98 protein-coding genes, 1 tRNA gene and 1 riboswitch (1 of these 100 running past the window's edge) are annotated in these 115,343 nt (G+C 47.9%); of the genes, 56 read left to right on the forward strand and 43 right to left on the reverse strand.

The window, feature by feature from the left end; translation table 11 throughout:
* Position 1: 1 nt before the first annotated feature.
* The 6 genes from QL223_RS18095 (at position 2) to QL223_RS18120 (ending at position 4,076) form a co-directional block, all read left to right on the forward strand.
* Positions 2-77, forward strand: a tRNA-Asn gene (locus QL223_RS18095).
* A gap of 474 nt (positions 78-551) precedes the next feature.
* Positions 552-833, forward strand: coding sequence for a hypothetical protein (locus tag QL223_RS18100; protein WP_281545533.1), 282 nt, complete (start codon positions 552-554; stop codon positions 831-833).
* 36 nt (positions 834-869) lie between these two features.
* On the forward strand, positions 870-1,601 hold the full coding sequence (locus QL223_RS18105) for a DUF2796 domain-containing protein (RefSeq protein ID WP_281545534.1): 732 nt from the start codon (positions 870-872) through the stop codon (positions 1,599-1,601).
* A gap of 38 nt (positions 1,602-1,639) precedes the next feature.
* Positions 1,640-2,332: an ABC transporter ATP-binding protein gene (locus tag QL223_RS18110; protein ID WP_281545535.1), complete on the forward strand. Its 693-nt coding sequence runs from the start codon at positions 1,640-1,642 to the stop codon at positions 2,330-2,332.
* Positions 2,333-3,589 carry an ABC transporter permease gene (locus tag QL223_RS18115; protein WP_002542748.1) on the forward strand — a complete coding sequence of 419 codons (1,257 nt, stop codon included), beginning with the start codon at positions 2,333-2,335 and terminating at the stop codon, positions 3,587-3,589.
* Positions 3,590-3,593: 4 nt separating this feature from the next.
* Positions 3,594-4,076, forward strand: coding sequence for a DUF3299 domain-containing protein (locus tag QL223_RS18120; RefSeq protein ID WP_281545536.1), 483 nt, complete (start codon positions 3,594-3,596; stop codon positions 4,074-4,076).
* Positions 4,077-4,124: 48 nt separating this feature from the next.
* Here the strand turns inward: QL223_RS18120 and QL223_RS18125 are convergent, their stop codons facing one another.
* On the reverse strand, positions 4,125-5,015 hold the full coding sequence (locus QL223_RS18125; protein WP_046306278.1) for a LysR family transcriptional regulator: 891 nt from the start codon (positions 5,013-5,015) through the stop codon (positions 4,125-4,127).
* Positions 5,016-5,124: 109 nt separating this feature from the next.
* Here QL223_RS18125 and QL223_RS18130 point away from each other — a divergent pair, with 109 nt between their 5' ends.
* Positions 5,125-6,489, forward strand: a complete 1,365-nt coding sequence (locus QL223_RS18130; protein ID WP_281545537.1) for an MATE family efflux transporter — start codon at positions 5,125-5,127, stop codon at positions 6,487-6,489.
* 54 nt (positions 6,490-6,543) lie between these two features.
* On the opposite strand, the gene QL223_RS18135 is transcribed toward QL223_RS18130, so the two are convergent.
* The gene (locus QL223_RS18135; protein ID WP_281545538.1) at positions 6,544-9,453 is read right to left on the reverse strand and encodes a methyl-accepting chemotaxis protein; all 2,910 of its coding nucleotides are present in this window, start codon (positions 9,451-9,453) and stop codon (positions 6,544-6,546) included.
* Between the two features lie 78 nt (positions 9,454-9,531).
* Positions 9,532-11,094 (reverse strand): ABC transporter substrate-binding protein, encoded by a 1,563-nt coding sequence (locus QL223_RS18140; protein ID WP_281545539.1) that lies wholly within the window; start codon positions 11,092-11,094, stop codon positions 9,532-9,534.
* 252 nt (positions 11,095-11,346) lie between these two features.
* On the opposite strand from QL223_RS18140, the gene QL223_RS18145 reads away from it, so the two are divergent.
* The 5 genes from QL223_RS18145 to QL223_RS18165 all read left to right on the forward strand — a co-directional run bounded on the left by QL223_RS18145 (position 11,347) and on the right by QL223_RS18165 (position 17,753).
* The gene (locus QL223_RS18145; protein WP_281545540.1) at positions 11,347-11,871 is read left to right on the forward strand and encodes an NAD(P)H-dependent oxidoreductase; all 525 of its coding nucleotides are present in this window, start codon (positions 11,347-11,349) and stop codon (positions 11,869-11,871) included.
* A 341-nt stretch (positions 11,872-12,212) separates the two neighbouring features.
* On the forward strand, positions 12,213-13,334 hold the full coding sequence (locus tag QL223_RS18150; RefSeq protein ID WP_281545541.1) for an efflux RND transporter periplasmic adaptor subunit: 1,122 nt from the start codon (positions 12,213-12,215) through the stop codon (positions 13,332-13,334).
* 6 nt (positions 13,335-13,340) lie between these two features.
* Entirely contained in the window at positions 13,341-16,490 is a 3,150-nt protein-coding gene (locus tag QL223_RS18155; RefSeq protein ID WP_281545542.1) for a multidrug efflux RND transporter permease subunit, read from the forward strand.
* Positions 16,491-16,897: 407 nt separating this feature from the next.
* Positions 16,898-17,239, forward strand: coding sequence for a PilZ domain-containing protein (locus QL223_RS18160; RefSeq protein WP_281545543.1), 342 nt, complete (start codon positions 16,898-16,900; stop codon positions 17,237-17,239).
* A 91-nt stretch (positions 17,240-17,330) separates the two neighbouring features.
* Positions 17,331-17,753, forward strand: a complete 423-nt coding sequence (locus QL223_RS18165; protein WP_281545544.1) for a hypothetical protein — start codon at positions 17,331-17,333, stop codon at positions 17,751-17,753.
* Between the two features lie 82 nt (positions 17,754-17,835).
* Here the strand turns inward: QL223_RS18165 and rarD are convergent, their stop codons facing one another.
* Positions 17,836-18,735 carry an EamA family transporter RarD gene (gene rarD, locus QL223_RS18170; protein WP_281545545.1) on the reverse strand — a complete coding sequence of 300 codons (900 nt, stop codon included), beginning with the start codon at positions 18,733-18,735 and terminating at the stop codon, positions 17,836-17,838.
* 693 nt (positions 18,736-19,428) lie between these two features.
* Between rarD and QL223_RS18175 the strand changes: the two genes are divergently transcribed.
* Entirely contained in the window at positions 19,429-20,307 is an 879-nt protein-coding gene (locus QL223_RS18175; RefSeq protein ID WP_281545546.1) for a hypothetical protein, read from the forward strand.
* Positions 20,308-20,458: 151 nt separating this feature from the next.
* Entirely contained in the window at positions 20,459-20,920 is a 462-nt protein-coding gene (locus tag QL223_RS18180) for a hypothetical protein (RefSeq protein WP_281545547.1), read from the forward strand.
* Positions 20,921-20,980: 60 nt separating this feature from the next.
* On the opposite strand, the gene QL223_RS18185 is transcribed toward QL223_RS18180, so the two are convergent.
* A complete protein-coding gene (locus QL223_RS18185) occupies positions 20,981-22,699 on the reverse strand; it encodes an RluA family pseudouridine synthase (RefSeq protein WP_281545610.1) in 1,719 nt (572 codons plus the stop codon).
* A gap of 354 nt (positions 22,700-23,053) precedes the next feature.
* Here QL223_RS18185 and QL223_RS18190 point away from each other — a divergent pair, with 354 nt between their 5' ends.
* The 4 genes from QL223_RS18190 to QL223_RS18205 all read left to right on the forward strand — a co-directional run bounded on the left by QL223_RS18190 (position 23,054) and on the right by QL223_RS18205 (position 25,087).
* The gene (locus QL223_RS18190) at positions 23,054-23,566 is read left to right on the forward strand and encodes a DUF2589 domain-containing protein (RefSeq protein ID WP_281545548.1); all 513 of its coding nucleotides are present in this window, start codon (positions 23,054-23,056) and stop codon (positions 23,564-23,566) included.
* Between the two features lie 48 nt (positions 23,567-23,614).
* On the forward strand, positions 23,615-24,307 hold the full coding sequence (locus QL223_RS18195) for a DUF2589 domain-containing protein (protein WP_281545549.1): 693 nt from the start codon (positions 23,615-23,617) through the stop codon (positions 24,305-24,307).
* Positions 24,308-24,405: 98 nt separating this feature from the next.
* Complete coding sequence (locus QL223_RS18200; RefSeq protein ID WP_281545550.1) at positions 24,406-24,642, forward strand: hypothetical protein; 237 nt, start codon at positions 24,406-24,408, stop codon at positions 24,640-24,642.
* Between the two features lies 1 nt (position 24,643).
* Entirely contained in the window at positions 24,644-25,087 is a 444-nt protein-coding gene (locus QL223_RS18205; protein WP_281545551.1) for a hypothetical protein, read from the forward strand.
* Between the two features lie 345 nt (positions 25,088-25,432).
* Here QL223_RS18205 and QL223_RS18210 read toward each other — a convergent pair whose 3' ends face one another.
* The 3 genes from QL223_RS18210 to QL223_RS18220 form a co-directional block, all read right to left on the reverse strand.
* The gene (locus QL223_RS18210) at positions 25,433-26,587 is read right to left on the reverse strand and encodes a hypothetical protein (protein ID WP_281545552.1); all 1,155 of its coding nucleotides are present in this window, start codon (positions 26,585-26,587) and stop codon (positions 25,433-25,435) included.
* A 14-nt stretch (positions 26,588-26,601) separates the two neighbouring features.
* Complete coding sequence (locus QL223_RS18215) at positions 26,602-27,504, reverse strand: hypothetical protein (protein ID WP_281545553.1); 903 nt, start codon at positions 27,502-27,504, stop codon at positions 26,602-26,604.
* Between the two features lie 71 nt (positions 27,505-27,575).
* Positions 27,576-28,355 (reverse strand): hypothetical protein, encoded by a 780-nt coding sequence (locus tag QL223_RS18220; protein ID WP_281545554.1) that lies wholly within the window; start codon positions 28,353-28,355, stop codon positions 27,576-27,578.
* Positions 28,356-28,694: 339 nt separating this feature from the next.
* Here QL223_RS18220 and QL223_RS18225 point away from each other — a divergent pair, with 339 nt between their 5' ends.
* The gene (locus QL223_RS18225; RefSeq protein ID WP_281545555.1) at positions 28,695-29,615 is read left to right on the forward strand and encodes a LysR family transcriptional regulator; all 921 of its coding nucleotides are present in this window, start codon (positions 28,695-28,697) and stop codon (positions 29,613-29,615) included.
* A gap of 59 nt (positions 29,616-29,674) precedes the next feature.
* Here QL223_RS18225 and QL223_RS18230 read toward each other — a convergent pair whose 3' ends face one another.
* From QL223_RS18230 to QL223_RS18240, 3 genes are all read right to left on the reverse strand, one after another.
* Complete coding sequence (locus tag QL223_RS18230) at positions 29,675-30,970, reverse strand: alpha/beta fold hydrolase (RefSeq protein ID WP_281545556.1); 1,296 nt, start codon at positions 30,968-30,970, stop codon at positions 29,675-29,677.
* Positions 30,971-31,007: 37 nt separating this feature from the next.
* Complete coding sequence (locus tag QL223_RS18235; RefSeq protein ID WP_002541854.1) at positions 31,008-31,709, reverse strand: PilZ domain-containing protein; 702 nt, start codon at positions 31,707-31,709, stop codon at positions 31,008-31,010.
* Positions 31,710-31,921: 212 nt separating this feature from the next.
* Positions 31,922-32,347, reverse strand: coding sequence for a DUF393 domain-containing protein (locus QL223_RS18240; protein ID WP_281545611.1), 426 nt, complete (start codon positions 32,345-32,347; stop codon positions 31,922-31,924).
* Positions 32,348-32,466: 119 nt separating this feature from the next.
* On the opposite strand from QL223_RS18240, the gene QL223_RS18245 reads away from it, so the two are divergent.
* Positions 32,467-33,096: a LysE family translocator gene (locus QL223_RS18245; protein WP_002541851.1), complete on the forward strand. Its 630-nt coding sequence runs from the start codon at positions 32,467-32,469 to the stop codon at positions 33,094-33,096.
* 72 nt (positions 33,097-33,168) lie between these two features.
* Here QL223_RS18245 and QL223_RS18250 read toward each other — a convergent pair whose 3' ends face one another.
* Positions 33,169-33,708, reverse strand: coding sequence for a redoxin domain-containing protein (locus QL223_RS18250; RefSeq protein WP_002541850.1), 540 nt, complete (start codon positions 33,706-33,708; stop codon positions 33,169-33,171).
* A gap of 3 nt (positions 33,709-33,711) precedes the next feature.
* The gene (locus QL223_RS18255) at positions 33,712-34,293 is read right to left on the reverse strand and encodes an NAD(P)H-dependent oxidoreductase (protein WP_002541848.1); all 582 of its coding nucleotides are present in this window, start codon (positions 34,291-34,293) and stop codon (positions 33,712-33,714) included.
* A gap of 313 nt (positions 34,294-34,606) precedes the next feature.
* Between QL223_RS18255 and QL223_RS18260 the strand changes: the two genes are divergently transcribed.
* The 5 genes from QL223_RS18260 (at position 34,607) to QL223_RS18280 (ending at position 42,995) form a co-directional block, all read left to right on the forward strand.
* Complete coding sequence (locus QL223_RS18260; RefSeq protein WP_002541847.1) at positions 34,607-35,236, forward strand: NAD(P)H-dependent oxidoreductase; 630 nt, start codon at positions 34,607-34,609, stop codon at positions 35,234-35,236.
* Positions 35,233-37,182 carry a monovalent cation:proton antiporter-2 (CPA2) family protein gene (locus tag QL223_RS18265; protein ID WP_002541846.1) on the forward strand — a complete coding sequence of 650 codons (1,950 nt, stop codon included), beginning with the start codon at positions 35,233-35,235 and terminating at the stop codon, positions 37,180-37,182. The genes QL223_RS18260 and QL223_RS18265 overlap by 4 nt, the downstream gene beginning before the upstream one ends.
* Positions 37,182-37,664, forward strand: coding sequence for a GNAT family N-acetyltransferase (locus tag QL223_RS18270; RefSeq protein WP_281545557.1), 483 nt, complete (start codon positions 37,182-37,184; stop codon positions 37,662-37,664). The genes QL223_RS18265 and QL223_RS18270 overlap by 1 nt, the downstream gene beginning before the upstream one ends.
* A 215-nt stretch (positions 37,665-37,879) precedes the next feature.
* Positions 37,880-37,972, forward strand: a riboswitch (cyclic di-GMP riboswitch).
* A 95-nt stretch (positions 37,973-38,067) separates the two neighbouring features.
* Complete coding sequence (gene gbpA, locus QL223_RS18275) at positions 38,068-39,633, forward strand: N-acetylglucosamine-binding protein GbpA (protein WP_281545558.1); 1,566 nt, start codon at positions 38,068-38,070, stop codon at positions 39,631-39,633.
* A gap of 302 nt (positions 39,634-39,935) precedes the next feature.
* Positions 39,936-42,995, forward strand: coding sequence for a M6 family metalloprotease domain-containing protein (locus QL223_RS18280; RefSeq protein WP_281545559.1), 3,060 nt, complete (start codon positions 39,936-39,938; stop codon positions 42,993-42,995).
* Positions 42,996-43,050: 55 nt separating this feature from the next.
* Here QL223_RS18280 and QL223_RS18285 read toward each other — a convergent pair whose 3' ends face one another.
* Together QL223_RS18285 and QL223_RS18290 are read right to left on the reverse strand one after the other, a co-directional pair.
* Complete coding sequence (locus QL223_RS18285) at positions 43,051-43,488, reverse strand: L,D-transpeptidase family protein (RefSeq protein WP_152442421.1); 438 nt, start codon at positions 43,486-43,488, stop codon at positions 43,051-43,053.
* Between the two features lie 272 nt (positions 43,489-43,760).
* Positions 43,761-44,333 (reverse strand): hypothetical protein, encoded by a 573-nt coding sequence (locus tag QL223_RS18290; RefSeq protein WP_281545560.1) that lies wholly within the window; start codon positions 44,331-44,333, stop codon positions 43,761-43,763.
* 427 nt (positions 44,334-44,760) lie between these two features.
* Between QL223_RS18290 and QL223_RS18295 the strand changes: the two genes are divergently transcribed.
* The 4 genes from QL223_RS18295 (at position 44,761) to QL223_RS18310 (ending at position 48,564) form a co-directional block, all read left to right on the forward strand.
* Positions 44,761-45,471, forward strand: a complete 711-nt coding sequence (locus QL223_RS18295) for a DUF969 domain-containing protein (protein WP_281545561.1) — start codon at positions 44,761-44,763, stop codon at positions 45,469-45,471.
* Between the two features lie 5 nt (positions 45,472-45,476).
* Entirely contained in the window at positions 45,477-46,382 is a 906-nt protein-coding gene (locus QL223_RS18300) for a DUF979 domain-containing protein (protein ID WP_281545562.1), read from the forward strand.
* Positions 46,383-46,390: 8 nt separating this feature from the next.
* Entirely contained in the window at positions 46,391-47,029 is a 639-nt protein-coding gene (gene pcp, locus QL223_RS18305; protein WP_002538581.1) for a pyroglutamyl-peptidase I, read from the forward strand.
* Between the two features lie 383 nt (positions 47,030-47,412).
* The gene (locus tag QL223_RS18310) at positions 47,413-48,564 is read left to right on the forward strand and encodes a porin (RefSeq protein ID WP_002538582.1); all 1,152 of its coding nucleotides are present in this window, start codon (positions 47,413-47,415) and stop codon (positions 48,562-48,564) included.
* A gap of 404 nt (positions 48,565-48,968) precedes the next feature.
* On the opposite strand, the gene QL223_RS18315 is transcribed toward QL223_RS18310, so the two are convergent.
* Positions 48,969-50,000: an extracellular solute-binding protein gene (locus tag QL223_RS18315; RefSeq protein ID WP_002538584.1), complete on the reverse strand. Its 1,032-nt coding sequence runs from the start codon at positions 49,998-50,000 to the stop codon at positions 48,969-48,971.
* A 434-nt stretch (positions 50,001-50,434) separates the two neighbouring features.
* Between QL223_RS18315 and QL223_RS18320 the strand changes: the two genes are divergently transcribed.
* The 4 genes from QL223_RS18320 (at position 50,435) to QL223_RS18335 (ending at position 52,996) form a co-directional block, all read left to right on the forward strand.
* Complete coding sequence (locus tag QL223_RS18320; RefSeq protein WP_281545563.1) at positions 50,435-50,938, forward strand: GNAT family N-acetyltransferase; 504 nt, start codon at positions 50,435-50,437, stop codon at positions 50,936-50,938.
* The gene (locus QL223_RS18325) at positions 50,935-51,318 is read left to right on the forward strand and encodes a RidA family protein (RefSeq protein WP_281545564.1); all 384 of its coding nucleotides are present in this window, start codon (positions 50,935-50,937) and stop codon (positions 51,316-51,318) included. Before QL223_RS18320 ends, QL223_RS18325 begins: the two co-directional genes overlap by 4 nt.
* Positions 51,319-51,492: 174 nt before the next feature.
* Positions 51,493-52,674 (forward strand): alpha/beta fold hydrolase, encoded by a 1,182-nt coding sequence (locus QL223_RS18330; RefSeq protein ID WP_281545565.1) that lies wholly within the window; start codon positions 51,493-51,495, stop codon positions 52,672-52,674.
* Positions 52,675-52,750: 76 nt separating this feature from the next.
* Positions 52,751-52,996, forward strand: a complete 246-nt coding sequence (locus QL223_RS18335; RefSeq protein ID WP_002538593.1) for a hypothetical protein — start codon at positions 52,751-52,753, stop codon at positions 52,994-52,996.
* A 119-nt stretch (positions 52,997-53,115) separates the two neighbouring features.
* Here QL223_RS18335 and QL223_RS18340 read toward each other — a convergent pair whose 3' ends face one another.
* From QL223_RS18340 to QL223_RS18355, 4 genes are all read right to left on the reverse strand, one after another.
* The gene (locus QL223_RS18340; protein ID WP_281545566.1) at positions 53,116-54,504 is read right to left on the reverse strand and encodes a class II fumarate hydratase; all 1,389 of its coding nucleotides are present in this window, start codon (positions 54,502-54,504) and stop codon (positions 53,116-53,118) included.
* A 17-nt stretch (positions 54,505-54,521) separates the two neighbouring features.
* Positions 54,522-54,902, reverse strand: a complete 381-nt coding sequence (locus QL223_RS18345) for a hypothetical protein (protein ID WP_046308446.1) — start codon at positions 54,900-54,902, stop codon at positions 54,522-54,524.
* 153 nt (positions 54,903-55,055) lie between these two features.
* A complete protein-coding gene (gene trxC / locus QL223_RS18350) occupies positions 55,056-55,484 on the reverse strand; it encodes a thioredoxin TrxC (RefSeq protein ID WP_046308445.1) in 429 nt (142 codons plus the stop codon).
* 79 nt (positions 55,485-55,563) lie between these two features.
* Positions 55,564-56,457, reverse strand: coding sequence for a LysR family transcriptional regulator (locus QL223_RS18355; protein ID WP_281545567.1), 894 nt, complete (start codon positions 56,455-56,457; stop codon positions 55,564-55,566).
* Between the two features lie 133 nt (positions 56,458-56,590).
* Here QL223_RS18355 and QL223_RS18360 point away from each other — a divergent pair, with 133 nt between their 5' ends.
* The 6 genes from QL223_RS18360 to QL223_RS18385 all read left to right on the forward strand — a co-directional run bounded on the left by QL223_RS18360 (position 56,591) and on the right by QL223_RS18385 (position 63,675).
* Complete coding sequence (locus QL223_RS18360) at positions 56,591-56,995, forward strand: RidA family protein (protein ID WP_281545568.1); 405 nt, start codon at positions 56,591-56,593, stop codon at positions 56,993-56,995.
* A gap of 42 nt (positions 56,996-57,037) precedes the next feature.
* Positions 57,038-58,486 carry an aldehyde dehydrogenase family protein gene (locus QL223_RS18365; protein WP_281545569.1) on the forward strand — a complete coding sequence of 483 codons (1,449 nt, stop codon included), beginning with the start codon at positions 57,038-57,040 and terminating at the stop codon, positions 58,484-58,486.
* A 22-nt stretch (positions 58,487-58,508) separates the two neighbouring features.
* Positions 58,509-59,495, forward strand: a complete 987-nt coding sequence (locus QL223_RS18370; protein WP_281545570.1) for a membrane dipeptidase — start codon at positions 58,509-58,511, stop codon at positions 59,493-59,495.
* Between the two features lie 94 nt (positions 59,496-59,589).
* Entirely contained in the window at positions 59,590-61,161 is a 1,572-nt protein-coding gene (locus tag QL223_RS18375) for a BCCT family transporter (RefSeq protein WP_046308440.1), read from the forward strand.
* 97 nt (positions 61,162-61,258) lie between these two features.
* On the forward strand, positions 61,259-62,965 hold the full coding sequence (locus QL223_RS18380) for a hypothetical protein (RefSeq protein ID WP_281545571.1): 1,707 nt from the start codon (positions 61,259-61,261) through the stop codon (positions 62,963-62,965).
* Complete coding sequence (locus tag QL223_RS18385) at positions 62,962-63,675, forward strand: DUF3726 domain-containing protein (RefSeq protein WP_281545572.1); 714 nt, start codon at positions 62,962-62,964, stop codon at positions 63,673-63,675. The genes QL223_RS18380 and QL223_RS18385 overlap by 4 nt, the downstream gene beginning before the upstream one ends.
* A 35-nt stretch (positions 63,676-63,710) precedes the next feature.
* Here the strand turns inward: QL223_RS18385 and QL223_RS18390 are convergent, their stop codons facing one another.
* A complete protein-coding gene (locus QL223_RS18390; RefSeq protein WP_281545612.1) occupies positions 63,711-65,234 on the reverse strand; it encodes a trypsin-like serine protease in 1,524 nt (507 codons plus the stop codon).
* Positions 65,235-65,537: 303 nt separating this feature from the next.
* On the reverse strand, positions 65,538-66,113 hold the full coding sequence (gene yeiP, locus QL223_RS18395; protein ID WP_002538609.1) for an elongation factor P-like protein YeiP: 576 nt from the start codon (positions 66,111-66,113) through the stop codon (positions 65,538-65,540).
* Between the two features lie 393 nt (positions 66,114-66,506).
* On the opposite strand from yeiP, the gene QL223_RS18400 reads away from it, so the two are divergent.
* The 5 genes from QL223_RS18400 to QL223_RS18420 all read left to right on the forward strand — a co-directional run bounded on the left by QL223_RS18400 (position 66,507) and on the right by QL223_RS18420 (position 72,738).
* Positions 66,507-67,040, forward strand: coding sequence for an NUDIX hydrolase (locus tag QL223_RS18400; protein ID WP_281545573.1), 534 nt, complete (start codon positions 66,507-66,509; stop codon positions 67,038-67,040).
* A 338-nt stretch (positions 67,041-67,378) separates the two neighbouring features.
* Complete coding sequence (locus QL223_RS18405) at positions 67,379-69,541, forward strand: TonB-dependent receptor plug domain-containing protein (RefSeq protein ID WP_281545574.1); 2,163 nt, start codon at positions 67,379-67,381, stop codon at positions 69,539-69,541.
* Positions 69,526-70,101, forward strand: a complete 576-nt coding sequence (locus QL223_RS18410; protein WP_281545575.1) for a YfiR family protein — start codon at positions 69,526-69,528, stop codon at positions 70,099-70,101. Before QL223_RS18405 ends, QL223_RS18410 begins: the two co-directional genes overlap by 16 nt.
* Positions 70,098-72,029 carry a diguanylate cyclase gene (locus tag QL223_RS18415; protein ID WP_281545576.1) on the forward strand — a complete coding sequence of 644 codons (1,932 nt, stop codon included), beginning with the start codon at positions 70,098-70,100 and terminating at the stop codon, positions 72,027-72,029. Before QL223_RS18410 ends, QL223_RS18415 begins: the two co-directional genes overlap by 4 nt.
* A gap of 85 nt (positions 72,030-72,114) precedes the next feature.
* Complete coding sequence (locus tag QL223_RS18420) at positions 72,115-72,738, forward strand: LysE family translocator (protein WP_002538616.1); 624 nt, start codon at positions 72,115-72,117, stop codon at positions 72,736-72,738.
* Positions 72,739-72,800: 62 nt separating this feature from the next.
* Here QL223_RS18420 and QL223_RS18425 read toward each other — a convergent pair whose 3' ends face one another.
* A complete protein-coding gene (locus tag QL223_RS18425) occupies positions 72,801-73,658 on the reverse strand; it encodes a LysR family transcriptional regulator (protein ID WP_281545577.1) in 858 nt (285 codons plus the stop codon).
* Between the two features lie 122 nt (positions 73,659-73,780).
* Between QL223_RS18425 and QL223_RS18430 the strand changes: the two genes are divergently transcribed.
* Complete coding sequence (locus QL223_RS18430) at positions 73,781-74,440, forward strand: glutathione S-transferase family protein (protein WP_281545578.1); 660 nt, start codon at positions 73,781-73,783, stop codon at positions 74,438-74,440.
* Between the two features lie 9 nt (positions 74,441-74,449).
* Positions 74,450-75,049 carry a glutathione S-transferase family protein gene (locus QL223_RS18435; RefSeq protein ID WP_281545579.1) on the forward strand — a complete coding sequence of 200 codons (600 nt, stop codon included), beginning with the start codon at positions 74,450-74,452 and terminating at the stop codon, positions 75,047-75,049.
* 68 nt (positions 75,050-75,117) lie between these two features.
* Here QL223_RS18435 and QL223_RS18440 read toward each other — a convergent pair whose 3' ends face one another.
* The 3 genes from QL223_RS18440 to QL223_RS18450 all read right to left on the reverse strand — a co-directional run bounded on the left by QL223_RS18440 (position 75,118) and on the right by QL223_RS18450 (position 78,002).
* On the reverse strand, positions 75,118-76,587 hold the full coding sequence (locus QL223_RS18440; protein ID WP_281545580.1) for an aerolysin family beta-barrel pore-forming toxin: 1,470 nt from the start codon (positions 76,585-76,587) through the stop codon (positions 75,118-75,120).
* Between the two features lie 159 nt (positions 76,588-76,746).
* The gene (locus QL223_RS18445) at positions 76,747-77,211 is read right to left on the reverse strand and encodes a hypothetical protein (protein WP_281545581.1); all 465 of its coding nucleotides are present in this window, start codon (positions 77,209-77,211) and stop codon (positions 76,747-76,749) included.
* Positions 77,208-78,002: a winged helix-turn-helix domain-containing protein gene (locus QL223_RS18450; RefSeq protein WP_281545582.1), complete on the reverse strand. Its 795-nt coding sequence runs from the start codon at positions 78,000-78,002 to the stop codon at positions 77,208-77,210. The genes QL223_RS18445 and QL223_RS18450 overlap by 4 nt, the downstream gene beginning before the upstream one ends.
* A 687-nt stretch (positions 78,003-78,689) precedes the next feature.
* On the opposite strand from QL223_RS18450, the gene QL223_RS18455 reads away from it, so the two are divergent.
* Complete coding sequence (locus QL223_RS18455) at positions 78,690-79,796, forward strand: M20/M25/M40 family metallo-hydrolase (RefSeq protein WP_281545583.1); 1,107 nt, start codon at positions 78,690-78,692, stop codon at positions 79,794-79,796.
* Between the two features lie 48 nt (positions 79,797-79,844).
* On the opposite strand, the gene QL223_RS18460 is transcribed toward QL223_RS18455, so the two are convergent.
* The 4 genes from QL223_RS18460 to QL223_RS18475 all read right to left on the reverse strand — a co-directional run bounded on the left by QL223_RS18460 (position 79,845) and on the right by QL223_RS18475 (position 81,980).
* Positions 79,845-80,453, reverse strand: a complete 609-nt coding sequence (locus QL223_RS18460; protein WP_281545584.1) for a LysE family transporter — start codon at positions 80,451-80,453, stop codon at positions 79,845-79,847.
* Between the two features lie 32 nt (positions 80,454-80,485).
* Positions 80,486-81,313, reverse strand: a complete 828-nt coding sequence (locus QL223_RS18465) for an AraC family transcriptional regulator (protein ID WP_281545585.1) — start codon at positions 81,311-81,313, stop codon at positions 80,486-80,488.
* Positions 81,314-81,411: 98 nt separating this feature from the next.
* The gene (locus QL223_RS18470) at positions 81,412-81,756 is read right to left on the reverse strand and encodes a hypothetical protein (protein ID WP_281545586.1); all 345 of its coding nucleotides are present in this window, start codon (positions 81,754-81,756) and stop codon (positions 81,412-81,414) included.
* Positions 81,756-81,980, reverse strand: a complete 225-nt coding sequence (locus tag QL223_RS18475; protein ID WP_002538632.1) for a hypothetical protein — start codon at positions 81,978-81,980, stop codon at positions 81,756-81,758. The genes QL223_RS18470 and QL223_RS18475 overlap by 1 nt, the downstream gene beginning before the upstream one ends.
* A 721-nt stretch (positions 81,981-82,701) precedes the next feature.
* Between QL223_RS18475 and QL223_RS18480 the strand changes: the two genes are divergently transcribed.
* Positions 82,702-83,331, forward strand: a complete 630-nt coding sequence (locus QL223_RS18480) for a class II aldolase/adducin family protein (protein ID WP_039849971.1) — start codon at positions 82,702-82,704, stop codon at positions 83,329-83,331.
* Between the two features lie 70 nt (positions 83,332-83,401).
* On the opposite strand, the gene QL223_RS18485 is transcribed toward QL223_RS18480, so the two are convergent.
* Positions 83,402-83,806: a DUF4332 domain-containing protein gene (locus QL223_RS18485; protein WP_002538638.1), complete on the reverse strand. Its 405-nt coding sequence runs from the start codon at positions 83,804-83,806 to the stop codon at positions 83,402-83,404.
* Between the two features lie 406 nt (positions 83,807-84,212).
* Between QL223_RS18485 and QL223_RS18490 the strand changes: the two genes are divergently transcribed.
* Both QL223_RS18490 and cqsA read left to right on the forward strand, forming a co-directional pair.
* Positions 84,213-85,220 carry an alpha/beta fold hydrolase gene (locus tag QL223_RS18490; RefSeq protein WP_281545587.1) on the forward strand — a complete coding sequence of 336 codons (1,008 nt, stop codon included), beginning with the start codon at positions 84,213-84,215 and terminating at the stop codon, positions 85,218-85,220.
* A 262-nt stretch (positions 85,221-85,482) separates the two neighbouring features.
* The gene (gene cqsA, locus QL223_RS18495; RefSeq protein ID WP_281545588.1) at positions 85,483-86,667 is read left to right on the forward strand and encodes an alpha-hydroxyketone-type quorum-sensing autoinducer synthase; all 1,185 of its coding nucleotides are present in this window, start codon (positions 85,483-85,485) and stop codon (positions 86,665-86,667) included.
* A gap of 46 nt (positions 86,668-86,713) precedes the next feature.
* Here cqsA and QL223_RS18500 read toward each other — a convergent pair whose 3' ends face one another.
* From QL223_RS18500 to QL223_RS18520, 5 genes are all read right to left on the reverse strand, one after another.
* Positions 86,714-88,771: a hybrid sensor histidine kinase/response regulator gene (locus QL223_RS18500; RefSeq protein ID WP_281545613.1), complete on the reverse strand. Its 2,058-nt coding sequence runs from the start codon at positions 88,769-88,771 to the stop codon at positions 86,714-86,716.
* A gap of 501 nt (positions 88,772-89,272) precedes the next feature.
* The gene (locus QL223_RS18505) at positions 89,273-91,498 is read right to left on the reverse strand and encodes a methyl-accepting chemotaxis protein (RefSeq protein ID WP_281545589.1); all 2,226 of its coding nucleotides are present in this window, start codon (positions 91,496-91,498) and stop codon (positions 89,273-89,275) included.
* Between the two features lie 347 nt (positions 91,499-91,845).
* Positions 91,846-94,710 (reverse strand): aminomethyl-transferring glycine dehydrogenase, encoded by a 2,865-nt coding sequence (gene gcvP, locus QL223_RS18510; protein WP_281545590.1) that lies wholly within the window; start codon positions 94,708-94,710, stop codon positions 91,846-91,848.
* A gap of 15 nt (positions 94,711-94,725) precedes the next feature.
* A complete protein-coding gene (gene gcvH, locus QL223_RS18515; protein WP_002538648.1) occupies positions 94,726-95,103 on the reverse strand; it encodes a glycine cleavage system protein GcvH in 378 nt (125 codons plus the stop codon).
* A 114-nt stretch (positions 95,104-95,217) separates the two neighbouring features.
* On the reverse strand, positions 95,218-96,618 hold the full coding sequence (locus tag QL223_RS18520) for an L-serine ammonia-lyase (RefSeq protein WP_002538649.1): 1,401 nt from the start codon (positions 96,616-96,618) through the stop codon (positions 95,218-95,220).
* Positions 96,619-97,210: 592 nt separating this feature from the next.
* On the opposite strand from QL223_RS18520, the gene QL223_RS18525 reads away from it, so the two are divergent.
* The 3 genes from QL223_RS18525 to QL223_RS18535 all read left to right on the forward strand — a co-directional run bounded on the left by QL223_RS18525 (position 97,211) and on the right by QL223_RS18535 (position 99,950).
* Positions 97,211-97,843 (forward strand): XRE family transcriptional regulator, encoded by a 633-nt coding sequence (locus QL223_RS18525; protein WP_002538651.1) that lies wholly within the window; start codon positions 97,211-97,213, stop codon positions 97,841-97,843.
* 76 nt (positions 97,844-97,919) lie between these two features.
* Positions 97,920-99,038, forward strand: a complete 1,119-nt coding sequence (gcvT, locus tag QL223_RS18530; protein WP_046303221.1) for a glycine cleavage system aminomethyltransferase GcvT — start codon at positions 97,920-97,922, stop codon at positions 99,036-99,038.
* Between the two features lie 303 nt (positions 99,039-99,341).
* A complete protein-coding gene (locus QL223_RS18535; RefSeq protein WP_002538655.1) occupies positions 99,342-99,950 on the forward strand; it encodes a DNA-J related domain-containing protein in 609 nt (202 codons plus the stop codon).
* Positions 99,951-99,984: 34 nt separating this feature from the next.
* Here QL223_RS18535 and QL223_RS18540 read toward each other — a convergent pair whose 3' ends face one another.
* Positions 99,985-100,863: a DMT family transporter gene (locus QL223_RS18540; protein ID WP_002538657.1), complete on the reverse strand. Its 879-nt coding sequence runs from the start codon at positions 100,861-100,863 to the stop codon at positions 99,985-99,987.
* Positions 100,864-101,096: 233 nt separating this feature from the next.
* Here QL223_RS18540 and QL223_RS18545 point away from each other — a divergent pair, with 233 nt between their 5' ends.
* The gene (locus tag QL223_RS18545; protein WP_039849976.1) at positions 101,097-105,146 is read left to right on the forward strand and encodes a response regulator; all 4,050 of its coding nucleotides are present in this window, start codon (positions 101,097-101,099) and stop codon (positions 105,144-105,146) included.
* A gap of 56 nt (positions 105,147-105,202) precedes the next feature.
* On the opposite strand, the gene QL223_RS18550 is transcribed toward QL223_RS18545, so the two are convergent.
* Positions 105,203-105,493, reverse strand: coding sequence for a DUF406 family protein (locus QL223_RS18550; protein WP_002538659.1), 291 nt, complete (start codon positions 105,491-105,493; stop codon positions 105,203-105,205).
* Between the two features lie 205 nt (positions 105,494-105,698).
* Positions 105,699-107,345: an AMP-binding protein gene (locus QL223_RS18555; protein WP_281545591.1), complete on the reverse strand. Its 1,647-nt coding sequence runs from the start codon at positions 107,343-107,345 to the stop codon at positions 105,699-105,701.
* Between the two features lie 458 nt (positions 107,346-107,803).
* Between QL223_RS18555 and QL223_RS18560 the strand changes: the two genes are divergently transcribed.
* Positions 107,804-108,265, forward strand: a complete 462-nt coding sequence (locus tag QL223_RS18560; RefSeq protein ID WP_002538662.1) for a TetR/AcrR family transcriptional regulator — start codon at positions 107,804-107,806, stop codon at positions 108,263-108,265.
* A gap of 230 nt (positions 108,266-108,495) precedes the next feature.
* Positions 108,496-109,695 carry an acetate/propionate family kinase gene (locus QL223_RS18565; protein ID WP_039849978.1) on the forward strand — a complete coding sequence of 400 codons (1,200 nt, stop codon included), beginning with the start codon at positions 108,496-108,498 and terminating at the stop codon, positions 109,693-109,695.
* A gap of 106 nt (positions 109,696-109,801) precedes the next feature.
* On the opposite strand, the gene QL223_RS18570 is transcribed toward QL223_RS18565, so the two are convergent.
* The 4 genes from QL223_RS18570 to treB all read right to left on the reverse strand — a co-directional run.
* On the reverse strand, positions 109,802-110,629 hold the full coding sequence (locus QL223_RS18570) for a LysR family transcriptional regulator (protein WP_160167788.1): 828 nt from the start codon (positions 110,627-110,629) through the stop codon (positions 109,802-109,804).
* Between the two features lie 367 nt (positions 110,630-110,996).
* Positions 110,997-112,193, reverse strand: coding sequence for a carbohydrate porin (locus QL223_RS18575; protein WP_002538670.1), 1,197 nt, complete (start codon positions 112,191-112,193; stop codon positions 110,997-110,999).
* A 663-nt stretch (positions 112,194-112,856) separates the two neighbouring features.
* Positions 112,857-114,521, reverse strand: a complete 1,665-nt coding sequence (treC, locus tag QL223_RS18580; protein WP_002538673.1) for an alpha,alpha-phosphotrehalase — start codon at positions 114,519-114,521, stop codon at positions 112,857-112,859.
* Between the two features lie 32 nt (positions 114,522-114,553).
* Positions 114,554-115,343, reverse strand: partial view of a PTS trehalose transporter subunit IIBC gene (treB, locus tag QL223_RS18585; protein WP_281545592.1) — the 3' portion only. The gene runs 629 nt beyond the window's last position; only the last 790 of its 1,419 coding nucleotides appear in the window; the start codon falls outside the window, past its right edge; the stop codon is at positions 114,554-114,556.

Raw genomic sequence — 115,343 nt, forward strand, 5'->3', positions numbered from 1 at the left:
TTCCCCCTTAGTTCAGTCGGTAGAACGGCGGACTGTTAATCCGTATGTCGCTGGTTCAAGTCCAGCAGGGGGAGCCAAATTTGAAGCCTCGTCGAAAGACGGGGCTTCTTTCGTTTTGCCTGTTTTAAAGTGGCCGTTGTTGTCACTGTCGCTTCGCGATATGTCGCTGACCTACGCGGCCCGGATCAAGTCCAGCAGGGAGCCAAGCCTGCGCGGCCCGATCTGAAGCCTCGTCGAAAGACGGGGCTTCTTTCGTTTTATCTGTTTGAAATTGGTCGTTGTTGTCATTGTCGCTTCGCGATATGTCGCTGACCTGCGCGGCCCGGATCAAGTCCATCAGGGGAGCCATGCCTGCGCGGCCCGATTTGAAGCCTCGTCGAAAGATGGGGCTTCTTTCGTTTTGGCTGTTTGGAAGTGGTTGTTGTTGTCACTATCACTTCGCGATATATCGCTGACCTACGCTTGTTACAAATTAGTACGAATCAGGCGTTCAAATCCCTAGTGTTGTAATGTTATATTGTAACATTATTGCTTTAGGTAGATGACGGATCATGCTGTTTTTATTCCGCAAATTACTCCCTGTGCTGTTGGCTGTTCTTTTCTGCTGGCAGGGTTTTGCGGTTGCGCACCACAAAGGCGAACATCATCATACCCAGAAAGTGGATCACGAATGTGCAGTTTGTGTACTCGGTATGCCTGCCATTGAATTTGGTGCTGCACTCGTCCCAGTCTCCCACTCCCCGGCATCAGTTCAGCCAAATATTGGCTCATCACTTCTGTCGACCGTATCTATCACCCAAAATGCGCGTTCCCCTCCAAAGTTATTGATTTAATTCATCTACATTTAAACATTCATTTTTGGAGAATTTATGCGTACTAACTACTTGTTTGCACTGAGTGCAATTGCTTTGGGTGTGTCGTCGGCAGCGACTGCAGAAAATAAAGAATTTCGTCAACATGATGCTCACCAACATGGGGTTGTTGAGTGGCATATTGCCCAAGACGGAGATGAGCTTCTGGCAGAAATCACCGCGCCAGGCAGTGACGTGGTAGGTTTTGAGCACGCACCGGAAAATGCCGAACAAAAAGCAGCCATTGAAAAAGCGGTGGCTGCATTGGCAAAACCGGGTGCATTGTTTGCGATTAACTCAAAAGCCGGTTGTGAGCTAGAAGCACAGCAGGTCACTCACACCTTGGGTGAGGAAGAGCATGGTGATCATCACGACCATGATCATGAAGGTCACCATGATCACGATGAACATGCCCATGACGACCATGATCATGATAAGCACGACGACCATGATGATCACCATGGCCATGATCACGATAAACACGATGATCATAGCCATGACAAACATGAAGAGCATAAAGGTCATGATGACCATGACCATGACCATGATCACGAGCATGGAAAAGCACAACATGGCGAGTTTTCAGCACAATATACCTTCCACTGTAAATCGCCAGCTGAGCTTAAATCCATTACGACAGATTGGTTTACCGCATTTGGCAATACCGAGAAGATCAGTGTTCAGGCAGTGACAGACAAAGGTGTCGCGGCTACCGAGCTAATGCCATCTTCAACCACATTCCGTTTCTAATTACTCAGGCCCCTTCGGGGGCCTCTGGTTTGCATTTTATGTTATTGATTGAAGACCTCCGGTTCAGGTGGCTAGGCCAAGAACAATGGCAAATTGATATTCCCCATTTCTCGCTCGAAGCCAAAGAGCGTGTATTTCTAAAAGGTGCCAGCGGGTGTGGTAAGTCCACGCTGCTTGGCCTGATTGCTGGCATCAACACTGCTGATGAAGGCTTACTGCGTTTTCAGGAAGCAGATTTAACAGCATTAAAAGGCGCTAAGCGTGATGCTTTTCGCGCTGATCATCTTGGCTATATCTTCCAGCAATTTAACCTGCTTCCATATCTCTCAGTGATTGATAACGTCACCTTGCCTTGTCGTTTTTCCAAAGCGCGCAAAGAAAAGGCAGGGGGTAACTTGCAGCAAGAAGCCGAACGTCTGCTAAGTGCATTGGCGTTGCCGGAAAATTGCCTGAATAAACCCGTTACCGATCTCAGCATTGGTCAACAGCAACGTGTTGCTGCAGCGAGGGCTCTGATTGGAAAGCCAGCGTTGCTGCTGGCAGATGAACCTACCTCCGCGCTGGATGCCGATACCCGAAATGCGTTTATTTCCCTTTTGATGAACGAATGTGAAAACGCGGGTTCCAGCCTGTTGTTTGTTTCTCACGACAGTTCTTTGGAATCGCACTTCGATCGCTCTATTTCGCTACCTGAGCTTAATCGCGCAGCGATTCAAACGGAGGTGGTATAGATGGCTATTCTCCGATTAGCACTCCAAAGTTTGCGAAACCGTAAAGCAACGGCCCTGCTAACCATATTTACTGTTGCAGTGTCAGTAGCGCTGTTGATTGGTGTAGAGCGTGTAAGAACCCAAGCCAAAGAAAGTTTCGCCAACACCATCTCGGGAACCGATTTGATCGTGGGTGCGCGTTCTGGTCAGGTCAACCTTCTGCTTTATTCTGTATTTCGCATCGGCAACGCGACCAACAATATTGATTGGCAAAGTGTCGAAGATGTGAAAAGTCATCCGGCGGTAGCTTGGTCCATTCCTATCTCATTGGGCGACTCACACCGAGGTTTCCGCGTGGTCGGCACAACGGAGGACTATTTCAAGTATTACCGTTACGGCCAAAAACAGCCTTTGTCCTTCAAAGAAGGTGCATCTTTTGACGGGTTGTTCGACACAGTGATCGGCTCAGAAGTCGCCAAGAAGCTGAATTATAAGTTGGGAGACGAAGTCGTCATTGCCCATGGTTTGGCCGACAAGAGCTTTGCCCGACACGATAATCTTCCGTTCAAAGTAACGGGCATTCTTGCACCTACCGGTACACCCGTAGATCGAAGCGTACATGTATCACTGCCGGCTATTGAAGCCATTCATATTGGCTGGGAAAGCGGCGCGCGAATGGGGACAGGCATCAAAGCAGAAGATATTGACCCAGACTCCCTACAACCAGAACAAATCACAGCATTGCTGGTCGGGCTAAAAAGTCGCATTCAGACTTTTGCTTTACAGCGAACCATCAATGAGTACAAACAGGAACCTCTAACAGCCATTATGCCCGGGATTGCGCTGCATGAGTTGTGGGGCATGATGTCGGTGGCTGAGCAAGCGCTATTGGTGGTATCAGGTTTTGTTGTGGTTGCAGGGTTGATGGGGATGCTTTCCAGCCTGTTAACCAGCCTGAATGAGCGTCGACGCGAAATGGCGATACTGCGTGGAATGGGGGCTAGGCCAGCACATATCTTCTTCCTGCTGGTCAGTGAAGCCTTGTTCCTGACACTATTAGGTATTATCACTGGCGTGACAGCACTGCTGATAATGATTAATCTGGCTGCACCTTTTGTGCTGAGCCAATATGGATTGCAACTTTCCGCTGCATTTTTGAGTCCACATGAATGGACACTCATTGGCATTGTGCTGGTGGCAGGATTTTTGGTGGGGATGTTCCCTGCGCTTCGCGCGTATCGCCAGTCTCTGTCAGACGGCATGACAATACGGATATAAGATAATGAAAAAATGGTTACTAGTTCTCACCGCGTGTCTGCCAATGATTGCGCAGGCTGATGAAGCACTGAAATTGGATTGGCTGGATTTGATTCCAGAGTCTGAGCGCCAGCAGTTTAACGATCGTGGCATGCCGATGATCGATCACAACAACGATGCCCCTCAGCAAAATCTGGTGGGAAAAGTACGCCCAGAACTGAACAACAGTCAGGTCAAAATTCCGGGGTTTGTAATTCCTCTTGAGGGAGACGCTAACAAAGTGACGGAATTCCTGCTGGTTCCATTCTTTGGTGCCTGCATCCATGTGCCACCACCGCCACCAAATCAAATCGTGTATGTGAAGTTTGAAGAAGGCGCACCCGTTCAGGAGCTTTGGGATGTGGTTTACGTGGTGGGTAAACTGAAAACCCAAACGGTTTCCCATGATATCGCGCAAGCCGGCTATTTGATGGAAGGCACAGCGTTAGAGCCTTACGACGATATGTAATAGTGTCTGATAAAAACGCCCGCATCATGCGGGCGTTTGTTTTTCTGGTTAGCGCTTCTGCTGTTGGGTGAAAAGTGAGCTCAGTGTGTTGTCTATCCATAACATCACCTTATCCCATCCTCTAGCTTTCCGCTTGATAGCGCTCAGCGTTAACAGTGGCGGGCTGGATAACTCTGCAGTTGACAGCTCTTTGACGGAACCCTCCATCCACTCGTGGCTGACTATGTGCTCAGGAACAAAAGCCCAACCAAGGTTTCGAGTGATAAGGTTCGAGATGTAGTAGTAGCTATCAACGTGCCAGTAGCGAGGAGAGAGCGGTTCTTCCTGTGAGTAACCGAGTCTATCCCGAATGGCGAGTTGGCGATATTTTACTAAGTCGTCTTCGTGGGGATGCTCAAGTAGGGCTAGAGGGTGGTCATGCCCCGTGATCAGGCATTGCTTCACGGTTTCAATGTCATACCAATCAAGAGATTCAGAAAGCGGCTTTACCCGGTAGATAAACCCAATATCAGCACGGCCTTCATTGACCCAGGTGGCAATGTCGTCTTGGGAACCATTCAGAATGGTGAGTTTGAGTTCGGGAAACGCCTCAGCAATTCGCTCAAATAGGATCTCAAATGTTTGTATGGGAACCGCTTCATCCATGGCGACATTGAATGCAACTGGCTCGCCGCCAGTCACAGCCATCGCACGGGAGTTCATCCGGTGACATTGCTGAAGTATCGCCTTGGCATCTACCAGCATTTCCTTTCCTGCTTCGGTAAGAACAGGCAATTTGGCGCTTCTGTCGAAAAGCTCGAAGCCGAGATCAATCTCCAAGTTGGCAATTGCGGTACTCACACGGGACTGTGCCTTACCTAACTTGCGGGCTGCAGCTGAAAAGGATCCTGTTTCGGCGGCTTCGACAAACGCTTTGAGTTGTTCCAATGTCCATTGCATGAGCCTTTCTCTCTTTCACCTATCCGTTTTTGAGATTGATTTTAACTTTTATCTATAGCTATACAACGTGAAAATCACCTCGTTCATTTCCATTTTAAGTTTTTCTTTTATGCATGTAACAGATCTCAACCAAGGTGACTCGATCACCAAAACGTTCTGGCGATTCACCATCCCTGCGATTGCAGCGATGATCGTCAATGGTCTCTATCAGCTGGTGGACGGTATTTTCGTCGGCCACTACATTGGTGCGGAAGGGCTTGAGGCCATTAATATCGCTTGGCCTGTGATTGCCGTGGTGGGCGGTCTTGGATTGATGATTGGCATGGGGGCAGGCAGCCTTGTCTCCATCTATCGCGGTGAATCAAACCTCACTAAGGCGCGAAGCGCCATGGTAACGGGCCTTGTGCTGACGGCTTTACTCGGTGCGTTGGCATCACTTTATCTGGTTTTCTTCGGCGGCTTTCTCGTCAACCTTCAGGGGCCTACTGGCCTTGCCCACGGCTATGCGAATGATTACCTGACGGTATTTAAAATCGGCGCAGTGGCAACGGTAGTGGCAGGTGCGCTGCCATTTCTTATCCGCAATGACGATAGCCCATTTGTTGCTACAACGATGATGGTCGTCGGTGCTTTAACCAACATTGTGCTGGATTACCTGTTCATTGGTGTGCTGGGTTGGGCATTGCAAGGCGCTGCGGTTGCAACGGTATTGGCACAGTCAGTGAGTGTGCTGATAGGACTGATGTATTTGTGCTCTTCCCGTTCTTTTCTGGGCATTTTTCGCAACCCGCTCAAGTTTAGTTTTTCTGATGCAGGCCAGAGCTTGGTACTTGGCTGCTCTTCGCTAGTGATGTTCATGTATTACGGCGTGCTGGTGGGCTTTCATAACCGTTTGTTTGCGGAATACGGCACACCTGTCAGCGTGGCTGCGTTTGCTGTCGTGGGTTATTTGATGACGCTCTATTACGTCGTTGCGGAGGGTATCGCAGAAGGTATGCAGCCGCAGGTGAGCTTCTATCATGGCGCGCAGTCTTACTCGAAGATAGTGAAGGTCGCGAAACTGGCCACTATGGTGTCACTGGCTGCTGGTTTTATTTGGCTGGCTGTACTGAACCTGTTCCCGGACTTTGTCATTGGCATGTTCAACGGCGGTAATGAAGCCCTGATTCAGGAAGCGACGTTAGGTATCAGGCTACACCTGTCAGCCATGTATCTTGATGGCTTGATTATTCTGGCTTCCATGTACTTCTTGTCTGTTGGCAAAGGTGCGAAATCGCTCAGTATCTCCGTCGCCAATATGCTCGTACAGTTCCCATTCCTGTATGTGCTGCCGAAGTTTTATGGTCTTGAAGGTGTTTGGTTAGCAATGCCAATCTCAAACGTGGTGCTGGCCTCGGTGGTCATACCCGTGATGTGGCATGACATTCTGAAGCAACGAAAAAAGCGGCCGGAACTGCGTCCTGCCATTGCCTAAGGTTAACTGGGCGACAAGCAAAAAGAAGGGGAGCATTTGCTCCCCTAAATGGTTTTAAAACTCGTCCCATTCTATTTCGTCATCATCATCGACGGCAGGTTTGGGCTTCGCTTTGGCTTTTTTAGGAACGACGGCTTTTTTGCGCGTCTTATTGAACTTGGGTGTTTTTACGGGCTCCTTGCTTTCATCGATGGTGAAAAACTCCATCATGGCACTCATGTCCTGAGCTTGTGAAAGCATGCTTTCACCAGCAGTGGCGGCTTCTTCCACCAAGGCGGCGTTCTGTTGGGTCATGGTGTCCATGCGCGAAACGGCAACATTCACTTGCTCGATGCCGCTGCTTTGGTTTTGGGCAACCTCGCTGATTTCTGACATCTTACTGCCCACTTCTTCCACCATGCTGAGGATTTCCTGCAAGGTATCGCCGGATTCGGCGACCAACATGGCACCGTCTTCGACCTTTTTATTGGTGTCTCGTATCAGGTCTTTGATTTCTTTGGCAGCCTCGGCAGAACGTTGGGCAAGGCTTCGTACTTCCCCAGCTACTACAGCAAAGCCACGGCCTTGTTCACCAGCACGTGCGGCTTCTACTGCGGCATTGAGTGCGAGCAGGTTGGTTTGGAAAGCGATTTCGTCGATAACGCCAATGATGTCGGAAATCTTGTTACTGGCGCCACTGATTTGATCCATCGCGGTGATGGTGCGCATCACAACATTGCCGCCTTCGCGTGCTTTCTCCACTGCCTCATCACTGAGCTTGTTGGCAGCAACGGCATTGTCAGCACTCTGCTTGACGGTCTCAGTCATGTTATCCATGCTGGCAGCCGTTTCTTGCAAAGACGTCGCTTGATCTTCCGTACGCTGACTTAAATCTCGGTTGCCTGAAGCAATTTCGTTCGAAGAGTTTGAGATAGTAGAGGAAGCCTGTCGGATGTTGCCAATCACTTGCGTTAAACGCTCAATTGTCGCGTTGGCATCAATTTTCAGTTGGGCAAAGCGGCCGTGATAGTCTTTGTCGATACGCTTGGTGAGATCACCACGAGCCATCGCCCCCAAAATGCGCTGCATATCTGCAAGCGCCGCATCAGTATTGGTAGTGAGTCCATTCAGACCTTTTGCCAGATTCTTGTGGAAACCACGCTTGTCCTCAAGCGACAACTGAATGGAGAAATCTCCCTTTGATGCGGCTTCCACCATTTGGTCTATTTCCCGCTCAATAGCAACTTCAGCGGTTCTGTCTTCCCATTCAATGACGGTACCGATACGGTCACCGTTATCATCGATGATCGGGTTAGCGGAAATGGCCATTGTTCGGTTTCCTACAACAAGTTCTGTTCGATAAAGGTCTTCCAAGTGGTCCAATAGACGGCGCTGGTGTGAAGGGTCTTTATGGAAAAAGTCGATGTTGTGGCCCATGACATTTTCAGGGTTGAACTGAGGGATAACGGTACCGAAATCTTCCTTAGCGTCGGTCAGCATTTTGGTTGCTGACTGGTTGATGTAGATGATGTCGTAATTGGCATCGGCAATCATGGTGTTGGTGGAAACATTATCCAGTGCTTGCCTAACCCGGGCATTCTCCTCAGCTTTATCCTTCGCTTCACATTCGAGTTTTGCCCTTGCTCGCTCAGACTCTTCTACGTTCTCGAGGGATGTGTTGGTCGCCTGTTTGATAATCAGAAGGTCGCCTTTCAGGTCAGATTCAATGCGGTTGCTGAAGTCACCTTCCGCCAGACCTTCCATCACTTTCTTGATGTCTTCAATCGCATTCTGCGTACTGTCCATCAGGGTGTTAAAAGCCGCTGCAGACTGACCTATTTCATCTCGGCTTGTGACATCAACCCGTGTTGAGAAATCACCCGAGGTGGCAACGTTTTCCAAGCTGTAAGTGAGGTTGAGGATAGGCCTTGTGAGTGAGCGAGTCACCACCATGGCGATGAGAGTAATGATGACAACACCGGCTAACAAACCGAAGCCAATCAGCCATTTGAGCGCATCAACTTCGCTGAAAGCCTCGACACTATCGATTTCTGCAACCAGCGCCCAGGTCGTGTCTCCAAATTTAATCGGTGTGTAGGCCGTTAATACAGGGACTCCGCGGTAATCCTCTGCCACTTCGAAAGCGGTTTCACCCTTGAGCGTTTTCTCAGTGACATCCGTTTTGATGCTGCCTTTGTCGGGATCGGCAAATGAAGCCATCACGGAGTGGCTCTGGTCTGCCAGATAGGAATCGGAACGCATCAAATAATCAGGCCCAACCAGAAATGTTTCGCCCGTTTCACCCATGCCTGTACGTTGCAGCATGATTTGGTTTATTTCATCAATGGATAGTTGGAGAACAGCGACGGCGAGGGTTTCACCTCCTAGGTCTGTTATCGGCGCGCCAATGAAAGCCGCGGGATGATCACTCTTGGCTGCGTATCTCTGGTAGTCCTGAACGGCCATGGTGTTATTGCTGATCACTTCACGGTACAAAGTGGCGAGGGGGCTGTCTCTGTATTCTCCAAAATTCAGATTTGTACCCAGATCTTTATCGCGGCGGGCGGAGAAAATGACATGGCCAGTTTTGGCCTGAATGATGTAAACATCTGAGTAGCCATAAACGTTCACAAAATCATTCAGGGTTTTACCGCTGGACTGCCAAATTTCTTCGTATTCATAGGTGTCAGTATAAAATTCTTCATTGGCTTCGATTTCTTCATCGGCGGCATAGAAGGAGAGCGATTTCTGGATCTGCTTGGTGTCTTCACTGCCTGCAAGAATGCGGATGTCCTTCATGGCTCGTTCAAGGTAGGACTCGATTTGCGTTTTTTTAACCTCCCGCATACTGACAAGTTGAGCAAACGCCTGTTTATGCAGCGCATCACTGGATTTTACCAGCGCAAGGTAGCCCACGATTAAAATGGGCAAAACGCCAATAAAGAGGAAGATAAGCAAGAGTTTTATCTTTAGCTTTCCAAACATCTGACACCCTTTTTATTGTCGAGCGGGAAGCTCCGGCAAAGAAGCTTCCCTGTTTTTCGAGTATTCCACGCGTATGCGTTAGCGCACCGACCAGTGATTTGACGAAACCTCAATTTCCCAAAGCGGCATGTTTGCCATGCGGTATGGGGTGTATGTCACTTCCTTGTTGACCGCCAGCACTTTGTTAGGAGTGGGGACGAACAGCATGTAGCCGCTGTTGTAAACGTGTCGCATGATCTTTTCCGCGACGCGATCGAACTCTGGCGTGCCAACTGATTCCCTGAACATTTCGTCGATAAAGCCGTCCAGCTTGCTATCAGGGAAGATGGTGCTCCAGTAGTTGTGTGTACGATAGACGAGGAACGCTGACCAAGGGTGGTTGTAGTACCAGTCGTCATCACCCCATACCAGTAAATCCCACTCTTTGGTGTTCTTTCTGGCGTTGGTCGCGAGCAGTTGTCCAAACACGTCTTTTTCACTGGAAGTGATATCAAAGTTCAACTTCACGCCGACTTTTCGCAGATCGCGGTCGATACCTTTCCAGATGTACATGAAGCGGTCCTGTGTGTAGACATTCAGCTCCAGACCATCGAGCTTGGCCTTGAGGTCATCACGGATAGATTTAGGATCCTGAACTTCTGAATAGGCCTTGAGGTTTTGAACCACCTTGTCGACACCCGGATAAAGCGGAGCTGCCAACGTGGGTTTGATCTGACCTTCGCCTTGGTAGTACTTGTTGAGGAGTCTTCGTTGGTCGATGGCTTTGTTCAGTGCGACGCGCACCTCCTCATCCATCAAACGTTCATTGCCGTTTCTAAGATTCATGTGAATGGCAATGTTGTCGGTGGACGGCGCTGTGACCAGTTTTGAATAACGGGAGTTAGACACCCGATCTTTCTCAGACACCGGAATAGGCATGATATCCAACTGACCTTCTTTGTCGGAGGCCATCTCTAATGCCACCTTGCTATCAAGCTCGGTGTAAACCGTGACCGTTTCAATTTTCGGGTATTCAGGGTTCCAGTAGTTTGAATTCGCAACCAACACCGCTTTCGGTGTTTGCCTGTCGCCCTCGATGTAGCCTTCTTTAAGAACGTATGGACCTAAACCATAAGGACCAGGCTCGGCGAGGTTAGGACAGGTTGGTTTGCCGTTCCAGCCGTATTTCTCAAGATAAGGTTGGGTGTAGAACTGAATCCAAATGGCATCATTCAGGAACTGACCATATTTCTCAGTCAGGTGAAAGCGAACCGTGTAATCGTCAACTTTTTCTGCGCGGTCAAAAACGCTATCAATTTTGGTAAACAGGAAGGGCGCTTTTTTAAAGTACTCCATGTTCATAATGACAGCGTCCGCATTAAACGGGCTGCCATCCTGAAATTTCACACCTTGGCGAAGATCGAACTCATAGGTTTTATCGTCGATTTTTCGGTGCGCCACCGCCATATCATATTCCCACCCTTGCTCGTTATTTGCCGGACGCAACAGCGCGGCATTTATCGAGTGAGAAATATAAATGTACGGAAGACTGGGAATAAACACTTTGAGGTGTGACCCTTTTACAGGCTCTGCCCACAGAGACATCGGAGCGAAAAGAGCGAGAATTAACATACCTTTCAAAAACGCTTTGACTGTCTTCATTGCAACTACCTTGGCGTTCAAAAAATAAAATGTCGGGGCATCAGTGACCCAGACTGAATAATTGATTTATCAATCAAAAGTGTAGTTAAGCTTTGCCTTAATTTAGAAACGTGTGTCTCAATAAATATCTCTAGATGAAATAACCCTATGAATATTATGAACTAATGTCTGTTTTAAACTTTACCTGCAGGCATTGACTTTATTAGCTAAGGCTAAGAGAGTAGGGGGGCAAATAACGACAAGGAGAAGGTTATGAAAGTGCTTGCTTTCGCAGCGTCAAACAGCAAAACATCCATTAACAAACAACTCGTGAGTTACGCAGTAAGCTTGCTGGCAGATGCTGAAACCGAAGTGTTGGATCTGAATGATTATGAAATGCCACTTTTCAGCGTGGATGTTGAACAGGAGCTGGGAAGCCCTGAAAAGGCACAGCAACTTTTTGCCAAAATCGGTGAAGCGGATGCGGTAGTGGTGTCTTTTGCTGAGCACAATGGCTCGTATTCAGCAGCATACAAAAACATCTTTGATTGGGCTTCACGTATCAATCAAAAAGTGTTTCAAGGCAAGAAAATGGTACTGCTTTCAACCTCGCCGGGCCCAGGTGGTGCGAAGAATGTGTTGGCATCCGCAGCGACCTCTATTCCTCACTTCAATGGCGACGTAAAAGCGACGCTGTCTGTGCCTTCGTTCTACGATAATTTTGATGCAGAAGCTGGCAAGTTGAGTGATGAATCTTTAGATGCGCAACTCGCTGAAGCCATGGCTCAGTTACGATAGAAACTGAGTTCTGAGTAGAAGGTCAACAGTTGTTACATTGTTGGCCTTTTTTTGTTTCCTCCCTGTTGTTTCCCTCCCCTAAATCTTTGCTCTGAGTCGATGTTTACTGGGCTCGTACAGGTTCCAGTAAGGAACCGCTGGCATAATCAAAGCGGCATGGCCGCTGAGCGGCAAAAAGTGGTGAATTTACGGGCAGTTGTACATATAACACCCAGTCCTTTCCACGCAAAATAATCAAGTTCCGTCGAGCTATGCCTGCCCATGTGCTTTCTAATAATAACCATGATTTTTGCTCGACTGTTTAAGGGATATTGACCTTTGGTTGAGGGAAGGAGAAAACTATGATCAAACGGAAGTTGTTACTTCCAGCGCTGATTAGCGCAACGCTTCTGGCCGGTTGTGGCGGACAGGAAGCGCAGCAGAAGAATGCGTTCACCCCACTTGTTGCTGTTGAATCAGCAGAGTTGATTGATTACCAGCCTCAGAAAAGTTTTGTCGGTCGTACTGAAGCGATGGAAGATGTTGGCATTGTTCCTCAGGTTTCAGGCTACCTGAAATCGCGCTACTTCAATGAAGGCGAAATGGTGAACACTGGTCAGCTTCTTTACCAAATTGATCCCTCTCTTTATGAAGCGAAAGTTGCCAGTGCAAAAGCCTCAGTCGCGCAGGCAAAGGCAGGCGTGACCAATGCCAACCTGGATTACGATCGTGGACAGGATTTATTGCCTCGTGGCGGTATCAGCCAGTCTGAATTTGACCGTCTAACCGCAGTGAAATTGCAGGCTGAAGCTGCGCTCAAATCAGCAGAAGCCCAGCTTCAAGCGGCGGAAACTGACCTTTCGCACACCACTATTCGTGCGCCATTTACTGGCCGTATCAGTGAAAGCCGAGCAAGTATTGGTGATCTGGTTTCGCCTTCAACGGGCGTATTGACCACCATCGTCAGTCTTGACCCTATGCAGGCGTCTTTTTCGATGAGTGAAAAACAGCGCCTGCAATCGGGCGCTGATCGTGTTTCTGGTATCGGTAAAGGCCGAAGCGGTGACGTGGAAGTTTGGTTGAAGCTGGGTAAAGGCCACGACTATGAACACGCGGGTCACCTTGATTACCTGGGCAACCGTATCGACACTCAAACCGGTACTATCGCGCTTCGTGCCAAATTCCCTAACCCAGAGCACCGCCTGTTGCCAGGTCAGTACGTGGAAGTGATTGTGAAAGACAAGAACACCACGCCAACGCTGGTTATCCCGCGCTTGTCAGTACAAACAGACCTTGAAGGCGATTTCGTGATGGTGCTGAAAGAAGGCAACATCGTTGAGCGTCGCAATGTCGAGTTGGGTCCTCAAACCGAGCAAGGTGTGATTATTCGCGGCGGTCTGAACGATGGTGAGCAAGTGCTGACCAAAGGTCTGCAACGCGTGCGTAATGGCATGACTGTTCGCCTTGAAGGGCAAGGGGCGTAACCGAATATGTTGAGTCGCTTTTTTATCCAGCGCCCTAAGTTTGCGCTGGTCATCTCGATTATTCTGACGCTCGCAGGTGCCATCGCATTGCTTAACCTGCCAGTGGCGGAATATCCGCGCATTAGCCCGCCTTCGGTGAGCGTGACCGCGGTGTATTCCGGAGCGAGTGCAGAAGTCGTTGAACAGGCCATTGCCGACCCGATAGAAACCTCGGTCAACGGCGTGGAAAACATGATCTACATGTCTTCCAAGAGTGCGAACGATGGCTCCTATAACCTGAACGTGACGTTCGATATTGGCACTGACCCTGACATGGCGCAGGTGAACGTACAAAACCGTGTGGCGCAGATTGAATCCAAGTTGCCACCGGAAGTGCGTCAGGTCGGTGTGACGGTGAAAAAACGTTCCCCAGACCTTCTGATGGTTCTGAACTTCTACTCGCCAGAAGGCAAGTACGATGATCAGTTCCTGGTGAACTACATCAACCTGAACATCAAAGATCAGATTGCGCGTGTTAAAGGCATCAGTGAGGTGAACGTGCTGGGTGGCGGTGAATACGCGATGCGTGTTTGGCTGAACCCAGAGAAGATGGCAAACCTTGGTATCACAACCTCTGATGTTCGTTCGGTACTTTCTGAGCAGAACGTACAAGTTGCCGCGGGTGACATCGGTGCGCCACCGTTCAACAACGCACAGGAAATGACTTTCAAATTGGTCACCAAAGGCCGTTTAGGCTCGGTGGAAGAGTTTGAAGAAGTAGTTGTCCGAGCGAACCCAGACGGCTCTATGGTGTACCTGAAAGACATCGCAGAAGTCTCGTTGGGCAAGAAGTTCTACACAGGTAATGGTCAGTTCCGCGACCAACCGGCGTCTATCGTTATCCTGAACCTGCAATCTGACGCAAACGCGCTGGAAAGTGGTGGTTTGGTGATGGAGCGTCTGGAACAGCTTTCGCAGAACTTCCCAGAAGGCATGACCTACGAAACCAGTTACGACACCACGCTGTTTGTTGCTGAGTCCATCAAGGGCGTAGTGAAAACGCTGGTGGAAGCGGTACTTCTGGTTATCGCTGTGACCTACTTGTTCCTCGGTAGTTTCCGCTCAACGCTGATCCCAGTTGTGGCGATTCCGGTCTCCCTGATTGGTACGTTTGCTGTCATGTTGGCGGCCGGCTTTACCATCAACACCGTGACCTTGTTTGGTCTTATCCTCGCCATCGGTATTGTGGTGGACGACGCCATTCTGGTTATTGAAAACGTTGATACCAACATGGCGAAAGACCCATCCCTTTCCCCGCGTCAGGCAACCCTGCTGGCGATGAAAGAGGTAACCGGTCCAATTATCACTTCCACACTGGTATTGCTGGCGGTGTTCCTGCCGGTTGCGATGCTGCCGGGTATCACGGGCATCATGTACCGCCAGTTCGCGCTGACCATCTGTATCTCGGTCCTGATCTCCTCCATCAACGCACTGACCTTGTCTCCGGCCATGTGTTCGCTGGTGCTGCGTCAAGGTGGCGACAACCATGCGCGCTGGTTCAAGGCATTCAACAATGGCCTTGAGAAAGTCACGAACAAATACGGTGCCGCGGCAGGCTTCCTCGTGCGCAAAACCGCCGTGCTGGGTGTGTTGTTTGTGGTGGCTGTCAGTGCCGCTGGCTACTTCGCGAAAACCACCTCGACCGGTTTCGTGCCTCAGGAAGATAAGGGCGTAATGCTGATTAACGTTCAGCTGCCAGATGCCGCTTCTCTGTCCCGTACCGAAGAAGTGACCCGTAAGCTGGGTGAAATCGTGACGTCTGAGCCGGGCGTAGATGGCGCGACCGTCGCGAACGGTTATGCGTTCCTGACCGGTGCTGCCGCATCTAACGGTGCGTCGATGTTCGTGAAACTGAAAGACTGGGAAACCCGTCAGGCGTTGGATGGCGATCATTCCTCGTTCGACATCATTAACCGCATTAACGTGAAAGCGGCGATGCAGTTGCCAGAGGCGATTATCTTTGCGATGGGTCCTCCAGCGGTGCCGGGCATGGGTCCTGCTTCAGGCTTCGAGTTTGTACTTGAAGATACCCTAGGCCGTAGCCGTGGCGATCTGGCGATGGTGATGCAGCAACTGATGCAGAAAGCCAACGAACAGCCGGAAATCGCGCGTACCTTCAGTACGTTTCGCGCAAACGTACCGCACTTCTACATCGACATTGATCGTGAGAAAGCGAAACAGCTGGGCATTCCGCTTTCAGAAATCTTCACCACACTGCAGGGCAACCTGGCTGGTATGTACGTGAACGATTTCAGCCTGTTCGGTAAGAACTACCGCGTGACGATTCAGGCAGATGGTGATTACCGAAACGATCTGGACTCCATGGGTCGCTTCCACGTGCGTTCAACGTCGGGCCAGATGATCCCACTCAGCACCCTGATTGATGTTGAGCAAGTGTTTGAGCCTGATGTGGCGTGGCGTTACAACATGTACCGTTCAGCAGTGATTCAGGGCTCCCCAGCGCCGGGTTACTCATCCGGTGACGCGATTGCTGCGATGGAGCGTGTTGCCGCAGAAATGCTGCCACAGGGCTACCAGTACGAATGGACAGGCATGGCTTACCAAGAAAAACAAGCAGGTAATCTGGCTATCTATGCGTTCGCTCTGGCACTGATCTTTATCTACCTGTTCATGGTGGCGCAGTATGAGAGCTGGAGTATTCCACTGGCGATCATTCTGGTGGTTCCGGTGGCCACACTGGGCTCCTTCCTTGCGCTTGCAATGACAGGCACACCGCTCAACCTGTACGCGCAGATTGGTCTGGTTCTGTTGATTGCATTGGCAGCGAAGAACGCCATCCTGATTGTGGAATTCGGTAAGAATGAACGTGAGCAGAATGAACTGCCAATTGATAAGGCAGCCGTGATGGGCGGTAAGCTGCGTTTCCGCGCGGTGAACATGACATCCTGGTCATTCATTCTGGGTATTCTGCCGCTGATCTTTGCAAGCGGTGCAGGGCACATCAGCCAGAACTCGCTGGGTATTTCGCTGACGGGCGGTCTGCTCTGTGTGCTGCTGGCAGGTACCTTCCTGATCCCTGGTTTCTTCGCACTCATCCAGAGATTGCGTGAGAAGCACCACGGCGGTTCGACCAAATTGGTAGAACTGGAAGACTGATTCTCCCTATGAATAAGAAAGGCACCTTCGGGTGCCTTTTCTTTTTGTGTGAGTTCAGGTGCTCTCATTGTGAACTAAGTTCTAGGGGCTGTTGACCTTTGGTGATGATTTTTGCAGCAGTTTGTGGGGGATTTTATGCAAGGCAGAGGCTTCGATGTGTAGCTAGCCTCCATGAGAAGCCGATAACGCAGCAGAAATTCCCCACAAACGCTGCCCGGAGGGTTCGACTGCGCGTCCCGTACCCTAAGCGTTTTATGCTTTGTTGAGGTGTATTTGCTTAGAATGACTAGGCGGCACACACCTCGCCGCGCCTAAAACGCTTAGGGCTAGAACAAAATTTAACCACCAAAGGTCAACAGCCCCTAATATGAAAGATAGGAGTCCGGCAATCGAGAGTCAGCGCGCCGATGGAAAAAGACGAAGAACAAGAAGAACAGCACCGCAATTTCTTTAGGCTGAGATATAACGAGCCTGAAATGCCTACTTTCCTGTGGGATGGGGAATCATTCCGTGTGAGTGAGATTTCAGAGCAGGGGATCCGCATTGAAGTCAAAGCGGATACCCAGATTGTTGATGGGGAAGTGATTGCGGGCGTTATTCAATTTGACGATGGTGGCGAGATAGAAATCCAGGGTAAACCACTGAGAAGGGAGGAGGATGAACTGGTCATCAAACTCCATCATGGGGTCGAACTCAAAATCATGAACAAAGAACAGATTCGAATAAGAAAAAAATATAGCCGCGACTGAACCTGATCTGGGTTCAGCTCTCGAATTTCCTCCGCTTTATCATTTGAGACCATATGCCTTTCCTTCTTAAAAAAGGGAGAAAGGCAATGGAATGCTTGCCTTAAACTACGACATTAAAGCGTTGTATAAATCAACTCGACATAAGTTTGTTCTTAAAGGGTTTGGTATGGCTGATATGGCAAGAAATGCAAAATGCGCCTTGGTGTCTTGTACTCTGTTTTTGACCAGCGTTGCGCCTTCATCACTCGCGCTGGAATTGACTCAGGCACAAAAAGAAGAATTCGTGAACAGCACAGTGATGATGCTCGAAGCAGGCGGAATTCTGGGTTCTATTGCTAAATGCTCGGGTAAATCTGAGGGTGAACTAAAACAAGGGTACGAAGAAGTACTGTTCAAGTGCTACGACGAGATTAAGAGCTTTGACGACATCTCCGTCTGCCTGACGGAAAAAGTACCCAAGATGACGGGGCTCACCGCGGAGCAACTGGATAAGTGCGTGCCGGACGATATGTGATTTGATCAAAAAGGGGGCATGACGCCCCCTTAACTTTCGCAACGCTTTGCTAGAAAGCCCATCGGCCCAAGGCCAACAGCCCCTAGTGCTGCGGCAAATCAGGCTTGGGTTTTACCTTCACTAGACTTTCGACAATGCTGATCGCCAAGCCCAGCCAAATCAGACCAAAGCTCACGGTTTTCACGCTATCAAACGTCTCCCCAAATACTGCTACTGCCAGAACAAACTGCAATGAAGGCTCAATGTACTGCATAAAGCCAATCATCGACATTTGTGCATACTTCACCGCTTCTGAGAAGAAGAACAGCGGCAACAAAGTCACTGGCGCAGCGCCAAGGTAAAGCAGCAGAGTAGAGATATCGCCGGATACCGCCACACTGGTGCCTGAGCCCATCTTGTACGCCATGTAGATTGCCGCAATCGGCAGAAGCACAATGGTTTCCACCAACAGGCTTGAAATCGCATCATACTTCACATGACGCTTACACCAGCCATACAGCGCAAAGCCCACAGCCATCAGCAAAGCAGCAACAGGCAGCTCACCGTATTGCCAGATTTGATAGCTCAATCCCAAGGTGCCGAAAACCACGGCGGCTTTCTGCCCCAAAGAGAGTTTTTCATTAAACGCCACCACACCCAGTGCAATCACCAGAAGTGGGTTAATGAAATAGCCAAGGCTCGCATCCAACACGCGATCGTTGGTCATCGCCCATGTAAACGCACTCCACGACACACACATCATGACAGAGGCAATGCCCGCAAAGAGAAACGAGCGCTTGTCGGCAATCAGCGCTGCCCAGTTCGGCGACTTGGCTTTGCGCAGTTGAAGCACCAAAAGCAAAAATGGCAACGACGCGAGAATACGAAGTGCCAACAGCTCATCCATGGCTGCGTTGGGCAAAAATTGGTAATAGAGCGGCATTGCGCCCCACAACAGGAAGGCAACAGCCGCCATCACGTTACCGAAACGTGTTGGACTCATAGATAAATACCTGGATGAAAAGTGGTCAGAGGATGCGCGATTGTATAGCGAGATCGGGATTTGTAAAGTGATTAAGGTGAAAGAATAACGCGTTAGGCTTTGGATTTTCGTGGACGTATAGAAATGGTGAATTTACTGATGCTTGTAATGGTTATAAAGGTATTTGCTTAAAGGGATTATGCGAAATGATTTAACATATAAAGTTGAGTTTTTCACTCGGGATTTTTGGCTATTTAAAGCGCTTAGTCTGGAACTTTTAATTGCTTTATAGCCGTTGAGCTAGATTCCGTCGTCAATCCTGCTCTTAGTCCCTTCCCCTTTTCAAGGGGAGGGTTAGGATGGGAGTTGGTTCTGATAAGGTTTTGCCTCAAAGTGAGTTAACGTTTCGACCATCTGAGTGCACGAATCATCTGACAAAATCTAAATTTTTCTTTTTCATTTCTTCAGCTATATAAATACACAGCACAATGTATATAGTAAAAATGCGCATGTTTTTAGTAAGGGACGCCTGTTTTCTCCCATTTTGGTCGCAACCATAAAAGTTAATTCACTGATTTTACATACCTATATGGTAAGCTGGAATGAGTATACGCGAACTAATCGAGCGTCCCGGTTTTGTACTAAACGTGCAAGCTGCCCGCTAATAAGTTGTTAGCCCTTCATCATACATTTTCTAAATGTGGGAGCAGTTAATTGAAAAATAAAGAAGTATTCGATGAGCCGTTACAACCTTCTGGTGAAACAGGTGTACATAATAAATTTGATTGGGTCAAAGAATCTGAAAGTAAGTTAATTAGTGCTCAGTTACTTAGAGATGTTGCAAGGTTAAAATACGATCAATTTGTGAGCCTTAAAGAGCAGAAACATAGTAATGGGCAACGATTGAGCTCAAATGAAGTATCTGAATACCTTGGTGCTAGAGGTTCTGCTAACAAATCAAGTATATTGTTATTGGGTTATGCAATTGAGTTGTTGTTAAAGGCTGGTATTGTTTCTTTACTGCTTTATTCACCTAAGTACCTGCTAGAAAAGAAAGTTCGTAGTTATGGACATGACCTAAATCAAATAGCTCAAGATTTACATATCCCTTTGACAAAAGAACAGTTAATACTTCTCGAACGCTTGAGTAGTTACATAGTAAGAGAAACTCGGTACCCAGTAACCGCAGAATCAGTTGAAGATTACTGTAATCAAGTCAATGAAATAACACGTTGGGTAACAGACGAAGTACAGTTTGAATTAGGAATTAACTTATATAGTCAAATTAAACAGCTTATTGATGAAATCGATGGTACTACTGATAACATGAAAATTTACTGTCGATTAGAGATGGAAGTTGATGGCTTTGTAACGTTTAGAATCGGAGGCCCTTTACCTCCTGTTTTCATAATCAAATATTGTACTTCTCAAGTTGAACAAAAAATCGATAACCTAGAAACTATCAAGAGACTGATAGAAGCTAAAAACCAAACAAATAAATCTTTAGAAAGTCACCTAATGGAAAAATCATGGGAATCTGCGGTTTTTTATAAAACTAGTGAAAAAAAAGGGCTAACAAAGGCATCAAGGTGACGCATTACACTCGGCGGTTTTGGTATGGAGTGTATTTGGTTTGGTAAGTTCAGCGTTAGCGCACCTTATGCCAGGCGTTAGGTACAGAAGAATGCATTATTGGCAGGACATGCATTGTTAGATACCAATGCATTAAGACAGGAGACTAATCTTGGCGAAAACTTACGACTATAGCCTTCTTTGGAGGGCTAGACATCTAATACTGATCTTTGTTGCTGGTGCTATTCCATTTACACTGGTAACTATAAAGCAGGGTATATCACCAATACTCGAGGATCCTTTAGTTATACTCGCTATTTGGGCTCTATTAAGTATAGGTGCGGTTGTTAGAATAATTAAAGAAAGGTCATTGACGAAATCAATTTCAATCAATGGGAAAGAAGTTGTTCATATAAGAACTGATGGTGCAGTAAAAGAATTTACCATCGACAAAATATCAAATATTAAAGTTTTGGATGTGTCGCAAAGTTTAAATGGCTATAAAGAAAAAGAAATGATCCTTGAGTTTAAACAGGATGATGAAAAACTCATAGTGCCGGTGAACATTAGGCAGTTTGATGAGTTGTATTCGATTCTAGCTAATGAATTAAGCGGTAACCAAACTCCCATCTAACTTCCCCCTGAGAAGAGGGAAGAACTAAGAGTCAAACCCCAGCCTTAACTTTTAATCTCTCTAAAACCCACATTCCGCCTCAAACGTCATGCGCTCATGTGTATACGGATGATCAAAAGACAACTGCTCCGCGTGAAGGTGGAGGCGTGTATCCGGCTCTCCATAAAGTACATCGCCGACCATAGGCATATTTAGTCCTTTCGAATGTGCGCAGTGAACGCGGAGTTGGTGAGTGCGGCCGGTTTTAGGGTGCATGTAGAGCTTGCTGCGGCCGTTTTTCACTTCAATCAACTGCCAATAAGTGGTCGCGGGTTTGCCGTGTTCAAAGCAGACCAACTGGCGGGGTCTGTCGTCTGGATCGCCACGCATCGGTAAGTTGATTTCACCTTGTTCTTGCTCAACCACACCTTCCACCATGGCGATATAGCGCTTTTCAACACCTCGGGTGATGAACTGTTTTTGCAGGCTTTTGTTTGCGCGGCGGGTGAGGGCGAATACCAACAAGCCAGATGTCGCCTGATCCAGTCGATGAAGCACAAAAGGCCCTTCTACGTCTGGGAACATTTCAATCACGCGGGTGTAGGCGGAATCTTTAATCGTCTTGCCCGGCACGGAAAGCATGCCCGAGGGTTTGTTGACCACAACAATCGCTTCGTCCTGATAAACCACTTCCAGCGTTTTATCTTCTGCCCAGTTTTGTTCAAGTGGGTTTGGGTCAACCGTTAAGCCTTCGAGCATATGACCAAGAATGGGATGGCACTTTCCGTGGCAAGAAGGGTAGAACTTCCTGTGCTGGCGCACCTCGGATTTTGGCGACAAACCCCACCAAAATTCCGCCATTGCCAACGGCGTGTAGCCGTGTTTGTAAGCGAAATGCAGGAGTTTAGGCGCAGCGCATTCACCCGCGCCGGCTGGTGGTGTTGGGTTGGTGGTAGGCGCAAAGATCGCTTTGAGGGACTTCTCTTCACCAAGCGCATTGAGGAAACGGTATTGCTCAAAAAGCTTGTTCTGAAGAGCGTTCGAGAGCGTTTTACGTTGTTGTTTGGCGTGCTCAATATCTGTGGTTAATGCGCTGAGCTGTGATTCGATAGCGTGGATCTTATCGTCCCAAGTCATTTTCAGGTATTTAAGCGTGTTCTTTTCCGCCACGCTTTGCTTTGCCAGATCGTCCAAGGCAGCTTTCAAGGCATCACCCGTTAAGGTTTCTTCCACCAGTTTTCGTTCTTGTTTTCTGGTGGCGCGGCCTTCAATCATTCGCTGGCGTTGTTGCTGTTCTTCTGCCTCGTATTCGATCTGCATTTGAGCAAGTTGAGCACCCAACTGATCTAACAAAGGATTGGCAGAAAGTGTCGAGACTTGGGCATTTAGCTCAGTGATTGCTTCCAGCTCTGTTCTGAAGAAACACTCTTCCGCCAGCATATCGAAAACGGGTGGAACGAAGTGAGGCAGTAAATTTTGGTCGGCAATTTTACCGGAGAAGGCACTGAAATAGCCGAGTTCACCTTGTGGTGAGCGCACTAACAGCACACCAAACATTTTGCCTGTGCCTTCGGCACACTCATCAAGCCTTTGAGCAAGAGCCTCGTCTAAACCGAAATCGTGTTGCCAATCTGTCTGACTTGCTAAGTGTTGTTGCAGTTCCTCTGCTGCCAGTACACAAAGCGGGTGTGGCTGATAGTAAAAGGGAAAGGTAAATGCACCTGGCAGTTCGAACTGCTCTGTCTCGCCTTGAAAGCGGGTGAACAATTCTTCAGGGGTAAACAGCATTTCTTGGTGCATGGTCTTCATCTATCAGTGCCTTGGTTGGGGGCGTGATTTTACCTGTTTAGGTGAGAAAAACCACATTGCTGCATATCAGTCTCCTACGGGGTGAGTGACGTTGTCATGTAGGGCGTCGTGTGGAATTGATATTAGATATGCAAACGGTTTATCTACGCAGTGTTCGATCTATTAAGGCGAATAATTTATTTTTTGTTCTCGGTGTTCCAAATTTATTTTTGTTCGTTTTTTAATTCATTAATTTAGCTTTTACGTTTCTCTCCTGTTATAGCCTCTATTCCAAATCCGATTTGTCTTCTTTTCTTCTAAAGCCAACACTGATTTCATCAAAATAAAACGCGAAGGGAACAAGTCATGATTAATTTAGATGCGTTGGTTTCAGCCGTTCATTTGAGCGTGACCAAAGCGAATCAGGCGCTGCAAAACGAAAATCAGGAACTCATCAGCCGATTTTTCGACGAAGTCCCGAGCAACAACTCAGGTAGGCTCGGTAGCGCTGAATCTCCTGCTGAGCCTGAGCGCACTGCGTATCGGCCCAAGTACGTGACCATCGAATATCCGACTGATACCCCAGACGGACTTCAGACCCTAGCGGTTGATGTTCCCTTGCTGACTTTGGTTCCGGTAGCAAGCCCAAGGGTTAGCGAAGTGAAATTTAAAACCCATTTAGAAGTGAATGTGAATGAAACGAATGCATTGGAAGTTTCGTTCGTTGGAAATAAGTCAGGTGGCTTATTTAAAGCTGATAAAAACCCAAATCATATGGCGGAACTGGAAATTATCATTAATGCCGATGAGCCACCTGAAGGATTAAGGAAATTAATTGAAGGTTATGACAGAGCACTAAGAGCGCAGATCCCCGGTTAATTGGGTCTGGCTTAATTTTGCAATTATTCATCAAGTAGGAGAAATACCATGCCAGACGTCAGCACAGGACCAGCACTGGTCTCGATGGCCCAACAATTCGCGGGATTGCCTATGCGCGCGTTGATTGGTGGCCCACTCAACGCCGCAGCACAAGCCAACAGCATGATGGCAATGACGCAGACCAAATTTATGTTGGATACCTGCTTCACTAAGAAGTCAGATACCGAAGACAAGGGCAAAGACACGCTCGAACCGATTATGGTGACCATGCAAATCACCCGTGGCGTGATTTCTGAAGGCGAAGCCAAAGAGGGTGAAGCGCCCGAAGTGAGTGTTACCAACGTCACGACAGAGTTTGATGTTCCCCTTTTGACGATTGTTCCGCTCAACTCTCTGGGTGTTGATAACGTGCAAGTGGATTTTGAAATGGAAGTGAAATCCAGCTATGCCGATGAGTCTTCACAGTCCACATCGAGCAAAACCAGTGAGCAAGGCAGCTTCTCCGCCAAACTGGGCGAAGGCTGGTGGTCGGTGGAAGTGAAAGGCAGTATCAGCCATGACAGCCAATCGGCGTCTTCACAAAAATCGTCCTACCAGAAAAGTAACAACGCCAAGTACACGGTGAGCGTGCATGCCGGGCAACTTTCATTGCCACAGGGTGTGACGACCATTATTCAGGCATTTACCAACAGCATCAGCCCAATCACCTTGGGATCGGCGAAATCGTCAGATAAATCGTAGCGAATGAGAGTTCGCAGTCATGCTTCTACCCGGCTGTTTGTGCGCCGGAGCCGTTGGCTCTATGAGCAGCCGGGCTTTTTACCAAAGGGAGAGAATCGATGAAAAGCCATTTACCGTGTCCTGACTGCCAGACCAGCATTTCTTTTGATCTTCACATGTTGCTGTCAGGCACGTCTTTCTCATGTCCTCGTTGCAAATTGACGTTCAGCTTGGACCCTTGCAGCAAGCCGCAGCTAACCAAAGCGGTCGAGGGGTTTGCCGAGCTTCAAAGACTCAACAACGAAGCGAATACCACATCAACCCAAGGTCAACAGACCTTAGCGATGGGAGGTTGAGATGAACCGTTACACCGACGCCACCAAATTAATACTCGCCGTACCACTCTGCGCCATGCTGATTTCTGGGTGTACCAAACAGGAAGGAGACACGAAGGAAATGCTCTTGGGTGCAAACCCGCCATTGAAAACCGGTCTGGTTGTGCGGGCAGGGCAATGCTCAGCCACTGCCTTTAAAAATGGCAGTGGGGTCCACGTTGCCAGTGATGGTGACACCATTTCCGGCCTGAGCGTGAATTGCACCACCAATACCAGCAACAAAGCGGCTTATTCCAATTACCTGACCGGGATAGGCGGTTACAGCCAATATTGTGTTTCGACGGTCGCCGGGCTGAACAAAGTGGGCGCGACGGTGGTTAAAGACCCTATTCCCGCTAACCCAGAGCATTGCCTGTTGTCGGGTAAGGCAAGCAAAATTGCCACTAAGCTGACCAAATATCCTTAATATACCCAAACGACCTAGAGATGCTTGAGTTCAGAGGTCATCAATGCGTTCAATTCGAGGCAAATTTCGCGAGGAATAGTGGTTCTATTTCCGTGGAATTTAACGAAGAAGTGGGCGCATTGAGGCCCTCCCTTTGGGCGAGTTGACTGACGTCGTGCTCTTTGTTGTTCCTTTTTGATGGAGGTGACTACACCGGCAAAGGAACGCCGCGATCACAACGCCAGTCAATCTCGCTGAATCCTGCATCTTCAGGTTGTTTGGGTATAAACTCAGACCAATTAAACAAACGAGGTTTAATCTGTTGGATTAAACCTCGTTTGTTTTATTGCAATAGGACGAGCGTATTTATTCCCGGTTTTCCCCCTCACCTGCAATGGCCGCCCAACACATCATCACGCTGTTGAAGCTGCTGTAAAACCCACATCGCTTGTAAATAATGCCAGACCAATTGCCACGAACGGAGTCTGGGATTAACTCTCCGTTGGCAGTGTGTGTGACCACAATGGGGTCGGAGACATTGCGAATAAACGCATAATCGACACCTGCTAATTCGGCTTGATGGGCAATCACAGCGTCATCCATTTCTAGAAAGCAGTAGGGATCGCTGGGCTCTTTCCCTTCGATGAAGTAATAGTCAGTGGTGAGTAAGGGCTGGCCTTTGCTGACTTTAATTTGTGCCTGTTTGAGGTTGGCAGGGTCAAGCGGTGCATTGATCAAATCTTGATAAGTATAGGTAGGCTGGTTATCGCTCTGGTCGCCTTGCGGGTCTTGGTTGAGCTCGGTAATGGCGTCGTCGATCGTGTTGTTATTCCAAACCTGATCCATGGCGAACATCAATGCATGCTGGGTTGATGCGTACAGTGACGTTGAAGGAAACCAGGACTCGCAGGTAAAGGTGTGGTGGTTGTATGGGCAGCCTTCGTTTTCGGGTTTCGCCAGCAGTATGTGCGCTTTGTTGGTGACGATGGCCGCGCCCAACATATCTGTGATTGAGCCACCTCCTGCTGTGCCTGTCGAAATGATGCGTTTGGCTTCTGATTTGCGGAGCAGAATGTCGGTCATAGATTCAAGGCCAGAAAGCCAGGGTGGATGAGCAAGGTGGACTTGGGATTTGACCAACAAGACCCGCTGTTGCTGGTTATCCGCGCCGTTCACACTTACCAATTGGAAATAGAAGATGGGGGCATTTTCAGGAGATTCGCAGTAAGGTGAGACTTCGTGATTGTCAGCGTAACCGAGCCAGTTTTTCCGCCAATCTCTATCTTGTGGAAAGCGTTCCTGAAGGCTGTTCAGCATGACATGATCGAGCGCGGACCACTCAGCCGACGTCCAGGTTACCAATACAGTATCGGCTTTTGGTAACTCGCCAGGCTCAATGTGGAGGGGAGTAGGGGACGTTTGGTTAATCAGTGTCCAATCCACCACAGGCAAAGGAAGCGTGTTTGAAGCGGCGGTCAAAATCTGGGGAGTGCTTATATTGATATCAGTATAACGAGACATGGTTTTATCTCCTTTTATAGCATCAGAATGAGTGTGCACTCTTTGAGTTGGACGGTATGGATAAGTGAAGTATCAGCACTTTGTTGGCTGGAAAGCGCCAACTGCCAGCCTTCACAATCGCCGTCAAACCGATTGAAGGTCATCGCCCCATTTGGGTTGTAAGTGAAGAAATACGGATACTGGCTGATGTCGTAGAAAGTTTGAACGTCAGACAGGCTTAACATCTCCTCAGTGGCTGGTTCATTCAGCACAGGGTGGGAGCCGAGTTCAATGCTGTCCATGAAGTGATCAATATTGACTTTGTGGTACTTCTCATTGGTTTTGATAAAGAAGTTCTCTGCGCCAAGGCGGAAGAAAGCAAACCGCGTCCAACCTTGCGCCCAGGTCGCTGACCACACTTTCTGTGCATAAAGCGCTGAATGGGCAGGGGCGACTATTTGCATCTTCACGACATCGCCCGTGTTTTTGTTGTATGCCACGAAGAAAACATCATTGCGATAATACAAAGGCTGAACAGTGGTGAAGCCTTTGCCAACGCGAATGCCTGTGACCGGGGTAATGGTGAGCTGTTTGTCGTCGAATCGGTAAAACTGCACGTATTCAGAATCTGGGTGGTAGCTCAGCAGCCAAGGCTGGCCACCAAAATAGAAACTATCAAGTTGAGCGATGGGAGAGTCTACGGCAATAGTGGCCTCTTGCTTGAAGTAGGTCTCTGTTTCAACGTCATAGGTTTTGCAGACGATGAAAGTAGCGGGTTCCGGCTGAAAGAATATCGAAAACGAGGTGCCATTGGCCTCTAGGCTGGTGCTGGCGGTAATGGATTGGCAATGGGTTCCTATCTGGACTTTGGGTAGGTTCACCAATTGCAGAGAGTTGTCCGGTTGAACCGTGATTTCAATGAGCGCTTGGGTATTCATGGCTCGTTCCTTATTGCTAGCTGTAATAGATACGGAATATTTTTATTGGATGAGTAACGTCTGACGTTGTGCTAAGTGGAAAGGCGCACGTCCAGCGCCTCTCCCAAAGAAACTGCAATGCCGTTGTCGTCTTCACTGAAAAGCGGCGAGATATTGGTAATGTCATGGAATGCCTTCATCACTGTGCGACATTCATTCGCTTCAAGGTATTGGAGAATTTTGGCAGGCCAGCGCAGGGCATCGGAAGCGAACCATATGATGCCGTAGCCTTGCTGCATTACTGCGATGATTTCGAACAGGTTCTTGTTGCTTCCCATCTGCTCGTTGCACAAATCTAACAGGTCGATGGCGAGCGGTTTTTTGTGGGCCAGTAGGCTTTCAGGCCAAGTCCAAATCAATACGCCCACATACAATTCATGCCAGTCGATGGCTTCGCCTGAAAAGTAGTACGGAGTCTTCCAATTGAACTGAGAGGCACCGGAATAGGCGATGGGGAAATCAGAAAAACTTGCCGGCATGTCGCCAGGATCGAAGTTGAAAACGGTTTGGTGAAGCGAGGCATAGGCGCGGCCCGCGACGGTTCGGTGAGAGGCATCAAAGTAGGTTTGCTGGGAAGGATAACCCACCAGTGCAATTTCGTTGGGAAGTCTATTTTTAGGGCAATCGGTGGGCTGAGGCACAATGGCGGGGTAATACATCCTGAGTCCCATCGGCGACATTAACTGCACCGTGACCGGAATGAAAATCTGTCCCAGCTTACTTAGGAAACCCTCGATATCATCCTGATACTGCAAACTGCGATAGCCTTGCCAAACGCGAATGGCATTGGGTGTCATCAGCTTTGTCTTCATACCTATATCCATACAGCCTGAATGCGAGAATCTTCAGGTCGTTTGGGTATGCACCCTTGCCTGGCTTCGATAAACGCACAGAAAACAACAGTATTGATACCCCTCAATTAAGAAGACAAATCCAATTTGTTATACCCCTTATAACGTATTCATACCGCTTTTGGGGTCTGCAAACTTATTTGGAATATGTATCCAGAACGTGACATTGGGTGTATGACTCTAATACTACACTCTGTTCGATGGTTGGTTATGGGTTGAAGGCAATACAGCCTTTGAAATGACTTTAGATAAAAACAAGAAATAAACAGCGTCAGACAATTTGAGCACGAGGAATAGACAATGATGCATTTGGATCCAAAGCTATTTCGGGCATTCAAAGCTGTCGCTGAATCCCGAAGTTTCAATGACGCTGCTGAGATAGCCGCCATGACACAGGCGAATATCAGCAAACATATCCGCAGTTTGGAAGAGCAGGTGGGGTATGAATTATTTATTCGAACGCCCAAATGCCCAGTGATGACAGATGCGGGTAAAAAGCTCCTTCAGCACATCAAAAACCTAGAAGATCTCAATAGCGATTTCTCGTTGGAAGTCGAAACCGACTTCAATCAAATTGAAGGTGTTGTGGCCTATGCGATGCCGCCGTCATGTTTGCTCTCTCCTCACTTTCCCATGTTGTTGGAACGGCGATTGGATTACCCAAGACTGGAAATCGATTTAACCCTGATCCACAACAGCCAGGTGTTCGACAAAGTGCTGTCCAGTCAGGTTGATTTTGGCTTTGTGACTGAGAAAGTTGACCATCCTAGGCTGGAGTATTTCAGCTTCTGTCAGGAAGAGTATGTGATGGTGTGTGCGCCAACCTGCGACGTTTCAGAAATCAACGAAGAAAACGTACTCGAATACAACTACATCGAATATCCGGGAATGGATGTGTATTTCAATTTCTGGCGCAGGCATTTCTTCCCTCATTTGCACTCGGTGAGCGATCTCTCGGTGCATTTTGCCGGCCGGATTAACAGCATTGAAGGCGCGATTTTGATGGTGCTGGGTGGCTTGGGGGTGTCAGTGTTTCCTCGCCATTGTGTGCAGCAATATATCGATCAGGGGCAGATGTTGGAATGTCAGTTGGGTTCGACGGTTTCGGATCCGCTGTTTAACGATATCTACATCATCAAGCTCAACACCTTTAATCAACCGAAACGGGTAGATAAGGTGATTTCCTGGTTTATGGATATTTCGAAAGGCAGCCATCATTGATGAAACAAATAAAAAAGGTGTGCTTAAATTGCACACCTTTTTCACTGAAAGCTCCAGACCTAGCTAGGCAAATTTCCTATCTGCTCACCCATCTCCATCAGCTTACTCAGAATTCTCTCACCATCAGCACGCAGGCCATTGTGCTCATACTCATTGGTGATCCAAGCGCGGCTGTTTGGAACACCTTTCAGGGTTTCGCGTGAGTAATCCATTTCGACATACATGTCGTCGGCATAAACAGCACAGGTGACAGGCACCGTGTTGTCAGCGAGTTTCTCGACATCGTAAAGTGCGGGCCAGTCTGATTTGGTCGCGAGTGCTTCTGCGGCCTGTTTGAGCGGCAGCAAGTTTTGCATTTGGTCGAACATCCACGGATAAACCATCTCGCCGGTAAACAGGAAAGGTTTGCCCGGTTCGTAATTAAACTCGGCGTATTCCGCATTGCGAATGCGGTGTGCAGACCAAACTGATGCTTCGCCCTGATTGTAAATCGGCTCATGCAAGAAAGCGTAAATCGGATTGGTCTGGTAGCTTTGTTCCGTCAACATGGCCTGCAGGAAACTGACACTCAGCACTTTGCCTTGGGCGGTTTCAGTGAAGGCTTCTTCCAACAGGTAGTACATCGGCAGATTGGCACCGCTTCGGCCCAAATTGATGCCAATTTGTTGGAACTGTTCAACGGTAAAGGTTTGGCCGTTCGGCAGTTTCACATCGCGGGTTCGTAAGAACTCAGCAATTTCTGCGCAACGTCTTTGTGCGGATGGAAACTGGTCAAAGAAGGCTTTGTTTTTGTCTAACACACGTTGATAGGTGGCACGGTACACATCATCAGCATGACGGGTAAGAGAAGGCACACCGCCTGTGATGTAAACGCGATGCAGGCTTTGCGGATAAAAAGAAAGGTAAGTCAGCGAGCAGAAACCACCAAAGCTTTGACCCAGAATTGACCATTTCTCCGCCCCTAATGCTTCACGAATGGCTTCAGCATCACGAACGATGTTGTCTGCTCGAAACTGGCTGATGTATTCCACTTGCTTCGCGTCGTCCATATGACTCAAGGTCTGGTGAGTCAACGGCGAACTCATGCCTGTACCGCGCTGGTCCAGCAGTAATACACGGTGATCTTGCAGGGCGCGTTTCAGCCAGCCACTTTTTGAATCAGGACGCGGAGACGGAAATCCTGGACCGCCCTGAAAGTAAACCAGCCAAGGCAGATTGGCGTCTGCTTTGGATAATTCCACCACTTCACGGGCAAACACGGTGATGCGAGTGCCATCTTTCTCGCTGTAGTTGAGCGGCAGGTCGAATTGGTGTTGACGAAAAAGCACGCCACTGTCGATAAAAGATTCTTGCATAACCTGTGTTCCTTGTCGTGAAGGGGAGAAGAGGCTGTCAGGAGACAGTTGAGACAGCGCTGGTGGAGTTATCAGCACTCAATTCGGACGCCAGAATGAGTTTAGCTAAGGTATCGCGAGATTTGCTTTTACTTGCGTCACTAAATTTAATGCCGAGTTGAACACCCTCGCCATTGCTGGTCACGTTCATGACCGTTCCTTCAAATTCCACGGGGTGATCAAACAGCGCATTGATGACAAAGCCAATGGTTTCACCTTCATCAATGAACTGGCTGTTGGACACGCGAATGGCACAACCGCTCAGCGAAAAGTCAGACAGCTTAGCCAAGGCTTTACGTCCATCAATAATGAGATGAACAATACGCGAAACAGCATATCTGGCATCAGAACGCATGCGGTGGATGCTCACTTGAGGTGGCAACGCTATCGCAATCATTTTCTCCGGGCGGTGTAATACGCTGAGAATATGAGATTTGAACGCAAAGATCTCACCGTAACGTGATGAGGTTAACCCCCGCACAACCGCTTGCATGCCAGATGTGTCAGTCAGCAGCTTCGAGAGCTCAGGATCAGTGGGCGTTTCCAGCAGGATGTACTTTTTCTCGCGATATCCGATAAGGCGCGAGGCTCCACCAAACGCTTTGATCTTGTCTTTGTACCTAAGCTCGAAAGTCAAAGGCGTTCCAACAGGCAGCGTTGGTAGGAATGCTGAAGGTGTAAGAATATCAGTGGTTTTCATGTTTCAAATAGAGCAGTTGATGCGCATCGCTTATTTGGATGTACCTAAGCCATCTTCTTCTTAATGTTGCGACGCATAGTGTAGTGCACTGATGGTGAGGGTTAATGAAGATTTAGTCAATAGATTGAGGTGCTGCACAGAAATACATATTTATGATGAATAATCAGCAGGTTACCTAATTATTTGGTTGCTGAATGAGAGTGTTTGTTTTGTTAGTTTTTATGATTGTCGGGTTTTTCTTCGGCAATCGAACAAACGCCATTCTGGCAAGGCTCACATTTAGAACGGCCAGTGAAGAGGTATGAGATTTTGTAGCGGTTTCTGGCGAAGAAAAGATAGGCTTTGTCTGCAAACCAGCGGATCACAGGTAAACGCAATAGGCCAATCCAGCGCTTTTTCCCGACAAGAGACCAAGCTTTATGGGTGACATCTAGCCCTAACAGCAAAGTACCATCGCTCAATTTTCCGTGCAGAATTTTGCTGGCTTCCATTGGATCGATATCTGGAAACCGGGATTTGAAATCCGGCGCAAGGATATCTTCAAACTTCAGGCTTTCCGCTTGGTTAAGCGCGCGCAACTGATCCATTTCAGCCACGCAGAGTGGACAACTGCCATCGTAGAAAAGGGTGAAGGTCATCGGAGTACTCATGTTTGACTAATTTACTTTACAGTACGGCCTTGATTTCAAATCGGATCGCCATAATATCATCGTAAGAAGAGTAGAAAAAAAGAGCAAAAGAGCAAAGGAGAAAAGGAATGGAGTTCTATCAGGCGTTTTTAACATTAACCTTAGTGCACTTGTTAGGTGCCGCCTCACCGGGTCCAGACTTTGTGATGGTATCGCAGCAGTCTCTCGTTCACGGCCGTCGTGCCGGTCTCCTTGTCAGCCTCGGAATTGCTCTCGGACTTTCTGTTCACATTATTTACTCCTCTATTGGCCTCGCGACCGTGATCAGTGAATCCTCGATGGTACTGACGGTGATGAAGTATCTGGCCGCGGCCTATCTGATTTATCTCGGCTGGAAGGGGATCCGCAGCAAAGCCGCGGTAGGTGATGACGAGCAAAACGTGAATGTGAAGCCACGCTCCGCATCCAAGCTGATTTCAATGGGCTTTGTGTGTAACGCGTTGAATCCGAAAGCGCCGCTTTACTTCCTCTCTGTTTTCACTCTGGTGCTGTCGCCAGAAATGCCAGTGATTGAATTATTCCTGTTGGGTGTATGGATGATGTTCATCCAGCTGGTTTGGTTTGGCTCGGTGGCGTTGGTACTTTCCAAACCTACCGTGCAGGCCAAGTTTAAGCGCATCGGCCACTGGGTTGATCGTGTACTTGGCTCAGTGATGTTGGCATTTGGTGTGAAGTTGCTGTTTACCAGTACTAAATAACCACTTTGTATCTCAAAGAAAAACGCCCTGCATTGAGCAGGGCGTTTTACTTTTCTAACTGAGGAACTTCAATCAGTAAGGCGCTGTACCACGGATTGGGTAGTTGTTATCTGGATTACGAATCCATGCAAGACCATTGACCAGCGTTTCCACATCAGGGCGAACGAATGGGTTATTGGAAATATCGACGACTTGCACTGTACCTTGCTCGTTAATCACGAACAGCCCAGGCTCGGCAAAGTTGTGGTCAGTTTCCTGCTCTGAACGTGGAAGAGAAACCCAAAGACCCAGCTCTTTCATTTGCGCTTCAGATAAGCCGTATGCAAGCGGGAAGGACACTTCCAAGCGTGTCATGTGCTCTTCAAGTTGAGCGCTGCTGTCGCCAGATGCGGCAACAATATCGATGCCAATATCCGCCAGTTTCTCTTTGTAATCTTCAAGATGGTTCAGGTAGCGCGTACACATTGGACAGTGACGACCACGGTAAATCACCACCATTTGCCAGGTTGCTCCCTCGCGCGGTTTGCCAAGTGTATGTTCACCGCCTTCAAGATCTTTCAGCGTTATTGATGGGAATTCGCTTCCCGCAGCCAGTTTGTTTGTATATGCCATTTTCTAGCCTCCCAGTTGTGATTCCAAGTGCGCTTTAAAGCGGATCTTGTCGTTTTCTGTGTCCGGATTTTTCATCACATCAAAACACGCGAATGTGTCCAAAGCTTCCATGTCGAAGAAGCGGAAATTAAGGTGCATTGGAAGGAACATGTCATCAACCCCTTTGCCTTGCAGCAGCCATTGGCTTTCATCATCAAACGCATCTTTCGGCGCGTTGTAAGTCAGAGAAAGCATGTACTTCTTGCCGCCGAGGGTTCCGCCAGTACCGTATTGATCGTCGGTATCGCGATGGCGGCCGTCGCCAGCGCAAAGTTCACCACCCATACCCGCAGTGTAGACTTCGTCCATGTACTTTTTCATTTTCCATGACACGCCCATCCAATTGACCGGGGATTGGAGGATAACAACGTCAGCCCATTGGTGTTTTTCGATTTCTTCTGCCACCTCATAGTCTTCGCATGAAGACAATATTACGCTGTTACCTTGTGCTGTAAGTGTCTCAGAAGCCACATCTACCATGGCTTTGTTCAAGTTACCTTCAGAGAACGGATAGTAGTGGTGACCGTTGATAACCAGAATGTTCATTACTGCCTCTTTCCATGCATTGTTGTGTTCGTTTCGCATACTTTGCTAATCTAGGTTACTACTGTCAACCAGTATACTTTTAGTAACCATTTGGTGAGAAATTGCTAAATTGAGAAAATATCAGTGAGATTCAGAAGGTAAGATAGGGCTGTAATTTATGAGGTGCGGCTGATCTTTGGTGATGATTATTGCAATAACAACACTTAGCCAAAGGTCAACAGACCGTAACAACTAGACTAGACGCAGTGGGCCACACATTGATTCGCCTTTGCGACTTTTGATGTGTTAACTCAGTCAGTCACTAAGGAAAGCTATGGCAGACAATAAAAACAAGGTTCTGGTGCTGTTTGCGCATCCTTCGCAACGGCGATCAGAAGTGAACGCTCCGCTTTATAAAGTGGCGCAATCGGTAGAAGGGGTAACGACGGTTGACCTTTATGGTGAATATCCCGACTACCACATCAATATCGATCTGGAACAAAAACGTCTGCTTGAGCACGATGTGGTGATTTTCCAGTTTCCTCTCTATTGGTATTCCACCCCGTCCATTTTGAAAGAATGGCAAGATTTGGTGTTGGAATATGGCTTTGCCTATGGATCGAAAGGTACGGCACTACGTGGAAAACAGTTCTTGTGTGCCATCACTGCTGGTGGCATGGAAGAAGCCTATAAAGCGGATGGTTTTAACCACTTCAAAATCCGTCAATTACTTGCTCCCATGGAGCAAATGGCTTGTCTGACGGGTATGAATTATCTTGCCCCTTACGCACTGTTTGGTTCCCGAACCGCAGTGGAAGACGACAAGGTTGGGCGGCACACTTCAAGTTACGAGTTGCTTTTAAAAGCATTCGTGAGTGGAAGAGTAGACCTTGAAAAAGCAGCGGCGAGTGAAAAAATCACCGCTACTAATATTGAACATGTGCTCAAGGAAGGTGAGTCATGACAGGCATTTTTCTACAGGCATTTATTTACCTGATAGCTGCCGTTGTTGCAGTGCCTATCGCCAAAAAGCTGGGTTTGGGTTCTGTGCTTGGTTATCTGATTGCCGGTGTGGTGATTGGCCCCGTGATTGGTCTGGTGGGTGATGAAACCACCACCATTCAGCACTTTGCAGAGTTCGGCGTGGTGATGATGCTGTTTTTGGTGGGCTTAGAGCTTGAACCCAAAATGTTGTGGTCAATGCGTAACAAGCTACTTGGCTTGGGTGGTTTGCAGGTTGGTCTCACAGCAGCCATTGTGATGGGTATTGCGCTGGCGCTGAATCAGGTATGGAGCGTCGCGCTGGCGATTGGTCTTATCTTCGCGCTGTCTTCCACCGCCATCGTGCTGCAAACCTTTAATGAAAAACGCCTGACCAAAACGGAAGGTGGGCGAAGCGCATTCTCAGTATTGCTGTTCCAGGATATCGCTGTTATCCCAATGTTGGCGTTTATCCCGCTTCTGGCGTTGCCGGAGTTGGTTGAGCAGGCACAATCTGCAGCCGCGGCTGCGGCTGATCATCATGAAGAAATGAGCCTGGTGGCTGGGCTTCCCGGCTGGGCATTGGGCTTGGTTATCTTGGGTGCCATTGCCGGTGTAGTGGTTGGCGGACACTTCCTGAGTCGACCATTGTTCCGCTTTGTCGCAAGCTCAGGGCTACGCGAAATATTTACCGCGACTGCTTTGATGCTGGTGATTGGTATCGCAGCGCTGATGAGCCTGATCGGGCTTTCTCCTGCACTAGGAACATTCCTTGCGGGCGTCGTGCTGGCGAACAGTGAATTCCGCCATGAATTGGAATCCAACATCGAGCCGTTTAAAGGCTTATTGCTGGGCTTGTTCTTTATCACGGTCGGTGCGGGCATTAACTTCGGCATTCTGTTTGATGATTTCTTTGTCATCATTGGTTTGACTGTAGGCTTGATGGTACTGAAGGCAGCAATCTTGTTTATTCTGTCGCTGATTTTCCGCATCAAAGGAACGGCACGTTGGCTGTTTACGCTGAGCCTTGCGCAAGCGGGTGAGTTTGGTTTTGTTCTGTTGAGCTTTTCTATGCAGAACCATGTGTTGCCGATGGACGTTGCTCAATTGCTGTCTTTGGTGGTCGCAATTTCGATGTTCCTGACACCGGGCTTATTCATCCTGTATGACAAAGTGATTCTGCCGCGCTTCGAGAAAAGCGCGAACGATCGTGAAGCCGATGAAATTGAGGAACAGGGCAGCGTGATCATCGCGGGTGTTGGTCGCTTTGGTCAGATTGTGAACCGACTCCTCACAGCAAATGGCGTGAAGACAGTCGTCCTTGATTACGAAGCGGCGCAAATTGAAAATCTTCGTCAAATCAATATTAAGAGCTACTTCGGTGATGCCACACGTCCTGAACATCTTCACACGGCAGGTATTGAAGAAGCAGCGATACTCGTGGTGTCGATGGATAATCAGGAAACCACGACGGAACTGGTGGAATACGTCAAACAGACCTATCCACATGTGAAGATTCTGGCTCGTGCTTTTGACCGTGGTCATGCTTATATGCTGCGCCATGCAGGAGCCGATTACGTGATCAAAGAAACGTTTCTTTCCGCATTGGAGCTTGGTGCGGAAGCACTCCGTTCATTGGGTGAGCACCCGTTCGTGGTTGAACAGCACAAGGCCACATTCAGACGCGTCGAGAATGAAAGTTCGCAGAAGCTGTTTGAAACGTGGAAAGGTGGTGATGACAGTAAGAGCTACGATACCCATTACCAGCATCTGTTTATCCAACTTGAAGAAGCCATTCGTGACGCGATGAACGAAGACAGAATGGATCGTCACAGCATGACAGAGCGTGAGTGGACACCACCGCCAAAAGATTACCTCGACGACTTCAACGATGACGCTGAAGACAAATCCGAGGAAAAGCCAGCCTGATGCTACTGGTCCCGTTTCGTGATGAGAACGCGCCACAGCTTTGCGATTGGATAAGAAGTGCCCGGGATAACTTCCTATGGGGAGGCCCGGCCTTCGAATTCCCTTTGCAGGTCGAGAAAGTACGCGAACACATTGCGAAAAAGGAGGTGACTCCTTATCTGGTGATGCACGACGGCATTACTGTTGGTTATATCGATATTTACCGGGTTTCGAAGTCGGAAGTCCGTTTATGTCGGGTGTTGATTGCCGACACATCGGCGCGTGGTCAGGGACTGGGGACACAATTGGTTTCACTGGCGCTTGATGTGGTGAGCGAAGATCCAAAAATTCGCACTGTGTCGCTGGCCGTATTCGCGCATAACGAGGCGGCGGTTCGCTGTTACACATCTTTAGGTTTTGAGCTACTTTCGGATGAAACAAAAATACGTGAGTTTCAGGGAGAGGATTGGATTCTCTACCTGATGACAAAGCAGATCGCTTAACGGCGCGGCGTGGTTAGAAAAGCCAGACATTCTGTATAGGATGTCTGGCTTTTGGCTTTCTATTACAGCGGGTTATCTCGATATGCTGTCAGGGTAAATAATCACCTAAATAGCGATAAATTTGTGATCTTGGTTCATTAAATGGATCGATTGGCAAACTTTGATGAAGAAAAAGATTGTGCGATATCAATTTCTGAATACGATGCGCGCCATTCCACAGTCAACGGCAAACTGCCTGAAAAGGTAGGACGCAAAGCTTCCGGTCTAAGAGTGATTTGATTATCACTTACGATAGCGGGGCCGCCATTTTCGACAGCCTGTATTCAGGACTGAAAATGTTCCGATGCGAAAGTTTGTCCGTGCTTGGTTAACAAAACAAAAATAGCCATTAGGAAGCACACAAATGCTCAAACTCAAAACCACTCTCCTGCCTGTCGCGGCGGCGCTTTTCAGCGCAAGTGTTATGTCCCACGGTTACATCAGTGCCAAAGACGGTGGCATTGCTGCTGGCCGTGCCGCGCTTTGTAAATACAGTACACCAACCGGCGAGCAGAACTCTGCGTGTGGTCAGGTTCAATGGGAACCTCAAAGCGTTGAAGGCCCAGAAGGCTTTCCTGAGTTCGGTCCTGAAGATGGTAAAATCGCCAGTGCTGGCTTAATTCAGTTTTCTCCGCTTGACGAACAAACCGCATCGCGCTGGGTAAAGCAGCCAATCAAAGCGGGTATGAACGACTTCGAGTGGACCTTTACGGCGAACCACGTTACTCGTAACTGGGAATACTACATTACCAAAGCAGATTGGAACCCGAACCTGCCACTGGCGCGAAGCACCTTCGATCTGAACCCTTTCTGTGTGGTGGAAGGCAACATGCAAAAGCCGCCGAAAACCATGCTGCACAGCTGTGATGTGCCAGAGCGTGAAGGCTACCACGTGATTCTGGCGGTATGGGATGTGGGCGACACTGCTGCTGCGTTCTATAACGTCATTGACGTGCAATTTGATGGTGACCTACCTGTATTGCCAGAGTGGACGCAAGGCGGCCAAATCAACCCAGGTATGAACCTAACGAAGGGTGATGCCGTGTTTACCCGTGTGTTTGATTCAGAAGGCGAGCGTCCAGAGCTGTCGACCCGTCTTGAAATCGACAGCGAGAAAGCCGGTGAAGCGAATACCTGGTCTTACAACCTGGCGACCAAAATCAACCAAGCAAACGAGAATATCCAAGCGGGTCAGCGTGACGCCAATGGTGCGTTTAACCCAGTGTTTGGCGCAAACCCAATCTACCTGAAATCAGCCAGCGGTTTGACCCGTGTAGAAGTGGGCTACGAGATTGAATCCCCTGAGCCGGAATACACAGTGACCATTGGTGGTGTGGCGCAGGAATACGTGATTCGTGATGGCAAAGTGGCGCTGGATCTGGCTGTGACGGCTTCTGGCAATCTGACCGTTGAAATGACAGTTTATAACCATGCTCAGGAAGCACTGGCTTATGAAAAACTGTCCCTGGCTGATGGCACATCGACCGCTGTTGATATGGTGCTGGAAAACGCAAAAGCCGGTCATCATATGCTGGTTTCCCGCGCAAAAGATGCTGAAGGCAATCTGGTCGACCAACAAATGTTTGATTTCTTCCTGCTGGAACAAGGCGAGCAATGTGGCACAGACCCTGAAGCTGTTAACCACCCAGCCTGGTCAAATGCGACGACGTACACTGGTGGTGAGAAAGTCAGCTTCAATGGCTTGGTATGGGAAGCGAAATACTGGGTTCAGGGCGCTACACCGGACTCAAGTGATGCGTGGAAACTGATCAGTCAAATGCCAGTGTCGTGGACATCAGGTAAAGCGTATCTGGCGGGTGAGCAAGTGATCTTCGAAGGTCGTCTATATCAGGCAAACTGGTGGGTAAACAACAGCCCAGCCTCTGCACCAGAAGCGTGGAGTGACAAAGGTGCTTTCGACTGCGAATAAGCAGCATAACGAAAAGAACATAGAAGCAAAAAAGAACATAGAAGCAAAAAGAAGCCCGATGTTGGGAAAAGCATCGGGCTTTTTTGTAACTGTCTGAAAGGCGAATGATTACTGGTGGATTCAGCTCTATTTCTCTTGTGAGCCACTATAAACGACCCAAATTGAAAAGGTGATTTCAGTCGACGCATGCTTTAAGTTACATTCTCAATATTGATAAAAGATGCCTAAATAGTGCCCTTCTATTGATAAGAAAAATATTAGTTCGGCGTTTTATTTCGCTATTGAAGGGTGAGACGGGTGTTATGAAAGGAAGCAATCGGGCAGGAAGCCTGTTACTGACAATGCTTGGATGCATGTTCTCGGGCAGCGTATTCTCCACAACGATGCCAGCGCCAGTTTGGCACAAAATCGAATTGGCAAATGGTGATCAAATAGAAGTGAAATTACGAGGTAATGAAGCGTTTCATTGGCACGAAGATAGAGCCGGAAATGCCCTTATCTTAAAGGACGACAATTGGTATTTCGCTGAAATCACTCTTGAGAACGGACATTCGCAGTTAAGTTCGACGGGGGTACGTAAAACCAGCGAAGATCATGGATTGAAAGCATCTCAATATCGGCCCGAAGCTGTTTCTGTTCATCCTCTTGCTCGTGCCAACCTTTTTGCGAATAAAACAGCACAGTTTTCTCCTTCTCAAATTGGTGTGTCATCCGCGCCATCAATGCGCCGCGAAGCCTCTTTTGCTTCTAATGCTGTGAACCAACCTCTACTTGTGGTCACGGTCTCTTTTAAAGACGCGGTGATGAGAAATGATTTCCAGCCACTGATCTTCGGTAACGACGGAAAACAGAGTGTCACGGATTACTTCCTGAAAAATTCGATGAATAACTACCGCGTTGTGCCTGCCGTGGAATCTCAAGGGCAAGCCAACGATGGTGTGATTTCGGTTTCTTTGGAGCTGGACCACCCAGACTGTCATCGAGGTGACTTCTGTAATGCTAAGCTCAACCAAGTATTCAAAGATGCCTATAGTGTTGTAGACAACCATCTGGATTTTTCTGCGTACGACACGAACAGTGATGGCACGATTTCCCCTACTGAGCTCTCAGTCATGTTTGTGTTTGCCGGCAATGACATGTCATACGGTGCGCCATTAGGTGAGCCTGCCATTTGGCCTCATAAGTTTTCACATGATGCTGTTTCTGTTGATGGTAAGCAAATCAGCAGTTACTGCCTTTTTGCTGATTTCCAAGGTGACCACCAATCTACCATGGGCGTGATCGCGCATGAATTAGGCCACCTGATGTTGGATTTGCCGGATCTTTATTCTTATGAACATAAAGGGTCTATCGGCAGTTGGGGATTAATGGGAGGTGGCTCTTGGGGAACGAAGCCGGGCGACAGATATCCTGGCGAGACGCCAGTCAATATGACCGCATGGAGCAAACACCAAGCTAACTTCTTTACTCCCCGCGAAATTACACCGAGTGATGATTATGTCGAAATAGGAAATCAAGAGGCAGCGATTGTTCATCTGGATCCTTATCTGCGCGAGTATGGTTCAAAGCTATATCTAGAGAATCGTGTATATAGCGACTATGACGAGGCACTAACGGCAGAAGGTCTACTGATGACCAGTGTGAACGTGAACAATGCCTTCAATTATACAGGCCCAATGCAGGTACAGGTTCTCCAAGCCGATAACAGGAAAGATCTCGAAATTGGTGGATATTCAGATTCGGGGGATATCTTCCCCGGCCTGTATGGAATAACGGAAATTGCAGATAACACTGAGCCGTCTTTGCAATCCATTACCGGTCAGCCGAGCAACGTTCGCATATCGGGTATCAATGCTAATTCATCCAAAGCAAGCTTCTTTGTCGATAAACCTGAGCCTGGCAACCGCTTTGGCTTGCTAACAACCTTTGAAAGGTCATATGTCCATCCAAATCAGCGACCAGATATGGCGGCATTTGCGTTAGAACTTACGAGTGACGCAAGACTTGATGGTGTTCAGTTTCATGTATCGCCAACATCGATCTTTACTGAGCATAGCTACAAGGTTTGGCGCCTTCCATACAGTGCGCCAGTGTTTGGCAACCTTAGCATAGACACCTCCGTAGCAGACTTTATTCATCAAGGGCAAACAGAGGCAGGGGGACGGATTCTATTTGATACTCCACGGGTATTGAGTGCCGGAAAACACTTACTGGTTGTCGAGGTCGAAAGCACAGCGATGTTTGAGGAAAACTTTTTGTTTGCTCAGCCTGTGGTGGCAGAAAATCGTCGTGTAGAAAGGGTATGGCTGGGTGACCAGTCGCAAGCATCCACGACGGGTCTCGCTATGCGAAACTATTACACGACGCCTTTCGCTGCACTTTTCGACCCGGATGTACCTGCAGACGTTTTCGCATCAGATGATAGCTTAACTGTGCAGGAAAACGGCTCTGTATCGCTCAATCTACGTAAGAATGATTTTCATAAACTAGGCCAATCATACTCGCTGGAGATTGTAGAAGCGCCTCAACATGGAAAAATTGAAGGCGAACAATATGTTCCAAATGCAGGATTTATAGGAGTGGATAGCTTCTCCTATCGTCTGGTGGAAGAGGGTAGCGGAATACAATCGAATATTGCTCAAGTAACAGTTGAAGTTACGGAGACAAACACTGCCCCTGAAGTCATGATCGTTCCTTTCTATGCTTCTCTGACCCCCGGAAATGGTGTGACTCTAGGAGCGGAAGTTACTGATGCGGATGGCGATGCCGTGTCTTACCGATGGTCAACCGATAGCAAAGTCACAATCACAGAGAGTCTGGATACAGCCTCAATTCGGTTTGTTGTCCCTTATTCTGTAAAGGCCAATGACATTTTGGAGTTTTCAGTGGAAGTGACCGATGTTCGTGGCGCAGTGACGACAAAAGTGATTCGTTTGACCGTTGAGGACAGTGTGCCTGTTGCCCTGGATGATTATGCGACCCAAACTCTGGGGACAACGGTTTACTACGATGTAAAAAGCAATGATTACGACCATGATGATGATTATTTTTACATTTCCGGTGCATCTGCATCGGGCGTATTTGGCGTTGCCTTAGATAATGGCATGATCAGGTTTACAGCCCCAACCACTATGCCTGAGTCACAGGAAGTGATTATCACCTACTCTATTTATGACCCTCAGTATGGGAGTGAGGCAACGGCAACACTCACTATTCTTCTGGCTGAGGGAGCGGACACAGCTCCTGAAAATGGAGACTCAGAGAGTAGCGGCGGTGGGGGCGGAGGCTCGTCGATCTGGCTATTGCTTATGAGCGTGTTCTACTCAGCGCGTATCATGCAGGGGCGAAAACGTAGAATTTAAAACGTTATGAATCGAAAAAGCCTGAAAGAATTGATCCTTTCAGGCTTTTTTGTTCTTACCACTCAATATCAATAGGTGTTCCCACTTTCACCAGACTTAAAAACTCATCCATTTCCTCGTTATCGATGGCAATACAACCATCCGTCCAGTCTTTGCCCCGTTTAATACTGGGATGAGGGCCGTTACCATTTTTCTGTCCGTGGATCATAATCTGTCCGCCAGGACTAAAACCCAGCTTTTCGGCGCGTTTGCTATCGGTTTCGTTGGGGTAGTTAATGCGGATTGAACGGTAGAAGCTGGATTGTTCGTTAATCAGGTCGAGGAAATAGCGGCCTTCCGGCGTGCGTTTGTCACCTTCGCGGAGTTTGTGGCCTTTTGGGTTTGCTCCGAGGGAAATGCTGTACCAACGGACGATTTTATTACCCTGAATCAGATACATCTTGCGGGCAGATTTATCGACTTTCACCAAGTCGATCTTATGCTCGGTTTCCATTCCATTGGCTGAGAAAACCAGACTGCATAGCAAAGCCAAGCCCAGTGCTCTGAACAACGATTTCATAGCATCCCTAAAATTTAAGTGTTCCATTTCATTATTGGTGACAACACCAGAAAAGTCGCAACAACAAGCCCGTAAGCCAATTATTTAAACGGCATGGCGTGTCGAAAAACAGTAAAACAAGGGATACCGGAAAGGTGGTGTGTCAGAAGTGATATTCAGCCCCATCAGCGGGATGGGGCTCTCAAACTGATAATTGCTCGAGCGTCTTATTCCGCGAGGATATCGATGCAGCTATCCCAGGTCTTCTTGGTAACAGCGTCATGAGAAGAGGATTTCTTGTATACCGCGTCAATCACTTCATAAGGCTTAGTGGCTTTGTAGCTTGCAAATACCATGTAGGCATCAAGCTTGGGCGCGCCGGCTTGTTTGAGATCGTAAGCACCACCAGCCACTAAAGACTTCTGCGCGCAGAAGCTTGCGATGTTTAGGCGCTCTGCAGGTATATTGGCGACCTTTACTGCACATTGATCGAAGAGGTCGACGGAATAATCCCACGCACTGGTGAAATCTGCAGCGTACACATCTTCCACCAAATTGAGTTTGATTTGTGCAGCAGTACCTGAAGCAAATCGGTCAATCTGGGATTGTTTAGGTTGGTCTTGTAGCTTCTGAGAAGCGACAAGGTAAGCCATATCCGCCAGCTCAGCGCAGTAAGACATCTGAACCGTTTCTTTATTGGAATAAAGCTGAATGGGCTTAATGGGTTCTGGCTGGTTGGTACAGGCCGACAGCGTGGAGACAGATAAAATCAAAGTGAGCAGAGAACGAGTCGGTGCCATCATACATCCTTATTGACTGCGTCGATTCGGGACAACAAAACAAGCGGCCAGTATATATAGCTTTATTGGTCCTTTTTGTTTTCAAATTGAGATCTAAACACCGTAATCTATAATCCTAATAGTTGCTTTGTTTTAGCGCATTTCGTTCATTTCTCGCCCGCTGGCCGTATTTGAAGCACTCATTGCCTTTTATGCTAGAGATAAAAGGAGAATAAATAGGCAAGCCAAAGCAGGGTTCTTGCTTTACTGGAAGAGAGTTTTCCGACTTTAGTGGTGGAAATGAATGATTGGAGTAATTGAAGTGATTTATTGGTTGTTATAACAAAAAACTCTGATTGGAGGAGAAATTTCGGCTCTCGTATACTCGGGTGGAAGGCAGTTGGAAACCTTCCAAAAACACAATAAAAACGCCGTGTAGAGGGCAAACATGATCGACTTCTGGCCATTGATTGGCATCGTAATTATTACGGTAGGGTTGGCACTAAAGCTAAACACCTTGCTTGTTATTTTAGTTGCTGGGGTAGCAACGGGCCTCGTTGCCGATATCGCCTTGATGGATATTCTTTCCACGCTGGGCCAATCCTTCACCCAAAACCGCTATATGTCTCTTTTCATTCTTATTCTTCCCATGATTGGCATCCTAGAGCGCTATGGTCTTCGTCAACGTGCAGAACAGCTGATCGGTTCCATGAAAAAAGCGTCTGTCAGCAAAATTCTGATGACTTATCTACTACTACGGAAAGTGACGAATGGCATGGGTTTGAGCATTGGCGGTCACCCATCAATGATCCGTCCTTTAATTGCACCTATGGCGGAAGCGGCAGCAGAGAAAGTTTCACCGAAGCTGCAAGAAGAGAAACGTCAGGCCATTCGCGCACTCGCCGCTGCCAGTGAAAACTTTGGCAACTTCTTTAGTCAACTGCTGTTTATCGGCACGGGCGGTATCCTGCTGATTAAAGGTGTAATGGCTGACAACAAGTTGGATGTGCAGTTAGAAACCATGGCGTTGTGGGCGCTGCCAACGGCCATTGCTTCCTACATCGTGTTCGTGGTTTTCAGCAAAGTCGTGGAAGCCCGTTTGCTGAAAAACTTAGAAAAAGCCGCTGCAACGGCGACTGGCATCAAAAGCGAAGGGTAATGGCCATGCTTGAATATATTTACCAAACCACAGGTTTATTGTTGCTGGCTTTCTCGCTTCAAACCTTTTTGGACAAAGACAATCCCAAACGCGTCGGTACTGGCCTTTTCTGGTTAATTTACGGTGTAACCTTTATCTTCGGCGCGATGATACCGAACTGGGTGACAGGCTTAATGGTACTGGCGTTGACCGCGTTGGCTGCTGGCGGCTTCATGGGTGTGGGCAATTACAAAACCACCAACGAAGAAGAGCGTCAGAAAACCGCGTCTGTGCTGAAAAACAAACTCTTTATTCCCGCGGCGATTGTGCCGGTGGGAACCGTTGCTATCAGCCAATTTACTTCTCTGGGCGCGCTGGTGGGTCTGGGTATTGCGTCGATTGCATCAATCATTGTGGCGCTGGTCATGACGAAGAGTCAGCCAATACACAGTCTGAACGAAGGTCGTCGCCTGATTGACTCTATTGGCTGGGCCGCAATTTTGTCGCAGTTTCTCGCTGCATTGGGTTATCTGTTTAATCAAGCGGGTGTGGGTGATACCGTCGCGCAAATCGTGAAAATGATGATCCCGGAAAACATGCTGCTGGTAAATGTGATTGCCTACTGTGCCGGTATGATGATTTTCACTGTGGTGATGGGTAACGCCTTTGCGGCCTTTGCGGTGATCACGACAGGTATTGGTATTCCACTATTGGTGTTGGAAAACGGAGGTAACGCCGCAATTATTGGTGTGCTGGGCATGCTTTCAGGTTATTGCGGTACCCTGATGACACCTATGGCGGCAAACTTCAACATCGTGCCAGCCGCGTTGCTTGAACTGAAAAACAAGCACCACGTTATTCTGATGCAGGTGATCCCAGGGCTGATCATCTTGGCATTCAACATATTTGTTATGTACAGCTTTGCATTCTGAGGAAAGCGATGAAAAAAGTTCTGATTACGGGTTTCGAGCCGTTTGGCGGCGCATCGATCAACCCTGCGCTGGAAGCGGTGAAAAAACTAGATGGCGCTGAGCTTGACGGTGGTGTGATTGTGACCTGTGAAGTGCCGGTAACGCGGTATGATGCACTGAAAGCGATCAGTGAAGCCATTGAGGCGCATCAACCAAGTTATGTAATAACCGTCGGTCAGGCTGCGGGTCGCAATGCGATCACACCTGAGCGTGTGGCAATTAACATGGACGACTTCCGTATTCCAGATAATGGCGGAAACCAGCCGATTGATGAGCCCATCGACGAAGAAGGGCCTGCGGCCTATTTCTCGACCTTGCCAATCAAAGCGATTACCCGCAAGCTTCAGGAAAACGGTATTCCTTGCCAGGTTTCGAATACCGCAGGTACTTTTGTCTGTAACCACGTATTTTATGGTATTCAACACTTTTTACGTGACACAGATATCGGCCACGGCTTTATTCATATCCCTCTGCTACCAGAGCAAGCAGCTGCGACCGATCAGCCGTCCATGTCTCTGGATACTATCGTCGAAGGACTTCGTTTGGCAGCTCAAGCGACTCTTGAGAACAAGAAAGACATTTCTGAGGGGGCAGGGCAGATTTGCTAAGCCTCAGCGACTGATAGCCTAATAAGAAAAGAGCCGATAATGTCGGCTCTTTTTTTGTTATTTGGAGGACACTTTTTCATTTTCTGGTGCCCCAGCATAGTCTTCTAGCACTGATCCTTGAAACGCAAATATTCACCATAGCTTCTCAAATGGCTAATATTCAAATAATTGAATATTAAGTGCATAGATAATTAGTGTTCAATTATCGTGGAAGCGTAATTCTTGCCTTTCTTAGTTCCTCATTCAAAAGTGGGTCTTATTTCATCCTAACTCTTAATTATTAGGTTATTAGCGTCGGTATACGATGAGTGCTCACTGTGATTTACCCAAGTTGCAGTGGTGTTATTTGGCCTTGTGCAAAAATGAGTAAGGAGTACCCATTAATGAATAAGCATGCGCTTAAATTTGCGCCAATGACTTTGGCGATGATGTGTGCAAATGCATCTGCCGCTGTAACGCTCTATGACGATGATACCCATTCTGTTACCACCGATCTTCTGGTCAACGTCTTCTATACCAATTCGAGCTCTGATCGTTTATCTGATTTCAATGATCCGAACAGCAATAAAATCAGTCGTGACCAGTCTCGTGTTCGTATCGGCTTTTTGCCTAACTACATTGGTTTTAATTTTAAAACCGAAGTAAATGATCTCAAGATTGGTGCGCGTTCGTCATTCTGGGTCACGCTCAATGACACCGACAATAATCGCGGTGCAGAAGGCTTAGGTACCCGCTCTGGTATTGATGTGCGCCAGTTCTACGCCACTATTGATTCTGATTGGGGACAGGTATTGCTGGGTAAGGACTTCGGTCTGTTTTCACGCAGCAACATCCTTACCGATGAGTTGCTACTCGGTCACGGCCAAAGCAGTGATTACTATGGCCTTATTGACGGTGGAAACGTTTCTTTCGGTAACATTGGCTCGGGTTACACCTACCCATTCCCGAAAGCTCAAATGACTTATCGCACACCTGATCTGTCTGGTTTCCAAATTGCAGTGGGTGTGATGGACCCAAGCAAGAAGAGCGCAAACAGCTCGGAAGACAGCCCTCGATTTGAAAGTGAAATCACTTACACCGGCGACTTTGATACTGTTGACTTCAAAGCTTACATCAATGGTGTGACCCAAAGTTCGGAAGACAGTAATGGCACTGTTGATTCGGATGGTCTGGGCGGTGGTGTGCGAGTTGGCTTCGGTGGTTTAGCGTTGAATGCTTCTGGTTTCAGTACTACTGGGCTAGGAGATGTGGCTGGCTTGGATACTATCGTGAGTACAGAAAAGACCAAGTCAGATGGCTATTTGCTGCAAGGCTCTTACACCTTTGATAGTGAGCGATTTGTGCTGTCCTACGGCAACACTGAAGTCGACACTGATGGCACCAAAACGCTGGAGTACGAAAACAAAGCGGTGGCTTGGTTCCATACTGTGAATAGCAATCTGACCCTGGTGGCAGAATATAACCGTACCGAAGTGAACGAAGGTAACACCGAGAAAAACAACACCTACGCGTTAGGCGCCGTCGTCACTTTCTAATGGTTCTGAAGAGTACCCTTAAACCACGCCTGGTTTATTAAGCACGATAAGTGTTAGCGCTGAGAGGTCGCTTTCTGCAGTGTGCTAATGGCGTTAAGTTTGGCTTAGAGCTTAACGTCTTTTTTTCTTGCTCATTCCTCTGAAAAAAAATCACCCCAAGAAAATATCTGCAAATCCAGTTGGTTGGCTTTGGAATAGGCAAAACTTCGGCCTTGGGGTGAATAGAAGAAACCGCTTTCATAAAGCGTATTCAGTAATGCAAAAAATGCCTGCCTATCGGTTTAAAACAAACGCTCAATTTAAAAGATGAGACGATTTCTCAGAGAATATTTACGTAGAAAAAATAAGGAAAAACAACGAAAAGGCCAGCTCTGGGGTGGCCTTATGTAAACAGACGCGAAAAGTTATTCGCCAGTTTTCAAGCGCAGGAAGTAGTTTTCGTACTTCTCGGTCAGGTCGCCAACGGCGTCTTGCCACTCACCACGGTCAATGTCTTCTTGTGGCGGGAACAGAGTTGGGTTGTCTTTGTATGCGGCGTTAGACTTCTCAACCGCAGTCAGGTAACCGGTATCAGCACTGATTTTTGCTGCAATCTCTGGACGCAGAAGGAAGTCGATCATCTTGTGAGCCGCTTCGGTGTTCTTCGCGTTCTTTGGAATTGCCAGGCTATCTACCCAGAAGATACCGCCTTCTTTCGGCCATACCAGCTCAATCGGCAGACCTTCACGTTGTGCAGCGGCTGCAGAGCCATTCCACAACATGCCCAGACCTACCTCACCAGACAGATAAGGGTTCGCTGGGTTGTCTGAGTTGAATACCAATACGTTTGGCATCAGCTTTTTCAGCTCTTCGTATGCTTCATCAATCTGTTTTGGATCGGTAGAGTTACCCGAGTAACCCAGCTTACGCAGCGCGATGTGGAACACTTCGCGGGTGTCGTCCATCAGCATGATTTGGCCTTCGAGCTCTGGGTTCCACAGATCTGCCCAGCTGTCGAAATCTTCTGGGTTGTACATGTCAGTGTTCACTGCCAGACCTGTCATCGCAATCACGTGAGGGATGGAGTAATCGTTGCTTGGATCGAACGGCTTGTCGAGGTAGTTCTTATCCAGCTCAGTGAAGTTGTTCAGCTTCGAATGGTCGATTTTCTGGAGCATACCTTCATCGCGCATTTTTGCTACGAAGTAGGTTGATGGCACCACAAGATCATACCCGTCTGGGTGGGTTTTCATTTTCGCATACAGGGTTTCGTTCGACTCGTAAGTTGAGTAGATAACCTTGATGCCGGTTTCGCGGGTGAATTGTTCCAACAGCTCTGTTGAGATGTAAGGACCCCAGTTCGCGAAAATCAGTTGATCATCAGCAGCTTGTGCTGGTGTGGTGAAGATAGCGGCTGCACATGCAGCGCTGGCCAGAATTGAAGACCATTTTTTCATTGTCGGTTTCCACCTCCAAAGGCCCCCTCGATAGGGCGCATTAATACTCCAGGGATAAATCGTCATCCCCGCGTTAACATCTGATTTTACTCAGAGAATCTCGTCGGTTGGGCGGTCAGAAAGACATCCGAGCCCGAAAAAATCGGCGCGATATTACAGCCGAAACCCAGTGCTGGCAACTGATTCAGGCGACCGAACGCTACTATTCGCTTTAAGGGAAAAGAACAAGACAATTTCTGTAATGCTGACTTGCAGAAAAGAATCAAAAAAGACAGCACTCCCAATGGTGGGAAAGGAGCGGATTTCATTGGGACTTTTTGGCATTTGCGAGGCATGTTGGGAAGTTACGTTTTACGTGTGTCACCTGTCGGTAAGCGATTGTAGCGAGTGATACCTTATGTCGCTTAAAAAGGTCAGGCATCAGGGTAGAAAAGGTGGAGATAAAACTAAGAAAAGCAGTGTTTTCTGACGCGGAGAAAATAGCAAAAATTCATGTCGACTCTTGGGAAGTCGCATTCGAGGGGTTAATGCCAGAGAACTATATCAAAGGCTATACGCTCTCAGCCCGTATTAAAGAGTGGCAGGAAACTATACGAACGAATGCTGAATTTGTCGTTATTGCGGAAAGTGCCTCCACAGTGGTTGGGTTTATGTCTTATCGACCCCACCCCGATGCCACAGAGATTATTAAGCTGAGTAAGTTGTACCTTTGCCCAACCCATTATGGAAAGGGTTCGGGGAGCCTATTTATGCGCAATTTGGAAAATACAGCTCGAGATAGCGGCGTGAGAACGATCCATCTATACGTGCTCAATAATAACGCAACAGCTATTCAGTTTTACACGAAGCATGGTTTTGAAAATGCGGATGGTTTTGTTTCGGAAGAGTTTGAAGGCACCACAATCATTGATGTGCTGATGGAAAAGAGGGTGTCATGAAGAAATCAATCGTCCCAGAAGAATTTAAGCATTACTTCGATGATTGGCATTTTTCGCCAGTGATGGACGCGGGTGGCACTGTGTATCTTTCCGGTGTGACTGCTGCAAGAAAAGACAAGCCAATCAGTACAGACCCCGAAGAGCAGTTTCATGATGCGTTTTACAAGCTGGGTATATACCTGAATGCGGCAGGGCTCAGTTATTCAGATATCGTTGAAATGACCACATTTCACATAGAACTAAAAAAGCACATCGATGTTTTCTCTATGGTTAAGGATGAGTACATCAAAGCGCCATATCCTGCTTGGTCTGCCATTGGTGTATCGGAGTTTATCCCTGACAATGCGTTGGTAGAGATGAGAATTGTTGCAAAGCGCTAGTATGTCGAGGCAAGTTTTACTTCATAAAAGCCCACAGCCTGTCCATTTTAAAGTTATGAAAAATAATAGTATTTGGCTGATTTTTACAACGGCTGACATTTTTTTCACACTGCGTTGTTTAAAGTGATTTCATTAATCAGTAGGGATGGCTCATCCCATTCTGCGAGAGGTTTTATGAAATCCAAATACTCAACTTATTTGAAAGTGGTAGCTGTTGTATTGGGAGGAGCATTCCTGACAACAGGCTGTTTGCAGGCACCTGATGAGCCTCTATATCGCACATCAGAGAAATTGCCTGAGTATGAGCAAACGTCGTTTGAGGAATATGTTAAAGACACCAAACTTTGGCTGGAGCAAAACCGGGTCTTTTTGACGGACGACAAACAGACAGAAATTGATGCAAATACGCCGTTTGAGCTTGCTCCAAAGGACCAAGTCACGCCGACTAAGGGCGTACTTTTTGTACACGGGCTAGGTGATTCTCCATTCTATTTCAGAGATATTGCCAACGTTCTCTCTGAGCAGGGCTTTCTGGTTAGAACCGTTTTACTTCCCGGTCATGGCTCGCGTCCCGGCGACCTGATTTTGCCAACCTTTGATGATTGGAAGCGGGTGGTTCAACACCATGCAGAGCTGTTGGCAAACGATGTGGATGAAGTTTGGTTGGGCGGTTTCTCGACGGGTGCAAACCTCGTAACGGCTTATGCTGCTCAACATGATGATATTGATGGTCTGCTGTTGTTTTCTCCGGCTATGGCGCCAAAAGATTCCCTGCATGTGATTGCTCCAGTGGCTAACTACTTTCTGGATTGGCTGGATGTCGATCCGCATGAAGACAACTACACCCGTTACGCAACCCTGGCCACAAACGGTGCAGCTTTATTTTCTGAGTCGGTCAGTGAAGTGAATGATCAGCTGTCAGAAACGCCATATCGCAAGCCTGTATTGATGGTCATCAGCGAGAGCGACAGCGTGTTAGATTCAGCTGAAACCATTGACCTGTTTAAGTCGAGCTTTCTTCACCCTCAAAGCCGTTTTGTATGGTACGGGGACGGGAAAATCACAGGAGACACACGCATTATCTCTTTGGCTTCATCCATTCCAGAGCAACGTATCAGTACGTTTTCTCACATGAGTGTGTTGTTCTCTCCAACCAACGAATACTACGGCAAAAACGGTAGCCAATTGGTTTGTGACAACGGCCAGAGTGAGGAAGCAGAAAAAGCGTGTCCTTATAGCGAAGAACTTTGGTATTCCAGTTATGACTATTTGGAAGAAGGTAAAATCCATGCCCGTTTAACGTGGAATCCCTATTTTTCAGAGTTAGCGGAAACCATTGAAACTGTGACAAAGTAAGCGCGTCTCGTTGCCAATGGCATGTGCGGCATGGAATAATCCTGCGCATTATTCAAACCGCAATAACTGTGAATTTATGACTGACAAAATTGATATCATCAGCACCCTCGAAGAGCTGGAAACCTTCCTTATCGCCATTGAAAGCGGTGGTCTGGGGCTGACGGGGGTAGCGGGTGTTGCGCTGGCAACCAACAATGCCACTGGTCAGCCGTTTCTTGCTGTGCTGGATGATAAACATCAACTGATCCTTGCGCGCGACGTAACCCCTGAAGTGTTTGAGACTGGCAAAGATTTGGTTCGTTACGGACCGAAAAAGCACTAATTCTTAGTTTAGAAAGTTTGCTTTCACTAACAACAAACGCCCTCAATTGAGGGCGTTTGTTGTCCGGAATCTAACGGCTGTTCCGGTATTTCAGCAAGTGAAGGTAGTGCTTTGAGTTATTATTCTGCCAACCCACCTTGGGTGAGTTGGGTAGGGTCGAGCAAGCGCGTTAACGTTTCTCTGTCTAAATCTGTCTCTTCTTCCGCAACATCAATGATGGCTCGACCTTCTTTGTATGCCTTTTTGGCGATCTCTGCCGCTTTCAGGTAGCCAATCACGGGGTTGAGTGCCGTGACCAAAATGGGGTTCTTTGCTAGCGCAACATCCAGATTTTCTTTCCTGACCGTGAACGTGAAAATGGCTTTGTCTGCGAGTGCACGCGAACTGTTACTGAGCAGTTCAATGCTCTCCAACACATTATGCGCAATCACCGGAAGCATCACGTTAAGCTGGAAGTTGCCAGATTGGCCAGCCACGGTGACGGTGGCGTCGTTACCAATCACCTGCGCTGCTGCCATGGCTGCGGCTTCAGGAATCACGGGGTTCACTTTTCCCGGCATGATGGATGATCCTGGCTGCAAGCCCTGAAGCTCAATTTCTCCTAATCCTGCCAATGGACCGGAGTTCATCCAACGCAGATCATTGGCAATCTTCATGATGGCAACAGCAGCCGTCTTGAGTTGGCCAGACAAAGCTACCATGGCGTCTTGACTGCTGAGATTGAAGAAGAAGTTTTCGCTGGCTTCAAATTGCGCGCCTGTCGCTTGTGACAGGTTGTGGGCGAATGCGGAAGCAAATCGTGGATCTGCATTAATACCTGTACCAACCGCAGTACCACCTTGAGCGAGAGCTTTAACCGCTCCCAGGCTGCGTTCAATACCTTGTTTGGCATGCTCAACCTGGAATTGCCAGCCGCCGAGTTCCTGATCAAAAGTCACTGGCATTGCATCCATCAAATGGGTGCGCCCTGTTTTGACCACGGCACCGATATCTTCACGCTTCATATGCAGTGTATGGGAGAGGTGTGCCAAAGATGGCAGAAGGTGCTTTTCAATCGTCAAAGCAGCGCTGACTTGAATCGCAGTAGGGATGACGTCATTGCTACTTTGGCCCATATTTACATGGTCATTTGGACTAACAACATCGCCAAGCTTGGCGCTGGCGAGCGTCGCAATCACTTCATTGGCATTCATGTTAGAACTGGTGCCCGAACCGGTTTGGAACACATCGACAGGAAATTGATCGAGGTGTTCACCATCAATGATCTCTTGGGCAGCGTCAGAGATTGATTCAGCAATGTCACCTTGCAGCAAACCCAGCTGTGCATTGGTGATAGCAGCGGTCTGCTTAATGTATGCCAAGGCCTGAATAAAAGTGGCTGGCATAGTGTGTCGACTGAACTGGAAATTGTCGACGGCACGCTGAGTTTGTGCTTGGTAGAGGGCATCGGCAGGAACGCGAATTTCCCCCATGCTGTCTTTCTCTGTTCTGAATTCTTGGGTAGTCATACAGGGTCCTTTTGCCTTTAATCCAATGGTGCCTGAAGGCGTTGTAATTCGAGTTGTAGTGAGAGGAATCTCTGTTCCCCGCCATGGCGGCGTTTATAAAACCGTTTGAGCGCAATCAGAGGCTCATGAATCATGTTCAGGCACACATGGCGGAATTGCTGTGATCGCTTGGGGTCGCGGATGGCTTCAATCATTGCGAAATAAATCTGACGCAGATACAGCTCGGCGAGCAGCGGGCTTTCGTTTTCTGCGCCTAACTCATGGTAGGAAGCGAGCGTGACACCGGACTGAATGAAGTGGTAAACCACATCAGGCTCATAGCCCCAGACAATGTCTGAACTATTAAACCTTTCCAACGACTGAAAATACTCTGTGTATAAAAACGTTCTGTCGATCATCTACCGGCCCTGATTTATTTATAGATAATGATAATTATTATCATTAAGTGATTTTGATAACAACCCCTTGGTTTTTGTCGTTATTGAGGATTTCGGTTCAATCGAAACAAAAAAGGGCGCTTTAGCGCCCCTCGATATGGATAGTGAAATGAGTTAGATAGCCTGGGATAACCAGCCGTTGAACTCATTTTGTGGCAGCGCACCGTTGATTTGCTGTGCCATCTTTCCATCTTTAAACACCATGATGGTTGGTATGCTGCGGATTCGATATTTCGCTGCCAGCGCTTGCTGCTCTTCCGTGTTTACTTTGACGAAGATAGCGTCTTCTTGCTTACCTTTTGCGGTGGCCTCAAATACTGGCGCGAATCCCTGACATGGACCACACCAAGGCGCCCAAAAATCAATAACCACAGGCTTACCTGAAGCGAGCAGGGCGTCCATGTTGTCATCAGTGCCTTCAATCGGTTTTCCTGTTAGCAGCGAAGACTTACAAATGCCGCAGCTTGGATTCTCATCAACGCGCTCAGCTGGAATGCGATTCAGCTTATTACAATGTGGACAACGCACGGTTAATGTACTCATTTTGAAAACCTTTCCTTTGATTTGCTTGGGTGTAGATTATTCGTATCCCGGCTTTGAGGCTATTTCATTTCTCCTATCGTTAAGATTGGTTTTTCCTATCATCAGCAAGTCGTGTTTTGCAGAGTTCGTAAAATTCATAAGCCTGCGGCGAAAAATAGCGATCTTTTAGCCGTAAGATACCAATTTGTCTTTCCACATAAGGTGTTGTTAGGGGCAGCCAACAGAGTTCCCTCTCATCATCTGGGAAAGCGAGTTTAGGCAGGGTAGTAATGCCTATCCCGAGCTTTAAAACGGAAAACAGGGAGGTAATGTTTTCGACGCTGTAACGTGCATTGGCAGCGAGCACATTGGCATGTGTTGGCTCAAGCAGCGTACAGGTACCATTTTTTACAAAAGGAAGCGCCACCAGATCTTGCCATTCGATGTCTCTTGCCTGCTGTGTTAGAGGATGGTCTTTCAAACACACGACACCCAAGGGGTCTGCCAGCAGCGGTGTGAATTCAATGCGTTCATCCTGAATATGAAGACAGTTTCCCAGCGCCAAATCTACTTCACCTGCGAGCAACCTTGCTTCGACACCGGCTGCGTTGTCATCCACCAGAGCGACATCTACATTCGGATGGTTTTCTGTGTAGCTAGCAAGAATGGTCGGGATTAACTTGGCAGCGACCGAAGGAACGCTGGCGATTCTAACCTGACCTAATTGGCCTGCGGCGGCAGCGCAGAGGTCTGAATTCAGCTCATCATAGAGCTTGAGGAACTGATTGATTTTAGGAAGACAGAATTCGCCAAAAGGGGTGAGCTTAGCTTTGTGTCCCGTATCAAAAAGGGATTGTCCCAGTATCTTTTCAAGTTCTTTTACTGAGGTAGACAGTGCAGCCTGTGAACGATTGGCTTTTGAAGCCGCAGCGCGAAAACCACGCTGTTCTGCCACCAGAGAAAAGTGTTTCAACTGCTGTAGCTTGATATCCATATCTCCAAACCCCTCTCCGCAAAGTGATAAGTAAAACTGAACAATTGAAAAAAATTAACCGTTCGTTTTATCAAAAATTGTAAGGCAGACTTTAATCAATTGTTAACAAATTGACAAAGAGAGTCTGAATTCAATGTTGCCTCAAGATAGTCACCCAGCCGAGAAATCCGTGATTAAAACAGATCTGTTTGCCTCAAAAGCACCCCTTGAGTGGGCGGTAGGGCATAACGGCACGCTCTACACTGCTCAAATCCCGATTGATAGCCAAGGCCAGCTGGTGGATGGCGGCATTGAAGCACAGACCCGTCAAACCTTGGATAACCTGATGCATACGCTTGAAAGTGCCGGCGTGACCAGCTCAGCGGTGCTGCAAGTGCTGATTTACGTCACTGACCGTAGTTACCTTGCAACCGTCAATCAGGTGTACGGCGAATACTTTAATGCGCCATACCCCAACCGTGCGGCCATGGTGGTGGCGGGTTTAGCGAGGGAAGGCATGTTGGTGGAGCTGGTGGTGTACGCCGTTCTTCCTCAATAACGAATGAATTTGAAATAAAAAAATGAGATCAAGGAGTTAAGGATGAGCCTGAACAGAGAGAACGCACTCTACATCGGTGGGGAGTGGTGTCATGGAGCCAGCACGGTTGCCAACATTAACCCATCTAACATTTCCGAGTCTTTGGGTGACTTTGCGCAAGCCAGCCAAGCTCAGGTTCATCAGGCGATTGCCTGTGCCCGTGAAGCACAACCAGTGTGGGCGAAAACGCCGTTGGAGCAAAAACAGAAAGTATTGCAAACCATTGGCGATGAGCTGATTGCTCGCTGTGATGATTTGGGTCGTTTGCTTTCCAGTGAAGAAGGCAAGCCTTTCGCTGAAGGTCGCGGGGAGATTTACCGTGCGGGACAATTCTTCCAATACTACGCGGCGGAAGTGCTGCGCCAAATGGGTGAAATGGCCGAGTCTGTGCGTCCCGGCGTTCAGGTGGAAGTCACTCGCGAAGCAGTTGGCGTGGTCGCGATCATTTCGCCATGGAACTTCCCGACGGCGACCGCCTCTTGGAAAATCGCGCCAGCGCTGGCATTTGGCAACAGTGTAATTTGGAAGCCTGCCAACCTGACACCGGCAAGTGCCGTGGCATTGGCAGACATCATTCATCGTTCAGGGCTGCCAGCAGGGGTGTTTAATCTGGTGCTGGGGTCGGGCTCTGAAGTGGGCGATACCCTGATCCACAGCAGCGAAATCGATGCTGTCAGCTTCACGGGTTCAGTAGATGTAGGCCGAAAAGTAGCGGCAGCGACGGCGCCTAACTTTGTTCGCTGCCAGCTTGAAATGGGCAGTAAGAATGCCCTTGTTATTGCCGAAGACGCTGACATCAATATCGCCGTAGAATCAACCATTGCCGGCTCATTCTCTGGGACAGGTCAGAAGTGTACCGCGTCCTCCCGCCTTATCGTCCTTGATAGCGTTCATGATGCTTACGTTGAAGCACTTTCCGCGCGTATGCAGCAACTGAAAGTCGGTCATGCGTTGGAAGACGGCGTGTTTATGGGGCCAGTCGTCGATGAACGCCAACTCTCTTCAAACCTGAAATGGGTGGAGAGAGCCCATGAATTGGGTGCGGAACTTGTCACTGGTGGTGAGCGTTTAACCCTTGAAAACGACGGCTACTACATGGCGCCGACCTTGTTCATCAATACCCAGAATGATTGGGACATCAATCAGGAAGAGCTATTCGCTCCTATGGCTTGCGTTCAGCGCGTCGGCTCTCTGGATGAGGCCATCGCCAAAGTGAATGAAACCCGTTTTGGCCTGACTGCGGGGATAGTGACGTCCAGCCTTCGCAGCAGCGCCCTCTTTAAACAGCAAGCCCAAACCGGTTGTGTGATGGTGAACCTGCCAACGGCAGGTACTGACTATCACGTACCGTTTGGCGGCCGCAAGGAATCCAGCTTTGGTCCGCGTGAGCAAGGCCAGTATGCACGTGACTTCTACACCATCGTGAAAACGGCTTATCAGCGCGCGTACTAATTGAACAGGGTAGGGACAGCTTATGTATCAGGACGAAATCATCATCGATGGATTGCAATACTGCCTTTGGGACAGAGCGTATTTTGAATCGCTCAAACAAAGCGGTGTCACTGCGGTTCATGTGACCTTGGTGTACCACGAGAATGCACGTGAAACACTGACCCGTTTTGCCGAGTGGAATCTACATTTCGAGCGAAACAGCGATCTGATCATGCCTGTTCTGTCCATGGAAGACGTTTTCAAGGCGAAAAGCGAAGGCAAGGTTGGCATCTTTTTCGGTGCCCAGAATTGCTCGCCGATCGACGATGAAATCGGCCTGATTGAGGTCATGCGTAAGCTCGGTCTTTTGATCATGCAGTTGACCTATAACAACCAGAGCTTGCTGGCGACGGGTTGTTACGAGCAGGAAGACAGCGGTGTCACCCGCTTTGGCAAGCAAGCTATCGCGGAAATGAACCGTGTTGGCATGATTGTCGATATGTCTCATAGCTCTGAGCGTTCAACGCTGGAAGCGATTGATTTGTCTTCACGCCCTATCTGTATCAGCCATGCCAACCCGCAGCGCGCGCACGCAGCGCTTCGCAATAAGTCGGATGAAGTGATCCGAGCCTTATGCGAAAGAGGCGGTTTGCTTGGCTTCAGTCTTTACCCTTTCCACCTTCCTGGCGGCAGCGATTGCAGCTTGGAAGACTTTTGCCGAATGGTCGCCGATACCGCTGAAATGGTCGGTGTAGAACGCCTCGCTATTGGCAGCGACCTTTGTCAAAACCAGCCACAAAGTGTTCTCGAATGGATGCGAAATGGCAGATGGTCGAAAAGCCTCGATTACGGAGAAGGCTCGGCTTCAAACGCTGGCTGGCCTGCGGCTTTGCCGTGGTTCCCAGAGACCAGCGGGCTAAAAAATATTTATCAGGGATTGCGCGAAATTGGATTCAGTGAACAGGAAACGGCAGGGATACTCGGCCGCAACTGGCTCACTTTTTTGGAAGACGGCTTAAAGCCGGAATAAATATCTAAACATTTCGCGAAGCGGGATAACCGCTCACAAGGAGCAAGGTTTCTGGACGCTGGTTCAGGGGCTAATGACAACGTGGAGACAGATGATGTCTGAATTACTCAATGCAGAGAAGACAAGCACTGTAAATAAGGAACAAAGTGTCTGGGTAAAACTGGGTCTTGATAATCCGGTTTTTTGGATGAGCGGCGGATTTCTCACGCTGTTTGTGGTGATAGCGCTTGTTGATAACAAGCTTCTGTCTTCACTGGTCAATGCTGGCTTCAGTTGGAGTGTGTCCTTCTTTGGCCCTTACTGGCAGTTGCTGCTGCTGGCGACGTTTTTGATTGGTCTTGCACTGGCATTTAGTCCAGGTACCGGGAAAGTGCGCTTAGGTGCGATGGACAAGCCCGAAATGGAAGGCTTCAAATGGCTGGCAATCATTCTTTGTACCCTTTTGGCCGGCGGTGGTGTCTTTTGGGCGGCGGCAGAGCCGATTGCTCACTTCGTTAATCCTCCTCCACTGTATGGCGTGCCTGAAGGCAATATTCAGCGTCAGGCATTTAATGCATTGGCGCAGTCCTTCATGCACTGGGGTTTTCTTGCCTGGGCTATTCTCGGCACCCTGACCACTATTGTGCTGATGCACCTGCACTATGACAAAGGGCTACCCCTCAAGCCGCGTACTCTGCTTTACCCGGTATTCGGTGAGCGTGCCATGACTGGCATGTTTGGTGCCTTGATTGATGCTTGCTGCATCATTGCGGTTGCGGCGGGAACCATTGGACCAATTGGCTTCCTTGGTCTGCAAATCAGCTATGCACTGAACGCCTTGTTTGCATTACCTGATGGCTTCACGACCCAATTCATCATCATCCTTTGTGCCATTGCTATCTACACCATCTCAGCATTGAGTGGCGTCAACCGCGGTATCCAGATCCTGAGTCGTTACAACGTGATTCTGGCTGTGGGCCTCATGGCATATATCCTTTTGGTTGGCCCGACTGATTTCATTATCAATGGTTACCTGCAAGGCGTAGGCACCATGGTCGACAACTTCATCCCTATGGCTACCTTCCGCGGCGATATGGGTTGGCTGAGCTGGTGGACTGTATTTTTCTGGGGCTGGTTCCTGGGCTACGGTCCGATGATGGCCATCTTTATTGCACGTATCTCACGTGGTAGAACGATTCGCCAACTGGTCACCACGATCAGTATTATCGCGCCGCTTATTACCTGCTTCTGGTTCACCATTGTGGGTGGCTCGGGGCTGGCTTTTGAAATGGCAGAACCTGGCTCGGTGAGTAAAGCATTCGAAGGGTTTAACCTGCCGGCGTCACTACTTGCCATTACTCAGCAACTGCCTTTCCCCATGCTGATGTCGATTCTATTCCTAATCCTCACCACGGTGTTCATTGTCACCACGGGTGACTCCATGACTTACACCATCAGCGTGGTGATCAGCGGCGACCTCAACCCAAATGGTCTGATGCGCACTTTCTGGGGTGTCATGATGGGGGCTACCGCCATCATTCTTATCTCCCTTGGCTCTGGCGGCGTTTCCGCACTCCAATCTTTCATTGTTATCACTGCGGTGCCGGTATCGCTCATCCTGCTGCCGTCACTGTGGAATGGTCCGAAAATCGCACTGCAAATGGCGAAAGAGCAGGGTTTGGATTGATGGTCGCGATTTGAAAGTAACGGGGCAAATATGGGACAGCATGAATAACGCTGTCCCCCAATAATCAACAATGCTAAGCGTTTGTAGGTGTGGCTTCATGAATGCAAAAACTGCTATGGAAAGTGTCACTATGCTGCGTGATCCAGCTGTGGTGATGGATCCTTATCGATTGGGTGCGATGCACCAGACCCGTCTTAGCTTCGTGCGTAGTTTGCTGAGAAAGATGGAGTCTGAGCAGTGGAAAATTGAATGCGTTCAGTGGGACATTGCTGCAAAAGGGTTTGGTACAGCAGTCTATGAACTGCTGACGCCAAATGGGGTTTATCAACTGGTCGTTTTTTCAACGGCTATTGCCGATGAAGAGCGCAATGACCGTGTCATTGCGGAAAAGTGGGATGTGACCATGGCGCTGGTCAAGGGACGGGTTGATCAGAGAGAGCTGGATCGCTTGCGTCAAAATGTGCCGCTGCAGGAAGCTGGCAGAAATACCACGCAAGTGCTGGTTTTATCCCGAGCCAACAAGAGTGTGCGTGTGTTTGAACATCTGATTGACGCGTTGTCGGTTGGGCAACAACCCAATGCTCAGGAAATCGCAAATGTGGGGTACATCCTCCGCACAACCGCTGTCTATGGGAATGGAAAATTTGGGATTGCGGACTTTGAAACGCTGAATGAAAACCCGGATTTCCGTCTCTCATTCAGTGCGCAAATGTGTGCGGTTTATATGCTTCGCGAATTCAGTCTGGACTGGGTTCATTTTCTGGCGAAGCAAAAAGGCGGCGTTCATGCGACTACCTTGTCACCTGAGTTACAGCGCTATATCGGGGTAGGCAATGCCACGGGTTTGGGTATGGCGCCTTATCTTATTCGTCATCCAAGAGTGGTAGACAATTGGTTGACTCACCGGGAAATGGCTTTGGCGGCAGTGTCGCAGCAATCTGTCTGCGAAAAGAGCGCAGTGAGGGTGTTGTCTCTGTTACACAAGGCCAGAAAACACCTGAAAGAAGTCGTCACCATTGATGCGCATCAGAAAGGGTTAAACGCCCAGAGTGTGGATGAACTGCCGTCCCTGGAGCAGGACATTGTGATGCTTTCCTGTGATGGGTCATATTGGGTTGATGCCATCTCTACGGCGGAAAAATACTCTTTCGAAACACAGGAAATTCTGGTCACTTGTTTGCTCGAAACATTCCCAGACATTGTCGATCCTTTTTGCAATGAAATGAATGCAGATGAATCTTTGTCACTGACACCGGGCATTAAAGTGTCGACCATGATTTCTCTGCTGGAAACGCGTTATCGCTGGGCATTGGAGATAGATTTTTCTGAAGCAGATAATCAGTACTGGTTTTGGTATCGCTCACAGGATAAAGAAGAGCCTCGCATGGCGGTGCGCGGTGAAGAACCCGGGGAAGAAAAAGAGCTGGGGCTTGATGTCGGCAGGCAGGCTTCAAGGTTCTACCACTCGCTAAAACAAGTGGATTCATCCACATCACTGGCCGAGTTCCTGCTTGAAAATACACGCTTCAGAATGATTGCCCGTCGTATTTGGACGCTTGGCAATTGCCCCATAGGGGATATTCAAATCAATGTGCTGGCGAAAAATGTGCTGCCCATGCACCTGCTTCGCTGCAAGCTTTCGATGTTTGGAGCGACTAAGTTCGATCCCCGCTCTGACCGCTGGGTGAGAGTGACCTTGTTCCAAGGTGCTCCAATTTTTGCAGAATTGGGTAATGGTGCAGACACTGACTCTTGGCTGTTTCCTGTTTTAACCTCGTCTTCAGAGCAAAGGGAGGCGCTATGATCCAGGTCTCTCACAACGAATTGGTGGGGCTATGCACTAAGGCCTTTGATGCGTTAAACCACCCCCATGGTGAATCAGATACCATCGCGGAAACTGTGGTTGATCTGGAAATGGCAGGGTTGAGTGGCGTTTCGATGTTTGTCGAGGCTTTACCTACCTTAGATGAAGAGCGAGAAGCGCGTACTCCGCGGTGCGAAATCATCGACGGCAATATCCTCGTGAACCTTCATGGTGGCAGTTTGTTTTGCCACTTGCCTGCTTTGATTGATGTGGCAGTTGAAAGGCTAATTGGCGTCCCACAGGTGTCGATGTCAGTCAAAGATTGCCGCAACCGCTGGCTGGCATTTGGTGAGCTTCTTAAACTGGCAGGTAAAGGGCTATCAGTGCGTGTTTGCTGGCACAGGAATGACTCGCCGGATGATATCGAGTGCATTCTGAATGCGGGCTCCCGGTATCCAGATATTTACCTTCAAAAGGATCTGGGTCTCGAGGAGAACAGCATGCAAATAGAACTAAGCTTGGCTCCTTTTTCTGCCTCGAACAGTGCATCAGTGCCAACGATTTCCGCTCATGAGCAAAATGAAGCGGCGAGCGCCGCATGGGAGCAGGGAATGAGTATTCGCCTGAGTAATTGGGAGGCGTTAAAACACTACGCATCAAGGCTGTTGGTTGAAGACAGTGAGCGCTCAATGCGAGGAGCAGGAGAATAAAATTGCCCCGATGTTTTGCATCGGGGCAATTTTAGTTAGCGAAGGATCCAGGCGTCCTGCCAGTTGGTTCCCACGCCTGGCTCATAGGCACTTGGGGCAGAGCCACACCAAAGGTTATAAGGCCAAGACTTACATTCGTAAGTAGAACCGCCATTGGTGACGATATCGCCAGCTGAGTATGAAGTGCCTGCTACATAGCTGTCTGAACCCGTCGGTGGTTCTGGCGTCACTGGTGGTTCTGGTTCAACAGGCGGTTGTACTGGTGGCTCGACAGGGTTGACGGGACCACAGTCTGCAATGCCAACTTCTTCCCATACGCCCCATTGGCCGCTGGTGGATGGATGTTCACCTTGTGTCCACCATTTTGCACGCCAGAGTTTCCCATTCCACGTGACAGTGTCACCAGGCAAATAGACTGCAGTTTCTTGCCAATCGGTAGAGCAATACCCGATCGCTGGTTTGGCAGTGGCTGACACATTGGCTTTATATACCGTTGTTGTTTGGTCGATCTCAAACGTCAGGGTTGCTTTTGCAATACCGACTTCTTTGGCTCCAAACTCAATACCGACCTGACAGGATTCGTTCCCCTGCAGCGTAGTTTGCAGACATCGATCATTGGTGATCACAGGAGAGGTTGCGACGCCGGAACCAGAGACGCTTAAATGGTCAATCGTGAAAGGTGCAAACCCAGTGTTGCGGATAGTGAATGTGTGTAGTTTGGGCTCTCCAGCAATGAAATCAGCAAGAACTTGATTCTCTGCGTAGCTGAGGCTGACTTTATCTATGCCTCCGTAAACAACACCATCAACAAACTCACGAAGAGCAGCGATATCACTGTAAACGCCGTATTTGTCTGGGCGGGCGCAGCCGACACCCCAGCTGACAATACCCAACTGGGTTGTTACACCACCACGGTTAACAACAATTGGGCCGCCACTGTCACCCTGACAGGAGTCAATGCCACCTTGCGGTACACCCGCACAGAATGACACACCTCCGACGGACGTGTAACTGCCACCTGCTTGACGACAGGTTGCATCAGAAACCAAAGGTACGTCCACTTCCTGCAATACTGTCGGTGAACTACCACCCTCTGAGGTTCGGCCTAATCCTGCTACGGTCAGTAAATCTCCGTCTGACACATACTGGTATAGCGACCCTTCAGCTATTTCAACTGGTGTTAACCCCGTAGGCACGCTGGCGAGTTTAAGCAAGGCAATATCATTGGCCAGATTGCGGGTGTTGAAATTGGGGTGGATATAGATCTCTGAAACATTAACCCGCACACCATCGGTGCCATTGTATCGGTAGCCGCCAATCTTAACGGCAATATGGTTTGGTGCGTCGGTGTCCACACAGTGTGCGGCAGTCAAGACAAATCCCTTGCCGATGTAACTGGCACCGCAGAAAGAGCGGTTACTGTTTGAATTCACAATCTGGGTATAGAACTTCCATTCCGCTGGGTTGGCATCTACGCCACCGACGATACGTGGCGACACTTCAGCAGAATTAAGGGTGATCGTCTCAGCAGCGAATAGACAAGGTGACATCAATGTCATGGCAAGCGCCATTGTTATTTTGTTTTTCAATGTTTGCTCCTTGATTTACAAAGCGAGCGTTATGCTCACTTAAAAAGAAGCAATGCAGCGCGCTTATAAACAAGTTGCAACGTGAGAGTCTTCATTGTTTGCGAGTGACTCTCAATTTTCTAATTTTCAAAAAGTTGCATGTTTCGTGGTTTGGAGAGAAAACCACAAACCTTGTTCAAAACTTTTTTGGCTGGGAAGATGTGGTTTGCAATAAGAGTGAGATAAAAAAGCCCCGGCAAGATGACCGGGGCTTGATTGAACTCGGGTAGAGATTTACTTGGATTCTACACGGTTCATGAACTTGTGTTCAGCGGTGTTAACGCGGATTTTGTCGCCAGGCGCCACGTATTCAGGAACCTGAACAACCAAACCTGTGGTCAGCGTTGCTGGCTTGGTACGCGCACTTGCTGAAGCACCCTTGATAGACGGTGAAGTCTCGGTGATCACCAGATCAACAGCCGAAGGCAGTTCCAGAGCCACAGGTTTGCCGCTCACAGCCAGTACCTGAATGCCTTTGGTTTCTTCAGTGATGAACAGCAATTCTTCTTCGATGTCATCTTTGTTGAAGTGGTAAGGGGTGTAGTCTTCAGAGTCCATGAACACGTACTCGTTGCCATCAACGTAAGAGAAGTCAGCAGGGTGGCGACTGAAATCCGCCAGAGTAATCATGTCGTCTGCTTTGAAGCTTTCGTCAACTTTCGCGCCGGTTGCTACATCGTAAAGACGCATACGGAAAAGGCTGTTGCCCGCGCGGCCGCTTGGCGTCAGCTTAGCAATGTCTTTAACTGCCAGTACTTTACCGTTGTGTTCGATAACGGCGTTCTTTTTAATTTCACTTGCCTTTGGCATGGTCACTGTTCCAGTTGAATAACTGATGCGAAAAATATCACGAATCCTAATTTTGGCAAGCGACAGCATGTATCATCAGTGAAGAATTAGATGCTAGGGGCTGTTGACCTTTGGTGATGATTTTTTGCAGCCGTTTGTGGGGATTTTATGCAAGGCAGAGGCTTCGATGTGTAGCAGGCCTACATGAGAAGCCGATAACGCAGCAGAAATTCCCCACAAAGGCTGCCCGAAGGGTTCAGCTCTAAGCGTTTTATGCTTTGTTGAGGTGTATTTGCTTAGAATGACTAGGCGGCACACACCTCGCCGCGCCTAAAACGCTTATAGCGAGAACAAAATTTAACCACCAAAGGTCAACAGCCCCTATTTAATGGTTCAGAACGGAATAGCAGAACAATGATTAAACAGCTCGATACTAAAGTGGTCTACCAAAACAAATGGATGACTGTTCGTGAAGACAAAATCCTTCGCCCCAGTGGCGCTGAAGGTATCTATGGTGTGGTAGATAAACCTGATTGCGCGGTGATCATGGCGATTGATAACGGACAGGTCCATTTAGTCCAGCAGTTTCGCTATACCGTTCAACAGCGTTGTTGGGAGCTGCCGCAAGGCGCGTGGGAATCCCGTCCCGATGCTGATCATCTTGAATTAGCAAAAGGCGAGCTACGCGAAGAAACAGGGTTAGATGCAAAAGAGATGGTCTATGTGGGCGCGCACTACATCGCTTATGGTTTCCTCAACCAAACCTGTCATATCTATTTAGCGACTCAATTGACGGATGTGGGTAAGTCTCTTGATGTTGAAGAGGAGGATCTGATCTCACGTCCTTTCCCCATCGAGGAATTTGAGCGAATGATGATAGAAGGAGAGATCAAAGACAATGTCACTGTCGCTGCTTATGGACTGGCGAAATTGAAAAAGCTGGTATAAATGCAGTCTTCCGCTTTATAAATGAGAAATTGCTAACTCATTGAAATCTATTATCTGATCTGGGCTTCTTTCGTCATATAAATGACGCAATTATTGATATTGGCGTCATTTATATGACTTACAATGAGATATGCCTCTTAGCGTGCTAAAAACCCTATTTTCTCCTTCCTAAATCGCTATTCTGCCCGTGCTGTCGCACGTATAATCTCGCTCAAAGTACACTGTAATTCAAAAGGTGATCTACCGCATTTTGAACTCAGCAACACACGGATGACATGTCACCTTACGGATGCAGATTTACGGCAACGTGCCAATAACGATTTTCTGGAATACGCGAAATGCTTAAAGCCCGCCGAGCCGCGATGGCTGCTTGTTTAAGCCTACCTTTTTCATTGCCTTCCCTGGCTGATGTAGATCTTGATGCGCTGCTTGATATGCCGCTTGAGTCTCTTTCTGACACCAAAGTGGTATCAGCGACCCGAACTTCACTTAGCCTTGCTGATATTCCCGCCGCCGTTCATGTCATCACGTCAAAAGAGATTAAACGATCGGGTGCGAGATCTGTCGCCGACGTACTGGTGCTGGCACCGGGTTTACATGTCGCCAAATTCTCTAACTACGATTGGGGTATCGCGGCTCGTACTACCAACGAAGCTTTGAGTAACACCATGTTGGTGATGGTTGACGGCCGAAGTGTGTTTAATGGCATGTTTTCGGGTGTGGACTGGGACTTAATTCCTGTCAGCCTAGATAACATCGATCGCATTGAAGTCGTGCTCGGGCCGGTGGGAACGATTTGGGGCGGAAATGCCGCAAATGCTGTCATCAATATTATTACCTTGGACGCTGAAGATGCCCCAAGAAAACGGGTATCTGCTTCTGTCGGTAACTATCACTATCAGGAATATCAGGTTCGACACGGCGGTGAAGTCTCGGACAACTTCTTCCTGAGCGGGTACGCCGAGTTTGTTCAGCATATGCCTTGGACGACGGATCAAGAGCTGGTAAAAGATCAGCAGCACTTCCGTGTTTACACTGAACGATTCGGTATGCGCGGCGATTACCAAAACCTCGACCGTACCATTTCCTTCCAGGTGGGTGGCATCCGTTCCCGTGAAGATTACCAGTGGCTAACCTACCAACCCCACTTCCTTTATCCGGGGCAGGATATGGAAGATTATGTGGCGTTTGATACCGAAATGGTGGCTGAGGAATACTTCGCAGGGATTAAATATCTTCAGGAGTTGAGCCAAGACACTCACTGGGAACAGCAATTCTGGCTGACATACAGCAACAGTAATGGCAGTGATCGAAACGCCTATTTTACCCGCTTCGATTCAGAAACAACCTATACCGACAGCAACGTGCTTGGTGGCCACTTTATGGTGGGTCTGAACTATCGTTTGGTCGATGAATACTTCCGTCCGTACAGTGATCACGAAAGATATACATCGCCGTATCTGCGTGTGACTGATGAACCTGGTTTCACCAATCAAAGTGTTGCGCTGTATCTCAACTATACCTACCCGCTGACGGATAGCACCGAATTGATGGTTGGTAACCGTTGGCAGTATTTCAATTTGGTAGAAGACACTTTCGCTCAACCACAAATTCGTTTAATGCAGGATCTCAGCGACAACCAACGAATTTGGGCAGGTTGGGGTCGAGCGGTCATTACGCCAGCACGCCAAGGCAGAACAACGGATTTCCATCAAAACATCTATGCCAGTGACGTAGCGTTCTGTGAGGCCGGAAACCCAACTAACTGTTTGCCATACACCTTTGATTATATGCAGGTCATTGTGAATCAAGGTGATGTAAATATGCCAGTTCCAAAGGTGGAGACGTTTGAGCTGGGTTATCGCTTCTGGCTAGATAAGACGGTTCAATTTGATGCCAATCTCTTTTTAAGTGAAGAGTCGGATATTCCAGCATGGCTGTTGGAAAGTGCTGAGCGTAATTACATCTGGGAGGACTCTTCTCCGGGCACTGTCGGTACCATTATCGATGTCTATAAATATCGCCAGATAGCGCCATTAAGTGCTCGAACCCACGGTGGCGAATTAAGTGTTAAATGGCAACCATCGAGCGATTTTCAGGTTAACGCCAGCTACTCCTACCGCAAAATTAAAGCAGAGTGTCACGGCGAGGTGTGCGGAAGCAGTGAAGGGCCGCTTCGCAGCTACGAAAACGAACCTGTCCACCTCGCCAACGCTCAAATCATGTGGGATATCACGCCGGATCTTTGGGTCAGCAATGTCTTGAACTACGTCGCTGCTTCCAAGCCAGATGAGCTGTTAGGCAGTCACGAAGATTATGGCTGGCCAGAAGTGCTGACTTGGGATTTTATTGCAGGCTGGAAACCTGCCAAAGATTTCCCGGAATTTATCTTCTCGGTAGAGAACCTGTTTAACGATCAAGTGAATGAGTACCCTGAAAGCTATAGCGGCTTTGATAACGGCACCCAATACTGGTTGGAAATAGATTGGCAGCTTCCGTAATGCCCCCGTCTTGGCAGCATCTTTATCAACACTACAAAGCCAGAGCGTTTACGCTCTGGCTTTCGGCGTTGCTTGCCTTCTCAATCAGTACCTGTGCGTTGGCTAGTGATATTCAGGATGACGATTTGAAAGCGGTCTATTTATTCCGCTTTGCTTTATTGGTGGATTGGAAGTCGTCGCATCAATCGTTATCTCAATATCACTTCTGCGTGGATGCCGATAACGGTGTCAGCCAAAAATTGAAGGCAATTATTCAACAGAAGCCTCAGGCAGTGTTTCATCAAATCCAAAATACCCAAATCCAGCCACCTGGGTGCCATATTGTTTATTCCACTGCCGATCAGGCTGACCAAGTGTCAGCACTGAAAGCCCGCTTTCCTGATGCATTGCTAGTGGGAGAAGGGCGCCGGTTCATCAGGTCGGGTGGCATGATGGCATTTGTTCGTATGAATAACCGGATTAAGCCATTGATCAACAGAAGTCATTTAGCGGGTGCTCCGTTCTCTCTCCGTTCTCAACTGCTTTCAATAGCGGTAATTGATAAGGAGGACAAAGCATGATTGTTCGTTGGCTGAATAGCCTCCCGCTCAGAATCAAATTAGTGTTACCAACCTGGTTTTTGATGACTGCAGGCGTAGTGCTGCTGGGCTTTGCGATTGAAAATGTCGCCGAAGACAAAATGGAACAAAGCCTGATTGGACGTACCAAAATCCTGACTAATGCTGCAGCGGTTAACCTCACGGCAGCACTGGCATTTGATGACAAACAGACAGCGCTGGAACAGCTTGAAGCGCTGCGTGTTGACCCTGATTTGATTGGTGCAAAGGTTCGCACTACCGATGATGCTAACTTTGCGTCAGTCATGGAGTTGCCGCCGGATTGTCGTTCAAACGGTAGTGCCATTACCTGTAGTGATACACAATTTGAGCGCGTTAAGAAACCGATAGTGCTTGGGGAAGAAATTCTTGGTTTTATTGAGGTGTATGTCTCCCGAGCCGCGATTGAAGAAGAACGCCATTTCTTAGTGGGCTATCTCACCGCAGGCACCAGTTTGCTCTCTCTGTTGGCATTGGTTTTTGCGCAATTGTTGCATCGTCTGGTTTCTCATCCACTGGCATCTTTGCATCAATCGATGTCTTCTATGTTGCGATTGGGTGTGTTCGGGCGTGCGATTCCCGTCAAACACAACGACGAGCTGGGGCAATTGACGGCGTGCTTTAACGATCTGGTTTCCAATTTGTCTGAGCGCGATTATCAGTTAAAGCAAACCCTGAACCAGTTGGAAAATAAGAGTCAGTACATTGGAGAGGTGCTGGATACCATGGAGCATGGTGTCATGGTTATCGCGCCGGGTGATGTCGTGACTTATTTCAACCCTGCGGCGGAGTATTTGCTGCGTCAGGTCTACTGCTCACCGAGAAATCTGCCACAGCTATTACAAACCTTCTCGCCTGCATCCCGGGTTCATGCGATCTCTTATGCCATTGACAATCACCAGCCGATGAAGGGCATTGAGCTGACACATACGTTGACTGGAAAGGTCTTTCAGCTCAGCACACAACCCATGTTGGCGGCGCAACATTCACTGGTGCAGTTTGAAGATGTCACGGAGCAGCGAGAGGCTGAGCAGCGCCGTAAACTGGCAGAGCTGATCTTCGATAAGAGTCAGGATGCGACCTTGGTGATGTCTCGTGATCTCACCATCAAAACGCAAAACGCCGCCTGTATTGATACCTTTGGTGTCCACTACTCGTGGCGCACCCTGTCGACAGACAGTGAAAGCCATCTGAGCTTTGCGGAGCTGAAGACGTTGCTCGCAGACGGCACCATGGAGTGGCATCGTACACTGGTTGGACACGGTGGTGTTGAAATGCCTTGTCAGGTCGTCGCACGAACCCTTACTAACCATCGAGGTAGCGTGGAAGGTTTCGTGATTACCATTGTTGATTTGTCGACAGAAATGGAAATTCAGCGCCTTAACTACATCGCAAACCACGATGCGCTGACAAGCTTGGCGAACCGCGCTCATGCGCTGGAAAAGTTAACCCAAGACCATGACAAAGAGCGCGATATGCACATTCTGTTTATCGATTTGGATGGCTTTAAATCGGTGAATGACCAGTTCGGCCATCAGGTGGGTGATGAGCTGTTGAAAGTGGTAGCCGAACGTATGAAAGCGTCCGTGTCACGCCGTGATTTTGTCTCCCGTTTGTCTGGTGATGAGTTCCTGATTGCGTTGTATGGCAATGCTCCGGTCGATGCCATTGCAAACCGACTGCTGGAAAAACTCAGCGATGAAATCGTGATCAACAATTGCAAGCCAAAGGTAAGCGCAAGTATAGGTGTTCGCTATTGGTCTGCGAATGATCCGTCATCGTTGGCACAAGTTATCGAACAGGCAGATAAGGCCATGTACGACGCGAAAGCAAACGGTAAGAATAGATATTCTTTAGCCGCGAATCTTGCTGTGCGGATGGAAGAAGTTTGAAAACTCAGTCGAAACTCAAACTGAGGGCTATGCTGGCTTTTGTTAGTGTCGATCATACGGTGAAAAGCAGCGTGAGGAACAATAGATGACTCTGGAAGGAGCGATTACATTCAGCATCGCTATATTCGTCTTTGCCATTACTCCCGGCCCGGGCATTTTCGCCATACTGGCGCGAGCTATGGTGACTGGCTGGCGAGATTGTGTGGCGATTTCTTCTGGCATGGTAGCAAGTGATTTGATTTACCTGACGCTAGCGTGTTTTGGTCTAGCAACCATTGCAGAAAATTACGCAGGGTTGTTTACCGTGATTCGCTATGTGGGTGCTGCTTACCTGATTTATTTGGGCTACAAGATGTTCAAAGCTTTGCCGCAGGTCGCGCAGTTATCTGAGGAAACCGTTAAGAAATCCTCCGGTGCAGCCGCTGATTTTGCCCAAGGCTTCTTGATTTCAGCTTCAAATCCTAAGGTTATTCTGTTTTATATTGCGTTCTTGCCAACTTTTATGGATGTGACGCTTCTTAGCATGGGTGACGTAGTGCTGGCGAATGTACTGGCAGGTTTTGCCTTGATGAGTGGTGTCATGATGATCGCTGTGGGCGCAGATCGCGCAGCAAAGCTACTCAAAACGGAAAAAGCGGTTAAGCGAATGAATCGCAGTGCCGGTTCTCTTATGATAGGTGCGGGTGCGTATTTGGCTATCAGTCGTTAGGCTTAAGAATCTGGATGCAAAAAGCAGCCTTAAGGCTGCTTTTTTTGTCTTTAGCAATCTCATCAGGCGATTTTTGCTTGCGCTGCCGTGAACTGATGGGAAATGGAAGAAATCATCGACGGCGTGATCATTGGATGTGAATGGGTCGCGGCCACAATCACAATATCTATAGCAGGAAGTGGCGGTAAGTTGGCACCCGACAGCACTTTCAGATCTGATGGTATGCTCCCAGACGCCATGGCGGAAAGCGCCTGTTGGTTTCTCACCAAACCTACCAATGTTGATGCGCTGGTAGTGAACGCGACCAAATCGACATCAATACCAAACTTGCCGAGTCCATCAAGTGCGGTGGTATGGAACTTACAGCTTTTATCAAACAAGGCTAATGGCAAAGGTCGACGTTCCACTAACGTTGGGTCATCACCACATACCCAGACACCTTTATCATGCTTTATCAGCCAACCTTCGTCAGAGTCGGGGGCTCGGGTGACGATGGCCAAGTCCAAATCACCGCTGTCGAGTCGTTGACGCAAACGTACACTGGAAGCGCAAAGCACATCAAAGGTCACCTTGCCGAGTTGCTGTCTGAAAGCCTCAAGTAGCTCAGGGAGCAATGATTGGGCATAGTCGTCAGGGCATCCGATACGGATAGGGCGGGTGTTGTCTTCACGTATGAAAGCATCCAGTGCTTCATCGTGTGAGGCAACCAGTCTCCGGGCGTGGCTGACCAAACGCTGACCAGCAAGGCTCACGGTAAGTGGCCGTTTATCTCTATCAAACAGCGGACTGCCAAGCTCTTCTTCCAGCTTTTTAATTTGCATACTGATGGCAGATTGCGTGCGGTGAATCTGTGCCGCGGCGCGGGTAAAACTGCCTGTGTCCACGATGGCTAAAAAGCTTCGCAGTGAATCGATATCCATTCTCGATCTGTCCTTGCATCATGAAATCGAATACTAGGTATCAAAACTATGCGTTAGAAACCTGTCCTGCTTCTGAGCATACTCGTTCATATCAACAAAAAGCAAAAGGAAAGGAGAGCCTGATGAAACTGATAATCGCCAACAAGAATTACTCAACATGGTCACTACGTGGCTGGCTGGTTCTCCGAGGCTTTGATATTGATTTTGAAGAAGTTGATCTCGATTTGTTTACGGATGCTTTCTACACCGAGGTGGGAAAACACTCAGGCGCCGGAAAGGTCCCAGTGCTGGTGGATGGTGATGTTGTCGTTTGGGACTCTCTGGCGATCTGTGAGTATGTCAACGAACAATATCTCAATGGAAAAGGCTGGCCAGAAGACGTCGCACATCGTGCCAAGGCTCGTGCACTCTCTGCCGAAATGCACTCTGGATTCACGGCACTTCGCGGAGAGATGCCGATGAATATTCGAGGACGCCGCAATATCTCGGCGTCGGAAGCGTGCTTGAAAGACATCGCGCGCATAGATGCAATCTGGACTGAGCAAATGGCACAGTTTGGTGATAAAGGTGGCTGGCTGTTCGGTGACTTCTCGATTGCAGATGTGATGTATGCGCCTGTCGCGTTGCGCTTTTTGTCCTATGGCGTTTCAGTGTCCGCTGAAGCGCAGCGCTACATGGACAAGGTGTTGAGTGATGCCGCTATGAAGCAGTGGATTGAGGAATCAAAACTGAACACAGTTGTGGTTCCGCAGGGAGAAGCGGGCGCAGAGATCACGGGTTAGGAGGAAAGGATGCTTGTATACGGAGACATGAAGTCCGGAAATTGCCTGAAAGTGAAGCTGATTCTTTCATTTCTGGATATTAAGCACGATTGGCAGCATGTCGATATCTTGAAAGGCGAGACGAAAACGGCCGAATTTCTGGCGGTGAACCCAAATGGGAAGATACCCGCAGTGGTTTTGGATGATGGCCGTGTGTTGTCAGAATCAAACGCCATATTGGGCTATTTTTCAGAAGGTACTTCTTATCTGCCGACTGACAACTTCTTAAAAGCCAAAGTCTACGAATGGCTTTTCTTTGAACAATACTCGCATGAACCCTTTATTGCGGTAGCCCGTTTCATTCAAAAATATCAGGGAATGCCTGAAGAGCGGCTTGATGAATACCACTCGCTTCAAGCCGGTGGACACAAAGCGCTGAAATTGATGGATCAGCAACTTGGAAAATCGACCTTTCTCGTTGGAGATACCATGACGGTCGCAGACATCTCGCTATACGCCTACACGCATGTGGCGCACGAAGGTGGGTTCAGTTTGGAAAGTTATCCAAATATTCTGCGTTGGATAAATGCTATCGCCGACAGTGAGCGTTACGTCGGCATGCCCGATTGAAGCTCTGACAAATCCAACATTAAAACCGCCGCATATGCGGCGGTTTCTCATTCAATTCACAATATCCATTACTGCGCAGCTTGAATGCTGATCTCTACTTCACCAAAGCCGAGCGCACGCATTTCATCAGTATCCAAATTGGTTTCCAGCTCAATATCACCCTGACGAAGTGTTTCCGTCACACTGCGTTTAGAGCGACGCGACTCAGAGATAGGTTGTGCCTGCCCAATATCGATGGTGCCTGCATACTGGGATTCTGCATAGAAATCACCGGAAACAACAGCTTCGAACGGACGAAGGCTTTGGCTGGTGACGCTCTGCATGTTCTGTAAACCATTTTCCTGAATGGCCCAGCTCCAATCCCACCATTGTGATGCGCCCGGGATATGACGAATATTCCACTGGTGCCGAATATCGGCAGAAGGCTCACTGGCTCGTCCCATGGTGAAAGTATGTTTGTGGGTAGGGCGGTTGGTTGGGTGGGTATGCCATGCATTACCACTCCAGCGAAGGAAGCCGTCGAATTCGACATCATAACTAACGTCTGCGCTGAACCGGTAAGGGTAGGAGATACTTGAACGGTATAGCTCCACGCGAATAGGGATCTCAGAATTGGCAGGTACCATAGGGCGAGCCTGAAGTGTGACTGCTTCTGAGGTCGCACCACCATTGGTGTTCGCCCAGCTTTGGTTAGCTTCCAGTTTGATCGTCAATTCTGTTTCGCCGACCAAAGGCCACTGGAACGTGTTTTTGGTTTGCACGGATTGTGAGAAACCATAAGTGTTGGTTTTCGACCAGTTGGTGGATTCATCCACTTTGAGGTCAATGACCACCTGCTGTGCAATGTCGCTGCGGTTTCTAGCCGTTACATACACGGTTTTCACCAACTGCTTGCTGGACTCAGTCACATCACCGTGCCAGAAATCATCACTGTTCAGCGTGTAGTTGAAGTTGCTGACTTTGATAGCCGTTTTCTCGTCGCACCGGTACCCGTCACAGGAACCACGGTTGTTGCCTTGAATTACCCATTTGTCACCTTCCTGACGGACCGACATGTCTCTGCCAACATAAGGGCTACTGTTTCCGCCGACCCAAGCGTACCCAAGGTTGTGAGCTAGATTGCTTAGTGGGCGGATAAACTTGCTTTCATCCGAAACCAGATTGTATTGAATATCGATTTCTTCTCCTTCAGGCAAAGTATGTTTCGCCACGTCAGGAATCCCTGTATTTCCCGTGTTGGTTGGATGGCACCACGTACTGTAGTTGGGTAAATCCTGTTTTATTCGCCCTTCATGTCCAGTCCCCATGATGACCCAGTCATCTTTCAAACCGGTAATTTGCCACTGACCCATTTTCGATAGCAGATAGTCGCGATGTAAAGTGGCTTCACTGCGTGTGATAGGACGATAACCGGAGCGACATACATCTTCTCCCTGGTAGTCGACAACAAGCTGATCAGGAAAAATCTTCGCAAAGCTGGGTGTAGAAAACGCTGAAAACAGAGACAGTGTGATCAGCGATAGGGTGACTCTAGGCATGGCTTTTTCTCCATTGTTTTTAGATGTTGTGTTCCTGCGTTATTGGTAACGCAGAGCCAGCATGGCACCGCTCTTGGGTGGTGCTAACTGAAAAACAATGAAAAGTAATCGCCAATAAAATCATCGTATTACGACTATATTTTCAAACTTACTCTTGCTTTATAAGCGGGTAATTAACTGGGTATGCTCGGAGACTTCATCCTTGATGAGTAAGAATTCTGGATCTTCATAGATAACATCCAGTTTTGCCAGACAGCTTCCCTCTTCGGAAAACAAGTAAGGCGTCGCATACAAAAAATTGGTGGTCTTGCTTAGGTTATCGACATAGACCAATTTGACATCACACTGAAGAAGGAAACTGGAATCGAGTGTTGATGCTAAGTGTCCTGTCAGCCTCACCAGACTGGTTTGTTCAGTAGTGCCATCTTCTATGCTGGAAACATGAATGATAGAACGACCATCAACAGCAGTCTGGCCTTTGGCAATGGTAGTACTGTGATCGGGATGAACTTGCACGAGGAAATGCTGGTAATGACCAGACATTAATTGTTGTTGCCAGGGCAAGGCTAGTACACCGATAAACACGCTGGTGCTAAGGACGACAAAAGCAATGGTGACTTTCATTTTCGTTGCTCCACAAATTGCGTAATTTGAGCTGCGACGACGGGAAACTGCCCCGAGCGATAAGTGAGGTTAATGGCGTCTTGCGCTTGGCGATGGAACCATGAAAGCTCATTTTTACCACCTCCGAGCCCGACATAAACGACACAATCACACTGGTTTGAAGCGAGTAATCGCCTGAGAGGTAGTGAGAGTTTTACGGACGGGGATTTAATCAGCACCAATTCACCAACATGCTGTTTGGTTAATGTTAAGTGGGGGGCTGGCCAGGGCACGAGATCCAGTTTGACGGAGAGAGTGGCAAGTGTGGTAAATGCCAAGGCGATAGAGAATGCGTTGAGTGCTGCTTTAATATAGCTAGGGCGGATGGGGAGCTGATGATTTTTATGATTGCTCTCCGAAGCTACTTGTTGCTGCTCGGGCAAGGAATCGAGATCCTTTCTTGGATTGGGTAATGCTTCTGAGTGGCTGTGCTCGTGGCTACTTTCCAATGGAATCTCAATGCATTGTACTCTGCCCGGTAGTGCTCGATATCCCACTCTTGGAGCCGTAACGATTGGGCTCTCTTTGACACCAAGTTTTAAAAAAGCGTGCCTTAAAGTGCTGATGGATTTAGCCAGTGAGGTATCACCCACACAGACGTTTCCCCAGGCGTGGGTAATAATTGTTTGCTTCTCGATCACATCCGGCGCGCGCTCTAGCAGTAACTCGAGAATCAGTCCTTCCCGGTGACCAATACCCACACTTCGTGTATCAGTAAATATCCGGTTTTCCACTGGATCAAATTTTATCATTTGCATTCCTGCTTGCATTGTAAATTTGACAAATGCATAAGAAATAGAATCTCCATAAAGGATATCTATATGGGATTTTAGTTGATTGTTAAAGCGAAATTTACAACGTTAAAAATATATTCTCTGCTTCTTGGTTATATTTAAATTTCATTGTTAACTAATATATTAATATGGTGGGTATGACATGCTCTCTCTAAGTGTTTGAAAAATCGTTAGGTGAAGCCTACATTCATTAATCTATCTTTATCAGTGGGTTGGGTGTAATCGGTTGCATGGGTCGAATGCGGTTTTAACTGAATGCCATTACTTGCATACATTCGAGAAGAAGTGATTGAATAATCTTTTGACACTCTTTCTTTGGATTCTCTTTCTGCTAAATTGTCATGGTTTTGTTATTTTTATGTCATTCCTAAAATTTGCTTTTCCGCTATAAAAAGGTTCCTTTTTCTGCACGTTATTCTAGTCATTAATATTTCTGTTTTTAAGAGGGATATTTCGATGGCCTTGATGGACAAAACCGATGTGTAAAGAGCAAGTTGAGGCTTTTGGTAACGACGGACCTGATAACTGGAAGATTTCGGCGGATAGACAACCAAATCGACCTTTTCTTTGATGTAGCCCATCAAAATGTTCTGCGGGATAGGTTTAAGGTGTTGCCTCATCCCGCAGAGAAGAAGTCGCACACCGATGACAAAGATTAATCAAGAAAGACTGGTTGAGCATTTTATTGAGCTGGTGAAAATTGACAGTGAATCTGGCAACGAAAAAGCCATGGCAGAAACACTAGCAGAGCAACTGGGTCAAATGGGCTTTGAAGTCACAAAACTTCCTGTGCCTGAGCACATCACTAACGGTTTCAACATCTATGGCAAGCTGGCAGGCTCGCAGGAAGGCAGCATTGTGTTCAGTAGCCACATGGATACTGTTACCCCTGGCAACGGCATCGAGCCAGTGATTGAAGACGGTATTATCCGCTCGAAAGGTGACACCATTTTGGGTGGCGATGATAAATCTGGCATTGCAGCCGTCATGGAAGCTGTGCGCACAATTCAGGAAAGTGGTGAAGCACACAAGACCATCGAAGTTGCGTTTACCGTTTACGAAGAGCTTGGTCTAGAAGGTGCTAAACACTTCGACATGAGCAAAATTGAATCCCAGCAAGCCATCGTGCTGGATTCAGGCGGCCCTATCGGCACCATTATTACAACTGCTCCTGGTCAGCAAAGCCTGAAAATCACCATCAAAGGTAAACCGGCGCACGCTGGCCTTGCGCCTGAAACGGGCATCAATGCCCTGACTGTCGCATCTGATGCGATTAGCCAAATGAATCTGAGCCGTATCGACGAAGAAACCACGGCTAACATTGGTGTAGTTCGCGGCGGTCAGGCGACAAACATTGTGATGCCTGAACTGTATATAGAAGCAGAAGCGCGCTCGCTGAATGACGATAAGCTGGCGAAGCAGGTTGAACACATGGTTTCAACCTTCGAAGCCGCGGCGGAAAAGCACGGAGCAGGTATTGAGATCGAATCTACCCGCTCTTACAACGCTTACCAGATTGCAGACAGCGATCCGCACGTTGTGGCCATCAAAGCTGCCTTCGAAGCCAACGGTGTTGAGCCAGTGACCAAACCAACAGGTGGCGGCTCAGATGCGAATATTTTCAACGAGAAAGGCCTGAAAACCGTGAACCTTTCTACTGGTATGGCGAAAGTGCACACGACAGAAGAATTCATTGCCATTGCAGACCTGATTGCGATCAGTGAATTTGTGCGTACCTACGTGACGCGTTAATCGGCTGATAAATAAAAACCGCCTTCGGGCGGTTTTTTAATCCTTCCTTTATTGTCCAAACCAAGGAAGATAAGTTTGCTGATGGGCGATGTCTAAGGAAACATAGACCAACAGAACTGACATGCTGATATTGAATACCCGGAAATAAACGGGATTAGCTATGCGCTTGCCAAGCAAGCTGCCGATAAGGGAATAGGAGGCAGGTGCGCCAAAAGCCAGTATAGTCAAGCTCCCAATCCAGAACAGGCTCTCAATCCCATGGATGCCAGCAGCAGGGAACTGAATCGTCACAATCGGGAGCGTCGCAATGATGCCCTTTGGGTTAAGCAATTGCAGCACCAGTCCGTCGTGGAACGTCATCGCGTTTTTATTGCATGAACTCTTATTGATGTCCACTTTCGCTTTGGCCAGCTTCCACGCAATGTAAAGAATATAGCTGCAACCAATAATGCTGATATAAGGAAGGGAAGTCGTGGAAACTATTGTGCCGCCAATCAGTAACATCGAAATGAAGAGAATCAGCATTGCGGTAGCAACGCCTGCGAAAAATCCGAGATCCTCTCGTGTGCGATTTTGAAGTCCGCCATTCAGGCCTAGAAGATTCACAGGGCCTGGAGAATACATAATGCCAAAGGCATATGCCCAAAGTTCGAACATAGGAAATCCTTTATAGAATTCAGAGAGGGAAGTTAGTCAGAGATTTGAAGCTGGTATTGCTTTGGCGTCATACCAAAGACGCGCTTGAACCTTCGATTGAAATGGCTACTGTCGGCAAAACCGAATTCCTGAGCGACATCGCTTGCGGGTTGTCCGCTTTCCAATGCTTTGCGAGAACCATTAATACGACAATTGATGACGTATTGGTGAGGTGTAATACCAAACTGCGCCCGAAACTGACGGATAAAGTGATACTTTGACATGTTGGCGGCATCAGCAAGATCGTCAATGGCGATATCTTTAGCGAGGTTGTCCTGCACAAAGTCTTTGGCGCGTATTAGCAAGGTATCTCTGCGGTTTGTTGGCGTGGCCTCATCTAACATGCCAGCTAATGACACCAGAGTATGTGAGAGGTTAAAGAGTGCAGATTCCTGCTCAATACGATGGCAGGAGGGATCTTTAATCAGGCTGGAAAGGATCAACGCCTGATTGCGGAGTTTAACATCGTTGAGTAAGCAGCCTTTGATTCGTAGCGACGTTGGTGTCTTCACGCCAAGCGCTTTGGTTTGAGCAGTAATACTGTCTGGGTGGACGTAGAGCATCAAGTACTCGAGGTTTTGGTCTCCTCCTGAACTGCCGTCATGGACATCTTCCGGATTGAATAGGATAACGCCGCCTTCAGGACTTTTATGGAAAGCGCTCTGACAGAAAAAATCCTGCCTGCCTTTAAGAGTCACACCAATAGAAAACTCTTCGTGGGCGTGTTTGTCGTAAGTGAAGTCGCTCATATTTGCGTCAAGCACAGCTACACCTTCAAGGTGTTCATTATTTACAAACTGGAAGCGATTGTCTGTGTCCACGTCCGTTCCCTCATCCGTTTGTTTAACATCTTTGCAAAATATAGAAGGGAGAGGAAACGAAAACTTGAACAAAATTGCGCGATTTTCTGTTTATCGCGCTATTTGGTGGGTATTACCATTTGGCGAATATGTTGACGAACCTCTTTCGCGTTTGATTCTGTCAGCAAGAGATTGGCGAGAGAGATCATTGCGATGGCAAAATAGGCGCCTGATGAAAGAAACGATCCCCAGCTAAAGAAAGCGAAGGTCATAAATGAAAAAAGGCCGATAAGAAAAAGTTGGGCGAGCTGATTATAACTAACACTCAGGATCCCACTGACAGGATCATTTTCTATGGTGACTGGCAAGGTACTCCATCCCCATTTCACACGCACCTTGCCGTCTTTCAATACTGCGTTAAAGCCGTTTTCCCTGAGATGCTGGCTGAGTTTGTCTAAATCCACTAAATGCCACCGATACTGTCTGTGTGTCCAAATGTAGAACCACAACAATCGCATTGCTGATAAGAACTGCCAAGTACCATATCCATAGAGTTCGAAAGCACTATCGTTGCACGCCGAAACAAAGTCGCATCTGGCTCTGCCTTTCTTGGCTCAAGTTGCACCAGTGTGTGGGCAGTCATTTTCCCGCAATCACTGCAGTAAAGTTTGTTCTCTTGTTCTGCCATATTTACCTTCCTTGGTTGATAGGCGTACATCCTTCCTGATTAAAACCCATGAAAACGCCGTTCAAACAGAATTTCAGACTACTTGAGCCATCGCGGTGAAATGAAGCCAAGGCGATAAAAGTGTGAAGTGATTCCAAGTTTGGCTGCACTATTGCCTAATACTTGTCCGTTTAGTCTCTGGGTACAGACATTCTGACGCATTCAAATGCTTTTGGTATGGATCTAATGCTCGGGCGTAAGAAAGATCCAAATGCTAAAGAGTATCGGCATGAAAAACTGATGATAGGGCTCTCAATGATCGAAGAAAATAAGATGGATTGCTCTCAATAACTGTTGGCAATAATGAGAAAAGAGAAAAACTTTAGTGATATTTGCCTAATAAATGTTGATAGAGGTCTCATTAATAAAATAAAAACGGATCAGATCGCATTTTCTGTTGCGTGATCATCAAAATGATAAAAAATAACAAAGTGTGGTGAGGAAATAATTAAAAACGCATTCAGCCACATCAATATCATTGCCATCCAAAAAGGAAAAAGGATCATTTCCTGGTGATGATATGGATCCTTTCTTAGTTTCGTACTTAGAAAGGATCGTAAATAAGTTAGTGTGTATTGTTCGGTGATAAATAATGCGATCGTATAACAGCGATCAATATTCTGAACATACAAACCTTGAAAACGCAGCGGTGCACTGGAAGCGAATTTGTTGGAGATGTGGCATGTTTGGGCAAGGCGATCTACGAAATAAGCTCGTTGATTACGGTCGTAAACTCTTTTTGCAAGGACACGATACAGGAGAATCCGGAAACCTGTCGGCTCAATTAGAAGATGGAACTGTCGTGGTAACGACGAATGGGCTGAGAATGGGTCGTTTGAAGCAAGAGCATTTCTCGGTGGTCTCTCTTGATGGGAAACTTATCTCCGGCGACTCTCCTAGTTGGGAAGTCGATCATCACTTAGATATTTATAATGCCAACCCGAAACATAAAGCCATATTTACTATTACACCAAAGCATATTTCCAAGTTAGTTCAGAAAGACGAACTGGATGTCGAAAACGTACTGCCGACTCTGTCTCCTATCGTGGCAATGAGAACGATGACGCTTCCTAAAATTCCGCTATTTAGATCTTCAGGATCTTTTTATCTGGCAGAAAAAGCCAAACATCACCATGCCATTTTAATCGCCAATTTGGGGTTGGTAGTTATGGGAAAAGATCTTGAAGATGCGCTTTGTAATGTTGAAGAGTTGGAAGAGACTGCAGCACTGAGAATGCAGGCAGCTAACGACAATTTCCAATATCTGAGCAATGAAGAAATTGCCGAAATAAACTCGGTATTCGCGCATTGAAAAGTGACGAATTTCCAGAAAGATCCTAAATAGAAGCTGGCTATCATGCCAGCTTCTTTGTTTGGGTATCTTAATAATGGATCGCGCGGGGAAGATCTTTCGCTTGTGCTATCCAATCTTCTACTTTGCTTTCGCCTGGCAATTGGCGAACGAGATTTTTCTCTTCATTTACCTCTGCCATTTTCGCGGTTAGATTTGCTGCGTTGCGCTGTGCTAATTCTGGCACAGTATCAACCCCTGCAAATTCCAGAAGATCAGCATATTGAGTACTGATCCCTTTAACACGTGCCAAGTCAGCGCGGTTTAGCCACTTCAGCACGAGTTTGCTGCTGATGCCACTGTCTTCTGCAATGGACTTACGACCTGAAGGTTGAGCGCCTTTTTCCAGAAGTTGCTCAATGGTTGAAATACCAATCGCTTCAAGTTTTTCCGCGTAGGTTTCACCAATACCTTCGATATCAACAAGCTTAGTCATTTGCTCTTTCTCCTTAACTAGTGAGCGAGAGGCCTGCATTTCCTGAGTGAAAAGAGACGAATTGCGGTGGTGGAAACACAGGCTCATTTAATCTACTCAAGCAACTCCTTATAAAAGTGTCTTGAACTTGGTACTGAGATAGAAAGAGCTGTTGTGGCAATACAATTGTGTTCAAACAACCTGAAATGCTCGGGTAGGGGCGCTCTGAATAAGGATGTTTGATTTACGTGTGATCACAACGATGTCAAAGTCACAGTACCCTGCATTATCAGGTTTGTTTTAGCGTTAAAGGTAGCAAGGAAAAGAAGCCGCCATCACAGTAGATGATGTTAGAAAATGAAGGAGGTTTACATTAAAAAATAGTCACTTAAGATGAAATGTATTCGTTATCGCAAAGGATCCATTTATGTCATTTGACTATCAGATTGAGGACGACCTGAGCCCAACGCCTAGCGGCACACTTGAGCAATTCAGTTTCGACGCTCCCTCATTGAAGGACAATGTTGCGGGTGAAAATGCTGACAGGGAGATCATTGTTTATCTTCCTCATGGCTACTATGCCGATACCAACCGAACTTTCCCTGTCATCTATGTCCTTCATGGTTACGAAGGTGAACCGAGTGCCTGGTTTGATGAAGGATTGAATGACGAAGCTGGCCTTGACGATATTTTGGATGAACTTATTGATGAAGGGGATCTTGAACCTTCTATTGTTGTGGCTGTTGACGGCAGAAGTTCATTGAATGGCTCTTGGTATATCAATTCACCAATATCTGGGAATTTTCTTGATTACCTGACGACGGATATCGTTAAGGAAATTGATATCCGTTACCGAACCCAGCCAGGAAAGATAGCGATCATGGGACACTCTATGGGAGGTTTTGGCGCGATGATGGCCGCCTTTGAATTCCCTGAGCGATATCGCACCTGCGTTGGTTTAAGCCCGGCAGGCATGATGATGAAAAGGCATGACTATCAGCGGCATTCTGACTTTTTTGAGCAGGAGCTCGCTAAGCTCACACGGGGAAGTGAGCCGGAATGGTTTATTTATGCATATCTCACGATTCTACGCGCTATTGCACCTGATGCAGAAAACCCTCTGCTTTATATATCAAAGGATATCAATCAAATTGTCGCCGCATTGGAAAGTTTCCAGCTTTCAGAAATGGCAATAAACCGGGCAGAGAAAATAGCCGACTTACCGATTTACACTGAGATAGGCGATAACGAAGGGGAGTCCGTCGGTGAGCCTATATTAGCTAACTTTAGCGCCATGATTGAGACATTTGAGACACTGCAACTTAATGTTACTTCCCACATATTTTCTGGTGGGCATACAGATAAAGTGATTGAGCAAATCTATCGAGGTCTAAGATTTATTGGTGGCGTATTCCGGGATAAATCCTCAGTGTAAATTCTATTTAAATATTGAAAAGACGAGCTTTTTTGATAGTTCGTCTTTTTTGTATGCCCATTGATTTATACAGGTTAATTCAATAAATAATTCTGTAAATTCGCAAACTTAAAAAGTCTGACCACTTAAGCCTCATACATAATCAGCCATATATTCAGGCAGCAAAAACTCGTTTTCGACGGCTTGCTGAAGTGCTTTGGGTATAAACCAAAACATCAAACGCCGCTCTTGGCGTTTTTCTTTAACAAGAAGAGGCTTGGCTATGGACAATCATTCAACTAATACAAAAAAACTCCCTTCTTTTATCGATGCGCGTCTTAACTCTTTTTTGCGGGATATGACAGAACCTTATAAGAATGCCAGGCCTCTGCCAGTGAGTAGCCGGCCAGGAGAAGGCGCTGTTGTGATGCAAAGTAACGATTATTTATCGCTGAGTCTTGATGACAATATCCAATCAGCTCATCTCAATGCCATTGCCAGTTCCAGTGAGAACGTGGTGATGTCAGCGGTATTTTTACAGGACGAGGATCATAAACCTGATTTTGAAAATAGATTGGCAGAATTTGTCGGTATGGATGGCTGCGTGCTGTCTCAGTCGGGCTGGGCTGCGAATGTTGGTTTGCTCCAAACCATTTGTGAGCCTGGAACCCGCGTGTATATCGACTTTTTTGCCCATATGTCACTTTGGGAAGGGGCGAGAATAGCCGGTGCGCAAATTATTCCTTTCATGCATAACAGCGTGAGTAATCTAAAACGTCAGATTAAAAAACACGGTGAAGGCATTATTTTGGTGGATTCGGTCTATAGCACTATTGGCACGGTGGCACCGCTCCCTGAAATCTGTGATGTTGCTGAAGCATTTGGTTGCGCGCTGGTTGTCGATGAATCTCATTCTCTGGGAACGCATGGGCCAGAGGGATCAGGCCTTATCAATGAAATGGGCGTGCGCGACCGCGTGGACTTTGTGACGACCAGTCTTGCCAAAGCTTTTGCCTATCGCGCAGGCGCAGTGTTGGGGCCGCACAAACTGATTACATCTTTGCCTTTTGTGTCGTTCCCCGCGATTTTCAGTTCCACGGTACTGCCACAGGAAATCGCTCGCTTGGATGCTACGCTTGACGTCATCATGAAGGCTGACCCTAAGCGAAGGCGACTGTTTGAAATTTCCGACTTACTGCGTGCTGGGCTTCAAAACATTGGGTTCAAGATACGAAGCGACTCCCAAATCATTTCTTTAGAGTGTGGTGATGAGCAAAACACGGAACTGGTGCGGGATTTTCTGGAAGCCAATGGCGTTTATGGCGCGGTGTTCTGTGCGCCAGCAACGCCAAAAAACAAAGCGATCATCCGGTTCTCTCTGAGTGCCGACATGAGCAACAGGGATATCGATCAAGTGCTAACTGTATGCCAGGCAGCGTATGATCATCCTGAACTATGTTTCTACTAACTTTGTTGAGCCTCTAGGGTCAACGGTCAACAGACCCTAGAGGCTTTTATTGCAGCCAGATAGTGATTTTGTCGCGTAGCTTACAAAGATCTGATGGCTTCAAAATGAAGTCAGACATGCCTGAGCTAATAATCTTATCCAGTGTGGGCTTAGAATCATCACCAGTGTGGGCAATGATGGGGACGTTAGCGTGGCGATGTTTCGCATCGCGGATCCTTCTGGAGGTTTCAAGTCCATCCATAACGGGCATTTCAACGTCCATCAATATCAAATCAATGGATTGGTCATCATCCATTAAGGTTTCTAACGCGCTATTGCCGTTGGGGCACTGGATGACTTTGAATCCCTGCTTCTCTAGCAGTATTGATGTGAATTGCCGCAGTGTTTCACTGTCATCAACGACCATAATGGTCTGATTGAGCGAATGTCCTGGCGTGACCACAGGGCCGGTTTGAGCCACTTCTGCGGTATCAAAAAACAGCTGCTCGATAACGGCAGGGGTGTTGATACGCCAGACCAGCGATTCAATCCAGATAGGCTGATAAACTGAGTGTGTTGAGTGGAGTGCAACCGAGCCATTATGTAGATACACAATTTGCGCTTCAGTGAAGGACAGCAAAGGTTCGATGTGGCTCAGGACATCGCCGTTAGATTTAACGCTCTCAAGGTCTACCACAATCACATCATATTCGAATTCATAGTCCCGCCTCTGCAGTGCTTCCAGTACGTTGAATACTTGCAGTTTAAACCCGGATTCCTTGCTGATTTTGTTGGCACGCGCAACCAAGTCTGTTTCGTCACTGACAACCAACATCGACTTCAGTTTGATGAGGTTAGATTTAATGTCATCAGCTGTCGGGGAGTCGATATTTGGGAAAGTTAGGGTAAACGCTGACCACTCGCCAAGTTTTGAATCGCAGGAAATTTCTCCCCCAAATGAGCGCATCACTTTCCGGCAGAAGGGGAGGCCCAGACCGTAATTTCCTGTCCTGCCTGTGGTGTAGAAATCTTCAAAGATAGTTTCAAGCAATTCTCGGGGAATACCCTGACCACTGTCTCTGACAATGATGCGGTTATCGTACTGATCGCTTTCCAAAATGATATCAATCGCAAAGTTTTCACTGCTGCGATGGTGAAAAGCATTTTTGAAAAGATTGTAAATGACGTACTTGAGCAGAGTATCACTACCCAAAAACTCAAAGTCTTCCGCAGTGCGTAATACGATGGCGGACTTATCCGTTGTGCTCTTGTAACCGAAACTGTCTATTGCCCCTTTTAAAACATGACTGGCCGAGTGGCGTCTGAAGGAGGATCGGGAGACACGACTTTCGTCAATAGAAGTGAGCAGCAGGTCAATGGTTTCGTTTCCGGCGCGGATGATGTTCATCGCATCGCTACTGACTTCACGCAGTAGCCTGATGTCTTCTTCGCTAAGTTGGTAAACCTGTTTGTTGCTGTTGGAGGGATCGGGCAGGGTAGTGCGAATTAAATCTAACGTGGAGCAAAGTCCACCCAGTGGGTTTCGCATCTCATGGGCAATGCCAGCGCCAAAGACCTTGGCAATCGACACTTTGGTTTCATGTTCCTGCTGGTTTCTGAAAAAGAAAATATTGCCGAAAAGATAGATGAAGAGAAAAACCGGTACATAAGTCCAGTCCATCGAAAATTCAAGGTGATACCCACTCGCTACCCATGCGCAAAGCATGGCGGAACTGAGGCCAATCAGGGTCTGAGCAAACATGACCCAAGTGATGTGAACCATCAGAATATGCAGGAAAACCGCGGCCATAAATGACAATAACCAGACGGTTGACCAGTTGTTCATCAGCAACATGTAGAAGAAGAAAAACGGTAAAACGATGGTGATAGCAATTTGATAAAACCAATGCATCTGGTCTTTGATAGGCGGTTTGAGTTTGTTCCGCATTAGCACGATGACAAAAAACACGCAGCAGAAGAGTCGTAATGGAAGATTCTCATAGGCTTGCGGTAGGAAATCAGTCCAGACAAAGTAATAGAGGGGAAAGCCAATAAGCCCCATCCACCCGACCAGTGTCAGATTGGGTTCGGCGTATTGGTAGACTTTGCGGAAGGCCGCTTCCATGCTTTTGATAAATGCTGTCCTAATCCAAACGTTTCGCCACAAGCGTTTTTGTCTTTGATATCGAGAAGTTGCCATTTTTATTTCGGTTACAACATTGAATAGAAAATTGGCTAACTCGCTTATTGGCCTCGTTTATTTTTCTTCTGCAATGAAAAATAAGAGAAATTCAATAAATCAGTATGTTAGTCCGAGTTGCTTATATGAGGTTATATTCATACTTTGGTCTGAGCTTTTTAAAATAATTAGACGCAATCGCAACTGTCGAAAGAAACTTTATACAATGGATAAACAGTGGGTTGTCTTATTAATCATACAAGATTTGTTTTTTATGAAAGGCAACTATTTGACTTCAAATTTCTATGATAAATGCGCGGAAAGGTCAGGTTTTAAGGCCATTTTTAGACAAAAAAGCCACTTTCGAAAAAGTGGCTTTTAACAAAGATATTTAAGTATCCCCAAACGCGATGAATTCTATATCTTCAGCTTGTTTGGGTATGAGAGCTAAATTGAAAATTGGCTGGTGTGATGTTCCAACGTTTTCGCCAATTTCGTCAGTTCGGTACTGGCTTCGGTGATCTGGTGCATGGCTGTTGCTGTACTTTGGGACATTGAATTGATGTCGACCAGATTTTTGTTGATGTCGATTGCGACGGTGGATTGTTGTTCTGACGCACTTGCCATCTGAATCGTCATATCTGCAATACGCTCGACAGAAGCGACGGCTGATTCCAGGCGGTCAGTGCTATCCATCGCTTGATTCGCCACCTGCTCGGCATTTTGTGCGCCGGTTTCCATCGCTTTGCGGGTTTCATCAGATACTTTTTGTAGCGAGGTGATCAAGCTAGCGATTTCTTCAGTCGCATTTTGCGAACTTTGCGCCAAGCTCCGGACTTCATCTGCCACAACGGCAAAGCCTCTTCCCTGATCACCTGCTCGCGCCGCTTCGATGGCTGCGTTCAGTGCAAGTAGATTGGTCTGCTCGGCAATTTGCCCAATGGTCACCAAAATACCGGAAATATCATCAGCACTTTTTACCAGCAAGTTGGTTTTTTCTTTGGCGACATTGAGATCAGAAACCAGGTTCATCATTTTGTTGGAAGCAGAATGAACGACCTGATTACTCTCTTTGATGAGCTCCTGCGCTTCCGCCGCTGCACGGGCGGTTTCAGAGGTATTGTTGGAGATTTCATTGGCCGTCATGGTCATTTCTTCCATGGCGGTGGCAACTTGGAGCGTGCTGCTGTTTTGCTTCTCAATGTTTTGCAACGTATCACGCGTGCTTTGCGACAGCTGATAAGACGCCGAAGATTGCTGCTCGGTCGCTTTCACCACACTACCTGTCAGCGCCTTCAGATTGTTCGTCATGTCGTACATTGAGCGATAGACACCACTGCTGGCGTCATCAATCGTGAAACTGAGTGTTAGATCCCCTTTGGAGATGGTATCTGCAATTTTCTGCATTTCTTTTGGTTCGCCACCGAGTGGACGGGTGATGGCATTGGCAAAGTAAATCGCCACAGCTGCGATAATGCCCAACGCGATGGTAATAGTGACCAGTACAGAGTTACGAAGCGTTGTTACAGATGCAAAGGCCTCAGCCACATCAATTTCAGCCAGAATCGCCCAATCTGCTCCCAGAATGGAAAGTGGGGCATAGGCGGATAACACTGGGTTTCCGTTGTAATCCATAATGGTTTCCACAGAGGAAATGCCATTTAACGCTTTTGTCGCAGCCTGTGTTTTCACCGCGCCTTTAACTGGGTTGCTGAATGAAGCAATCACAGAGTGGTTGACGGGATCGAGATAAGAATCAGAACGCATCAGATTATCAGCCCCGACCAGATAGGTTTCACCGGTTTCGCCCAGCCCAGCGCGTTCTCCCATGATGGCGTTGAGGCGATCAATCGGAAATTGGTAAGCGAGGATGGCAACGGCCTCGCCTTTGTCATAAATCGGTGTGGCGATAAAGCCTGCGGGGTCATTGAACGATGGCAGATACTTCGCGAAGTCGACAAAAGTGACTTGTCCTTTCTTCAAGCCGGTTGCTTGTTGATATGCATCCGCCAGACCGCTATCTGAGAACGGCCCTTTTTTCAGCGAGGTGGCGAAGTCAGTTTCCTTACTGACGGAATAGACAACGTTACCGCTTTCGACGTCAATCAGGAAAATATCGTAATAGCCAAATTTCTCTTTGGTCGAAGCAAGGTAGTCATGAATGGCCTTGTGGTGGAAATCGTAGCGCAGACCAAAATTACTGGCCGACATCAAGGCTTTGTTGCTGTTGTCGTTGTCGACAAGGTAAGCGTACTGGAGATATTTCGCGGAAGTGCTGAGCTCATCGACGAGAGACGAAGCATCTGTGTCGAGCCTGGTTCCGCGTTTTTGCTCAGTCGGTGATATCAGTGTTTTTTGGTAGTAGGAGACAAGTTTTTGTTCTGAAATTTGGTCAGCATTGATTTCAGTTGGCGCGGTTCGATACGCATCAATCATTCCAATCGCGCTTTCTGCCAATGCGGATGAATTTGCAGTGGTGGTCAACTGAGCGGCTGCACTGTCAAAGTAACGCACAACGGCATCTTTTTTCACTTCACGAAGTGCTTCAAGTTGACTGAACGTTTGCTGCTCCAACGAGGCACTGGCCATTTGTAACGAAAAGACAGAAATAATGGCAGCGGGGATTAACCCGATGCCAAGAAGGATCAACAACATTTTCTGCTTAAGCTTCATTCTTTGTCCCCTGGCCAATGTTATTTATTTGTTAATTATTCGTGTATCAATAGCGAGAAATTGTGCTCAATGAAATGAAAATAGTGTTAGGAACTATTAACTGCCAATAAATGAAAGTGATTCTCATCACGATTATGTCTTGTAATGCATATATTTGTGTCGACAAATATGAACATTTGTTGAGCAAAAAATGGGTGGTGTTTATGGGGGATTTGTACTAACTGCCTATTTTGCAAATAGATGCATTAGTGGGAGATTTTAATGAAATGCATTGCACGGGATGTTAGTTCCAAAAATACAAAAGCGAGCCGATGGGCTCGCTTTTGGTGGTGAAACCGTGTCACCTGTTAGTCTTCAATGTAACTCTCAATGCTCGGGCAAGAGCAAATCAGGTTACGGTCACCGTAGACGTTATCGACACGGTTCGCTGTTGGCCAGTACTTCGCATCTTTCGATTGTGCGCTTGGGAAGCAAGCCAACTCACGGCTGTAAGGGCGCTCCCAATCTGCAGCCATCAGGTCACTCTGTGTGTGCGGCGCGTTAACCAATGGGTTGTTTTCCAGTGGCCATTCACCATCCTGAACTTTAGCGATCTCTTCGCGAATTGCGATCATCGCGTCACAGAAGCGGTCCAGCTCGGCTTTGTCTTCACTTTCTGTTGGCTCAATCATCAGTGTGCCAGCAACTGGGAAAGACATGGTTGGTGCGTGGAAACCGTAATCCATCAGACGCTTCGCGATGTCTTCCTCAGAGATGCCAGATGCATCTTTGATTGGACGAATGTCGATAATACATTCGTGCGCAATGCGACCGTGAGTACCGCGGTACAGAACCGGGTAGTAAGGACGCAGACGCTCCATCACGTAGTTTGCACTCAGGATGGCAACCTTAGTTGCTTCCGTCAGACCTTGCTCACCCATCATGGCAACGTATGCCCATGAAATTGGCAAGATTGATGCACTACCAATCTGTGCAGCAGAAACTGCGTAGTTGGTGCCTTCAATCACGTGTCCTGGCAGGAATGGTGCAAGGTGCGATTTCACACCGATTGGACCCATACCTGGACCACCACCGCCGTGCGGGATACAGAAGGTTTTGTGCAGGTTCAGGTGAGAAACGTCTGAACCGATAAAGCCTGGGCTGGTGAGGCCAACCTGTGCGTTCATGTTCGCGCCGTCCAGGTAAACCTGACCGCCAGCTTCATGAACCAGTTCGCACACTTCCTGTACCGCTTCTTCATACACACCATGCGTAGAAGGGTAGGTGATCATGATGCATGATAGGTCGGTGCGGTGTTTCTCGATTTTTGCTTTCAGGTCTTCTACGTCAATGTTGCCGTCTTCATCACAGCCAACCACAACAACTTTCATTGACACCATGGCAGCAGATGCCGGGTTAGTGCCGTGTGCTGAGCTTGGGATCAGACAGACATTACGGTGAGGTTCACCACGGCTTTCGTGGTAACGCTGAATCGCAATCAGACCCGCGTATTCACCTTGTGCGCCAGAGTTTGGCTGCAGGGACATGGCATCGTAACCTGTGATTTCACACAGCATCTTGCTGAGAGAATCCGCCAGCTCGCCGTAACCTTGTGCTTGATCAGCAGGAACAAATGGATGCAGTTCACCGAATTCAGGCCAAGTCACAGGAATCATCTCTGCGGCTGCATTCAGCTTCATTGTACAGCTGCCGAGCGGGATCATGCCATGGGTCAAGGAGAAGTCTTTGTTTTCCAGCTTTTTCATGTAGCGCATCAACTGGGTTTCACTCTGGTGAGTGTTAAACACAGGGTGCGTCAGGTAATCGCTGGTGCGGCGGCACGCTTCTGGGATAGCGGCGTATTCGTCTGCTTCTACAGAAGAGGCATATTGCGCCACGTCCGTTTCGTCAGTCAGCGCGGCAACCAGTGCGTTTACTTCAGCCAATGTGGTGGTTTCGTCGAAGCTCACGCCCAACTGACCATCCAGTTTGCGAAGGTTGAAGCCAGCGTCTTGCGCTTTATTGAACAGTGCGTCAGTTTGATCGCCTGTGTTCAGCGTAATCGTGTCGAAGAAGTCATGGAACGCAAGCGCGATACCAGCATGGTTAAATGCCGCTGCTGCCAGTGCCGTCAGGTGATGAACACGACGACCAATTTTCTTCAGACCTTCTGGACCGTGGTAAACAGCGTAGAAAGCCGCCATGTTTGCCAGCAGTGCCTGCGCAGTACAGATGTTTGAGGTCGCTTTCTCGCGGCGGATGTGTTGCTCGCGCGTCTGCATTGCCATACGAAGTGCCTGGTTGCCTTTCGAGTCGATAGACACACCAATCACACGGCCAGGCATAGTACGCTTCAATTTGTCACGTGTTGCCATGAATGCAGCGTGTGGGCCACCGAAGCCCATAGGTACGCCGAAGCGTTGTGCAGAACCAATCACGACGTCTGCGCCCATTTCACCCGGTGCTTTCAGCAGGGTGAGAGAGAGTAGGTCAGCAGCAACCGTCACCAGCGTTTTGTTCGCTTGTGCCGCAGCAATAAGAGCGGTCAGATCACGCACCTGACCCGTTGTGCCAGGGTATTGCAGGAGGGCGCCAAACACATCGTGTTGAGGCAGGTTATCAGCTGCATCAACGACTACGTCAAAGCCCATGAAGCCAGCGCGGGTGTTGATTACGTCCAGCGTTTGCGGGTGAACGTCATTTGCCACAAAGAAAGTGTTGCTCTTACTTTTACCACCACGCTTACACAGCGTCATGGCTTCTGCAGCAGCCGTTGCTTCGTCAAGCAGGGAAGCGTTAGCGAGCTCCACGCCGGTCAGGTCCATCACCATTTGCTGGAAGTTCAGCAGAGATTCAAGGCGACCCTGAGAAATTTCTGGCTGGTAAGGGGTGTACGCCGTGTACCAACCTGGGTTTTCCAACACGTTACGGAGAATTGGGTTTGGCGTGTGGGTGCCGTAGTAACCCTGACCGATAAAGCTGCGCTTGATGACGTTTTTGCTGGCAATAGCTTTCAGCTTGCTCAACATCGCCACTTCACTCAGTGGCGCGTCCAGAGTCATAGGTTGCGGCAGGCGAATACCCGCTGGCACAGTTTCTTCGATGAGATGCTCAAGGCTGGTGGCATTTACTGTGTTCAGCATCGCTTGCTGGTCTGATACGCGCGGCCCGTTATGACGGGAGACAAACTCGTTGTCAGCCTGCAGTTGATCAAGTAAGCGTGATTCTGTCATGACCTTCGTCCTGAATTAGTCTTCGATAGTTTCCTGATAAGCGTCAGCGCTCATCAGATGATCAAGGTTGCTGTCGTCAGCCAACTTGATTTTTGCAATCCAACCGCCTTCAAAAGGTGCTTCGTTAACCAGCTCTGGGCTGTCTTCCAGATCTTCGTTAACTTCTACCACTTCACCGTTTACCGGGCCGTAAATATCTGACGCTGCTTTTACAGATTCTACGAGTGAAAAGCCTTCGCCGACTTCAACTTCGGTGCCAATTTCTGGCAGGTCAACGAATACCACGTCACCCAGCAGTTGTTGTGCGTGATCAGAGATACCTACTGTCACAGTACCGTCGCCATTGTCTTTTACCCACTCGTGGCTCTCAGCAAATTTCAGGGTTGCATCCATTTTTACTTCTCCGTGTGAAACGAGTTAAATCGTCGCTGCTGCTTGCAGCATAAAAATTTTACGGGCTGGGGCTGCTCCAAACCCGTCTAATATTCCTGTCTGGTAAGTACGCTATTAACAGGCAACAACGTTGATTGCGATTGCGTTGGTTGCCAGTCCGCCTTGGGACGTTTCCTTGTACTTGCTCATCATGTCGAGTCCTGTTTCGTGCATGGTTTTAATCACGCTATCGAGCGAAACGTGGTGCTCTCCATCGCCATTAAGTGCGAGTCTGGTGGCATTAATTGCCTTCACTGCACCCATGGTGTTTCTTTCAATACATGGCACCTGAACCAGACCGTTGATTGGGTCGCAGGTCAGTCCCAGATTGTGTTCCATACCGATTTCTGCTGCATTTTCAATCTGTGCAGAAGTGGCACCCATGGCGGCGGCTAATCCGCCTGCTGCCATTGAACAGGCAACACCTATCTCACCCTGACAACCCACCTCTGCAGCGGAAATAGAGGCATTGGTTTTATAGAGAGAACCAATCGCTGCTGCGGCTGCCAAGAAGGTTCTTATCCCTTCCATATTGTTCGGTGAAACAAACTTGTTGTAGTACGCCAATACTGCTGGAATCACGCCAGCTGCACCATTGGTTGGCGCGGTAACAACGCGGCCACCTGCTGCATTTTCTTCGTTGACCGCCATGGCAAACATATTGACCCAGTCATTGGTGTCGAGCGGCAGGCCGTCCAAGTCTTTCTTGATAATGCAGTCGTGCAATTTCTTTGCCCGGCGTTTTAACTGTAAGCCGCCTGGCAACACACCATCTTGCGTGATGCCTCGCTCAATACAGGCGTTCATCACATGCCAGATAGCATCAATGTGTTCGTTGACCGTTTTCATGGTTGCCTTTTTGTCGTGCGCTTTGGCACGAGCCAGTTCATTGGCAAACATGATCTCGGCGATACTCTTTTTCTGCTGCTCGCAATGGGCGAGCAATTCCACCGCGCTATTAAACGGAAACGGCGGGGTAAAATCTGATGTAAGGGCATCAGTTTCACCTTTTTCTACGACAAAACCGCCACCGACTGAGAAGTAAGTCCGACAAAGCAAAACTTCGCCGTTGTCCCCCTTCACAGTCAATGTCATTCCGTTGGGATGTTCTGGCAGCACTTTGTCGAAATGGAAAACCAAGTCAGTGTCCCAATCAAAAGGAACAAAGCGGTGTCCATCTAGTGGTAGCTCTTTGCTGCCTTTCACCATGTTAGTCATGGTAGGGATATCGTCTGGGTTTACGCTGTCAGGCCATTCGCCCATCAGTCCCATCACACACGCGACATCCGTAGCGTGACCTTTCCCTGTCAGTGCCAACGAACCGTAGAGTTCGACTGTCACGGTTTCCACATTGTGGAGGATTTCTTTATCGCGCAATTCTTCTGCAAATCTTGCGCTGGCGACCATTGGCCCCACAGTGTGGGAGCTAGACGGACCAACGCCGATTTTAAACAGGTCAAACATGCTATGACTCATTGCACGTCTCCTTGCTTTTTGTAGGTTACGCACCACCGTTCTGGCTTGGGTGCCGGTTGATGACTATCCCGTCATCGCTTGCCCAGTTGTCACGTTGAAGTGCTTATTACTTTGGGTATAGCAAGCGTGGCGTTTTATTGTTATTTGAACTTCAACATTTGCGTAACATACAAAACGTGTTTGCGCCCTGCAAAACAAAATTTCCTATAGGAAACTCTTGATGTGATCTCGCCAACAGTTCTGACAATTTGCTCAATATCAGACTTTCTTAAAATACTTACCTTGCGCAAACGTTTGCTTTTTTACTCTTTTACACGCAAGATTGCAAATGCTAAATCCTTTCAGGATAGGTGTGGTCAATAAATTCAACGCGTTATACGATGGCAGCCAGAGTTGATTTATATTGGCAAAAATGGGGTGTCTATCGGTGTAAATTCATGTGCTGATAAGTTAGCTTCAATTCGGTGATGAAGATTTAGCCAAGTTTCCAATAGGAAACTTTTTGTTAAAAGTGTTAACTTATTCGTGTTGGTCTTCGTGATGACTGTGTCAGAATGGCCGCCACCAGCAACATCAAGTCGAGAGTCGAGTTATGTCAGAGCCAGATGCACAGGACGTGTATCCGTCAGTTATCGTTGAAAGAGCCAGCGTGCAGGCCGATGCGCCAATTGCTCCGCTGCGTTTGGGTGAACGGCTGAAAGAGATCAGAACCAATAGCGGTTTGACGTTAGAAGAAGCTAGCAAGCTTACCGGTCTGGCTCGCTCCACGCTGTCGAAAATCGAAAATGAACAGATCTCTCCAACTTTCCAGGCCATGCAAAAACTGGCGGTTGGATTGAAGATTGATATTCCGCAGCTGTTTGCGCCACCAAAGTCGCGCCAGGCAACCGGACGCCGTGATATTACCCGTGTAGGCGAAGGGAAGTGCCGCCCAACAGGGACATACGAACATGAATTATTGGCGACCCAGCTCACTAATAAGAAGATGTTTCCGTTTAAATCCCGCGTGAGGGCGCGCTCGTTTGAAGAGTATGACGAATGGATTCGCCACGATGGTGAAGAATTTCTTTTAGTGCTGGAAGGCAGCATTGCCTTCTACTCTGAGTTTTACGAAGCGATTGAACTGAATGAGGGCGACAGCGTGTATTACGACGCTGCGATGGGGCATATGCTCACTTCGCTCAGTGAAGAAGATGCCCAGATCCTTTGGGTTACGGCATCTTAAGATTGGATTTTATCCCCGCAGATACCGCGGATGATTATTTAGCAAGTCGGCAAGCGCCGTGATCATGGAGTGAAACATGTCTCAGGATCTACTTAAAACCCCACTGCACGCCCTTCACATCGAAATGGGCGCGAAAATGGTTCCATTCGCTGGCTATGACATGCCAGTGCAATACGCACTGGGTGTGCGTAAAGAACATATTCATTGCCGTGAACACGCGGGCCTGTTTGACGTTTCTCACATGGGTCAGTTGCGTCTGCACGGCGAGAATGCAGCGAAGGCACTGGAAGCGCTGGTGCCGGTAGACATCATTGATTTGCCAGAAGGTAAGCAACGTTACGCGCTGTTTACTAACGAACAAGGCGGTCTGATGGACGACCTGATGGTGACCAATTTTGGCGATCACCTGTTTGTGGTGGTTAATGCTGCCTGTAAAGAGCAAGACATCGCACACTTGCGCGCGAACATCCCAGCAGATGTCGAACTGGAAGTGATTGAAGATCGCGCTCTGCTTGCACTGCAAGGCCCTGAAGCCGCTACTGTACTGGCGACGCTGAACCCAGCGGTTGCTGACATGGTGTTCATGGATGCAGCGAAAATGGATTTGGCTGGCATCGAATGTCTGGTCAGCCGTTCTGGCTATACCGGTGAAGACGGTTACGAAATCTCTGTTCCAGCAGACAAAGCAGAAGAGTTTGCACGCCGACTGCTGTTGAAAGAGGAAGTAGAGTGGATTGGTCTGGGAGCTCGCGACTCACTGCGTCTTGAGTGTGGCCTTTGCCTGTACGGGCACGACATTGATACCACTACTACGCCAGTAGAGGGCAGCCTGCTTTGGGCAATCAGTAAGCCACGCCGTGCCGATGGCGAGCGTGCAGGCGGTTTCCCTGGCGCAGACATCATTCTTGACCAAATCGCGACCAAAGATGTTTCCCGCAAGCGCGTTGGCCTATTGGGCTCAAGCAAAGCGCCAGTGCGTGAAGGCGCTGTGTTGTTTGATGCTGACGACAACGAAATTGGTGTAGTGACCAGTGGTACATTTGGCCCAACCAAAGGCCAGCCAGTTGCCATGGGTTATGTGGCTACAGCCAGTGCTGCTATTGGTACTGAAGTCTTTGCAGAAGTACGCGGTAAGAAATTGCCGATGACCGTCGAAAAAATGCCGTTTGTTCCTCAGCGTTACTATCGCGGTTAACGCTAGAGAATAAACCCTGAGAAAAGGCCGATGCTATGCATCGGCCTTTTTCTTTTGTCTCTCAATCAGCTGCGAGAGGTGCGCGCTTCAGGTGTCGAAATAATTTACACCAAGTTGCAAAACTGGCACTGGATATGCTGGCTTGATTAAGTGAGCTTTCTATCAATAGAAATGCAATTTCTTTGGCACAGGAAGCAAGAGACTGTGAAATCGGACAGAACCGCTTAATTAAGCAGGCGATTCACGGAATTATGGATTAATGTCTTATATGTACGACATGAGGTCGATAGGAGAAAGAGTTGTATGCTTGCGGAACAACGGGATGATATTGATAACCCTCTGATCTGGCCGATTTTGAGTGTACTTGAAGCGTCAAACCAAAGCTGGAAAGTGCATTACCTGATGGCAGAACTGCAGAAAAATACCATCATGGACCATCTAGATGACGACCCTCAACTGGACTTGTTCAAGCGTAATTTTCTTATCATGAACGCGCTTTACCAATTGCAGGAAATGTTGCTGCCACAGCAATGGTTGCAGGTAGAGTCGATGGATATCCGTCTCATGTGGCGTGGTGCAGGTTCGGGTTTTGTGCAACATGAAGTGAACCGCGATGACCCACTTCGCGGCTACTACATGGATTGGAATAACTACGACGCGCAAACGGAAGACGTTCGCGAACTGTTGAGTTCATTCTGGAAACGCTATCAGCAACACGTGGGCCACTGCAGTGAAACGACTGTTGAGCGCCGAAATGCGCTGGCAGCTTTAGGGTTGGCTGAAAATGCCTCTGATACAGAAATCCGACGCCAGTGGCGCAAGATGGCGCTGAAATGGCACCCAGACAGACCGGAAGGGGATGCCGCAACCTTCCGTACCATGTGCGAAGCCTGGCAGAGTCTGCGGTTATGATACAAAGCGGATATTTATAGAACCCAGCTTATACCTAGCTGGGTTTTTTGTTTGATGCGCGATGTTTTTTGGCAGCAGATAGCGTAAACACCACCAAAGTCAACAATACAATCCCACCACCAACCAGCACATTGTTACTTGGTACTTCTCCCAAAGCGGCCCAAACAAACAGTGGTCCAAGAATCGCTTCAAGGAGCATGAACAAGTTTGCGTGCGCAGCGGGTAGGTATTTCGGACCAATTGAAATCAACACAAACGAAATTGGGACGACGACACCGCATAGCAACAAGGTGTATTTCCATTCCTGGGGAGTCAGTGAAAAAGGCTCTGCGCCCGCAAACAGTGAGATTGTTGAAGTACAAAGCCCACCCAGAACCAGGTAAAGCGGGGCATTAGCACTTTTACTTTTCCTCAAAATCACAAAGTAAGTTGCCAGCATAAATGCAGTGATCAGCGCCATCAAATTGCCAAAGGAGGCCGTAGGCATCGCCTTTCCATAGAAAACGAAACCAACGCCGACCATCGCCGCCACGATGGCGATGAGGGTTCTGCTATCAACCCGCTCTTTTAGAAACAGGAATGCAAGAAGGGCAGAGATCAGCGGACTGATGTTGATGATAATAAGGGTGCTGGCAACCTGCGTATGGTCGATAGAAAGGACAAAGCAAACCGTCGAAATAGAGAATGCAAACGAGCCTACCAGCAACGCTTTGGAGGGCTTTTTAAGTGCCGAAATTGTCTGGGCAGGGCGGGTCGCCATCATAAAGCTAGCGATGATGAGCGCAGACAGCAGCCCACGCCAGAACAATAATGTCCAACCGGACGCTTCAATCAACCGAATGAGCAGCGCATCAACACTGAGGATCGTGATCCCCACCAACATGGCTGTCGTGCCTTTGAAAATCGGTGTCACGCCTGTTTCTCCTTGTTTTTATGCCCAATTCCTTGCGGGCAAACCACCAAACGTAGGGGCGGGCAGGTAATAGAAACGCTTTGTTTAATTTTTATTCGATGACAGTAGCCCATTTATTCTGAGTTAAGTCAATAAGTGCAAACAGGTTTTGCCCCTTCTCACTTTATCAAGCAGCAAGTGGGGTCTACTCTTATTTGATATGAGTGTCACCATATAGAGAATTTGGAGACAAAATGAGATCTATACGCCACATCTTTTTCGCGTTGATGGGATTAATTCTTTTTCTCGGCGTAGCAATCATCATCGCCCATTTGCGTTCTGATTCGTTGACTCAGCAAATCAACGCCATCTATGAGCAGCGTTATCAGCAATACAAATTGGCCATTGAGCTGAAACATAGCTCTGAACTTCTGACAAAATTTGCGCGTAGTTACGCAGTGACATCCAACAATCGTTGGCGCTATCTGTTCGAACAGGTTGAGGCGGTGCGTAATGGGCAACTGGCTACACCTGACAATTACAATTTTGACTACTGGTCACAGCAGTCTGATCCCAATAAAGAAATTATTGAGCCCAATATCCCAAACCGTCCCGCCCATCCCTCACTGCTAGCGAGGATGCGTGAGTCTGGGATCAGCGAAGCGCACATGTCTTTCTTGACCCAAGCGCTCTCACGCTCACAGGATCTCATCAGCATTGAGCAAACGGCCATGGACTTGATCCAAGGCCGAAAACGTACAGCCCGTGGCATCGAACGTGTGATTCCAGACCCAGAACTTGCTCGGCAAATGCTATTTGGACCGGACTATATTCACGCCACCAACAAAATCATGGGGCCTATTGGTGCTTTCTATGATGCGATTGATAAAAAGACTTCCGAAGACCTAAAAGTCTTGAAACAAGAGCGCGCCAATATGGATGGCATCGCCATTACCATGGCTGGCATGTTATTGATTGCGGTGCTTGCTACAACCACATTACTTTGGTTCCGCTTCCTCAAACCATTGGATAACATCCGAAGCACGATTGTCAGCAAGGTGCGCGACAAAGAATTTGAATTTAAGTTGGATGTTGATAGACAGGGCGAGCTGAAAGATCTTGCCCAGGCGCAAAATGAAGTGTTACGTGAAATTGCGGAACGCTTTGAATTCAGCCGCCAGGTTAAAGCATTTTCAGACTTGATTCGCGGTTGTTCTGGCATGGAAGAACTTGGCTTCCAAGTCGCGAATTTCTTTTCTCAACGCCTCGAGTTACCGTATGCGGCGCTTTATGTCGTAAGAAATGACAGCATGAATCTGGTCGGTGGCGTCGGTGTTGATGAGCAATCTGAAGCGATGCAGAAAGAAACCGTTTCTTTCCACCGCACTATTCTGGTCACAAAAGAAACGCTAAGGATTCGCAACGACAAAGACCACTTCGCTTTGACCTTGCCAGTGGGCAAACTTTCTTTGAGTGAAATGTATTTCATTCCACTGATTGTGAATAACGAAATGGTCGGCGTGCTTGAGTTAGGTTCAGTGCGTTTACTTTCTGACAAAGAAATAGACTGGCTCAACGAAGTGCAGGAAGATTTGGCTGTCGGCATTCAGTTGACCATCAATGCTGAACTTCAAATGGAAGCCGAACAACGCGTTTCCGAACAGCTCAAACTTAATCAACAAATCATCAACGCCATTCCCAATCCAACCTACTTCCGCGATACCGAAGGCACTTACATCGGTGTTAATGATGCGTTCACCGATTTCCTTGGTCTCTTCTTTGTCGACGTCGTGGATAAAACACCTGCAGAGCTTTTCGACAATGATGTCGCCACCATGTTTGTTGAAAAAGAAAAAGAGCTTCTTGAAAACTCGGGATCTACGGCTTATGACATTGAACTGGCCAATGCGAGTGGCGATGTCCGGATACTGACCGTTTACGAAGCGACGTATTTCGGCGGTGATGGGGAACCAATGGGTATTGTCGGCCTGTTCGTAGACGTGACGACCCAGAAACGCCTCGAATCTGATTTGATTGCGGCGAAAGATCAGGCCACCGAAGCAAGTAAAGCGAAAGGGGAATTCCTGGCGAATATGAGCCATGAGATCCGTACGCCAATGAATGCGATTCTCGGTATGTCTCATCTTGCGTTGCTGACAGATTTGAACGATAAACAGCGCAACTATGTCGGGAACATCGAGAAAGCCGGTAAATCCCTGCTGGGCATCATCAACGACATTCTCGACTTCTCGAAAATTGAAGCGGGCAAACTCACCGTTGAACATATCGAGTTCCGATTCAGTGAGGTGTTAGACAACATCAGCAACATCATTTCTGTGAAAGCGAAAGAAAAAGATCTGGAGCTTATCTTTGATATCGACCCAGATCTCCCAGACGACTTGGTGGGTGACCCGCTTCGTTTGGGACAAATCATCATTAACCTGACTGGTAACTCCGTGAAGTTCACTGAAACGGGCGAAATCATCATTCGTGCCCGCAAAGTCAGTGATGCTAACGAGATCATCGAAGTTCAGTTCGACATTCAGGACTCCGGTATTGGTATGAGCGAGGAGCAACTGGGTCGTTTGTTCCAGTCGTTCTCGCAAGCTGACGGCTCCATTACCCGCAAATACGGTGGTACTGGCCTCGGCTTGACCATTTCGAAGAGCTTTGTCGAACTTATGGGTGGTCGAATCTGGGTGGAAAGTGAACCAGGTAAAGGATCGACCTTCTCGTTCACCATCCGTTGTGGCCGCAGTGAATCCAGCATCAAAGAGCAAGTTGCACGTACCACGATTCTTCATGATAAACGCGTGCTGGTGGTGGATGATAACCAAGCGTCCCGCGACATCATGTATGCGCTGCTGGATAACCTCGATCTGCGCGTGGCAGCCGTTTCGAATGGTGAAGAAGCGGTTTACGAAGTGGAGTCCGCAGATAAGAGCCATGACGGCTTTGATGTGGTTGTCATGGACTGGAAAATGCCAGGCATTAACGGCGATGAAGCGACACTACAAATTCGCGATAAACCTCTGAACAAGATGCCAAAAGTCATTCTTGCCAGTGCCTATGGTGAGGACTCTGGCTTGATCAATGAAGAAGTCCAGAAAGTCTTTGACGCGTCATTGGTGAAGCCCATCAACCCATCATCTTTGTTTGATGCGCTGATGGAAGCCTTTGGCAGGGAAGAAATGAAACTAGCCAACTGTCGTGAAGCGGAAAAAGATGAAACTGAGGAAATCGACTTTACTGGGCTGACTATCTTACTGGTTGAAGACAACATGATTAACCAGGAGGTGGCGAAAGGGATTCTTGAACAATTCAACCCGACCATTGAGGTGGCAGATAATGGTCAGGTGGCGCTGGATATGGTGCAAGAACAGCAATTCGACATCGTGTTGATGGACATGCAAATGCCAGTGATGGATGGCCTGACAGCAACTCGGAAAATACGAGAAATCGAAGCCCTTGCCAGCTTGCCAATTGTTGCGATGACAGCGAATGCCATGGAGCGGGATGTGAAGCAATGTAAGGAAGCGGGGATGAATGACCACGTTTCCAAACCTATTGATGTGAATGAGCTGCTCAAAGCTATTCAGCGTTGGACGTCTGCATCGAAAGAAGCGGTGAAATCTTCCGTAGCGCTCAATGGCAAAAAAGAAGAAACGCCAACGGCAGATATGGACAACATCGACCCGCTCGTGCTGGACGCAAATGAGGGGATTACACGGATTGGCGGCAATGTGGATGCCTACTGGAAAGTGATCACGGCGTTTACGGAAACCAAGCTGGCGGTGATCGACAAGGTCCGCGAACAACTCGCCAATGAAGAGAGGGATGAAGTTGAAATGTTTGCCCACTCTCTGAAAGGCGCTGCCGCTAATGTGTCGGCGAAAGGCCTGGCGGTACTCGCAGGGAACCTTGAAGACCAAGCGGGCTCGGAGCTGAAAATGGAAGCATCGCTGATGGATAAAATCGAGCAGTGCTTGCAGGAAATTCAATCCTACATTCCGGGTGCAGAACCCGAAGAAGAAAAAGAAGAGGTTCAGGCGTTTGCCGGTTACACGCCAAGAGAGTTCCGTATTGAGCTCGAACAGTTGAAGATTTTGCTGAACAACTTTGATACTCAGGCGGTAGATTTCATCACTGGCATCAAAGAGAACTCGAAAGGCATGGAGGTGGATCTCTCCGGTGTGGAAGATGCAATTCGCAAGTTCGAATATGAAGCCGCTGCGAGCAAATTAGAAGTGGTCATTGAATCTCTGGGCGTCGATGAAGTGGATGAAACTCCAGAGCTGTTCTGACTTTCAGTGAGGTAATAAAAAGCCGCGTTGGTACGCGGCTTTTTTTTGAATGCAATTTACAGCGAGCGACTGCGCAGTTCAAAAATCAGCTTTTCAGCGCTGCATTCGAACTTGAGTTTAACGGCCAGCGGGTTCAGTGAAAGCTCGGCATTTTCATCAAGATCGTGGATAACCTTGTCATTTACCTGCTTTGCTAGATCCAGATAACGTTGAAATTCAGCAACAGCCGAAGCCTTATCTTCAGCGAAGATTTCAACTTCTGCCACTTCGTCACCTTCACCGATAACAAAGCCCATTTCTGCTGTTACACCGCAGGCATCGCATACTTGGTATTCTTCTTGGCTCATCACTTTCTCTCTCAATAACAGCTGCTGGTTGGGTATTTCCCTAGCATCTGTATGTTGGAATTTATGTAATATTACTACATTAGAGCTTGTAAAAAGTAGGGCTTTCTAAAAAGAATTTTGAAAGAAGGTGGTGATCCGTTTTGCTATACCCAAACTAAAAAAGCGCGGGGCAAAACCCGCGCTTTCCATGCTTATTTATCGAGGCTTACTCTTCCCATTGAACCAATGTGCCAGATGGCCAGTTCGCACCTGTGTCGTGGTATTTCTTCTCTAACAGATGACGGCGGATTTTGAGTGTTGGCGTCAGAAGGCCATTTTCGATGCTCCATGGCTCTTTGATCATTAACACGCCTTTGATTTTCGCGTGTGATTCCAATTCGCCATTAATGGTATCAATCACTTTCTTCACACGGCGCTCATAGCGTTCTTTGTCAAAATCAGGGAAGTGGTGTGGCAACGCCAGCAGGATAGGCCCTGGCATACCAGACCCCACCAGACACATCATTTCTATATTGCTGAGCTCGAACAAACGCTTCTCGATAGGCACTGGCGCAACAAATTTACCTTTCGCTGTCTTGAAGGTGTCATTCTTGCGGCCTTGGATGGTGAGAAAGCCTTCGTTATCTAAGAAGCCGATATCGCCTGTGTGCAACCAGCCATCAACAATGGTTTCAGCAGATGCCTCAGGGTTTTTGTAGTAACCGGTGAACAAACCTTGGCTGCGAACCAGAATTTCTTCGTCTTCCGCAATTTTGATTTCAACACCCGGTCCTGCGTTACCCACTGAGCCAATTTTGTCACTGCGGAACGGATAGTTCAGGGTGCTGTAAGCGTAGGATTCGGTCATACCCCAGGCTTCAGTAATGTTAAGCCCCAGTTTTTCATACCAGCGCAGCAACGCAGCGGAAACCGGCGCTGAACCACATCCCAGAACACGAGCCTGATCCAAACCGAGATTCGTTGCCACTTTCTTCTTAATCAGGCCAGAAATGATAGGCAGCTTAAGCAGGAAGTTAAGTTTGCTATCTGGCAGTTTTTCTTGAATACGTTGCTGGAACAGCGTCCACAAGCGAGGCACCGAAATAAACAGGGTAGGGCGATGCATCTTCACGTCTTCAATGAAGGTATCGAGCGACTCAGGGAAGGCTGTGCAGATACCTGCATTCATTGCCGTCGCCATGATATAGACGCGCTCTGTGATATGCGCCAGAGGAAGGTAAGAGAACAGTCGCTCGCCTTCACGCATACCAATGTGATTAATCAATTGCTGCGCAGACCAAGCATGTGCACCGTAAGTCAGCATTGCACCTTTCGGTAAGCCTGAAGTGCCCGAGGTATAAACAATAGACATCAGTTCATCGTCTTGGTGATCAGGCTTCACGTCCGCACGATCGTTTTGGGCAATCAAGTCTTTCCAATCGTAACCGCAATTAATGGTTGGGTAAGGGAAAGCAATGGTAGGAATATCTGCACGATCAACTAAAGAATCCTTCAGTGCTTGTGTGTCATCCAATTTACCCACGAACAGGGCTTTGGATTCACTGTGATCAAGCACATGAGAGATGGTTTCCGTACCGGCTGTTGGGAAGATAGGCACACTGATGTAGCTGCCGAGCATCATCGCTAAGTCAGCGGTGAACCACTCTGCACAGTTTTTTGAGACCAGTGCGACGCGATCTCCTGGCTCGAGACCCATGCCACGCAGGGCAGTGACGATACGTAACGCTTGGTCAACGACATCGGAGTAGGTGAAGTCGTTGAACTTCCGGTTAATGATCTGTCGAAGAAAGATTTCATTGGGGCGTTCTTCAGCCCAGCGCAGCATTTGTAGATATGGTTTTTGTTGAGCCATAAAAGGACCCCGTATAACTGTAGGGAAAAGAGTTTGTTTTTAATTCTATGTTACTAGTTTGTTAAATTAGGCGTCTTATAGGACAAGGGTCAAGCTATTAATTCAAACGCTTGTTCAAATTATGATGCATGTAACGCTGCAACAATCAGCGTTAGAGATTTACTGACAAGAATAGCATTTGTCTTTCAGCGTGTTACACCTTGATAACACTTGTTGGTCCAGCTTATGCAATGCCCTTCACGCTTCTCATCTTTTTTGCATCTATATGGCTCATAATTTATACGGATGTACTATCTTTAAGACTGTTAAGTTAAGGGTCGGTAGTCGGTAAACCCTCTTTGTACCAACATAATCAAGCTCTACATACGTGAAATCCATACTAACAACAGCGTTAACAGCGGTAGTAGTGATGTCTTGATTGTTAAAGCTTACGGAAGCCAAAAAACAGGGATAAAGCTATGCCAAAGAGAAGCAAAGAAGATACAGAAGTAACCATCAGGTTAATTCTGGATGCAGTGGTCGATCAGTTGGTGACCTTGGGATATGACAAGATGTCGTATACCACGCTGAGCCAGCAAACGGGGATTTCCAGAACGGGAATTAGCCATCACTTTCCAAAGAAAACGGATTTCATCACTCGCTTGGATGACAGGCTACTAGGCATCCTGATTGACAGATTGGACTTGGAAGGCGATAAGCGTTCTTTTATAGAAAGCTGGCTGACAGCCCTTCGCTCAGACAACCGTTTTATTGCCGTTCTCCGTCTCTTTTTTCTACACACTGTTTCGTCGGAAAATGCCGTGGAATTCACCAGTCATGCCAGCAGAAAACTGCATGATGTCTGCTGCAACCGCTATGGTGAAGAGTTTGAAAAGGACCTCGAGTGGCTGCTGGGTAAATCCTTACTTACCATGGCTTGATAAAGCCAGCTCGACAGATTTCTGAGGCTCCTCTTGAAGGAGCCTTTTTTGTGTCCTTCACTTTCTTCTAAAGTGCCCGTTTTCTGTGCGTTAGGAGCCTATTTTTGATCTGAAACAGTAAAAGGCCAAAAAAGGGCTTCTCATTCAAATTTAAGTTGAATTGTTCAAAATTAATTTAATAATGGGCTCTCGAGTTCGAATCCTACACCCATTTGCCAACGAGATTTTTCATGAGCAATTCACTAGTACTGGTCCTTAACGCGGGCAGTTCCTCTCTTAAATTCGCATTGATGAACGCACAAACCGGAGAAGCGATTCTTTCTGGTCTGGGCGAGTGCTTCGGCCTAGAAGATGCGCGCATTAGCTGGAAACGCGAAGGCCAAGACAAGCAAGAAGCCATGCTGGAACAAGGTGGTAACCATCACGAGAAAGCAGTAAGCCTGATTGTTGAGCTGGTGGAGAGCATGGATGTTGGCAGCCAACTGGTTGCAATTGGCCACCGTGTTGTTCACGGCGGCGAGAAATTTGCTGATGCGACGCTTCTGAACGAAGACGTATTGGCAGAAATTGAAGCACTGAGCGATCTTGCGCCGCTGCACAACCCAGCTAACGTGATGGGTATCCGTGCGGCAATGAAAGCTTTCCCAGCGCTGCCTCAGGTGGCAGTGTTCGACACCGCTTTCCACCAAAGCATGCCGCAGAAGGCATTCACTGGTGCCATCTCTAACGAGTTGTACACGGACTACGGTATTCGTCGCTACGGTTTCCACGGTACCAGCCACTACTTCGTGACTCGCGAAGCAGCAAAACAGCTGGGCAAACAAGTTGAAGAAGCTAACTTCATCTCTGTTCACCTGGGCAACGGCGCTTCTGTGTGTGCGGTTCGAAATGGTCAGTCTGTTGATACTTCCATGGGCTTCACTCCGCTTTCAGGTCTGATGATGGGCACCCGTTGTGGTGACCTTGACCCAGGTATTATTGAATTCCTGCTGAAGAAAGGCTGGAGCCAGGAGCAAGTGTTCGAAGCTCTGAACAAGAAATCAGGTTTCTTGGGTGTATCAGGCCTGACTTCAGATGCGCGCGGCATTCTGGAAGCGATGGAAAGTGGTCATGAAGGTGCGAAACTGGCGTTCGAAGTCTTCACTTACCGTGTAGCCAAGTACATTGGTTCTTACATGATTCCTTTGGATAGCATCGACGCGATCATCTTTACCGGTGGTATCGGTGAGAACTCACTGCCTATCCGTCGTGAAATCCTGAAGAACCTGAAGCTTCTGGGCTTTGTGGAAGATGAAGCAGGTAACGAAGCAGCACGTTTCGGCAACGGCGGTGTTATTGCTAAATCTGACATGCTTGGCGCGGTTGCGATTGTTATCCCAACCAACGAAGAATTCGTGATTGCCTCTCAAGCCGCTGAATTTACAAAGTAATTAAGCGCGAGAAGCTAAAAAAGAAAAGCCGCTGATTGAACTGACCCCCAATAGTTGGACAACCTATTATTGGGGGTCTTTTTATGTCCAAATACAATCGCGGGTATCAGTGGTTTTCGGTAGAGAATGCCTCGACCAAACACAGTGTCAACATCCGGAGGATCTCCAGCTTCAAATCCCGCATGCGAAGATTGATATATACATTTGGCAGTTTGGGCAGCTGCGCTGAGACCGGGGCCTTGACTAATCCGTCTTGAAGCACGGAAGACAATGAGAAGAAGAGACCCTCATCACCCGCTACATACAACACGGCTTCATCGGTATCTCTTGCTTCGTGCACTCTATCTGTTGAAATACCTGAACGGCGAAGCGTGTTTTCAACCAAGACACTAATCTCGCACTTCTGCCGATAGATGATGGGCAGCGGGCGCTGATAACAACTTTCGCTGTCCTGAGCACATAGCCATACGAGTTTTCGAATAGCTAACACTCTGCCATCAGGTATGGGAAAGGGGTCAATTGAAAGAACAATATCTAACTCTGACTGCTCGAAAGCCGCTTGCAGCTGGCTTGCGTCTGAAGTCACTACGTTTACCTGGTGGTTGCCTGAGCGTTTGAATGCACGAACGGCTCTGGGTATCGAGGGATGAATGATTTCCGCCGGTACCCCCAAGGATAGGATTGTTGGCTTGTTGTTTTCGCGTGTTGCAAATAGAGCTTCGCGATTAGTCTCCAGCAATCGAAGGGAGTGAGGGAGCAACCTTGCGCCAGCCGGTGTCAGGCTAACACCATGAGATGTACGTTGCACCAATTTGGTTCCGACGACTTCCTCCAGTTTTTTGAGTTGCAAAGACGCGGCAGCCTGAGATAACGCCATATATTTTGCAGCTTCAGTGACTGAACCGTACTGAGCAACCGTAACGAAGCATCTCACCCAGCAGAGGTCCAATAAAGGCTGCGAAGCAAATGACGCTTGATTTATCCTTCTCTCCATCTTCCCTGCCCTTACCAATCATACCTATTCGCTCAACGGGTGAGCTAAAAAATGGCTGTACAGAGTTGGTTTCCTTAAACCAACAATTGTCGATTTGAAGTTGAACGGCTCCCAGTAAGGTGGCGCAGCAAAAAGCATTGGAACCGTTCCCAATATAGCGTAGCACAAGTACACGGTAAAACAATTGAGAACGGTTCACAGCCAAGTCGCGGCTAAAAAAACACCAATGACTGGCAGCATTGATGAACAAAGCCTGTCCTGTCTGTCGCAACGGAAAGGCTATTGGCAGTATGAAAACGATGAATGATTAGAACCAGACTTCCATTTGAACACCAGTAACGAATTCAGAGTCGCCTTTACTGCCAAATCTATTGCCATCTCTGTCGGTCATGTAGCTGCCATAGAATCGGATTTCGGGTCTTGCCCAAAAGCTATCACCCATTGACCAGGCCTGAGCGAGTGTGAACTTGCTTCCACCTTGGTCTTGTTTTCCGTCCTCAGTTTTTGAGAAGTAACCAAGTTCAGCAATGGTTCTTTGTGTATCGCTCCATTTGTACATTGGACGCACGACCGCCGAAAACAAATCAGAGTTCCCTTTGCCATTGTTCAGGTCTATGCCACGGTGGTAGGAGAGTTGGTGTCCCATTTCCCACGCTTCGCCAAAACTCACCACACCCCAGTTAATGATTCGAAAGCCACTTGCATCATTTTGCACATCACTCCCGCGCGCGTAGCCTGTTCCCTGGCCAAAATTAGCAAGCTGATCACCATAGCCGGCAGTACCATATTGAAAGGCTGTTTGGTTGAAGCCGTTCTTAAGGTTTTGGTGGATGATCCCAGTGAGGAAAATGCCGTCGTCTGACACTTCATTTCGTTCATCCTGTTCTGTGGCAAAGTTATAAACGCCAATCAATTCGAGTGTCGCGCTGTCCCAAAGCGGGATATCAGCCAGACGTGCGTCAACTAAGTAGCCTGTCGAGTTGTCGGTTTTTCCATCCTGAATGAATGCCAGAGACAGTGATTGATCGCCGACTCGAATATTCTCGATACCGCCACCCGTGCCTGAATTATTGAGGAAGAAGAAATCTGTGATGTGTACGTCTTTACGTTGATAAAAGCGTTTTCCACCCCAAAGTACAGCTTCCGGCGCTGACGCAAACAACCCGGACGCCGTCACGTAAAATTGCGGCACATTGACCGAATCATCACCGTCAGAGACGTCGGTTTCCCAGCTGCTGCGGCCATCATCCCCTTTCGACAACATCGCTGTCAGTTGCCAGTTTTGTGCACCTTCCTGCAGCATTTGAACGAAGCCAAACTCGTAGTAATTGTCGCCCTCATTGCCCAAGCGACCGATAGCATTTTTCGCGAATGACTGGTCACCTACACCATCACCGCTGATTGCGGTACCAGCACGCGCGTAGCCAGTGAATTCTACTGCTGATGCGGACGCACTGGACAAAACACACATAACAGCAAGTGTTAGGGGGGTTACTTTTTTCATGCCTTACTCCTTGTTATTTTCTTTTCACATTTATGCTCGTACAAAGCGATCTAAATGAATATTTTTAAATTTGCTAAAATTGGGGTTGATAGGGTGAAAAGGTGACAAACATCAACAAGGAAATAAAACCGGTCACAAAGTGAATTGGTTTTCATGGTCTAATTTTCTGGGCGGAATTACAATCTTGATATTAGGGTGGTGAATTGTTTGTTAATGTAATTAGTTGCGTGCAATTAGTAGGTGTTTTATATAATAGGCAAGTCAAGACATTCTTGAGGAATTTTTACTTTGTCAGTGATATTTGAATTTTTTATATCACGCATTAATTATTATCATAATGTTCGCCATTATTAGCGATTTATCTCTTTGGTTAATGATCAACAAATCCTTGGGTGTAAATGATGACAACGATTGCTGCGCGAGGGCAGGCGACCAACGTTCGAGAGCGCAAATGAAGCAATCGTAGAAAGTTGCTCTATCATGCTGGCATTTGGGATAAATTCAAGAGGTTACACTTTGTCTCTTAGGAGGCTGTGTTGGCGTGTGATTTTAGAAAATTGAGGAAGGCATCCGGCGGAAAGAACTTATCATGTGGAAAGTAACCGCCGGAAATTTTCGAAGTGAGAGCATTGATTATTTATACAACGATATTTGCCGTCTTTTTTAAAATAATATAGCGACGCTCTCGAATGGTCTCAATGTCAAAGATGATACGCTTTCGATATTTACGAAATCCTTATAGTTTTGAATAAGTACATCCCCGCCACTCAAGCTTATACCGAAATTATCCAGGGTGACATGGTAGGGTCTGAAATTATTGAGTACAACCATTTCGTTTTTATCATTCTTTCTTCGATAACAAAAAATGTCGAGATGGTATGGGAGAAGATCTTCATAATCCCCATCTGTAATGATGCTTATTGACTTTCTTAATCGAATTAAATCCCGATAATGATAAAAAACGGACTTATTATCTTCGATCGACTGTTTTGCATTGATCTCAACTGAGTTACTCGCGCAATTGATCCAAGGCGTGCCAGTTGTGAACCCTGCATTTTTGCTATCATTCCAGTGCATCGGCGTACGCGAATTGTCCCGAGATTTAGCGCTCAGTATCGTTAAGACCTCCTCCTTGGGCAGTCCTTTCGCAATGAGCATATGATAGGCATTGAGGCTTTCAACATCCCTGTAATCGTCGATATTCTGGAAGTTGGGATTGGTCATGCCCAGCTCTTCACCTTGATAAATGTATGGTGTCCCTTGCATAAGGTGGATAGCGGTGGCTAACATCTTCGCGGATTCGACGCGAAACTTCTTATCGCAACCAAAACGACTAACAATTCTGGGTTGGTCATGATTGCACCAAAAAAGCGCGTTCCATCCCTGATTGAAAAGTCCCTGTTGCCAATCACGGAAAATTTTCTTCATTTGAAGGAAATCGAAAGGCTCCAACTGCCATTTTTCGCCACAGGGATAATCTACTTTGAGATGATGGAAGTTGAATACCATCGATAACTCTTTGCCCGACAGGGATGAATACTGTCGACAGTGCTCCAATGAGGTTGATGACATTTCACCGACGGTCACTACACCATATCGCTGGAAGATGGCTTTGTTCATCTCTTGAAGGTATTTGTGAACCTTTGGACCATCGGTGTAAAATCGTCGTCCATCCCCCTCGTTGTCATCAGGGAAATCCTGCTGTTTGGAAATAAGGTTGATGACGTCGAGTCGAAAACCATCTACTCCTTTCTCGGCCCAAAATTGCATGATGTTTTTGATATTTTGGCGTACTGCCGGGTTTTCCCAGTTTAAATCCGCCTGCTCCTTCGCGAATAAATGTAGGTAGTACTGCCCGCTATGGGCATCAAGCTCCCAGGCACTGTCACCAAATTTGGACTGCCAGTTATTGGGGGGCTGCCCATTGACCGGATCGCGCCAAATATAGAAATCACGATAGGGATTGTCTTTTGACTCAAGTGCAGATTGAAACCAGGGGTGAGCCGTCGAGGTGTGGTTGAACACCATGTCCATGATCACGCGAAGACCACGGCTGTGCGCTTGAGCCAGCAGGTCATCAAAGTCATCCATGGTGCCGTATTCTGGTGAAATGGTGTAAAAATCAGATACATCGTAACCATTATCGATTTGTGGTGATTGGTAGATTGGCGTGATCCAAATTGCATCAATACCCAGATAACAGAGGTAATCCAGCTTGCTGATAATTCCTTTGATATCGCCTGAGCCTGAACCTGTAGTGTCGCAAAAGCTCTTTGGGTATATTTGATAAATGGTGGCTGAACGCCACCATTCATTTGTCTTAGACATGGCTTCTCTCTTCGTATTCATTGGGTTCTGCATTAGGCTAATGCCAGTTTCCCAGTTCGTTCCTGTTGCTTGTAAGTCATGATTGTCAGCAACATAGGGACAAAAATGGCTATTAACATGGCGATGCCATATACACTCCAGTACTGACTTTGTATTGATAAGATGGCCGGCAATCCGCCCACGCCAATGCCGTTTGCCATCACACCAGCAAAGCCACATAACGCTGCTGCCATCGACGCCCCAATCATGGCTGACAACATGGGGAAGCCGTATTTAAGGTTGATTCCGTACATGGCGGGCTCTGTGACACCGAGGTAAGCGGAAATGGCCGCCGGGACCGAGATTTCGCGTTCATTTTTTTTCTTACTGATAATGATAATTCCGAGTACCGCCGAGGCTTGTGCCATGTTGGAGAGGGCAACGATAGGCCAAATAGGTGTACCTCCCATTTCCTGCATCAGTTGAAGGTCGACTGCATTGGTTGTGTGGTGGACACCGGTGATCACTAAAGGGGAATAGAGGAATCCAAAGATGGCTGCACCAATAAACGCATAGTCACCCGTCATGGCGGCGCGAGCTAAAAAGGCAACACCACTTCCAATTTCACGGCCGATTGGACCAATGATGCTGTGAGCTAGAATGACAGCAGTGGTCAGGGCAAGAAAAGGCACGACAACGAGATAGAGGTAAGACGGAATAATGCGCTTTAGGTGTGTTTCAATAAACGCGAGGGCCATACCGGCGAAAATAGCGGGTATTACTTGTGCCTGATATCCCACCTGTTCAATAGCGAAGGCGCCAAAATCCCAGACTTCAGGGGCT

Source organism: Grimontia sp. SpTr1, assembly GCF_947387585.1.
Classification (GTDB): Bacteria; Pseudomonadota; Gammaproteobacteria; order Enterobacterales; family Vibrionaceae; genus Enterovibrio; species Enterovibrio indicus.

Coding starts and splice junctions, on each gene's coding strand:
- QL223_RS18355 (WP_281545567.1), bottom strand. CDS start 56,457: ATGGATATCAAGCTACAGCAGTTGAAACACTTTTCTCTGGTGGCAGAA.
- QL223_RS18415 (WP_281545576.1), top strand. CDS start 70,098: ATGATTGTTCGTTGGCTGAATAGCCTCCCGCTCAGAATCAAATTAGTG.
- QL223_RS18220 (WP_281545554.1), bottom strand. CDS start 28,355: ATGAAGACAAAGCTGATGACACCCAATGCCATTCGCGTTTGGCAAGGC.
- QL223_RS18115 (WP_002542748.1), top strand. CDS start 2,333: ATGGCTATTCTCCGATTAGCACTCCAAAGTTTGCGAAACCGTAAAGCA.
- QL223_RS18190 (WP_281545548.1), top strand. CDS start 23,054: ATGATTAATTTAGATGCGTTGGTTTCAGCCGTTCATTTGAGCGTGACC.
- trxC (WP_046308445.1), bottom strand. CDS start 55,484: ATGAGTACATTAACCGTGCGTTGTCCACATTGTAATAAGCTGAATCGC.
- QL223_RS18295 (WP_281545561.1), top strand. CDS start 44,761: ATGATCGACTTCTGGCCATTGATTGGCATCGTAATTATTACGGTAGGG.
- gcvH (WP_002538648.1), bottom strand. CDS start 95,103: ATGGATGCAACCCTGAAATTTGCTGAGAGCCACGAGTGGGTAAAAGAC.
- QL223_RS18555 (WP_281545591.1), bottom strand. CDS start 107,345: ATGGCTCAACAAAAACCATATCTACAAATGCTGCGCTGGGCTGAAGAA.
- gbpA (WP_281545558.1), top strand. CDS start 38,068: ATGCTCAAACTCAAAACCACTCTCCTGCCTGTCGCGGCGGCGCTTTTC.
- QL223_RS18245 (WP_002541851.1), top strand. CDS start 32,467: ATGGAGTTCTATCAGGCGTTTTTAACATTAACCTTAGTGCACTTGTTA.
- QL223_RS18360 (WP_281545568.1), top strand. CDS start 56,591: ATGTTGCCTCAAGATAGTCACCCAGCCGAGAAATCCGTGATTAAAACA.
- QL223_RS18545 (WP_039849976.1), top strand. CDS start 101,097: ATGAGATCTATACGCCACATCTTTTTCGCGTTGATGGGATTAATTCTT.
- gcvT (WP_046303221.1), top strand. CDS start 97,920: ATGTCTCAGGATCTACTTAAAACCCCACTGCACGCCCTTCACATCGAA.
- QL223_RS18400 (WP_281545573.1), top strand. CDS start 66,507: ATGATTAAACAGCTCGATACTAAAGTGGTCTACCAAAACAAATGGATG.
- QL223_RS18125 (WP_046306278.1), bottom strand. CDS start 5,015: ATGCAATGGACATTGGAACAACTCAAAGCGTTTGTCGAAGCCGCCGAA.
- QL223_RS18280 (WP_281545559.1), top strand. CDS start 39,936: ATGAAAGGAAGCAATCGGGCAGGAAGCCTGTTACTGACAATGCTTGGA.
- treC (WP_002538673.1), bottom strand. CDS start 114,521: ATGTCTAAGACAAATGAATGGTGGCGTTCAGCCACCATTTATCAAATA.
- QL223_RS18105 (WP_281545534.1), top strand. CDS start 870: ATGCGTACTAACTACTTGTTTGCACTGAGTGCAATTGCTTTGGGTGTG.
- QL223_RS18535 (WP_002538655.1), top strand. CDS start 99,342: ATGCTTGCGGAACAACGGGATGATATTGATAACCCTCTGATCTGGCCG.
- QL223_RS18120 (WP_281545536.1), top strand. CDS start 3,594: ATGAAAAAATGGTTACTAGTTCTCACCGCGTGTCTGCCAATGATTGCG.
- QL223_RS18365 (WP_281545569.1), top strand. CDS start 57,038: ATGAGCCTGAACAGAGAGAACGCACTCTACATCGGTGGGGAGTGGTGT.
- QL223_RS18100 (WP_281545533.1), top strand. CDS start 552: ATGCTGTTTTTATTCCGCAAATTACTCCCTGTGCTGTTGGCTGTTCTT.
- QL223_RS18500 (WP_281545613.1), bottom strand. CDS start 88,771: ATGGAAGCGGCCTTCCGCAAAGTCTACCAATACGCCGAACCCAATCTG.
- QL223_RS18230 (WP_281545556.1), bottom strand. CDS start 30,970: ATGCAAGAATCTTTTATCGACAGTGGCGTGCTTTTTCGTCAACACCAA.
- QL223_RS18385 (WP_281545572.1), top strand. CDS start 62,962: ATGATCCAGGTCTCTCACAACGAATTGGTGGGGCTATGCACTAAGGCC.
- QL223_RS18285 (WP_152442421.1), bottom strand. CDS start 43,488: ATGGAAACCGAGCATAAGATCGACTTGGTGAAAGTCGATAAATCTGCC.
- gcvP (WP_281545590.1), bottom strand. CDS start 94,710: ATGACAGAATCACGCTTACTTGATCAACTGCAGGCTGACAACGAGTTT.
- QL223_RS18155 (WP_281545542.1), top strand. CDS start 13,341: ATGTTGAGTCGCTTTTTTATCCAGCGCCCTAAGTTTGCGCTGGTCATC.
- QL223_RS18200 (WP_281545550.1), top strand. CDS start 24,406: ATGAAAAGCCATTTACCGTGTCCTGACTGCCAGACCAGCATTTCTTTT.
- QL223_RS18425 (WP_281545577.1), bottom strand. CDS start 73,658: ATGGATATCGATTCACTGCGAAGCTTTTTAGCCATCGTGGACACAGGC.
- QL223_RS18335 (WP_002538593.1), top strand. CDS start 52,751: ATGACTGACAAAATTGATATCATCAGCACCCTCGAAGAGCTGGAAACC.
- QL223_RS18520 (WP_002538649.1), bottom strand. CDS start 96,618: ATGAGTCATAGCATGTTTGACCTGTTTAAAATCGGCGTTGGTCCGTCT.
- QL223_RS18430 (WP_281545578.1), top strand. CDS start 73,781: ATGAAACTGATAATCGCCAACAAGAATTACTCAACATGGTCACTACGT.
- QL223_RS18325 (WP_281545564.1), top strand. CDS start 50,935: ATGAAGAAATCAATCGTCCCAGAAGAATTTAAGCATTACTTCGATGAT.
- QL223_RS18560 (WP_002538662.1), top strand. CDS start 107,804: ATGCCAAAGAGAAGCAAAGAAGATACAGAAGTAACCATCAGGTTAATT.
- QL223_RS18195 (WP_281545549.1), top strand. CDS start 23,615: ATGCCAGACGTCAGCACAGGACCAGCACTGGTCTCGATGGCCCAACAA.
- QL223_RS18225 (WP_281545555.1), top strand. CDS start 28,695: ATGATGCATTTGGATCCAAAGCTATTTCGGGCATTCAAAGCTGTCGCT.
- QL223_RS18235 (WP_002541854.1), bottom strand. CDS start 31,709: ATGAAAACCACTGATATTCTTACACCTTCAGCATTCCTACCAACGCTG.
- QL223_RS18420 (WP_002538616.1), top strand. CDS start 72,115: ATGACTCTGGAAGGAGCGATTACATTCAGCATCGCTATATTCGTCTTT.
- QL223_RS18255 (WP_002541848.1), bottom strand. CDS start 34,293: ATGAACATTCTGGTTATCAACGGTCACCACTACTATCCGTTCTCTGAA.
- QL223_RS18270 (WP_281545557.1), top strand. CDS start 37,182: ATGCTACTGGTCCCGTTTCGTGATGAGAACGCGCCACAGCTTTGCGAT.
- rarD (WP_281545545.1), bottom strand. CDS start 18,735: ATGAGTCCAACACGTTTCGGTAACGTGATGGCGGCTGTTGCCTTCCTG.
- QL223_RS18480 (WP_039849971.1), top strand. CDS start 82,702: ATGTTTGGGCAAGGCGATCTACGAAATAAGCTCGTTGATTACGGTCGT.
- pcp (WP_002538581.1), top strand. CDS start 46,391: ATGAAAAAAGTTCTGATTACGGGTTTCGAGCCGTTTGGCGGCGCATCG.
- yeiP (WP_002538609.1), bottom strand. CDS start 66,113: ATGCCAAAGGCAAGTGAAATTAAAAAGAACGCCGTTATCGAACACAAC.
- QL223_RS18375 (WP_046308440.1), top strand. CDS start 59,590: ATGTCTGAATTACTCAATGCAGAGAAGACAAGCACTGTAAATAAGGAA.
- QL223_RS18550 (WP_002538659.1), bottom strand. CDS start 105,493: ATGAGCCAAGAAGAATACCAAGTATGCGATGCCTGCGGTGTAACAGCA.
- QL223_RS18490 (WP_281545587.1), top strand. CDS start 84,213: ATGTCATTTGACTATCAGATTGAGGACGACCTGAGCCCAACGCCTAGC.
- QL223_RS18185 (WP_281545610.1), bottom strand. CDS start 22,699: ATGCACCAAGAAATGCTGTTTACCCCTGAAGAATTGTTCACCCGCTTT.
- QL223_RS18315 (WP_002538584.1), bottom strand. CDS start 50,000: ATGAAAAAATGGTCTTCAATTCTGGCCAGCGCTGCATGTGCAGCCGCT.
- QL223_RS18205 (WP_281545551.1), top strand. CDS start 24,644: ATGAACCGTTACACCGACGCCACCAAATTAATACTCGCCGTACCACTC.
- cqsA (WP_281545588.1), top strand. CDS start 85,483: ATGGACAATCATTCAACTAATACAAAAAAACTCCCTTCTTTTATCGAT.
- QL223_RS18340 (WP_281545566.1), bottom strand. CDS start 54,504: ATGACTACCCAAGAATTCAGAACAGAGAAAGACAGCATGGGGGAAATT.
- QL223_RS18265 (WP_002541846.1), top strand. CDS start 35,233: ATGACAGGCATTTTTCTACAGGCATTTATTTACCTGATAGCTGCCGTT.
- QL223_RS18210 (WP_281545552.1), bottom strand. CDS start 26,587: ATGTCTCGTTATACTGATATCAATATAAGCACTCCCCAGATTTTGACC.
- QL223_RS18130 (WP_281545537.1), top strand. CDS start 5,125: ATGCATGTAACAGATCTCAACCAAGGTGACTCGATCACCAAAACGTTC.
- QL223_RS18300 (WP_281545562.1), top strand. CDS start 45,477: ATGCTTGAATATATTTACCAAACCACAGGTTTATTGTTGCTGGCTTTC.
- QL223_RS18165 (WP_281545544.1), top strand. CDS start 17,331: ATGCTTGCCTTAAACTACGACATTAAAGCGTTGTATAAATCAACTCGA.
- QL223_RS18525 (WP_002538651.1), top strand. CDS start 97,211: ATGTCAGAGCCAGATGCACAGGACGTGTATCCGTCAGTTATCGTTGAA.
- QL223_RS18135 (WP_281545538.1), bottom strand. CDS start 9,453: ATGTTTGGAAAGCTAAAGATAAAACTCTTGCTTATCTTCCTCTTTATT.
- QL223_RS18435 (WP_281545579.1), top strand. CDS start 74,450: ATGCTTGTATACGGAGACATGAAGTCCGGAAATTGCCTGAAAGTGAAG.
- QL223_RS18330 (WP_281545565.1), top strand. CDS start 51,493: ATGAAATCCAAATACTCAACTTATTTGAAAGTGGTAGCTGTTGTATTG.
- QL223_RS18565 (WP_039849978.1), top strand. CDS start 108,496: ATGAGCAATTCACTAGTACTGGTCCTTAACGCGGGCAGTTCCTCTCTT.
- QL223_RS18110 (WP_281545535.1), top strand. CDS start 1,640: ATGTTATTGATTGAAGACCTCCGGTTCAGGTGGCTAGGCCAAGAACAA.
- QL223_RS18505 (WP_281545589.1), bottom strand. CDS start 91,498: ATGAAGCTTAAGCAGAAAATGTTGTTGATCCTTCTTGGCATCGGGTTA.
- QL223_RS18370 (WP_281545570.1), top strand. CDS start 58,509: ATGTATCAGGACGAAATCATCATCGATGGATTGCAATACTGCCTTTGG.
- QL223_RS18380 (WP_281545571.1), top strand. CDS start 61,259: ATGAATGCAAAAACTGCTATGGAAAGTGTCACTATGCTGCGTGATCCA.
- QL223_RS18150 (WP_281545541.1), top strand. CDS start 12,213: ATGATCAAACGGAAGTTGTTACTTCCAGCGCTGATTAGCGCAACGCTT.
- QL223_RS18290 (WP_281545560.1), bottom strand. CDS start 44,333: ATGGCACCGACTCGTTCTCTGCTCACTTTGATTTTATCTGTCTCCACG.
- QL223_RS18215 (WP_281545553.1), bottom strand. CDS start 27,504: ATGAATACCCAAGCGCTCATTGAAATCACGGTTCAACCGGACAACTCT.
- QL223_RS18440 (WP_281545580.1), bottom strand. CDS start 76,587: ATGCCTAGAGTCACCCTATCGCTGATCACACTGTCTCTGTTTTCAGCG.
- QL223_RS18345 (WP_046308446.1), bottom strand. CDS start 54,902: ATGATCGACAGAACGTTTTTATACACAGAGTATTTTCAGTCGTTGGAA.
- QL223_RS18310 (WP_002538582.1), top strand. CDS start 47,413: ATGAATAAGCATGCGCTTAAATTTGCGCCAATGACTTTGGCGATGATG.
- QL223_RS18405 (WP_281545574.1), top strand. CDS start 67,379: ATGCTTAAAGCCCGCCGAGCCGCGATGGCTGCTTGTTTAAGCCTACCT.
- QL223_RS18390 (WP_281545612.1), bottom strand. CDS start 65,234: ATGACATTGATGTCACCTTGTCTATTCGCTGCTGAGACGATCACCCTT.
- QL223_RS18485 (WP_002538638.1), bottom strand. CDS start 83,806: ATGACTAAGCTTGTTGATATCGAAGGTATTGGTGAAACCTACGCGGAA.
- QL223_RS18455 (WP_281545583.1), top strand. CDS start 78,690: ATGACAAAGATTAATCAAGAAAGACTGGTTGAGCATTTTATTGAGCTG.
- QL223_RS18450 (WP_281545582.1), bottom strand. CDS start 78,002: ATGATAAAATTTGATCCAGTGGAAAACCGGATATTTACTGATACACGA.
- QL223_RS18240 (WP_281545611.1), bottom strand. CDS start 32,347: ATGACCTTCACCCTTTTCTACGATGGCAGTTGTCCACTCTGCGTGGCT.
- QL223_RS18145 (WP_281545540.1), top strand. CDS start 11,347: ATGAAAGTGCTTGCTTTCGCAGCGTCAAACAGCAAAACATCCATTAAC.
- QL223_RS18445 (WP_281545581.1), bottom strand. CDS start 77,211: ATGAAAGTCACCATTGCTTTTGTCGTCCTTAGCACCAGCGTGTTTATC.
- QL223_RS18260 (WP_002541847.1), top strand. CDS start 34,607: ATGGCAGACAATAAAAACAAGGTTCTGGTGCTGTTTGCGCATCCTTCG.
- QL223_RS18140 (WP_281545539.1), bottom strand. CDS start 11,094: ATGAAGACAGTCAAAGCGTTTTTGAAAGGTATGTTAATTCTCGCTCTT.
- QL223_RS18160 (WP_281545543.1), top strand. CDS start 16,898: ATGGAAAAAGACGAAGAACAAGAAGAACAGCACCGCAATTTCTTTAGG.
- QL223_RS18250 (WP_002541850.1), bottom strand. CDS start 33,708: ATGGCATATACAAACAAACTGGCTGCGGGAAGCGAATTCCCATCAATA.
- QL223_RS18575 (WP_002538670.1), bottom strand. CDS start 112,193: ATGAAAAAAGTAACCCCCCTAACACTTGCTGTTATGTGTGTTTTGTCC.
- QL223_RS18460 (WP_281545584.1), bottom strand. CDS start 80,453: ATGTTCGAACTTTGGGCATATGCCTTTGGCATTATGTATTCTCCAGGC.
- QL223_RS18475 (WP_002538632.1), bottom strand. CDS start 81,980: ATGGCAGAACAAGAGAACAAACTTTACTGCAGTGATTGCGGGAAAATG.